84 protein-coding genes and 2 pseudogenes (2 of these 86 cut by a window edge) are annotated in these 115,343 nt (G+C 72.0%); 49 read left to right on the top strand and 37 right to left on the bottom strand.

What is annotated here, in order from left to right; genetic code table 11:
* Both EJK16_RS20530 and EJK16_RS11980 read right to left on the bottom strand, forming a co-directional pair.
* Positions 1-403 carry the beginning of a LamG domain-containing protein gene (locus EJK16_RS20530; RefSeq protein ID WP_127129607.1) on the bottom strand. 1,274 nt of this gene lie to the left of the window's left edge, so only the first 403 of its 1,677 coding nucleotides appear in the window; it begins with the start codon at positions 401-403; the stop codon falls past the left edge of the window.
* 288 nt (positions 404-691) lie between these two features.
* A complete protein-coding gene (locus tag EJK16_RS11980; RefSeq protein ID WP_240645990.1) occupies positions 692-1,279 on the bottom strand; it encodes a GtrA family protein in 588 nt (195 codons plus the stop codon).
* 34 nt (positions 1,280-1,313) lie between these two features.
* Between EJK16_RS11980 and EJK16_RS11975 the strand changes: the two genes are divergently transcribed.
* Together EJK16_RS11975 and purE are read left to right on the top strand one after the other, a co-directional pair.
* Positions 1,314-2,531: a 5-(carboxyamino)imidazole ribonucleotide synthase gene (locus tag EJK16_RS11975; protein WP_127129603.1), complete on the top strand. Its 1,218-nt coding sequence runs from the start codon at positions 1,314-1,316 to the stop codon at positions 2,529-2,531.
* A 367-nt stretch (positions 2,532-2,898) separates the two neighbouring features.
* A complete protein-coding gene (purE, locus tag EJK16_RS11970) occupies positions 2,899-3,426 on the top strand; it encodes a 5-(carboxyamino)imidazole ribonucleotide mutase (protein WP_127129601.1) in 528 nt (175 codons plus the stop codon).
* Between the two features lie 55 nt (positions 3,427-3,481).
* On the opposite strand, the gene EJK16_RS11965 is transcribed toward purE, so the two are convergent.
* From EJK16_RS11965 to EJK16_RS19615, 3 genes are all read right to left on the bottom strand, one after another.
* Positions 3,482-4,384 (bottom strand): Gmad2 immunoglobulin-like domain-containing protein, encoded by a 903-nt coding sequence (locus tag EJK16_RS11965; protein ID WP_164737325.1) that lies wholly within the window; start codon positions 4,382-4,384, stop codon positions 3,482-3,484.
* A gap of 273 nt (positions 4,385-4,657) precedes the next feature.
* On the bottom strand, positions 4,658-7,021 hold the full coding sequence (locus tag EJK16_RS11960) for a transglycosylase domain-containing protein (RefSeq protein ID WP_164737324.1): 2,364 nt from the start codon (positions 7,019-7,021) through the stop codon (positions 4,658-4,660).
* 733 nt (positions 7,022-7,754) lie between these two features.
* Positions 7,755-13,265, bottom strand: coding sequence for a cell wall-binding repeat-containing protein (locus EJK16_RS19615; protein ID WP_164737323.1), 5,511 nt, complete (start codon positions 13,263-13,265; stop codon positions 7,755-7,757).
* Between the two features lie 795 nt (positions 13,266-14,060).
* Here EJK16_RS19615 and EJK16_RS11935 point away from each other — a divergent pair.
* From EJK16_RS11935 to EJK16_RS11925, 3 genes are all read left to right on the top strand, one after another.
* The gene (locus tag EJK16_RS11935) at positions 14,061-15,551 is read left to right on the top strand and encodes a sugar transferase (protein ID WP_164737322.1); all 1,491 of its coding nucleotides are present in this window, start codon (positions 14,061-14,063) and stop codon (positions 15,549-15,551) included.
* Between the two features lie 270 nt (positions 15,552-15,821).
* Entirely contained in the window at positions 15,822-17,114 is a 1,293-nt protein-coding gene (locus tag EJK16_RS11930) for an oligosaccharide flippase family protein (protein WP_164737321.1), read from the top strand.
* Positions 17,115-17,132: 18 nt separating this feature from the next.
* A complete protein-coding gene (locus tag EJK16_RS11925) occupies positions 17,133-18,008 on the top strand; it encodes a hypothetical protein (RefSeq protein ID WP_127129590.1) in 876 nt (291 codons plus the stop codon).
* Here the strand turns inward: EJK16_RS11925 and EJK16_RS11920 are convergent.
* A complete protein-coding gene (locus EJK16_RS11920; RefSeq protein WP_127129588.1) occupies positions 17,998-19,470 on the bottom strand; it encodes a polysaccharide biosynthesis tyrosine autokinase in 1,473 nt (490 codons plus the stop codon). The two genes, EJK16_RS11925 and EJK16_RS11920, sit on opposite strands and share 11 nt — an antisense overlap.
* 187 nt (positions 19,471-19,657) lie before the next feature.
* On the opposite strand from EJK16_RS11920, the gene EJK16_RS11915 reads away from it, so the two are divergent.
* Both EJK16_RS11915 and EJK16_RS11910 read left to right on the top strand, forming a co-directional pair.
* Positions 19,658-20,839, top strand: a complete 1,182-nt coding sequence (locus tag EJK16_RS11915) for a glycosyltransferase (RefSeq protein ID WP_127129586.1) — start codon at positions 19,658-19,660, stop codon at positions 20,837-20,839.
* Positions 20,836-22,182 (top strand): O-antigen ligase, encoded by a 1,347-nt coding sequence (locus tag EJK16_RS11910; RefSeq protein WP_127129584.1) that lies wholly within the window; start codon positions 20,836-20,838, stop codon positions 22,180-22,182. Before EJK16_RS11915 ends, EJK16_RS11910 begins: the two co-directional genes overlap by 4 nt.
* A gap of 15 nt (positions 22,183-22,197) precedes the next feature.
* Here the strand turns inward: EJK16_RS11910 and EJK16_RS11905 are convergent, their stop codons facing one another.
* Both EJK16_RS11905 and EJK16_RS11900 read right to left on the bottom strand, forming a co-directional pair.
* Positions 22,198-23,181, bottom strand: a complete 984-nt coding sequence (locus EJK16_RS11905; RefSeq protein ID WP_255411498.1) for a glycosyltransferase family 2 protein — start codon at positions 23,179-23,181, stop codon at positions 22,198-22,200.
* 29 nt (positions 23,182-23,210) lie between these two features.
* A complete protein-coding gene (locus EJK16_RS11900) occupies positions 23,211-24,326 on the bottom strand; it encodes a glycosyltransferase (RefSeq protein WP_127129580.1) in 1,116 nt (371 codons plus the stop codon).
* Between the two features lie 182 nt (positions 24,327-24,508).
* Here EJK16_RS11900 and EJK16_RS11895 point away from each other — a divergent pair, with 182 nt between their 5' ends.
* From EJK16_RS11895 to galE, 4 genes are all read left to right on the top strand, one after another.
* On the top strand, positions 24,509-26,461 hold the full coding sequence (locus EJK16_RS11895; protein WP_127129578.1) for an aconitate hydratase: 1,953 nt from the start codon (positions 24,509-24,511) through the stop codon (positions 26,459-26,461).
* Between the two features lie 435 nt (positions 26,462-26,896).
* Positions 26,897-27,898: an LCP family protein gene (locus EJK16_RS11890; protein WP_205739732.1), complete on the top strand. Its 1,002-nt coding sequence runs from the start codon at positions 26,897-26,899 to the stop codon at positions 27,896-27,898.
* Positions 27,899-28,095: 197 nt separating this feature from the next.
* Positions 28,096-29,064 (top strand): excalibur calcium-binding domain-containing protein, encoded by a 969-nt coding sequence (locus EJK16_RS11885; protein WP_127129574.1) that lies wholly within the window; start codon positions 28,096-28,098, stop codon positions 29,062-29,064.
* Between the two features lie 300 nt (positions 29,065-29,364).
* The gene (galE, locus tag EJK16_RS11880; protein WP_127129572.1) at positions 29,365-30,348 is read left to right on the top strand and encodes a UDP-glucose 4-epimerase GalE; all 984 of its coding nucleotides are present in this window, start codon (positions 29,365-29,367) and stop codon (positions 30,346-30,348) included.
* An 81-nt stretch (positions 30,349-30,429) separates the two neighbouring features.
* Here galE and EJK16_RS11875 read toward each other — a convergent pair whose 3' ends face one another.
* On the bottom strand, positions 30,430-32,514 hold the full coding sequence (locus EJK16_RS11875; protein ID WP_127129570.1) for an acyltransferase family protein: 2,085 nt from the start codon (positions 32,512-32,514) through the stop codon (positions 30,430-30,432).
* Between the two features lie 200 nt (positions 32,515-32,714).
* On the opposite strand from EJK16_RS11875, the gene EJK16_RS11870 reads away from it, so the two are divergent.
* Positions 32,715-34,046, top strand: a complete 1,332-nt coding sequence (locus tag EJK16_RS11870; RefSeq protein ID WP_127129568.1) for a hypothetical protein — start codon at positions 32,715-32,717, stop codon at positions 34,044-34,046.
* A 384-nt stretch (positions 34,047-34,430) separates the two neighbouring features.
* Here the strand turns inward: EJK16_RS11870 and EJK16_RS11865 are convergent, their stop codons facing one another.
* A complete protein-coding gene (locus EJK16_RS11865; RefSeq protein ID WP_127129566.1) occupies positions 34,431-36,563 on the bottom strand; it encodes a cell wall-binding repeat-containing protein in 2,133 nt (710 codons plus the stop codon).
* Between the two features lie 188 nt (positions 36,564-36,751).
* Between EJK16_RS11865 and EJK16_RS11860 the strand changes: the two genes are divergently transcribed.
* Positions 36,752-38,158 (top strand): acyltransferase, encoded by a 1,407-nt coding sequence (locus tag EJK16_RS11860; protein ID WP_127129564.1) that lies wholly within the window; start codon positions 36,752-36,754, stop codon positions 38,156-38,158.
* Positions 38,159-38,525: 367 nt separating this feature from the next.
* Here the strand turns inward: EJK16_RS11860 and EJK16_RS11855 are convergent, their stop codons facing one another.
* On the bottom strand, positions 38,526-38,957 hold the full coding sequence (locus EJK16_RS11855; RefSeq protein WP_127129562.1) for a CoA-binding protein: 432 nt from the start codon (positions 38,955-38,957) through the stop codon (positions 38,526-38,528).
* 323 nt (positions 38,958-39,280) lie between these two features.
* Between EJK16_RS11855 and EJK16_RS11850 the strand changes: the two genes are divergently transcribed.
* Genes EJK16_RS11850 through EJK16_RS11840 form a run of 3 tightly spaced genes read left to right on the top strand, consistent with a single transcriptional unit; the run spans position 39,281 to position 42,024 of the window.
* Positions 39,281-40,285: an ABC transporter substrate-binding protein gene (locus tag EJK16_RS11850; RefSeq protein WP_127129560.1), complete on the top strand. Its 1,005-nt coding sequence runs from the start codon at positions 39,281-39,283 to the stop codon at positions 40,283-40,285.
* 30 nt (positions 40,286-40,315) lie between these two features.
* Entirely contained in the window at positions 40,316-41,230 is a 915-nt protein-coding gene (locus EJK16_RS11845; protein ID WP_127129558.1) for an ABC transporter permease, read from the top strand.
* Complete coding sequence (locus tag EJK16_RS11840) at positions 41,230-42,024, top strand: ABC transporter ATP-binding protein (RefSeq protein WP_127129556.1); 795 nt, start codon at positions 41,230-41,232, stop codon at positions 42,022-42,024. The genes EJK16_RS11845 and EJK16_RS11840 overlap by 1 nt, the downstream gene beginning before the upstream one ends.
* Before the next feature lie 586 nt (positions 42,025-42,610).
* Here the strand turns inward: EJK16_RS11840 and EJK16_RS11835 are convergent.
* Positions 42,611-44,259, bottom strand: a pseudogene (locus EJK16_RS11835) (glycoside hydrolase family 2 protein); the annotation flags it as partial.
* Positions 44,260-44,431: 172 nt separating this feature from the next.
* Here EJK16_RS11835 and EJK16_RS11830 point away from each other — a divergent pair.
* Positions 44,432-45,430: a CAP domain-containing protein gene (locus tag EJK16_RS11830; RefSeq protein WP_127129554.1), complete on the top strand. Its 999-nt coding sequence runs from the start codon at positions 44,432-44,434 to the stop codon at positions 45,428-45,430.
* 264 nt (positions 45,431-45,694) lie between these two features.
* On the opposite strand, the gene EJK16_RS11825 is transcribed toward EJK16_RS11830, so the two are convergent.
* The 3 genes from EJK16_RS11825 to EJK16_RS11815 all read right to left on the bottom strand — a co-directional run bounded on the left by EJK16_RS11825 (position 45,695) and on the right by EJK16_RS11815 (position 49,243).
* Complete coding sequence (locus tag EJK16_RS11825) at positions 45,695-46,279, bottom strand: TetR/AcrR family transcriptional regulator (RefSeq protein WP_127129552.1); 585 nt, start codon at positions 46,277-46,279, stop codon at positions 45,695-45,697.
* Positions 46,280-46,403: 124 nt separating this feature from the next.
* Positions 46,404-47,684, bottom strand: coding sequence for an LCP family protein (locus tag EJK16_RS11820; protein WP_127129551.1), 1,281 nt, complete (start codon positions 47,682-47,684; stop codon positions 46,404-46,406).
* A gap of 215 nt (positions 47,685-47,899) precedes the next feature.
* A complete protein-coding gene (locus tag EJK16_RS11815) occupies positions 47,900-49,243 on the bottom strand; it encodes an LCP family protein (RefSeq protein ID WP_164737319.1) in 1,344 nt (447 codons plus the stop codon).
* A gap of 211 nt (positions 49,244-49,454) precedes the next feature.
* On the opposite strand from EJK16_RS11815, the gene EJK16_RS11810 reads away from it, so the two are divergent.
* On the top strand, positions 49,455-51,464 hold the full coding sequence (locus tag EJK16_RS11810; protein ID WP_127129547.1) for a glycosyltransferase: 2,010 nt from the start codon (positions 49,455-49,457) through the stop codon (positions 51,462-51,464).
* A gap of 44 nt (positions 51,465-51,508) precedes the next feature.
* Positions 51,509-53,659: a DUF6541 family protein gene (locus tag EJK16_RS11805; protein WP_127129545.1), complete on the top strand. Its 2,151-nt coding sequence runs from the start codon at positions 51,509-51,511 to the stop codon at positions 53,657-53,659.
* Between the two features lie 42 nt (positions 53,660-53,701).
* On the opposite strand, the gene EJK16_RS11800 is transcribed toward EJK16_RS11805, so the two are convergent.
* The 4 genes from EJK16_RS11800 to EJK16_RS11785 all read right to left on the bottom strand — a co-directional run bounded on the left by EJK16_RS11800 (position 53,702) and on the right by EJK16_RS11785 (position 58,181).
* Positions 53,702-55,060, bottom strand: coding sequence for an LCP family protein (locus tag EJK16_RS11800; protein WP_127129543.1), 1,359 nt, complete (start codon positions 55,058-55,060; stop codon positions 53,702-53,704).
* A 354-nt stretch (positions 55,061-55,414) separates the two neighbouring features.
* The gene (locus tag EJK16_RS11795; protein WP_127129541.1) at positions 55,415-56,548 is read right to left on the bottom strand and encodes an AAA family ATPase; all 1,134 of its coding nucleotides are present in this window, start codon (positions 56,546-56,548) and stop codon (positions 55,415-55,417) included.
* A 441-nt stretch (positions 56,549-56,989) separates the two neighbouring features.
* On the bottom strand, positions 56,990-57,484 hold the full coding sequence (locus EJK16_RS11790; RefSeq protein ID WP_127129539.1) for a DUF2304 domain-containing protein: 495 nt from the start codon (positions 57,482-57,484) through the stop codon (positions 56,990-56,992).
* Positions 57,485-57,497: 13 nt separating this feature from the next.
* Entirely contained in the window at positions 57,498-58,181 is a 684-nt protein-coding gene (locus tag EJK16_RS11785) for a glycosyltransferase family 2 protein (protein WP_205739731.1), read from the bottom strand.
* Positions 58,182-58,380: 199 nt separating this feature from the next.
* Here EJK16_RS11785 and EJK16_RS11780 point away from each other — a divergent pair, with 199 nt between their 5' ends.
* From EJK16_RS11780 to EJK16_RS11730, 11 genes are all read left to right on the top strand, one after another.
* Entirely contained in the window at positions 58,381-59,019 is a 639-nt protein-coding gene (locus EJK16_RS11780) for an acyltransferase (protein WP_127129535.1), read from the top strand.
* Positions 59,020-60,129 (top strand): DegT/DnrJ/EryC1/StrS aminotransferase family protein, encoded by a 1,110-nt coding sequence (locus EJK16_RS11775; protein ID WP_127129533.1) that lies wholly within the window; start codon positions 59,020-59,022, stop codon positions 60,127-60,129.
* 1 nt (position 60,130) lies between these two features.
* The gene (locus EJK16_RS11770; protein WP_127129531.1) at positions 60,131-61,126 is read left to right on the top strand and encodes a Gfo/Idh/MocA family protein; all 996 of its coding nucleotides are present in this window, start codon (positions 60,131-60,133) and stop codon (positions 61,124-61,126) included.
* 116 nt (positions 61,127-61,242) lie between these two features.
* Positions 61,243-63,423 carry a cell wall-binding repeat-containing protein gene (locus tag EJK16_RS11765; protein ID WP_164737318.1) on the top strand — a complete coding sequence of 727 codons (2,181 nt, stop codon included), beginning with the start codon at positions 61,243-61,245 and terminating at the stop codon, positions 63,421-63,423.
* Positions 63,424-63,509: 86 nt separating this feature from the next.
* Positions 63,510-64,769: a nucleotide sugar dehydrogenase gene (locus EJK16_RS11760; RefSeq protein WP_127129527.1), complete on the top strand. Its 1,260-nt coding sequence runs from the start codon at positions 63,510-63,512 to the stop codon at positions 64,767-64,769.
* A 181-nt stretch (positions 64,770-64,950) separates the two neighbouring features.
* Positions 64,951-66,093, top strand: coding sequence for a glycosyltransferase (locus tag EJK16_RS11755; protein WP_240645987.1), 1,143 nt, complete (start codon positions 64,951-64,953; stop codon positions 66,091-66,093).
* Positions 66,094-66,412: 319 nt separating this feature from the next.
* On the top strand, positions 66,413-67,849 hold the full coding sequence (locus EJK16_RS11750; protein WP_127129523.1) for a cell wall-binding repeat-containing protein: 1,437 nt from the start codon (positions 66,413-66,415) through the stop codon (positions 67,847-67,849).
* 261 nt (positions 67,850-68,110) lie between these two features.
* Positions 68,111-69,814, top strand: a complete 1,704-nt coding sequence (locus EJK16_RS11745) for an ABC transporter ATP-binding protein/permease (protein ID WP_240645985.1) — start codon at positions 68,111-68,113, stop codon at positions 69,812-69,814.
* Entirely contained in the window at positions 69,811-71,007 is a 1,197-nt protein-coding gene (locus tag EJK16_RS11740; protein ID WP_127129519.1) for a glycosyltransferase family 4 protein, read from the top strand. The genes EJK16_RS11745 and EJK16_RS11740 overlap by 4 nt, the downstream gene beginning before the upstream one ends.
* Before the next feature lie 405 nt (positions 71,008-71,412).
* Entirely contained in the window at positions 71,413-72,612 is a 1,200-nt protein-coding gene (locus EJK16_RS11735) for a cell wall-binding repeat-containing protein (protein ID WP_127129517.1), read from the top strand.
* 131 nt (positions 72,613-72,743) lie between these two features.
* Complete coding sequence (locus tag EJK16_RS11730; protein ID WP_127129515.1) at positions 72,744-73,892, top strand: cell wall-binding repeat-containing protein; 1,149 nt, start codon at positions 72,744-72,746, stop codon at positions 73,890-73,892.
* Between the two features lie 43 nt (positions 73,893-73,935).
* Here EJK16_RS11730 and EJK16_RS11725 read toward each other — a convergent pair whose 3' ends face one another.
* Positions 73,936-76,017: a hypothetical protein gene (locus EJK16_RS11725; RefSeq protein WP_127129513.1), complete on the bottom strand. Its 2,082-nt coding sequence runs from the start codon at positions 76,015-76,017 to the stop codon at positions 73,936-73,938.
* A 433-nt stretch (positions 76,018-76,450) separates the two neighbouring features.
* A complete protein-coding gene (locus EJK16_RS11720; protein WP_127129511.1) occupies positions 76,451-77,632 on the bottom strand; it encodes a hypothetical protein in 1,182 nt (393 codons plus the stop codon).
* A 307-nt stretch (positions 77,633-77,939) separates the two neighbouring features.
* On the opposite strand from EJK16_RS11720, the gene EJK16_RS11715 reads away from it, so the two are divergent.
* On the top strand, positions 77,940-78,959 hold the full coding sequence (locus EJK16_RS11715) for a hypothetical protein (protein ID WP_127129509.1): 1,020 nt from the start codon (positions 77,940-77,942) through the stop codon (positions 78,957-78,959).
* 99 nt (positions 78,960-79,058) lie between these two features.
* On the opposite strand, the gene wecB is transcribed toward EJK16_RS11715, so the two are convergent.
* Positions 79,059-80,159 carry a non-hydrolyzing UDP-N-acetylglucosamine 2-epimerase gene (wecB, locus tag EJK16_RS11710; RefSeq protein ID WP_127129507.1) on the bottom strand — a complete coding sequence of 367 codons (1,101 nt, stop codon included), beginning with the start codon at positions 80,157-80,159 and terminating at the stop codon, positions 79,059-79,061.
* An 81-nt stretch (positions 80,160-80,240) separates the two neighbouring features.
* On the opposite strand from wecB, the gene EJK16_RS11705 reads away from it, so the two are divergent.
* Positions 80,241-81,431: a glycosyltransferase family 1 protein gene (locus tag EJK16_RS11705; protein WP_127129505.1), complete on the top strand. Its 1,191-nt coding sequence runs from the start codon at positions 80,241-80,243 to the stop codon at positions 81,429-81,431.
* A gap of 40 nt (positions 81,432-81,471) precedes the next feature.
* On the opposite strand, the gene EJK16_RS11700 is transcribed toward EJK16_RS11705, so the two are convergent.
* The 4 genes and pseudogenes from EJK16_RS11700 to EJK16_RS20645 all read right to left on the bottom strand — a co-directional run.
* A complete protein-coding gene (locus EJK16_RS11700; protein WP_127129503.1) occupies positions 81,472-82,617 on the bottom strand; it encodes a hypothetical protein in 1,146 nt (381 codons plus the stop codon).
* Between the two features lie 62 nt (positions 82,618-82,679).
* Positions 82,680-83,852: a heparan-alpha-glucosaminide N-acetyltransferase domain-containing protein gene (locus EJK16_RS11695; RefSeq protein WP_127129501.1), complete on the bottom strand. Its 1,173-nt coding sequence runs from the start codon at positions 83,850-83,852 to the stop codon at positions 82,680-82,682.
* Positions 83,853-83,947: 95 nt separating this feature from the next.
* Complete coding sequence (locus tag EJK16_RS11690) at positions 83,948-84,817, bottom strand: LacI family DNA-binding transcriptional regulator (protein WP_370276035.1); 870 nt, start codon at positions 84,815-84,817, stop codon at positions 83,948-83,950.
* Between the two features lie 12 nt (positions 84,818-84,829).
* Positions 84,830-84,955, bottom strand: a pseudogene (locus EJK16_RS20645) (LacI family DNA-binding transcriptional regulator); the annotation flags it as partial.
* Between the two features lie 141 nt (positions 84,956-85,096).
* On the opposite strand from EJK16_RS20645, the gene EJK16_RS11685 reads away from it, so the two are divergent.
* The 4 genes from EJK16_RS11685 to EJK16_RS11670 are packed head-to-tail and all read left to right on the top strand — an operon-like array spanning position 85,097 to position 88,883.
* Positions 85,097-85,882 carry a glutamine amidotransferase gene (locus tag EJK16_RS11685; RefSeq protein WP_240645983.1) on the top strand — a complete coding sequence of 262 codons (786 nt, stop codon included), beginning with the start codon at positions 85,097-85,099 and terminating at the stop codon, positions 85,880-85,882.
* 1 nt (position 85,883) lies between these two features.
* On the top strand, positions 85,884-86,783 hold the full coding sequence (locus EJK16_RS11680) for a PfkB family carbohydrate kinase (RefSeq protein WP_127129495.1): 900 nt from the start codon (positions 85,884-85,886) through the stop codon (positions 86,781-86,783).
* A gap of 37 nt (positions 86,784-86,820) precedes the next feature.
* Positions 86,821-87,843, top strand: coding sequence for a DMT family transporter (locus EJK16_RS11675; RefSeq protein WP_127129493.1), 1,023 nt, complete (start codon positions 86,821-86,823; stop codon positions 87,841-87,843).
* Positions 87,840-88,883 carry a phosphotriesterase gene (locus EJK16_RS11670; protein ID WP_127129491.1) on the top strand — a complete coding sequence of 348 codons (1,044 nt, stop codon included), beginning with the start codon at positions 87,840-87,842 and terminating at the stop codon, positions 88,881-88,883. Before EJK16_RS11675 ends, EJK16_RS11670 begins: the two co-directional genes overlap by 4 nt.
* Before the next feature lie 117 nt (positions 88,884-89,000).
* On the opposite strand, the gene EJK16_RS11665 is transcribed toward EJK16_RS11670, so the two are convergent.
* The 9 genes from EJK16_RS11665 to EJK16_RS11625 form a co-directional block, all read right to left on the bottom strand.
* Entirely contained in the window at positions 89,001-90,161 is a 1,161-nt protein-coding gene (locus tag EJK16_RS11665; protein WP_164737317.1) for a heparan-alpha-glucosaminide N-acetyltransferase domain-containing protein, read from the bottom strand.
* Between the two features lie 26 nt (positions 90,162-90,187).
* Positions 90,188-91,252 (bottom strand): hypothetical protein, encoded by a 1,065-nt coding sequence (locus EJK16_RS19610; RefSeq protein WP_164737316.1) that lies wholly within the window; start codon positions 91,250-91,252, stop codon positions 90,188-90,190.
* Positions 91,253-91,409: 157 nt separating this feature from the next.
* Positions 91,410-92,048 carry a prepilin peptidase gene (locus tag EJK16_RS11655; protein ID WP_127129485.1) on the bottom strand — a complete coding sequence of 213 codons (639 nt, stop codon included), beginning with the start codon at positions 92,046-92,048 and terminating at the stop codon, positions 91,410-91,412.
* A 12-nt stretch (positions 92,049-92,060) separates the two neighbouring features.
* The gene (locus EJK16_RS11650; protein ID WP_127129483.1) at positions 92,061-92,945 is read right to left on the bottom strand and encodes a type II secretion system F family protein; all 885 of its coding nucleotides are present in this window, start codon (positions 92,943-92,945) and stop codon (positions 92,061-92,063) included.
* Positions 92,946-92,968: 23 nt separating this feature from the next.
* Entirely contained in the window at positions 92,969-93,910 is a 942-nt protein-coding gene (locus EJK16_RS11645; protein WP_127129481.1) for a type II secretion system F family protein, read from the bottom strand.
* Entirely contained in the window at positions 93,907-95,457 is a 1,551-nt protein-coding gene (locus EJK16_RS11640; protein WP_205739730.1) for a CpaF family protein, read from the bottom strand. The genes EJK16_RS11645 and EJK16_RS11640 overlap by 4 nt, the downstream gene beginning before the upstream one ends.
* A complete protein-coding gene (locus EJK16_RS11635) occupies positions 95,454-96,650 on the bottom strand; it encodes an AAA family ATPase (RefSeq protein WP_127129479.1) in 1,197 nt (398 codons plus the stop codon). Before EJK16_RS11635 ends, EJK16_RS11640 begins: the two co-directional genes overlap by 4 nt.
* The gene (locus EJK16_RS11630; RefSeq protein ID WP_127129477.1) at positions 96,650-97,399 is read right to left on the bottom strand and encodes a Flp pilus assembly protein CpaB; all 750 of its coding nucleotides are present in this window, start codon (positions 97,397-97,399) and stop codon (positions 96,650-96,652) included. The genes EJK16_RS11635 and EJK16_RS11630 overlap by 1 nt, the downstream gene beginning before the upstream one ends.
* 114 nt (positions 97,400-97,513) lie before the next feature.
* Positions 97,514-97,726, bottom strand: coding sequence for a Flp family type IVb pilin (locus EJK16_RS11625; RefSeq protein ID WP_205739729.1), 213 nt, complete (start codon positions 97,724-97,726; stop codon positions 97,514-97,516).
* 418 nt (positions 97,727-98,144) lie between these two features.
* On the opposite strand from EJK16_RS11625, the gene EJK16_RS11620 reads away from it, so the two are divergent.
* From EJK16_RS11620 to EJK16_RS11610, 3 genes are all read left to right on the top strand, one after another.
* The gene (locus EJK16_RS11620) at positions 98,145-98,795 is read left to right on the top strand and encodes a TetR/AcrR family transcriptional regulator (RefSeq protein WP_164737315.1); all 651 of its coding nucleotides are present in this window, start codon (positions 98,145-98,147) and stop codon (positions 98,793-98,795) included.
* A gap of 94 nt (positions 98,796-98,889) precedes the next feature.
* A complete protein-coding gene (locus tag EJK16_RS11615; RefSeq protein WP_127129473.1) occupies positions 98,890-99,375 on the top strand; it encodes a TadE/TadG family type IV pilus assembly protein in 486 nt (161 codons plus the stop codon).
* Entirely contained in the window at positions 99,372-100,775 is a 1,404-nt protein-coding gene (locus tag EJK16_RS11610; RefSeq protein ID WP_127129471.1) for a pilus assembly protein TadG-related protein, read from the top strand. Before EJK16_RS11615 ends, EJK16_RS11610 begins: the two co-directional genes overlap by 4 nt.
* 17 nt (positions 100,776-100,792) lie before the next feature.
* Here the strand turns inward: EJK16_RS11610 and EJK16_RS11605 are convergent, their stop codons facing one another.
* The gene (locus EJK16_RS11605; RefSeq protein ID WP_164737314.1) at positions 100,793-101,425 is read right to left on the bottom strand and encodes an HAD family hydrolase; all 633 of its coding nucleotides are present in this window, start codon (positions 101,423-101,425) and stop codon (positions 100,793-100,795) included.
* A gap of 136 nt (positions 101,426-101,561) precedes the next feature.
* Here EJK16_RS11605 and EJK16_RS11600 point away from each other — a divergent pair, with 136 nt between their 5' ends.
* The 6 genes from EJK16_RS11600 (at position 101,562) to EJK16_RS11575 (ending at position 108,828) form a co-directional block, all read left to right on the top strand.
* Positions 101,562-102,416, top strand: coding sequence for a MurR/RpiR family transcriptional regulator (locus tag EJK16_RS11600; RefSeq protein WP_205739728.1), 855 nt, complete (start codon positions 101,562-101,564; stop codon positions 102,414-102,416).
* 84 nt (positions 102,417-102,500) lie between these two features.
* Positions 102,501-104,588, top strand: coding sequence for a PQQ-binding-like beta-propeller repeat protein (locus EJK16_RS11595; protein ID WP_164737313.1), 2,088 nt, complete (start codon positions 102,501-102,503; stop codon positions 104,586-104,588).
* Positions 104,585-105,535, top strand: coding sequence for a carbohydrate ABC transporter permease (locus tag EJK16_RS11590; RefSeq protein WP_127129464.1), 951 nt, complete (start codon positions 104,585-104,587; stop codon positions 105,533-105,535). Before EJK16_RS11595 ends, EJK16_RS11590 begins: the two co-directional genes overlap by 4 nt.
* Positions 105,532-106,353: a carbohydrate ABC transporter permease gene (locus tag EJK16_RS11585; RefSeq protein WP_240645981.1), complete on the top strand. Its 822-nt coding sequence runs from the start codon at positions 105,532-105,534 to the stop codon at positions 106,351-106,353. The genes EJK16_RS11590 and EJK16_RS11585 overlap by 4 nt, the downstream gene beginning before the upstream one ends.
* A 46-nt stretch (positions 106,354-106,399) precedes the next feature.
* The gene (locus EJK16_RS11580) at positions 106,400-107,719 is read left to right on the top strand and encodes an extracellular solute-binding protein (protein WP_127129462.1); all 1,320 of its coding nucleotides are present in this window, start codon (positions 106,400-106,402) and stop codon (positions 107,717-107,719) included.
* Positions 107,719-108,828: an ABC transporter ATP-binding protein gene (locus tag EJK16_RS11575; protein ID WP_127129460.1), complete on the top strand. Its 1,110-nt coding sequence runs from the start codon at positions 107,719-107,721 to the stop codon at positions 108,826-108,828. Before EJK16_RS11580 ends, EJK16_RS11575 begins: the two co-directional genes overlap by 1 nt.
* Before the next feature lie 86 nt (positions 108,829-108,914).
* On the opposite strand, the gene EJK16_RS11570 is transcribed toward EJK16_RS11575, so the two are convergent.
* Positions 108,915-109,907, bottom strand: coding sequence for a cell wall-binding repeat-containing protein (locus tag EJK16_RS11570; RefSeq protein WP_164737312.1), 993 nt, complete (start codon positions 109,905-109,907; stop codon positions 108,915-108,917).
* 206 nt (positions 109,908-110,113) lie between these two features.
* Between EJK16_RS11570 and EJK16_RS11565 the strand changes: the two genes are divergently transcribed.
* The 4 genes from EJK16_RS11565 to EJK16_RS11550 all read left to right on the top strand — a co-directional run.
* Positions 110,114-111,409: a nucleotide sugar dehydrogenase gene (locus EJK16_RS11565; RefSeq protein ID WP_127129456.1), complete on the top strand. Its 1,296-nt coding sequence runs from the start codon at positions 110,114-110,116 to the stop codon at positions 111,407-111,409.
* 31 nt (positions 111,410-111,440) lie between these two features.
* Entirely contained in the window at positions 111,441-113,435 is a 1,995-nt protein-coding gene (locus EJK16_RS11560; RefSeq protein WP_127129454.1) for a DUF6541 family protein, read from the top strand.
* Between the two features lie 134 nt (positions 113,436-113,569).
* Positions 113,570-114,538: an NAD(P)-dependent oxidoreductase gene (locus EJK16_RS11555; protein WP_255411492.1), complete on the top strand. Its 969-nt coding sequence runs from the start codon at positions 113,570-113,572 to the stop codon at positions 114,536-114,538.
* Between the two features lie 34 nt (positions 114,539-114,572).
* Positions 114,573-115,343, top strand: partial view of a Xaa-Pro peptidase family protein gene (locus EJK16_RS11550; RefSeq protein WP_127129450.1) — the 5' portion only. The gene runs 504 nt beyond the window's last position; the window shows 771 of its 1,275 coding nt (coding positions 1-771); the start codon lies at positions 114,573-114,575; its stop codon lies off the right edge, out of view.

The following is a 115,343-nucleotide window of genomic DNA, read 5'->3' as shown; positions in this document are numbered from 1 at the left end:
CGAACCCGTCCGTCGCGTTCTGGGCCGCCTTCTTGACCACGTACTGAGTGCGGGCTTCCGCGGGACGCACCCACGCGGCCACCGTCATCGGCCCGCTCAGATCGAGGGTGGGCGCGTCAGGAATGAGCGCGGAGCCGCCGGCGCCCAGACTGAGCGCCGTCTTCTCCACGCCGCTCACCCAGGAGACGGCGCCACGCGTCGCGCCGTTGTGCCCGGCGCCGGAGCTGTCGCCGACGACGCTGCCGCTGCCCTCGTCCATCAACCAGGCGCCGCGCAGCCCGTCCGCCGGGGCGGCCTGAGCGCCCGGGGCGGTGACGCCGACGACGAGCACCCCTCCCACCACGGCGGCCAGGAACGCCGACGCCGTCCTGCGTGGTCTGACCCTCAACACGTTGTTTGACATCGTCCCCACCCATCCGAGATCAGCCACGCGCCCGTCGCCTGTCCACGCTCGCCGACGTCGTGTGGCGCAGGTCACCATTGACCGGTGGCGCGAGTGTGGCAGAGGCGGGACGTTTCGACCGGGGAATCGGAGAATGTCACTCACGGAACTCCGGGTCCGTTTCGGCGGGACCCCTCACCACCGTGAGAGGTCAAGTCCTCGCGGCGAGAACTTGACCTCTCACCGGCGTGGGGGGATGAACCGGCGTGGGGATGTCGGCCTGTGTGGCGCGCGGGCCCGCGTGTGGCCTCAGCGCCGGCCGGTGAAGACGACGTACCGGTAGCAGACGTACCGGAACGCGGTCCCGAGCACCAGGCCGACGCCGTTGGCGGCGATGTTGTCCGCCAGCGGCGAGGTGTAGCCGAGCACGTAGTGGCTCACCGCCAGGCACCCGACGGCGACGGCCATGCCACCGAGGTTGACCAGCGCGAACATCGCCAGCTCGCGGCCGCGGGAGGCCCGCTTGGTGCCGGAGAAGGTCCAGTACCGGTTGCCGACCCACGCGACGAGCACGGACACCGCCACCGAGAGGACCTTGGCCGTCAGGGGCTTGTCGAGCAGCAGCTCGCCGGGACCGAAACGCAGCAGGTTGAACAGCCCCACGTCGACGACGTACGCGGAGCCGCCCACCGCGCCGAACTTCACGAGCTCCGCCAGCCACGTCCGGAGGCTCTGGCCGCGCAGCAGCCGCCGTACCAGTGAGCCGCCGACCTCCGGCGCGCCGTCGGTCTCCGCCAGCCCGACGGGCGCGGCGGCCCCGGTCTCCGCCAGCCCGGCGGGGGCGGCGGCGCCGGGCCCGGCCGGCCCCCCGGCGCTCGGGTCGTGGAACGTCGTCACCCCAGCAGCGTAGTCGCCGCTACCCTCGATGCTCGTGGGAGCACCAGTGATCGCAGTCGTGGGCGGGGGCCAGCTGGCCCGGATGATGCAGCAGCCGGCCATCGCGCTGGGGGTGCACCTGCGCGTCCTGGTCGAGTCGCCGACCGTCGCCACCGCCCAGGTCGTCCCGGACGCCCCCGTGGGCGCGGCCGACGACGCCGCGGCCATCCGCGCGCTCGTCGACGGCGCCGCCGTCCTCACCTTCGAGCACGAGCACGTGCCGAACGACCTCCTGCGCGAGCTCGAGGCCGGCGGCGTGCCCGTGCGCCCCGGCCCCGACGCGCTCGTCCACGCCCAGGACAAGATCGTGATGCGCACTCGGCTCACCGAGGTCGGCGCGCCGTGCCCCGCGTGGGCCGTTGTGACCACCGAGGCCGAGCTCACAGCCTTCGGCGACGCCACCGGCTGGCCCGTCATCGTCAAGACGGCCCGCGGCGGCTACGACGGCAAGGGCGTGTGCGTGGTGCGCGCCGCGGCCGAGGCCGCCGACTGGCTGGCCGCCCTCGCCCCCGGGGACGCGCTGCTGGCCGAGGAGAAGGTGCCCTTCACCCGGGAGCTGGCCGTGCTCGTCGCGCGGCGCCCGGGCGGCGGCACCGACGGCGCCGGCGAGGTGCGCTCCTGGCCGGTCGTCGAGACGATCCAGGAGGACGGCGTCTGCGCGGAGGTCCTCGCCCCCGCGCCCGACCTGTCCGCCGAGACGGCTGCGCGCGCCCAGGAGATCGGCGAGCGCATCGCCGCCGGCCTCGGCGTCACCGGCGTGCTCGCCGTGGAGATGTTCGAGGTCCGCCACGACGACGGCACCTCCCGCCTCGTCGTCAACGAGCTGGCGATGCGCCCGCACAACTCCGGGCACTGGAGCATCGACGGCGCCGTGACCAGCCAGTTCGAGCAGCACCTGCGGGCGGTGCTGGACCTGCCGCTGGGGGAGACGGCCGCGACGGCGCCGTACGCCGTCATGGTCAACCTTCTCGGCTCCGACCTCGAGGACCCGCGCGCGGCCTACCCCGAGCTCCTGGCCCGCTATCCCGCCGCCAAGGTGCACCTGTACGGCAAGGAGGTGCGCCCCGGCCGTAAGCTCGGTCACGTCACCGTCACCGGCGACGACCTCGACCAGGCCCGGGCGGACGCCCACGCCGCCGTCGCCCTCCTGCGGGGGGACGCCGGGATTGCCGCGGCGATCGCGGCGGACGACGCCGACACCGTCGACCGGTAGGCCAGGGCGTCTGGGCGTCTGGGCTCCTCGCGGCCGGGATTCCGGCGCCCGCTGCCATGCGATGGCGCGTCATGTCCCATGAACGGTGCCCGTGGGACGGATGTGGCGGCCGATAGCTTCTCCTCCGTCACTCTCGCCCCGTTCGTGGGGCAAAGTGTCAGAAGATCGCCGGACGCCCCGCCGGTCGCGTGCGCGGCGCGGCGGCCACAGTGGGTGCGGCGGTGCGGCGGTGCGGCGGTGCGGGCCGCGCGCCGGGGCGCCTGCGCTGTCCGTGAACGCCCCGCCGCGCCCCGGCGGGGCGGTGCGAGACTGGCGGCCACGGCCGGCGCCCGCGCCGGCGACGCCAGCACAACCAGCGGAGGCAACGATGGGCGCAGTGGTCGGGATCGTCATGGGCTCGGACTCGGACTGGCCGGTGATGAAGGAGGCCGCCGACGTCCTCGCCGAGTTCGACGTGGACGTGGAGGTCGACGTCGTGTCCGCCCACCGCATGCCCGCCGAGATGATCGAGTACGGGCGCACCGCCGCCGAGCGCGGCCTGCGCGTGATCATCGCCGGCGCCGGGGGAGCGGCCCACCTGCCGGGCATGCTCTCCGCCGTCACGCCGCTGCCGGTCATCGGGGTGCCCGTGCCGCTGCAGTACCTCGACGGCATGGACTCCCTGCTCTCGATCGTGCAGATGCCCGCCGGCGTGCCCGTGGCCACCGTCTCCATCGGCGGCGCGCGCAACGCCGGCCTGCTCGCCGCCCGGATCCTGGGCGCCGGGGCCGGCGACGACGCGACCCGGGTGCGCGAGCAGATGGTCACGTTCCAGGAGGGGCTGCGCCAGGTCGCCCAGGAGAAGGGCGCGCGGCTGCGCGCCCAGCGCAACACGAAGGTGGGCTTCGGCGGCTGACGCGCGGCCCGTCAGGTCTACGTCGAGGGGCGCGCCGGCGGCCCGGGACTCACGCTCAGGGCACCGTGAGCGTCCGGGTGTCGGTCATGGGCACGCCGCCCGCGCCGCCGGACGGGTCGTCCTCGCTGACCTCGATCGTGTACGCCCCCGGTGCCAGGGACACGGTGAAGGCGAACGGTGCGAAGGCCTGGCCCTCGCTCGTCGTGGTGAAGCCCGACGCCACCTCGGCACCAGTCGCGTCGAGGACGCGCCAGGGCACGTTGGCCTCGAAGGCCGCGGCGTCGCCGCTGACCGCCACCGGCGAGACGCTCCGCGCGCCGTCGCTGGGCTCGTCGATCTGCACGAGCTGGCGAACATCGAGCGGGTCGGCCGCCTCCACCGGTCCCGTCCAGGTGACGGCGCCCCACAGCTCGCCGGCCGGCTCGCCCTCGATGAGGAGCTGCACCGGCACGTCCCGGGCAGCCGCCCCCGTGGCGGTGTAGACGAGCTGCTGGACCATCAGCGCGGCGCCCTCCGAGCCGGTGTCCGCCGTGCGCGCGTCCTCCGAGAGGTCCACGACGATGGTTTCGCCGTCGCGCTCGACGTCGAGGACGGTCGTGGCCGGGTTCCACGTGGTGGCGTAGTCGGGGTCCCGGGGGCTCGCGACCATCGCCTCGACGGCACCCTTGACCGGGTCCCCGGTCACCTCCCGCACCTCGCGGGCGAGGCGCAGTCCTGCGCGCGTGTCGGTGACGTAGTAGACGGGGACGACGGTCTCCCCGCCGGTGTCGGTCGCGGTGCCCGCCTCGGCGGGCGTAGTGGTCCCGCCCGGCGTGGCGATCCGGCCCGGCGTGGCGATCCGGCCCTGCGTGGCGGTCCGGCTCGGGGTGGTGGTCGCGCCCGGCTCATCGGTGGCGCCTCCCGTCCCGCCGTTTGCGGTGTCCGTCGCGCCGCCACCGCAGCCCGTCAGGAGCGTCAAGGCCGCCGTGGCTAGCAGGGCCAGTGTTCGCCGTCCGACCGGGGTACCGGTGCGGCCTTCGGGCGCGGAACCGGCGTGGCCGGAGGCGGCTCGCGGACCGGCGTGGTCGAGGTCGGCGGATCGGACGGCCATGTCACCCTCCCGTGGTGGTCCTGACGCGACGCCGGCCAGACCACACAAGGCCAGTGTGGCACCGCGACGGCAGTCCTCCAGGCAGCCGGTCGAGCACGTCGTCCGCTGACGGGCTGGGGGCGTCGGGGGCGCCGTCCTCGCTCAGTTCCCCTCGTCCCCATCTCCCTCGGGTGACCCCGACGGCGGGCCCGACGGCGGCTCCGACGGCGGCCCCGGCTGCAGCTCGGCGGCGGGCCCGGCGCTGGGAATGATCGTCACGGTCGCCCCGGGGGTCACGCGGGCCCCGGGCGCCGGCGACGTGGAGGCCACCGCGCCGGCCGGCTCGCCGGACTCGGTCGGTGCGCCGACACGCACCTCGAAGCCACCCTCGGCCAGGATCGCCTTGGCCTTCTTGACCGAGCGTCCCGTCACGTCCGGCACGCGCACGCGTTCCCCGAAGATCTGGCGCGCGGCTGCCTGCGGGAACCTCTCGACCGGCGCGCCCTCCAAGGACCGGGTCATGTAGCGCTGCCACGTCTCGGCGGGGTACGACCCGCCGAACACCCACTGGTTGTGCCTGCCGTTGATGACGGTGTCCATCATCGGCACGTCGGCGTGGGAGTGTCCCATCCACACCGCGGCGGCCAGCTGCGGGGTGTACCCCACGAACCAGGCGTGGGTCTCGTCGTTGGCCGTGCCCGTCTTTCCGGCGGCGGGCCGCCCCGCCAGGACGGCGGAGCGGCCGGTGGAGCCGCGCTGCGTCGAGACGACGCGCTGGAGAGCGTGGTTGACCCCGTTGACGATGTGCGGCTCGAGGACCTGCGTGCAGCTCGACGGCGGCACCGGGATCTCGTCGCCGGCCCTGCCGGTCACCTGCGTGATGGCGACGGGCGTGCAGTACGTCCCGCCGGCCGCCAGGGTGGCGAAGGCGTTCGCCATGCCGAGCGGCGTGACCGGGTTGGTGCCGAGCACGGCGGCCGGGTTGGGCATCAGCGGCGAGCCGTCGCCCTGGGTCAGCCCCATGCTCGCGGCGTTGCCGATGACGTCGCACATGTCCATCTGGTTGGCCATCTCGAGGTAGGTGAGGTTGATGGACAACCGGGTGGCCTCCAGCACCGACATCCTCGGGGACGCGGAGACGCCCTCGAGGTTGGTGGCGTTGTCGTAGTCGGCCCTGTGCTCGGGGGCGCAGGAGATGTTCCACGAGGCGCGCGGGTAGTTCCGCTTCGTCGAGGCCACGCGGTCGTTCAGGGCATGCCCGGACTCGAGCCACTCGATGAGGGTGAAGACCTTGAAGCTCGAGCCCGAATGGAACCCGTAGCCACCGCCGTGCTGCAGGCCCACGTTGAGGTTGAGCTGCATGGCGCCCGGGTCTTCCTGGGTGGCGACGGTGCCGTAGTTGGTGTTCTGCGCCATCGCGAGGATCTTGCCCGTACCCGGTTCCACGGACGACAGGGCCATCTCGATCCCGGACGGGTCGTTGACCGGCACGGACGCGGTCACGCTGTCGTACGCGGTCTGCTGCTTGGCCGGGTCCAGGGTGGTGTGGATGACGAGCCCGCCGCGGTACAGCTTCTGCTGGCGGTCCGCCCTGTCGTTGCCCCAGCTGGCGTCGTTGAGGAGGTCCTTGACGACGTACTCGCAGAAGTAGGCCGCCGTGCCGGCGGCGCCGCACCCGTTGGGGGCGATCTGCACGTCGAGCATGTCGGCGATCGGGGTCGCCACGGCCTCGTCGTACTCGGCCTGGGTGATGAACCCCTGGTCGACCATCGTGCCGAGCACGACGTCGCGGCGTTCCTGGGCGTTCTCCGGGTTGTTCACCGGGTCCAGTCGCGCGGGAGACTGCGTGATGCCGGCGAGCAACGCCGACTCGGCGATGCCCAGGTCGGCGGCGGACGTGTTGAAGTAGTGCCGGGCCGCGGCCTCGACGCCGTACACCGAGGGACCGAACTGGGCGATGTTGACGTAGCCCTCGAGGATGTCGTCCTTGCTCACCCGCTGCTCGAGCCCGATGGCGAGGCGGGCCTCCCGCAGCTTGCGGCCCAGAGAGGTCTCCGTCGCCGCGAGGATGGCTCCGTCGTCGCCGGACACGCGGCCCGCCTCGATCAGCACGTTCTTCACGTACTGCTGCGTCAGCGTCGACCCGCCCGCCATCTGGCCGCCGACGGCGTTGTTGACCGCGGCCCGCAACGTGCCCTCGGGGTCGATGCCACGGTGGGCGTAGAACCGCTTGTCCTCCACCGCGACCACGGCGTCGCGCATGTGCTGCGACACCTGCTCGAGCCCGACCACGATGCGGTGCTCCGCGTAGAACGTCGCGAGGGTCGAGCCGTCGGCCGCCAGCATCACGCTCTGTTCGGAGGGCGCGGGGATCGCCAGCTCACTGGGCAGGTCGTCGAACATGTCGGTCGTGGCGGTGCTGACTGTGCCGACCGCCCCCACGGCCGGCATGACCAGCCCCGCGACGAGCACACCACCGAGACCCGCGGCGAGCACGAACGCCAGCAGTGCCGTCAGAATCTGCACGGGCGTGAGCGCGCGTGAAGACGACGACGGCACCGGCGACATGACGGACACGCTACCTGTTGATGCGGAATTAGATTCCCATTCCGCCGCGGTTCGTGCGGCCCGGTCGTGAGCGGTGCGACGCGTGACCGTTCATGCTGTCATCTGCGACGATGCTCGACGGCGCCGCGTCGGGGGCAGGGCGCCAGGCGTAAAGGGAACCTACTCCCGTCAATGGGTTGCCAGGGCTGGGCGGTATTGCCAGAACAATGGCGAGTGCGGGGTCGAAGGGCCACCGCGCTAGAACAACATTGGAAGAACGCTGGAAGGGTGACGCCGGGAATTCCCGCACAGGTTCGGCATGCCGTGACGAGGGACATGCAGCCGATGCCTCATACTTGGGACATGTCGGCCGATATGGCGGGCAAGCCACCCCTGGTGGGCCGCACGCACGACAGGGCAGGACATGAACGAGGCAGACGGCGCGAACCTGGGATACGTGAACGAGGACTGCGACCTCGAGTGATCGCCCGGACTGCGGACCACCGGTGACCCTGCGCCTCTGACCGGCGGGCGGAAGCCGTCCTGGCGGGGCGGGCACGATTCGCTGGTCGCTTGGGCGCTGCGGTGACCTGGAGCGAGCCGCTGGACAGTCACGTCGCCGTCGAGGACACGGGCAGGGGCCCGTCGATCTCTCGACGGGCCCCTGCGCTCGTGCTGCTGGTCGGCCGACCTCCTCGCCGGCCTGTCGGTGCTAGGGCTCGGGGACCAGCACAGGCTGGGCGGGCTCGGGCTCGGGCAGCACAGGCTGGACCGGCTCGGTGACCAGCGCAGGCTGGACGGGCTTGGTGACCGTGGAGTACACCTCCTCGGCCGTGCCCTCGTCATCGGTGTAGGTGACCCGAGCTCGGATCATCAGGCCGACCTCCGCCTCGGTGACCCGGTAGCCGGGGCTCCCCGCCGCCTCGGCGATGACGTCCCAGTTGACGCCGTCAGCGGAGGCCTGCCACTCGTGCAGGATCCCGCTCGCCGTCGCGTTGACCAGACCGTCGGCGTCGGTGAAGGGCGCGGCGACGACCTCCTCACCCACCCTGGGCTCGGCCGGTGACAGGACGGGCTGGCTCGGGGACTCGTTCACGGCGACGCCCGTACCGAGCGGTGCCGACGTGATCGTGCGGAGCTGACCCTCGTCGTCCTGGAAGCTGACGACCACGCGCAGGTTCGCGCTGGCGTCGGCGCCGCTCGGCGTGAAGGTGTCGACGCGCCCGTTCGTGGTGTCGGGCAGCGTGTCGCCGGTGGCCGACGCCGTCCACTCCTCGCCGGCCTCGCTGATCTGGCCGGTCTGCCAGGTGAAGCGGATGTCGGTCGGGTTCTTGACGACGGCGGGGTCGAAGGTGACCGTCGCGGTGAGCGGCTGGCCCTCCGTCGGCGGCTCGGACTGACCGCCGAAGGTCACGGCACCGGCCAGGTTGCACTCCAGCCCCGTCCCGAGGTCGAGGCAGCTGTCGGCGAACTGGAGCATCTCGATGTTGCGCAGGATGTCCGTCCCCTCCGGCCCGGCCCCGTTGTCACGGACCGACCAGTACCCGCCCGCGAGCTCCGTGAGCTCGTACGCCGAGCGGTCCTGGGCGTAGACGGCCGTGTCGCGCACGGCGCCCTGGTTCCGGTCGACGGCGATCTCCCGCACCGAGGTGATGTCGCCCGGGTCGATGGCCCCGGAGAAGACCCGTGCGCGCAGGTCCCGCGCCGAGTTGTACCGGGTGCCGTCGTACTCGAGCTGCACTCGCAGGTAGGAGTCGCCGTCGATGAAGTCGTCACCGAAGCGACCCTCGATGACGTCGCTGCCGCTGCCGCCGAGGATCAGGTTGGCGACCCCGGCGCCGTCGGTCGCACCCTCGTCCGCCATGAACCGCTGGGCGTAGTCGCTCGTGGCGCCCGCCGGCCGGAGGATGTCCTCCAGCCCGATGATCCGGTCCAGCCCCTCCTCGGTCAGCTTGTTGACGCTCGTGTCGGCGAACTCGTCCGCCGCGATCCCGACGCCGCGGAGGACGTCGTCGCCGCCGGCCCCGGACAGCGCCTCGACCTGGGTGTAGCGGTCCCGGATCGCGGTGACGTCCGGCGCCTGCCGGATGTTGAAGTTCAGGTCAGCATCCACCCCGCGGTTGTCGCCGTAGTAGGTGACGTAGTCGAAGCCAAACATGCCGTGGTACCGGTCGGTCCCACCGAGCTGCCCGACCATGACGTCGTCTCCGCCCTCGGCGTCGTAGTCGTCCGAGCCGCCGCCCCCGAGGAGGACGTCCGGCCCGCCGTGCAGGTCGGCCTGGAACTGGTTGGAGTTGTCGGCCAGGAGGAGGTCGGAGTGGTCTCCGGTCTCGATCCAGTCCGCGCCCTCGTTGCCGAAGACGGTGTCGCGCCCGGCGCCGCCGAGGACGACGTCGTCACCGGTCCCGGCGTGCACCGTCTTCGCCTCGGCGGAGCCCGCGATGAAGTCGTCGCCGTGGCCGCCCAGGGACAGGTCGAGGCCGGGGCCGGCGTCGATCGCGTCGTTGCCGTCCTGACCCTTGATGTTGTCGTCACCGAAGGTGTCGGTGAGGATGTCGTTCCCGGGTCCGCCGAGGAGGTTGTCGTTCCCGGAGCCGCCCTCGATACGGTCGTTGCCGCCGTAGCCCCACAGTGCGTCGTCACCCTGACCGCCGCGGATGCGGTCGGCCGCGGTGCGGTTGCCGTGGATCTCGATGTGCTGGTCCCCGTCCCAGCGCCAGGTGCCGTCCGGCATCTTCAGGAGACCCGCCGGCAACGGGTCGGGCAGGTTCTCCAGGTCGATGAACGGGTCCTGGACGGAGAAGATGTCCGCCGGCAGGAGCGAGGCGTCGGAGTTGCGCTGGATCAGGCTCGAGAACGAGTTCGCCTCGAGCGCGGAGAAGAGCTGGGTGCCCTGGTTGCGGAAGAGGTAGTAGAACCGGTCCCCGAACTGCAGGTTCTCCAGCTGCTGCTCGAACACGAAGTTGAACGTCGAGCCGAGCATGCCGCCGAACGGGTCGAGCACCTCCGCGAGGCCGCCGATCCAGAAGTCCACGGACTCCAGGCCGGTCGTGGTCGCGCCCTCGGCGTTGCTCGCCCAGGCGGATCCGGGTGTGCTGTTCATGAAGGCGATCCGGTCGTCCGGTGCCTGCGCGGTGGTGACCAGCGCGCCGAGCGCGGCGGTCTGCTGCGGCGTGATGACGGTCTCGCCGCCCAGCACCACGATCCGAGAGGGAGCGAGGCGCTCCAGCTCGGTCCGCACGGCCGTGGGCACCGACGTGCCGGCCGGCAGCAGGAGGATCGGCGCCTTCTGCAGACCGGCGACCGGGATCGTCGCGAGGGCGTCGGGGAAGTTGGTCCCCGTTGCCACGTAGACGGTGTCGGCGCCGTTCGGGAAGCTCGCCGCGCTCACGACGGCGGAGGTCGCGAAGCGGTCCGACCCCTCCATCCGGGACACGGGCCCGGCGGTGTAGCCCTTGAGCGTGTTGAACGTGCTGGCGGAGACCGAGCCCGTCCCGCCGAGGACGACGATGCGGCCGGGGTTCAGCCGCGTCAGCTCGTTCGCGATGCTGCTCGGCAGGGCGCCCGGGCGGGTCAGCAGGAGCGGCGCCCCGTCGCGGGCCGCGACGGCGCCGACGGCGAGGGCGTCGGGGAAGTTCTCGCCGCTGGCGACGTAGACCACGGGGGCGTTCGGTGCGAACGTCGCCGCGCTGATGGCGGCGGCGGTCGCGTACCTGTCGGACCCGGACAGGCGGGTCGCGCCACCCGCGGTAAAGCTCCCGAGCTGGCGCAGGACCTGGTCGCTGATCGTGCCCGTACCGCCGAGGACCACGATCCGGCCGGGATTGAGCCGGCCGAGCTCGAACGCGGTCGCCGGCGGGATGCCGTTCTGGGTGGCGAGCAGCACGGGGCCGCCGGCGGCCGCGGCGGCCGGACCGGCAGCCAGGGCGTCCGGGAAGTTCGCCCCGTCGGCGATGAACACCACCGGCACGCCAGGCTGGAACTGGGATGCGCTCACGGCCGCGGCGGTGGCGAACCTGTCCGACCCGAAGATGCGGGTGAGGGGCTCGATCGTCGAGGCGCCGTTGACGAGGAGGTCCGCGGCCGCGCGCTTGCCGGCCACGGTGGTCTCGCTCAGGATGCTCGGGTGCTTGCCGTAGGCGGCCACGAAGTTGACGAGTGACGCGGTGGACCCGCCCCGGCCGAAGTTCTCCCCGTTCTTGAGGTTCAGGCCGAAGTCGGCCCAGCTCGAGTAGGGCTCGAGCATCGGGTTCCCGGACGCCTCGAAGAACGTCTTGCGGGCCGTCTGCAGCGGCGGGATGCCGACGTCGCGGCCACGGACGAGGTTGATCGTGGCCAGGTCCAGCGGCAGGCCGAGCAGGTTGTTGCGCAGCGTGTCGACGACGAGCTCGTCGATCTGGCCGCCGACCTGGTTCGTGGTGCCGTTGATGATCGAGCCCGCCGCCTGGTCCGGGGTGAGCACGTCACCCGGCGCGCAGGTGTTCGTCGGGGTCGGCTTGACGCGGCAGTGGAAGGCGACGGGGTTGAGGAACCCGTCGAGCAGCGAGGCGGCCTCGGCGCCGAAGCCTTCGCGGTTGAGCTCCTCGGTCAGCATCGAGTGGCCGAAGCGGTAGACGACGTGGGCGTACTCCGCGGTGATGGCCGGGTCGATGGTGGAGTCGTAGCTGTTCTCGTTGAACACGATGGCGTCGATGTTCGGCTGGATCTTGCGGGCGAACTCCTCGAACACGAGGTGCTGGTACTGCATCTCGTTGGTGAACCGGGCCGCCTGGAAGACGCGCTGGGTGAAGCTCCAGTCGTCCTCCTCGCTCTGGTCCTGGTAGGCGGCCAGCAGGTCCTCGTTGCCCGGCTGGGTGAGGATGTCGTTGACGTGCGCCGCCAGACGGTTGTGCTCCGAGTGGAACACGTGGTGCACAGCGCTCAGGCCGATGTTCTCGTTGCCGCGCCCGTCGCCGGTGATGAAGTGCTCGCCCAGGTGGACGTTGTCGTAGCCGGCGAGCGAGCCGGGGACGGCGCCGTGGGCGATGTCGTCGAGGAACGCGTGGTCGGTGCGCAGCGCGTTCGCGGTCGAGATCCCGCCGCCGGCGAGGGAGCCCTCGACGTTGAGGGCCGCGCCGTTGTTGTCGGTGACGAGGAGGGGGAAGCCGCCGGGACCGGGCACGAAGTTGCCATACGGGTCGGTCACGAGCTGCGGCACGTTCAGCACATCGGTGTCGACGAGGTTGATGCCGAGGACGGTGCTGGCCTGCTCCTTGACGTCGTTCCAGGTCGCGAGGCCGTCGCCGAGGCCGTCGCCGTCCACGTCGGCGCCGTTGAGGAGGCGCCCGGTGTCCGCCGGGCGGCCGTCGACCAGCTCGTACTCGCGGAGGAACACCTGGTGGGACGGGTGGGAGGTGTAGGTCTGGTTCTGGTCGACGAACGGAGTGGTCTGGTTGTTGTGCTGACGGACGTCGTCAGGGGTGCCGAGCACGCCGTCGGGGCCGGGCTCCTCGCTGAAGTTGGTCGCCCGGGTCAGGGTCATGAAGCGCATGTTCGGGGGCGTCACGTCCCACAGCGGGTCGTCCTCCTGGAGGGGGACGACGATCGTGCCGTTGCCGCCCTTGTTCACCAGGTCCAGGCCGTGGTCGAAGAACTGGCCGAAGAAGGTGAACCACGCGTTGAACGGCGCCGAGAGTCCCTCGTCCGGCGCCGTGTTCGGGATGAAGATGTCGCCCGTGACCGGGTCGGTCGCCGATCCGGCGTGGCTCTTCGCGGCCGCCACGGCCGCGGGGTTGCTCGTGGTCTGGTCGACGATCAGGTTGCTGATCACGCGGGGGTCGGTGTCGTAGACGAAGCCGTCCGTCTGCAGGTAGCAGGTCGAGGCGGGGTCGTCACAGACGTCGGTGGCGCCGGCGGCCTGCGGCGGCGCCCCTGCCGGGGCCGGGCCCGCCTGGCGCCACTCGACCGGCAGCAGCCTCGGGAAGGTCTGGTCCGCGGCACCCGCGGTGGAGTCGAACTCAAGGTTGTTGAACGTGCCGTCGACGGTCCGCAGTCCGTGCGGCAGCATCGGGTCGCGCACGCACCTGCCCGAGGCGTCGGAGCTGTCGGCGCACAGGAGCGGGTTGCCCGCGGCGTGGGACTCGGCGATCTGGATCTGTTCGAGCATGAACTCCAGGTCACTGGCGATGAGCTTGAAGGAAGGGTTTTCGTCGGTGGCTGCGGTCGCCACCATGGGGATGCTCATCGGGACGCTCAGGGCGAGCGCTCCGACGAGCCCGACGCCGGCGCGAAGCCGGACCCCGCGGGATCCAGAATGCGGGCGTGAATTCGGCGGGGGTGGAACGGCAGTGTGTCGCCGCCTCTTCTTTGAAGGCATCGGATGCTCCTTGAGTGCGCCAGGCACGGGCGCCTGGTGGTGGGCGCAAGTTAGCAGCGCACAACACCTTTATTTCATCGGACGCTCACCGCTGGAAATCACATAGAAAATGCCGGCCGCCGCGCGCCGCAAGGCGTTCACCCTGATTTCCACTGTGTCGGCATTGATTTCGGAGGTAGTGGCCCGGTAGGGGGTAGCCCTACCTAACCCCGCACTCACCCCTCACTTCATCCGGTCAGGCCCGGGCCCGTCTCGCGATGCGGGACGGTGCCCGGTAGTTGGCGGGTTAATGCGTGGCCGTTGGTCCGCCGCCGGCGGGCAGTCGGAGCGATGTGGGCCCCCGGGCCGGCACGGGCTGTCTGCCGGAGATCCTCACCGACGTCCCTGTCTGCGGCCAGCCCTGCGCGGTGGCGAGTGCAGAATGCTCCGCCAGAAGGGCGACTCCACCAGGGGCGCGTTTTCACCCCATATCGTCCGCTGTTCACCCCAAACTTAGTCCAAAGTCACCCTTATGGCCCTTCAGGAATCATCCGTCTGATCATCCGTAAATCATTCCGCCGGAACGCGGCTCGCTGGTGTTCTGGTCCGCGAACGGCGGAAACGTCTCTTTTGTTGGTCACTGGAGGCCGCTTTCGCACCCACGAGTCTGTCGACGGGAGGGGCATGACCCAGGTGCACGCGGGCATCGAGCCGGTCGTGTTCACCGCGCCACGCCTCTCGCGCGGTCTCGATTCCCCCCAAGCAGCCGCGCCCTCCGTCGGCTGGCTGTCCGCCTACCGGCGTCGGCTCCTCGTCACCGACATGGTGGCGGTGACCGTAGCGGTCGCCGCGGTCTCGTTCGTGCTGCACGAGGAACGAGCGTGGTGGGGCTCGGACGTGAACCGTCCCGCCCTCGTGGTCACCGTGATCGCCGCATGGTTGGTGAGCCTGGGGCTCGCAAACACGCGCCACCGTGCCGTCATCGGCGGCGGCACGGCCGAGTACGAGCGCGTGTTCCACGCGTCGTGGCGATGCCTGGTGCTCGCGCTGGCCATCAGCTACGTGGTCCGCCTGGAGATCGGGCCCGGGCTGCTCGGGCTGAAGTTCGTCCTCGGTCTCGTCCTGGCCCTGGTCGGCCGCCTGGTGTGGCGGAGGTGGTTGCTCCGCCAGCGCGCCCTGGGCAGCTGCCGTTCCACGGCGGTGCTCGTCGGCCACCACGACCAGGTCACGCGCCTCGCCGGCGAGCTTGCGGGACATCGCGGCGCAGCCTTCGAGATCGCCGGGGCGTGCGTGACCGATCCGGCCCCCGGAAGCGGGCTGGTGAGCGGAGTCCCGGTGATCGGTGGCCTGGGCGACGTCGCGCGGGCCGCGAAGCTGGTGGGCGCGGACGTGGTGATCGTCGCCGGTTCCGACGCCATCGGCGACGACGTCATCCGCTCCCTCGGCTGGGACCTCGAGGCGTGCGGCATCGCCCTCGCCCTGGTGCTGGGCGTGCGCGATGTCGAAGGGGCGCGGCTGCGAGTCAGCGGTGAGGACCGCGTGCCGGTCGTGCACGTGGAGGCTCCGGTCTTCGCGGGGCCGCGGCATCTGGCGAAGGCCGTCTTCGACCGGATCGTCGCCGCGGCGGTCGTCACCCTCATCGCGCCGGCCCTGCTCATGATCGCCCTGGTCGTCAAGGTGAGCAGCCCGGGGCCGGTCCTCTTCCGCCAGCAGCGCATCGGGCTCAACGGGAAGACGTTCGAGATGCTCAAGTTTCGTTCCATGGTCGACGGCGCTCATCTCCGCCTCGAGGAGGTTCTGGGCGCCGACGGGGTGGGCGTGTTCTACAAGCCGAGGAACGATCCGAGGATCACCCGCAGCGGCCGGGTGCTGCGTAAGTACTCCCTCGATGAGCTGCCGCAGCTGTTCAACGTGCTCCGCGGGGAGATGAGCCTGGTCGGCCCGCGACCGCAGATCGCCCGGGAGGTCGCCCAGTACGACCGCCTCGCGCACCGCCGCCTGTTGGTCAAGCCCGGGTGCACGGGACTGTGGCAGGTCAGTGGGAGGTCCGAGCTGACTCCCGAGGAAGGAGTCCGGCTGGACGTCAGGTATGCCGAGAACTGGTCCATCTCCGCCGACGTGCGCATTCTCGCGCGCACGGTCAAGGTCATGATGACCGGGGAAGGGGCCTATTAGCGGCCCGCAGGGGATGCCGTGCTGCGCACCCCCGGCAGGGCGGGGCAGCTCGGCAGGGCCGGGCCGGAACGGACAGGACGGGAAAAGCGCCGAATCGCCTCCGGTGTTCGGCTAGCATCGCGACGGTGCGGCAACACACGCCGCAGCACATTCCTCGGCCGGTTCGGATGCGTTGCAAGGCATCCACGCGAAGGATCGTGAATGGCAGAGGACAGGAGCGGTCACCGTCGGGGCGACGCCCGGACCTTGGCGTCATCGTCCTCCGCGCGCGTGGTCAGAAACATCGCGACGACCATCGCGGGGAACGCTTTTCCGGCGTTCGCGGCACTCGCGTCCGCCCCGATCCTCGCCCAGTCGTTGGGGGTCGAGGGGCGCGGCGCCCTCGCCGCGGCTACGGCGCCGTTCGCCCTCGCCACGATCGCCGCCACGCTCGGCGTCCCGGAGTCGGTCACCTATGCCATCGCCCGCACGTCGGGGGTGGCCGCCCGGGTGACGCGGCGCGGGCTCGGCATCGTCGTCCTCGCCGGGCTGGTCTCGACGACCGCTGCGATCGCGCTCGCGGGACGACTCGCCGCCTCCGACGACGCCATCGAGGCGCTGATCGTCATCGCGAGCCTCGCGATCGTCCCGGCGCTGTGCGTCGGGGTCCTGAGGGCAGCGGCGTCCGGCTTCCACCTCTGGGAGCTGGTCGCGCGCGAGCGGATCGCCAGCTCGCTGATCAAGCTCGTCGGCGTCGCGGCGCTGGCCGTCGTCGGCCATCTCACGCCGCTGACGGCGACCCTCGTCACCGTGGCAGCCGCCGTCCTGTCCGGGGTGATGTACCTGCCGCTGCGGAGGGTGATGTTGGCCGGTCGGCCGCGGCCCGAGGACGCGGCCGGCCGGGCCCGGCTGCTGAACTACGGCGCGAGGATCTGGGTCGGGTCGCTCTCGGGGATACTGCTCGCCCGGGTGGACCAGCTCCTGATGACGCCGCTGTCGAGCGCGTACGAGCTGGGCCTGTACGTCGTGGCCGTGAACGTCAGCGAGGTGCCGCTGGTGATCAACGCGGCGGTCCGGGACGTCAGCTTTGCCGCGGACGCGTCCGACCGGGCCTCGGCGCGCCTGGGCGCGAGCGCCCGGATCTCGAGCGCCGCGTCCGCGCTCGTCGGCCTTGCCGTGGGGCTGACGCTGCCCTGGTGGCTTCCGATCGTGTTCGGGCGGGACTTCTCGGGGGCCGTCCTCGTGGCCGAGATCATGATCCTGGCGGTGGTGCTGGGCACCCCTGGGTCGATCGCCGGCGCCGGGCTCTCGGCCCGCGGGCGCCCGGGGCTGCGCAGCGTGGCGCTGGTGGTCGCCTGCCTGGTCAACGTGGTGCTGCTGGTGGCCCTGGTGCCCGCGACGGGGGCGGTCGGCGCGGCCCTGGCGACCCTCGCCGGGAACCTCGTCTCGAGCAACCTCAACATCTACTTCATGCGCCGGTTCGAGGGGATGCGCATGGCGGAGTTCTACGGCGTGAGGGCCCGCGACCTCCGCGCCGTCGTCGCCTTCGTGGAGGGGCGGGTGCGTCATGCGGGCGCGAGATGATGCGAAGGAGAGGATCCCGTGAAGGCGGTCTCGAAGGGTGGGCCGCCGATGCTCGTCGGGCCACGCGTGTGGGGGAGACGGCTCGGGATCGGGCTGCGCCAGCTGCTCCTGGCCGCGCGCAACAGGTTCGGGCGGAGGTCGGTCCTGGGGGACGCGCACGTCGTCGTCTCCCTCACCACCCACGGAGCGCGCATACGCTCGGTGCACTACGCCATCGAGTCCATCGCGCGCGGCGTGGAGAGGCCCGCGCGCCTGATCCTGTGGGTCGACCACGAGCTGGATCGCAGCCGGTTCCCGGCGGCCCTGCGGCGGCTGCAGGCGCGGGGCCTGGAGATCCTCGGGACCGAGGACTTCGGGCCGCACACCAAGTACTACCCCTACGTGCGCTCGATCGATGACCATGCCGTGGCGTTGGTGACCGCGGACGACGACACCCTGTACCCGCGCACCTGGCTGAGGCAGCTCGTCACGGCTTACGAGGAACGGCCCGATGTGGTCAGCTGCCTCCGGGCGCACGTGGTCGGGCTCGCCGGCGACCGCATCGCCCCGTACGCGACCTGGCGGCCCTGCCAGGGCCCCGAACCGCACGTCCGGAACTTCGCCACGGGCGTCTCCGGGGTGATCTACCCGCCGGGGCTGCTCGACCAGCTCCGGAGGTCCGGCGAGGGCTTTCGTGCCGCGTGCCAGGCCGCCGACGACGTCTGGCTGCACCTGGCGGCGCTGCGCCATCAGTTCAGGATCCGCCAGGTCGGCCGTTCACCCCAGGAGTTCCCGACCACGTTGCGCTCGCAGGCGAGCTCGTTGCGGGACGGCAACGTCACAGGCGGCAGGAACGACCGGATCATCGCCGAGGCCTACGGACCCGCAGATCTCGCGAGGCTGCTCAGCGAGTGATCGGCGTGGACGCCTTCGCGTCCCGCGTCGCCGGTCGGGAGCGGGTCTCCGTCGCCGTTCCGGCGCGCGACGCCCTCCGCCGCCCGGCCGCTGCCGGTCCCTCCGGCGCGTAGGAGGAGTAGTACCCGCCGCCGTCACGTCGGCCGGACTTGTTGAGCACGATGCCCAGGACGCGCGCGCCGACCATCTCGAGCATCTCGAGCGATTCGCGGAGCATGGCCTTGCGGCACCGGTCGGCGCCGGCGACGAGGAGCGTGCCGCCCCCGAGCTTGGCGAGCACGGCGGCGTCGGCCACCGGCAGCAGCGGCGGGCTGTCCAGGACCACGATGTCGTAGGTGCGGGTGAGGTGGGCGAGCAACGTCGTCATCGCGGGGGAGCCGAGCAGCTCGCTCGGGTTCGGCGGCAGTGCGCCGGAGGGCAGGACGCTCAGGGACGTGCCGTGCCAGGGCTGGACGACGTCCGCGAGCTCGGCGCGCCCGATGAGCACCGTCGTCAGGCCGACGCCACCCTCCAGGCCCAGGTACGCGGCCACCGAGGGCCGCCGCAGGTCGGCATCCACGAGGACGACGCGCGCCCCGGCGTCCGCGAGGGCGACCGCGAGGTTGATGGCGACGGTGGACTTCCCCTCCGCCGGGACCGACGACGTGACGACGATCGAGCCGGGGCGGTCGACGAGGTCCACGAACTGCAGGTTGGTGCGTACCCGCCGCACGGCCTCCGCCCGGGGGCCCAGGGGCTCGTCCTGCATGAACACCGGGTGCGTGGTTCCCGACCGGTCGAACCCGACCGTGCCCAGCACCGCACTGGCGGTGAGCGCGGCGACGTCCTCGGCGGTCCTGACCCGTGTGTCGAGGACGCCGCGCAGCACGGCCACGCAGACACCCAGGGTGGCCCCGACGAGCAGGCCCAGCGCGAGGTAGAGCCGGGTATGAGGAGCGGACGGCGCCGGCGGCGGCGTGGCGGGGGTGAGCACCGTGGCGCGCACGGCCTCGGCGCCCTCCGGGGTGGGCGGGGAGATCGTCGCGATCGTCGCGGCGAGCTGGTCGGCGACGGCGTTGGCAACGTCGGCCGCCAGCGCCGGGTCTTCGTCCGTCGCCTCGATCGTGAGGATCACCGTCTCGGCCGGTGCCGAGGCGGTGACGGTCTCGGCGAGCTCGACCGCGTCCACCGGGAGGTCGAGCCGGTCCACCACGGGCTCGAGCACGAGCGGGGTGGTCACCACCGCGGCGTAGGACGCCATCTGCCGCTCGGTGAAGGTCGAGCCCTGGTTGAGGTCGGTGATCGATCCGCCCCCCTGGACCGAGAAGAACATCCTCGTCGCAGCGGTATAGGTCGGCGTCGTCGTGAAGGTCACCACCGCCGACACCGCGACTGCTGCCAGCGTGACCAGCACGACGGTGATCCACCGCTTGCGTAGCACCGCCATGTAGCCGCGCAGCTCCACCGACCGGTCTCCCTCCATCAGGATTCTCGTCAGTGTTCCACGGGGCGGTCGCGCCACGGGGAAAATTGACGGGCGTATTCGTCGGTATCGGGCGGCGCCCGCGGGGCCGTCGTCATGGTGCGTTTCCGAAGCGGTCACGGGCGCGCCGCCGGGCCGCTAGCGTCGCCCTCGACCGTCGCCCGAGGATCGGTGGTGAACCGCTGCGATGAGAGTGTCCTTCGTCAGCCACAGCGCCGACCTCGCCGGCGCGGAGCAGAGCCTGCTGTCCCTGGTGCGCACCGCCCGGGCTCGTGGGCACGACGTCCGGGTGTGGCTGCCCGGCCCCGGGCCCCTGGCGGACAGGCTCGTCGAGGACGGCCTGGCTCCCGGCCTCCTCAGGCACGGCCGCAACCGGTGGTGGATGAGCAGGCGGGGCGCCGGGCTGGTCGGCGTGGTCCGCCTGCTGCAGATCGCCCGGGACCGGGCGCAGTTCGTGAGGCACCTGCGGGAGGACCGGCCGGACGTCCTGGTCCTGAACTCGGCGGTGGCCCCGGCGGCCCTGATGGCGGCGAGCAGCCTGGGCGTCCCGGCCGTCACCGTGGTCCGCGAGTCCCTCCGCACCAACCCGACCCTGCGGAGCCTGCTGCCCAAGGCGGCGATCATCGCGCTGATCGCGAGGTGGTCCACCGAGGTCGTCAGCATCTCGTCGTACGTCGCACGCCAGGTGGGCAGGGCCTCCACGGTCATCAACCCGCCGGTGCGGCTACCGCCTGCGCCCGCACCCGCCCGTGTCGACGGCGGCCGGCTGCGCCTGCTCATGCTCGGCACCATCGGCGGCGACAAGAACCAGGAGGAGGCGGTGGACGCCGTCTCGCTCGCGCTCGCGGGGGGCGCGGACGTGCGCCTGGACATCTACGGCGGCGGCCCCACCAGGTCGGTGGCGCGGCTGCGTGCCCGGATCGCCCGGTCGGGTCTCGGCGGCAGCGTCACGGTGCACCCGCCGTCGCGCGACGTCGCGTCGTTGCTCGCCGACGCCGACGCCGCCCTGGTGCTCTCCCGCAACGAGGCCTTCGGCCGGGTCACCGTCGAGGCGCTCCAGGCGGGCGTACCCGTCATCGGGTACGCCCGCGGCGGCACCGCGGAGATCCTCCGGGGCGGCGGCGGGGTGCTCGTGGACGCCACCGCGGACGCCGTCGCCGAAGCGATCTGCCGGTTCGGCGCCGACCGTGACCTCCTGAGGGCGTGCCGGGACGAGGCCCGTGACGCGGGCGAGCGGTGGCGGGCGAAGCGGCCGGACGAGGAGCTCGTGCAGCTCCTGGAGCGCATCGGCGCCGAGCGCGGGGCCCTCGCCGGGGCGCGCCGGGTGCTCGCCCGCGAGCGCGGGGCCCTCGCCGGGGAGCGCCCGTGACCGTCGCCCCAGCAGGGGTCTCCCCGCCGTCGCCGTCGACGCCGGCGCGCGACGGTGCGACGGCGGCCGCGGGTGCGACGGCGCCCTGGCTCCTCACCCGCACGGCGGTCTCCCTGATCCTGCCCGTGACGACGTTGGCGCCGGCCGTCGGGCCGCTCGGGACGGGTGCGCGGCTCCTCCTCGCCGTGGTGGTCGCCGCGTGCGTGCTGCACCGGCCTGGCCGCCTGCGCATCCCGCAGGCCTTGCTGCTCCTGCTCTTCGTGGCACTCCTGCTGGCCCTGGCGGTGGGAGCGCCCAGCCCGGCGTACGGGGCCGCCCGCCTGGTCAACTGGGTGATGTTCGTGCCCCTGGTCTTTCTGGGGTCGGGCCGTGGGCATCTCCGCGCCGTGGGCCGTTCGCTGTTCCTCACCTGCTGGCTGCAGGTCGGCGGCGTGCTCCTCCAGCTGGCGGGGTTGCTCGGCGGCACGTGGGGCGGGCTGCTCACCAGCGGCACGACGCACGACCCCTCCCGTCACAACTGGCTCACCCGGTACACTGGGTTCCTCGGCAACCCCAACGACCTGGGCCTGCTCCTCAGCCTCGGGGCGATGCTGTGCGTGCTTGCCGTCGCGATGGGGTCCTCACGGGGGACGCTCCCGGTCGGGCGCACGTTCGTGATGCTGATCTCGGCGGGCGTCTTCGTCCTGGGGGTCTTCCTGTCCGGGTCTCGCGGGGCGATCCTCGGTCTCGTCATCGGCGTGGTGGTGAGCATGGCCTTCCTCTCCGGCCGCCAGCGCCTCGTCGTCGGCTGCTTCGCGGGCGCGGCGACCGCTCTGGTGCTGACCGACGACGGCGCCTTCCGCCGGGTCGTGGGTTCGGTCGGCGAGATCGTCGCCGGCGAGGACAGCAGCGCGGCGTCCCGCGCCGCCCAGTGGCTGGACAGGCTCGGCGCCGGTGGCCCCTGGTTCGTCGGCGACGGTTTTGGCGGCTACGCCCGGAACGCCGTGCTGACCCGCGACGGCGTGGGCATCGACACCGCCGTCCACCAGTCCGCGACTGTCGACAACAGCTGGCTCAAGCTCTACCTGGAGGGCGGCGTCCTCGGGGTCACGATCCTCGCGCTGCTGCTTTGCGCGCTCATCCTCCCCGTGGTGACCCGGCACGTCGAGGACCGGCTGGCCGCCGCCGTGGTGGTCACCAGCGCGGCGATGCTCGTGTGGCGGTCCCTGTCGGTGGATGTCCTGGACATCAACCCGTGGAACGCCGTCATCTGGCTCCTCGCGGGGCTGGCCGTCGGCCTCGTGCGGTACACGGAGCGCGCCAGTCAGGCGGACCCTGCGATGCCGATCCTCGCCAGGGGGTAACTGCCCGGTGCACGCTCAGCGGCGTCCGGGGGCGGGCACGGCGCCGTGGTGCTCGCTCAGCCGCGCGCGCCACATCCAGGCGAGGCCGCCGGCCGCACCCCGGAGCACCCATCCGCTCCTACATGCCTCGCCCCGCGCGAGGAGCGCGGCGGCGAGGGCCACCCGGGAGGCGACGACGCAGACCAGGCGTCCGGGCCGATGCGTGGCGGCGAAGATGACGGAGCTCCTCGAGGCGTGGATGAGGGCGGCGCGCCCTCGCTGCGTGACCGCCTCACCGCTGCCCGTCGCGATGCCACGCTCGTGCCTGACGACGAAGCCGGGAACGGTTCGGACCTCGATGCCCCGCTCCCGCGCCCGCAGGGTGAGGTCCGCCTCCTCGTAGTAGAGGAAGAAGTCCTCGGAAAACCCGCCGGTCGCGCGCCAGATCTGCGCCGACACGGCCATGAGGTGCCCGTCCGGGTAGACCAGCGCCCCCGGCTTTACCTGCGCCGCTCCCCGCCGAGGGATCGGACGGCCGCGGCAGGTCCACGCCGACATCCTGCTGAGGCCGCTCAGGACGGCGCCATCCTCGAGCGTCGTCGCACCCCAGATACTGGGGCTGCCCCGTGTCACCTCGCGGTGCAGCGACGCCAGGGACCCGCTCTCGAAGACGGTGTCCGGGTTGCAGATGACGATCACCTCGACCCCCGTCTCCAAGGCGTGGGCGACGGCGAGGTTGTTGCCGGCGCCGTATCCCAGGTTCGCCTCGGCAGTGATCAGCTCGACGTCGACGTCGACGCCGTCCTGGTGGGCGTCGAGGACTCCCGCGAGGCGCTGGGCCTCCTGCGCGTCGCCGCTGTTGTCCACGCAGACCACGAGCACGGGCGTGTCGAGGACCGAGGGCCGGAGGGAGTCGAGGACCCGCGCCACCCCCTGGTGGCTGAAGTAGTTCACGATGCAGAGGGCAAGCCGCGGGTGCCCCGGCGGCCGAACGGCGGCCTCATCCGGTCGCGGTTCCACCGATCCCGTCGTCGCTGCTAGGCCCTCGCTCAGGAGAGCTCCTCCGCCATCCAGCCCCGCAGCTCCCGGCCGAACCGCGCGGCCGAGAAGTCGCGCGCTCGGTGTCTGGGGGCGTCCCTGTCCAACGAGGTCACCTGCTCCACCGCGCGACGCAGCGAGGCGCGGCCGACGTCGTCGACGAGGACTCCGGTGCGGCTGTCCTGGACGGTCTCGGCGACCCCGCCCATCCTCCTGGCGATGACCGGGGCACCGGCGGCCATGGCCTCCACCGGGACGATCCCGAAGTCCTCGACCGCCAGGAAGACGAGAGCGAGGGCGCGTTCGTAAAGAGCGAACAACAGGGTGTCGCTTGGCGCCTCAACGATCACGACGGGCACGGACGCCCTGGCCGCCAGCGCGGCGAGCTCCTGGCGCAGAGGTCCGGATCCCGCCAGGACGACCGGGAGCCCGCTGGCCTCGCCTGCCTCAATCACCAGGTCGAGCCGTTTGTACTGGATGAACCGGGACGCGCCGAGCAGGAAGGTCTCTGGCAGGGAGCCCAGGATGCCGGCATCGTCCTCATCGAGGCATTCCGACCAGGTCGGCACCTGCTGGATGCGTTCGACCTGGACCGGCGGGTAGATGACTACGGAGTCCCGGTGCCACGCCTGCCGGATGCGTTGCTGGACGAACCGGGAGTTGGCAGCGATCGCGTGAGCCTCCTGCGCGCGGGCGCGATCGAGGGTGCGCAGCGCGGGTGCCACCATGCGGGGGGCCAGCCCGGCGCCGCGGGCGTCGAGCTCGGGGTTCCAGATGTAGCGGGCAGGGCTGTGGACGAACACATACTTGCGGAAGTGCGGCGCCGTGGCGGCGAAGGTCACGTGATGAGCGAACAGGTGGGAGCTGACCAGCGCCCAGTCGTACCCGCCCGGCCGCCGGCCCCTCCAGGTCCCCGGCATCAGGGGCAGCGCGAGCGTCTTGTTCCTGCGCAAGCCCGTTCGTCCCAGCCAGGTCTCTGCGACCGCTCGGCTTCCGAATCGCTCCGGGTGATCGTTCCACAGGCACAGCAGATCGGCGTCCGGGAAGACCTCGGCCATGGCCTCGAAGACGTTCTCCGATCCGCCGGCTCTGGCCAGCCACTCATGGACGAGCACCCCCCGTGTCATGGCTCGACTCCTCCGATCTGTGCGTGGCCGCGTCCTGACCCGAGTGTGGCGGCGACGGGGGAGTCGCGGGCGGGATTGGACGTCGCGCGCCGCGGCGAGCCCCGGCGGCCCTCTCGGGGGGAGTAGAGGCGCGCACCGCGCACGCGTATGGTCGGCTGGACGGTCCGCAACGGGAGGCTGTCATGACCAGCGTCGCTCACCAGCTCATCGCGTCCCACCTCGTCTCGGGGGAGATGACGCCCGGGGCGGAGATCGCCCTGAAGATCGACCAGACCCTCACGCAGGACGCCACCGGCACCCTCGTCATGCTCGAGCTCGAGGCGATGGAGCTCGACCGCGTCCGCACCGAGGTCTCGGTCCAGTACGTCGACCACAACCTCCTGCAGACGGACGAGAAGAACGCCGACGACCACCGCTTCCTCCGCTCGGCCTGCCAGCGGTGGGGCCTGTGGTACTCCAAGCCCGGCAACGGCGTCTCGCACCCCACGCACATGCAACGCTTCGGCCGGCCCGGCGCGACCATGGTCGGCTCCGACTCCCACACCCCGGCGGCCGGGTCGCTCGGGATGCTCGCCATCGGCGTCGGCGGCCTCGAGGTCGCCATGGCGATCGCCGGGAACCCGCTGTATCTCGTGATGCCGCAGATCTGGGGCGTCAACCTCGTCGGCGAGCTCCCGCCCTGGGTCAGCGCCAAGGATGTGGTCCTCGAGATGCTGCGCCGCCATGGCGTCGCCGGCGGGAAGAACCGCATCATCGAGTACCACGGGCCCGGCCTCGCGGGTCTCAGCGCGATGGACCGCCACGTCATCGCCAACATGGGCGCGGAGCTCGGGGCGACGACGACCGTCTTCCCCGCCGACGACGCCGTGCGCGCCTTCCTGCGCGCCGAGGGCCGCGAGGACGACTTCACCGAGATCCTCGCCGACGAGGGCACCGCCTACGACCTCACCGACGAGATCGACCTCGCGACCCTCGAGCCCCTCATCGCCAAACCCTCCTCGCCGGGCAACGTCGTGCCCGTGCGCGAGGTGGCTGGGGAGCCGCTGGGGCAGGTCGTCATCGGATCCTCGGCCAACCCGGGACTGCGGGACTTCGCCGTCGCCGCCGCCATGGTCAAGGGCCGCCAGGCCCACCACGGCGTCAGCTTCGACATCAACCCGACCTCCCGCGAGCTGCTGCAGGACCTGACGAAGATGGGCGCCACGTTCGACCTCATCGGCGCCGGCGCGCGCATCCACCAGTCTGGGTGCATGGGCTGCATCGGCATGGGCCAGGCGCCAGCGTCGGGCAGCAACTCCCTGCGCACGATGCCGCGGAACTTTCCCGGCCGCTCCGGCGCCAAGGAGGACGCCGTGTGGCTGTGCTCGCCCGAGACCGCCGCGGCGTCCGCGCTCACCGGGGTCATCACCGACCCCCGGGAGTGGGCCCAGCGGGTGGGCGTGGACGAGCCGGCGCTGGCCCTGCCGGAGCGGGCGACGGTGAACACCGCCATGCTCGAGGCGCCGCTGCCGCCCGAGGAGGCGGCCGCCGTCGAGCTGGTCAAGGGACCCAACATCGTCGCCCTGCCCGAGTTCGACCCGCTGCCCGAGCGCCTCGAGGGGCCCGTGCTGCTCAAGGTCGGGGACAACATCTCCACCGACGAGATCAGCCCCGCCGGCGCGCGGGCGCTGCCGTTCCGGTCCAACATCCCGCGGATGGCCGAGTTTGTCTTCGACCAGGTCGACCCCGACTACCACGTCCGCGCCGAGGAGTACGAGGGCGCGCACCTCATCGTCGGCGGGCACAACTACGGCCAGGGCTCCTCCCGCGAGCACGCCGCCATCGCCCCGCGCTACCTCGGCCTGCGCGCCGTGATCGCGAAGTCCTTCGCCCGCATCCACTGGCAGAACCTCGCCAACTTCGGCATCCTCGCGCTGGAGTTCACCGACCCCGCGGACTACGACCGCATCCACCCCGGCGACGTCCTCGCCGTCGAGGACCTGCGCCAGTGGCTGGCCGCCGCCCGCGAGTTCGACGTGCGCAACGTCAGCCGGGACGAGACGTACATCGTCCGCCACGGGCTGTCCCGCCGGCAGGTCCAGATGGTCCTCGCCGGCGGGCTGATCGCGGAGCAGCGCTTGCACGAGACCACCTGAGGCGGACGGCGGCGGCCCGGTGGCGGGCGGCGCCGCCGGCGATGCCGCGGGCGCTCGCCGCCGTCGGCCCGTGCCCAAGCACCCCTCCGAAAACCGGGACACATGTAGCCGGAACCGTGTACCCATGTCTTGGGGGCAGGCACGGCGCGCAGCGGCGCGCGCCGATGTCCCGAGGAGTCAGACATGGCACAGGTGGGGACCACCGACCCAGTCGGGCAGGAGCCCGTGGGCGACGACGCGCAGTCGTCACCGTTCCCGTCGGGGGGTGAACGGAGCGGACCCCCTCGCGGGCGTGGCGGTCGACGACGCCCGCGGGCGTCCCGCCCGCGGGCGTCCCGCCCGCGGGCGTCCCGCCCACGTGCATCCCGCGCCGGGGCGCCACGCCGACGGGCGTCCCGGGCGCGGGTCGCCCTGTTCCTCACCGCCGGCCTCATCGTGGCGCTGCTCGCCGCGCTGGTCGGCGCGGCGGCCGTGCTCCAGGCCGTCATCAGCGGCGGCATGGAGCGCATCAACGACCCCTTCGCCGACCTCGCCGAGCGCCCGGCCAACCACGTGGCGCTCGCGCCGCCGGGCGGCGACGCCGCCGCGCCCGCGGCGCCCGTCACCATCCTGCTGCTGGGCTCCGACTCCCGGATCTCCGCCGGCGACCCCGCCCGGTGGGAGGCCGGCGCCCAGCGCACGGACGCGATCATGCTCGTCCAGGTCGCGGGGAACCGGCGCAGCGCCGCGGTGATGTCCATCCCGCGCGACTCCTGGGTGGACGTGCCGGGGCACGGCGAGAACAAGATCAACGCCGCCTACTCCTTCGGCGGACCGACGCTCATGATCCAGACCGTCGAGCAGCTCACGGGCATCCGGATCGACCACTTCGCGATCGCGGACTTCGAGTCCTTCGCGACCCTCACCGACGAGCTCGGCGGGGTCGAGATCCCGCTGCCGGAGGGCATGTCGAGCGGCGGCGTCGACCTCGCCCCGGGCATGCACACGCTCGACGGCGCGCAGGCCCTGGCGTACGCCAGGCAGCGGTACGGCCTGCCCGGCGGCGACTTCGACCGCGTGCAGCACCAGCAGACCTGGATGCGCTCGATGATGAAGGCGGCCTACCGCCGCGAGGTGCTCACCGACCCGGTCGCGCTGATGCGCCTCCTGCAGACCGTGAGCAAGGGGGTGGCCGTAGACGAGGGGTTCACCATCGGAGCCATGCGCGACCTCGCGATCTCCATGCGCGACGTCCGACCCGGCGACCTCGCGTTCCTCACCGCGCCCTACATGGGGACGGGACGCAGCCCCGACGGGACGCAGTCCATCGTGCTGCTGGACGCGCCGGCGTTCGCGGAGCTGTGCCAGGCGTTCGCCGCCGACGACGTCGCGGGTTATCTCGCGGCGCACCCCGGCGCCGTGAAGACCCTCGGCGGGGACGCGGCGTCCGGCGGCTGAGGCAGCACCGACTCGTCCGCTCGGTGACGTCACCGAATCTGCCCGGCGGTGGAAATCCGGCCATATACTCCGGAAATGCTCGCCTAGGAGGCGAACGGGTGTGGGCGGCTGGATCCGCACCCTCCTCCCGGCGCAGTGACATCACCGATGGGGGAATGATGAACAGACGCGCACTAGCGCTCGCAGCAGCCGGTGTCATGACGGCGGCGACGGTCCTCGCCGGCGGACAGGCCGCCCTGGCGAAGGGCGGCGAGGTCGGCGGATCGGGCAACCAGTACTTCCTGTCCGACACCTTCGGGCCCACGGCCAACACCGTGTACAACTACGGCAACTCGTCCGACCAGGTGTTCGTCGGCGACTGGAACGGCGACGGCATCGACACCCTCGCCCTGCGCCGTGGCGGGGTGTTCCACTTCCGGGACTCCAACACCACCGGCGGCGCGGACCGCGTGATCGCCTACGGCAACCCCGGTGACACGGTGCTGGTGGGCGACTGGAACGGCGACGGGGTGGACACCCTCGCGGTGCGGCGCGGGGGCACGTACTTCCTGAAGGACTCGATCTCCTCGGGGAACGCGGACCGGGTGATCGCCTACGGCGACCCGGGTGACGCGGTGCTGGTGGGTGACTGGAACGGCGACAACGTCGACACGCTCGCGGTGCGCCGCGGGGGCACGTATTTCCTGAAGGACTCGATCTCCTCGGGGAACGCGGACCGCGTGATCGCCTACGGCAACCCCGGCGACACGGTCATGGTCGGTGACTGGAACGGCGACCGCGTGGACACGCTCGCGGTGCGCCGCGGCATCAGCTACTTCCTCAAGGACTCGATCTCCTCGGGCAACGCGGACCGCGTGGTCGCCTACGGCAACCCCGGGGACACGGTGCTCGTCGGTGACTGGAACGCCGACGGCGTGGAAAGCCTCGGCGTCCGCCGTGGCGCTCCCGCTCCCGCCCCGGCGCCTGCTCCCGCACCGGCACCGGCACCGGCACCCGCGCCGCGCCCGGCACCCCGCCCGGCGTCACCGGACCTGGACTGCAAGCACTTCTCCTCGAAGGCCGAGGCCCAGGCGACGCTGGACTACTGGAAGGCCCAGGGCCGGGGGGACGTCCACGGTCTCGATGGCGACAGCGATGGCGAGGCCTGCGAGAGCTACTTCGGCTGATCCCAAGGGCACAACATGGCGGCGGGGCATCCGGGAGGGTGCCCCGCCGCCATGCGCGGCGGGGAGCCGGCGCGATCGCGCCACAACCGGGCGCGGAACGGCTTGGTGACCTGGTCAGTCACCTCCGAAGCTTCCTCGCCGGCGCCCCTTTGTGGCGCGATTCGATCGGTGCCCGTGCGGGACCCGACTACCGGCCGTGCGGTACCCGACTACCGGCCGTGCGGGACCGCCGCGCCCGCATCGCTCGGACGCTCCCGAGGGCGCACACGTCCCGCGCGTCCCTCCCGATAACCTGACCCCATGAGCACCCTGGTGATTGGCGGCGCCGGCTACATCGGCGCCCACGTGGTCCGTCTGCTGCTCGACCGTGGGGAGGACGTCGTCGTGGTCGACGACCTGTCCACCGGCGCGGCCGATCGGATCGGCGAGGCCACCCTGGTCGAGCTTGACGTCGCCGGCCCGGGCGCCCAGGAGAGCCTCGAGAAGGTCATGCGCGAGCGCGACGTCACCGCGGTCATCCACTTCGCCGCGAAGAAGCAGGTGGGGGAGTCGGTCGCCCGCCCCACCTGGTACTACCTCAACAACGTCGGCGGGCTCGCGAACGTCCTCGCCGCCATGGAGGCCAGCGGCGTCACGCGGATGATCTTCTCCTCCTCGGCCGCCGTCTACGGCATGCCGCCGGTCGAGCTGGTCACCGAGGACGTCGACTGCCGCCCCATCAACCCCTACGGCGAGACCAAGCTCATCGGCGAGTGGATGATGGCCGACTGTGAGCGGGCCTGGGGCCTGCGGTGGGCCGGGCTGCGCTACTTCAACGTCGCCGGCTCCGGCTGGCCGGACCTCGGAGACCCGGCCGTCCTCAACCTCGTGCCCATGGTGCTCGACCGCCTCGAGCGCGGGGACCGGCCCAAGATCTTCGGCGACGACTACCCCACGCCGGACGGCACGTGCATCCGCGACTACATCCACGTCCTCGACCTCGCCCACGCGCACCTCGCCGCGGCGAACTACCTCGAGGGCGACGGCGCGCTCATCGAGCACGTCTTCAACGTCGCCACGGGCGAGGGCGCCTCGGTACGCCAGGTCATCGACACCCTCGGCGCGGTCTCGGGGCTCGACGTCACGCCGGACATCGAGGCTCGGCGCCCCGGCGACCCGCCCCGGCTCGTCGCCGCACCCGACCGGATCAACGCCGTGCTGGGCTGGAAGGCGGAGCACCGCCTCGAGGACATCATCCGCAGCGCCTGGGAGGCGTGGCAGGCCGGACCGCGCCGCATCGGCTGAGGCGCCGACGGTGGCCGAGCGGCGCCCTCCGTCGAACGGCGCCCCCGGCCGATCGGGGCCGGGGGCGCGGGGCCACCGGCCCTACTGCGCCTGCAAGTACTCCTCGAAGAGCGCCGGCGCCAGCGACCGCGAGTAGCTGCGCGCGATGTGGTTGTCGTCGTAGAAGACCGGCAGCCCGCCCACGGCCGCGTAGCAGAGCGAGTCGTCGCAGAACTCGTCGGTGAGGTCGAGCACCCGCACGGAGTCCGTGCCCAGCGACTCGGCCGCGGTGACGAAGTAGTCCTCCTGGATGGCGTTCGACCGATCGAGGGCGCAGCTCAGTGGGTCGTCGGCGCTCACGGAGAGGCACTCCGGGGTCGCCGCTCCCGCAGTCAAGGGCGTGTCGCGGATGACGTAGACCTGTGCACCGGCGTCGACCCACTGCCGCCAGTACGAACCGGCCGCGTCGACGTACTGGTCGGCCTGCGGCCGACCGGTCCCGTCGTCAAGCACCTCGTGCTGGGAGAACGTCGAGGTGAAGACCATGTCGGGCCGCTCTATCACGATGCGGTCCGCGATGTTCTGGCCCCAGGTACGGCACGCGTCCCGCTCCTCGGCTCCGAGGGCGCGGCCGCCGTAGGAGTCGGTCGGCGCGTCCACGAGGGCGCAGCCGCCCGTGAGGGACATGCGGACGTGCCACCCCTGCGTCCGCGCCACCTCGAGGAAGGCGGCCTGCCAGTGCTCGGCGTGCGAGTCGCCGACCAGCCAGACCGTCGGAGCGAGCGGCTCCTCGCTCTCGAACGTGCAGTCGGTGACGTCGATGCCCTCGTCGTGGCGGCACCCGGGTGTGCTGAACCACGGCGTCTCGGACGGGTCGCCCGGCGAGGTCATCGCGGCGCCGAACGCGTCCGCGCACGTCGCGACGTTGGCGAGCGCGTTGGCGCCGTAGCAGGGGTCGTCCGCCGCCGCCTGGAGGGCCGCCGTGGCCCGCTGCGTGACGACGCCGTAGGCGTGGATCTGGGTCACGCCGAGGACCGTGACCACCGCCATCGCGGCGGCCATCAGCGCGAAGGTGCGGCGGGGCGAGTCGGCGGGCCACCGCATCCGGATGCCCGGGTCCTCGATGAGCTTCTTGCTGAGGTAGGCGAGCACGACCGTCGCGGCCAGGACCCCGATCTTGGACGCGGCCGTGAGCGGGGCCTGGACGATGTACGGCGTCAGGACGATCAGGGGCCAGTGCCACAGGTAGATCGAGTACGAGATGTTCCCGGCGAGCTGGACGGGCGCCAGGTCGGTGAGGACGGCGGGGGACCAGCGTGCCGGCCGTTCCCCGGCGAGGATGACAGCCGCGGTGCCCAGCGCGGGCAGCAGCGCCGCGTAGCCGGGGAACGCGGTCGTGTGGTCGAAGACGACGGCGGCCAGGACAATCGCGGCGAGACCGGCCCACGCCAGTGCGCCGCGGAGCGGCGGGGCGAGCCGGGCGCGCGCGGCACCCATCCCGACGAGCGCGCCGAGCGCGAACTCCCAGGCACGCGTCGGGGTGACGAAGTACGCCTCGTTCTTGGACACGGCGGTGAACACGACGCTGAACGCCAGGCTGGCGACGAGGACGAGCGCCACGCCCGAGAACATGGCCACGTCGTGCCTGAGCCGCCGCCTCCGCGCGACCCAGACGCAGCCCATCAGGAGGACCGGCCAGACCAGGTAGAACTGCTCCTCGACGGACAGCGACCAGTAGTGCTGGACGACGCTCGCCGCCTCCGAGAGGGCCGAGTAGTCCACCGACCGCGCGGCGAGGAGCCAGTTCTCGACGTAGAAGGTGCTCGCGATGACCTCGGAGGCGTTCCGCGTCCAGGCAGCCGCGGGCATGAAGACCGCCACCCCCACCAGGGACACGGCCGCGACGAGCAGGGCGGCCGGCAAGAGCCGTCTGACGCGGCGGGCGTAGAAGGCCGCGAGCCGCACGCGGCCCTCGTCGCGGATCTCCCTGACGAGGTGGCGCGAGATGAGGAAGCCGGAGATGACGAAGAAGACGTCGACCCCGACGTAACCGCCGGTGAGGCGGTTCGGCCAGAGGTGGTTGAGCACGACGAGCGACACGGCGAGGGCCCGCAGGGCCTGGATGTCGGTCCGGAACGACGACGTGCGCCTCGCGGGCGCCTTCACCGCGGGAATCGTCTGTGTCACGGTGCTTCTCTCGTCAGTCCAAGCGCTCGCCTTCTCGCATACCGGCCGAAGGCAGGTTACCCGGACGCCGCCGGCATTTCAGGCGGGTTCTGGCCATATCCAATACCGTGACCTCCCACACAGCCATTTCATAGATCGAAAGGGATGTCATGGGAGATCAACGAGGATCCACGTCGATCGGCAGCCGCCGGACCCGCCGCATGGCGGTAGGGGCCCTGGCGGCCGGGGCGATGCTCGTCGTGCCGGCGCTCCCGGCCGGCGCGAAGGGGGCGGAGGCAGGCGGCGCGGGGCCGTGGTACTACCTCACCGACTCGCAAGGGGGCGTCGCATCGAACGTGCTGGAGTACGGCAGCCCTAACGACCGGGTGTATGCCGGGGACTTCAACGCGGACAACCGGGACAGCATCCTGGTGCGCCGGGGTGGCCAGTACTTCGTCCGCAACGCGCTCTCCAGCGGGCCGGCCGACTACAGCTTCTACTACGGCGACCCTGGCGACACGGTCCTCGTCGGAGACTGGAACGGGGACGGCACGGACACGCTCGCGGTGCGTCGCGGCGGCCAGTACTTCATCAAGAACACCACGAGCACGGGGCCGGCCGACTACAGCTTCTACTACGGCAACCCCGGCGACACGGTCCTCGTCGGAGACTGGAACGGCGACGGCACGGACACGCTCGCGGTGCGTCGCGGCGGCCAGTACTTCGTCAAGAACTCCACGAGCACGGGGCCGGCCGACTACAGCTTCTACTACGGCAACCCCGGCGACACGGTCCTCGTCGGAGACTGGAACGGTGACAACACGGACACGCTGACCGTGCGTCGCGGCGGCCAGTACTTCGTCAAGAACTCCACGAGCACCGGTCCCGCTGACTTCAACTACTTCTACGGCGATCCGACCGACGTGGCCCTGGTCGGCGACTGGAACGGTGACGGGACCGACACCCTGGGCGTCCGGCGCAACCCCGTCAAGTGGGTGCCCGGCGACGGCCGGTGGCTCGTGGGCAGCCAGGTCGCTCCGGCCCGCTACCGCAGCGGCGCCGGCAATGGCGGCGGGTGCTACTGGGAACGGCGCTCCAACAACGCGGACGATCTCAACGGCATCAACGCGAACGACTTCAACCTCGGCACCCGCGCGTACGTCGACCTGGCGACTACCGACGTCGCGTTCGAGACCAGCGACTGCGGCGCCTGGGCGCCGGTGTACTCCGGCTCCTACGTCGACGCGCCCCGCGACGGGGACTGGCTGGTGGGGGCAGACATCCGCCCCGGTCTCTACACCGCGACGACGCCGGGCGAGTGCTACTGGGCGCGTGTGACCGACTTCCGGCACGAGCTCTCGAGCATCATCGACAACGACTACGGCAGCTACCAGGTCACGGTGCTCCCGACCGACACCGGGCTGACGACGTCGCGCTGCGGCTTCGTGTATGCCGGGAGTGCCTCAGCTGCCGGCACGACAGCGGCTGCTTCGAACGGCGACCCGACGGAGATCGCCGCGACCAAGGAGCTGGCGGAGCAGGCGGACAAGTAGCGCGGGCGTCAAAGTAGCGCGGATGACGTAGCGCGGGCCGGCGGTGTCGCGCGGCGGGCAACGGCCCGCCGCGCGACTTCCGTGTGACCTCCCGCGCCCGAGGGCATGCCCGACGGCGGAGCCTGAAGTGGTGGCGCACCGCGCCGGGGCGGTCGGTCCCCCACCCGGCCCCAGCGCGGTGCGTCCCTGCATACTGCCAACTTCATCGGCCGGGCGCAGGTCCGAAATGCTTGATCACCACGTTGTAGGACGTGCAAGCCGCATGACGGCGCCGTTTCACGATGTTGTCCGCACGGTGAGATTTACCCGGACCAACCCGCATGGCGGAGGTCCGGGACGCTCCCTGGTGGCGCTACAGCGTCAACGCCCCGCCGGCGGCCCGCGTCAGCTGCCGAGGTAGGCGCCCATCGCGCCGAACACGGTCCGGGACACCGACCCCTCCCCGCCGAGCACCACGATCGTGGCGGGCCGGAGGCGGACCAGCTCGGCCACGAGGGCAGCAGGCAGGCCGTCAGTCGGCGTGAGGAGGACGGGCCCGCGCCCGCCGGCGGCCGCCGCGCCGGACAACGCGTCCGCGTAGTCGCCGCCGGTGGCGATGTAGGCCACCGGCACGCGGGGCGCGAACGTGGCGGCGGAGACGAGCGCGGAGGTCTCATACCGGTCCGCGCCGCCGAGGCGGGTGACGGCGCCGGCGAAGGGGCCCAGGGCGTCGACCACGGCCCCGGAGACGGAGCCCTCCCCGCCGAGGACCACGATGGTGGCGGGCCGCAGGCGGACGAGCTCGGCGGTGACCGCCGCGGGGAGGCCGTCCGGGTGGGTGAGCAGGACGGGGCCGCGCCCGCCGGCGGCCGCCGCGCCGGAGAGAGCGTCGGCATAGCCCGCCCCGGTCGCGACGTAGGCCACCGGCACACCCGGTGCGAACGTGGCGGCGGAAACCAGCGCGGAGGTCTCGTAGCGGTCCGCGCCGCCGAGGCGGGTGACGGCGCCGCCAGTGAAGGCCCGCAGCTCGTCGAGCACGGCCCCGGAGACGGACCCCTCGCCGCCGAGGACCACGATGCTCGCGGGCCGGAGGCGGCGCAGCTCCGCCGTTGTCGAGGGCGGGATGGCGCCGGTCTGGACCAGCAGCGTCGGCCCGCGGCCGTGCGCGGCGGCCGACGATCCGGACAGGGCGTCGGCGTAGCCGCTCCCGGTCGCGACGTAGACCACCGGGACGCCGGCGCCGAAGCTCGCGGCCGAGATCGTCGCGGAGGTCTCGTACCGGTCCGCGCCGCCCGCGCGCGCAAGCCCGGCGGGCACCGCCCCCGTGGGCAGGGCCCGGACGTTCAGCAGCAGGCCCGGCGAGCCGTCGCCCGCGCCCCGCATGACGCGGCTGGCCGTGCCGGTCAGCGCCGCGGCGACGGCGGACGGCGTGCCACCGCCGGCGGCGGCGAGGTACAGGGCGGCGGCGCCGGAAACGTGCGGGGCGGCCATGGACGTCCCCGACATGACGGCGGACCGGCCCTGGGCGCGGTGGTCCAGCGAGGTGATGGCGGCGCCGGGCGCGAACAGGTCGACCCGCGGGCCCCAGTTCGAGCCCTTGGCCCGATCGACCACCCACCGGGAGTCTGCGCGGGTCGAGGCGCCCACCGTGAGGGCCTCCGCGATGCGGGCGGGCGAGGTCGTGGCGGCGTCGAGGTTGCCGTTGCCCGCCGCCACGACGACGGTCAGGCCGGCGCGGATCGCGCTCCGGACGGCGGCCTCGAGGCCGGCGTCGACCTCGGTGCCGCCGATGCTGAGGTTGACCACCCCGGGGGTGCCCGCCGGGTGGTGGGTGAGGATCCAGTCGATGGCCTCGTGCACGTCGGAGCTGAGGCCCGCGCCGTCGCACCGCATCACGCGCAGCGGCACGATCGTGGCGGCCTTCGCGACGCCGTAGGTGGCCGAGGCGATGGTGCCGGCGACGTGCGTGCCGTGGCCCTGGCAGTCCGTCGTCGTGCCGCGCCCGTCGTCGGTGAAGTCGGCGCCGGCGACGACGCGGCCGCCGAAGTCGGCCAGCGGGGTCACGCCGGTGTCGAGCACGTACACGCGCACGCCCCGGCCGGCGGACTCGGGGTAGGAGAAGCGCCCGTCGAGCGAGGCGGACTCCTGGTCGATGCGGTCCAGCCCCCACGGGGCGTCGTCCTGGGTCGCGAGGATGGACATCGGCTTGGCCTCGTCGGCGGACTCCACGGCCGGGAGGGCTTCCAGGGCGGCGGCTTGGCTGTCGGTCAGGTCGGCCGTGAAGCCGTCCGTCGTCGCGGCGAACTCAAAGGTGGGGGTGACGCCCATCCCGGCGAGCTCGTCCCGGACTGCGGCCTGGGTGCCGGGAGCGATCTCGATGGTGCGAGGTGACGCGCCGTCGTCGGCGGGGGCCGCGCCCTGGGCAGCGGAGGCGCTCAGGACCCGGCCGGGGTCCGCGCCCTGGGCGGGGGAGGCCGTCAGGACCAGCCCGCCGGCGACGGCGACCGCCGCCAGGGACCGTGGGAGTCGATGCTTCATGGGCGACCTGGTTCCTACTCTGCACGTGTCCACGCGACTTCGCGGGCTGCCTACGTCGCCCCGAATACTCATCGGCACGACGGCGCCCGTCGTGAGGCCCCGACGCGGCAGGTCGTGTGACGAACCAGTCGTTACCTAATCGTGACATGGGGGTGCGGGACCGCCGGCCCCCACCTACCGTGGAAACGATGACCTCTTCGGCGAGCTCCACCCCGCAGGCGGCCGACCGGGCGGGCGCGGCGACGCCCGGGCGGTCGACGGCGACAGTGCCGGTAGCGGCGCAGGCCGAGACGCCGACGACGCCCGCGCCGCCGCCGTCGTCCACCAGGTCCCGCCCGCGCCTGTACGCCCTCGACGGGCTGCGCTTCCTCGCCGCCGCCGCGGTGGTGCTCTACCACTTCACCGCCCGGTGGTCGACGGTGTGGGGCGCCGAGCCGGGGCACGTGTTCCCCGTCCTGGGCCACGCGGCGATGTACGGCGCGCTCGGCCCGGAGCTGTTCTTCGTCATCTCTGGGTTCGTCATCCTCATGACCGCCTGGGGCAAGGACGTGCCGCACGTGGTCGCCTCGCGGGTCGCGCGCCTCTTCCCCGCGTACTGGCTGGCCGTCCTCGCCACGTCGGTGCTGCTGCTGTGGCTGTGGCCCGGCGGCAAGGACATCACCGTCGGGGAGTCCCTCGTCAACCTCACGATGCTGCAGGAGCTGTTCGGGGTCCGCCACGTCGACGGCGTGTACTGGACGCTCTGGACCGAGCTGCGGTTCTACGTCCTCATCGTCGCGTTCGTGGCCTGGGGCATCACCCGGCGCCGCCTGCTGTGGTTCTGCGCGCTGTGGCCGCTGGCCGCCCAGGTGGCGCTCCAGCAGGGCTGGGTGAACGCGAGCATGGCACTCGTGGACGGCTACGCGCCGTTCTTCGCCGGCGGGATGCTGCTCTACCTCCTCCACCGTGAGGGCCACGCGCCGGCGGCGTGGCTGCTGCTGCTGGCGAACGTGGCGCTGGCCGTGCGCAACGCCGTGCCGCACCACATGCACGCCCTCACGGAGAACACGGTCTTCGCGCCCGACCCGTGGCTGCTCGCCGCGGTCGTGATGGCGTGCTTCGCCGCCGTCGGCGCCCTCGCCCTGACGCCGCTACGCGGCCTCAGCTGGTCCTGGCTCCTGCCCGCCGGCGCCCTGACCTACCCGCTGTACCTCACCCACGAGTTCTGGGGCTGGTGGTTCATCCACCTCTTCGCCCCCGCGGTCAACAAGTGGGTGGTCCTCGGCGCTGCCTTCGCGTTCGCGCTGACCCTCGCGTGGCTCCTGCACCGGGTCGAGAAGCGCATGGGTCCGCCCATGCGCCGCATCATCGAGCGGCAGCTGCGGAAGGTGGGCCCCGCCGTCCGGCAGGCCGTCTCCGGGCGGACGGCGGCCCACCGGCTGGCCGCCCGACGCGCCTTCCCGGAAGCACCGGCCTCGGGTGAGGCGAGTTCACGTTCGGCGGCGCTGCGCCAGGCTGGCGCGCGTCAGGCGGCGGCGCGTCAGGCGGCGTTGGGTCAGGCGGCGGCGCGTCAGGCGGCCGCGCGGCGCGTCACACGGGCCACCCCAGGTTCATGAGCGCCGTCTCGAGCCGGTCAGCGCCAGTTGACGCGTCCTGGGAGTCCGCCAGTCCACGGTCGGGGCAGCCTGCCCCATAAATGGTGCTGGAGTGGCGAATCTCGGCCGGAAACGAGCCTCAAGCGCCACATCAGCCCCCTTCGTGGGGCAAACCGTGTCGCATTGCGGGCAAACCACCTCGTGGCGGGGCCGAACCGCGGCGCGTTGCGGGCAAACCACCTCGTGGCGTGGCAAATCGCGGCGTGTCGCGGGCAACGAGCGGCCCGTTGCGAGGTGATCCGCCTCGCGCAGCGGCCGTGGGCGCCGAATCCGTCCTGACAACCCGGGGCCCCCGCACGAATGGACGATCCCGAGCTGCGACAGGGAATCACCCGATCCCGAGCCGCGGGGCCTCGATGGCGGGGCAGGTGTCCATGACCACGTCCAGCCCGGCCGCGGTCGCGCGCGCGGCGGCGGCCTCGTCGACGACCCCCAGCTGGAGCCACACCGCCCTCGCGCCGACGGCGATCGCCTGGTCCACCACGGCCCCCGCCAGCTCGGAGCGCACGAAGACGTCGACGACGTCGATCCCGCCGGGGATCTCCGCGAGCGTGGCGTAGCCGGTCGCGCCGTGCACGGTGTCGGCCTTCGGGTGCACCGGCACGATCTCCATGCCGAGGTCGCGCTGGAGATAGCGCGCGATGGCGTACGCCGTGCGCGCGGAGTTCTCCGAGAGTCCGACCACGGCCCATCGCCCGGGCGTGGTGAGCAGGCGGCGGACGACGTCGGTGTCGTTGACATGACCCGTGAGGCGGCGCATGGGGAGAGCGAACCACATCCGCGCGGCGGCGGCAGGTGCAACGAACGAGACGCGCGACGGGCGCGCGCGGGGCGTGCACTGAGACGCGCGACGGGCGCGGGCGGGGCGTGCACTGAGACGCGCGACGGGCGCGGGCGGGGCGTGCACTGAGACGCGCGACGGGCGCGCGCGGCGCGTGCAGTAGATTCTTCCCCGACCACGTCGCGGACGCGCTGTCTCAAAAACACGCGCGCACCGTCCGCACGATCGTCGGCGTCACACCCGTCGGCCGCCCGGCCCGCCAAGCCCTTGCCCCATCCGCGGGCCCCCGAAAGGAACCACGCATGAAGCGCTCAAAGCAGAGCATCCTCGGTGCCGCCCTCCTGGCATCCTCGCTCCTCCTCGCCGCCTGCGGCACAGACACCAGCGGCGACAGCAGCCCCAAAGCGGCAGGGAAGGAGGGCGCCGTCGAGATCGGCATCACCCAGATCGTCTCCCACCCCTCCCTCGACGCCGCCCGCGAGGGCTTCAAGGAGGCGCTCGCCGACGGCGGCTACGTCGAGGGCGAGGACGTGACCTACGACGAGCAGAACGCCCAGGGCGACCAGGCCACCGCCACCTCCATCGCGAGCAAGTTCGCCACCGACGGCAAGGACCTCGTCCTCGCCATCGCCACCCCGACCGCCCAGGCGGCCGCGCAGGCGATCACCGACACCCCGATCGTCATCACCGCCGTCACCGACCCGGTCGAGGCCGGCCTCGTGGACAGCCTCGAGAAGCCCGGCGGCAACATCACGGGCACCTCGGACAAGAACCCCGTCGAGGAGCAGCTCGGCCTCCTCAAGGAGCTCCGGCCCGACGCCAAGACCGTCGGCATCGTCTACAGCTCCGGCGAGGTCAACTCCCAGGTGCAGGTCGACATGGCCAAGGAGGCCGCCAAGTCGCTGGGCCTCGAGATCGAGGTCGCGACCATCACCACGTCCGGCGAGGTGCAGCAGGCCGCGCAGTCCCTCGACGTCGACGCCTTCTACGTCCCCACGGACAATGCCGTCGTCTCCGCGCTCGAGTCCCTCATCCAGGTGGCCGAGACCAAGCAGGTCCCGGTCATTGCCGCCGAGGGCGACAGCGTCGAGCGCGGCGGCGTGGCCACCTACGGCATCGACTACACCGAGCTGGGGCGCCAGACGGGCGAGATGGCCATCAAGATCCTCAAGGGCGCCGACCCGGCCACCATGCCGATCGAGACCCAGAAGACGCTCAAGCTCGTCGTCAACCCGGCCGCCGCCGAGCGCATGGGCGTGACGATCCCGCAGGCGATGCTCGACCGCGCCGACACGGTCGTCAAGTAACGGCCGTCGGGTAACAAGGAGGCGTCGCGGATGACTGTCGCGCTCGAGCTCGGGCTCATCTACGCGGTCATGGCCCTGGGGGTCTACCTGACCTTCCGGATCCTGAACTTCCCCGACATGACGGTGGACGGCAGCTTCACCACCGGGGGAGCGGTCGCCGCGATCCTCATCATCAACGGCACGCCGCCCCTGCTCGCCACCGGGGCGGCCGCCGTCGCCGGCCTCGCGGCGGGCGTGGTCACCGGCCTGCTGCACACCAAGGGCAAGATCAACGGGCTGCTCGCCGGCATCCTCACCCAGATCGCGCTGTACTCGGTCAACCTGCGGATCATGGGCAAGGCCAACTTGCCGTTGCTGCGCGAGGACACCCTGCTGACCCCGCTGCGCGACGGCGGGCTCATGGGCACGATGGCGTCGGTCGGGGTGTTCGCGGCGGTCGCGATCGTCCTCAAGCTGGTCATCGACTGGTTCCTGCACACCGACCTCGGGCTGGCGCTGCAGGCCACCGGCGACAACGAGGAGATGATCCGCAGCTTCGGCGTGAGCACGGACCGCATGAAGATCCTCGGCCTGGCGGTCTCCAACGCCCTCGTCGCGCTGTGCGGGGCGCTGATCGCGCAGTACCAGGGCTTCGCGGACATCGGCATGGGCATCGGCCTGATCGTCGCAGGCCTCGCGTCCGTCATCATCGGGCAGGCGATCTTCGGGTCGCGGACGATCGTCGTGGCCAGCCTCGCCGTCGTCCTCGGCTCGGTGCTCTACCGCGTGGTCATCCAGCTCGCGCTGATCATCGGGCTGGACCCCAACGACATGAAGCTCGTCTCCGCCGTCCTCGTGGTCGTGGCGCTGGTGCTGCCGCAGTGGCAGGTCTTCCGGCGGTTCAAGGCCCGGCGCGCGAGCACGACGAAGATCCCCGAGAAGCTCCCCGCGGGGGTGGAGGCCTGATGCTCGAGATCAGCGACGTGACCAAGACGTTCTTCGGCGGCACGGTCAACGAGCGCACCGCGCTGGCGGGCGTGAGCCTCACCCTCGCCCCGGGCGAGTTCGTCACGGTCATCGGCTCCAACGGCGCGGGGAAGTCGACCCTGCTCAACATCGTCGCGGGCAAGCTCCGGCCCGACGGCGGATCCGTGACGATCGCCGGCAAGGACGTCACCCGGCTCGCGGACCACCAGCGCGCGGCCTACATCGGCAGGGTGTTCCAGGACCCGATGGCCGGCACCGCGCCGCAGATGACCATCGAGGAGAACCTCGCCATGGCCGACGGGCGCGGGCGCGCCCGCGGCCTCCGGTGGGGCGTGACGAAGGCGCGGCGGGAGCGCTTCGTCGCCGAGCTGGCCACCCTCGAGCTGGGGCTGGAGGACCGGCTGGGCGCCAAGGTCGGGATGCTCTCCGGCGGGCAGCGCCAGGCCCTGTCCCTGCTCATGGCCACGTTCAGCGAGCCGAAGATCCTGCTGCTGGACGAGCACACCGCGGCGCTGGACCCGCAGCGCGCCGCGCTGGTGTCCCGGCTGACGGCGGAGGCGGTGCACCGCCACCACCTCACCACGCTGATGGTCACGCACAACATGGAGCAGGCCCTGCGCCTCGGCACGCGGCTGCTGATGATGCACGAGGGCCGGGTGATCCTGGACCTGGACGCCGAGACGAAGTCGCGCACGAGCGTGGCGGACCTGCTCCACGAGTTCGAGAAGATCAAGGGCGGCGCGGGCCTGGACGACAGGACGCTCCTGCAGTAGCCCCCCTCTCGCGCCGGGCGGTCAAGTACTCGCAGCGTCTGCCCCCGCCCGGCCATCGGCGAGCGGTCAAGTACTCGCAGGGCCGCCTCGCTGGGCCTCGCCCGCCGGCCTCCGCTGGGGAACGCAGTGATTCCCAGCCTCCGAGACTGGGGGGCGATCGGATCGCGCCACAACCGCGAGGACGGTGCACGCGCGAATGGCGGAATCACGCCGATGCCGTTGCCTCGTTGGGCCAACTCGATCGCGTATGTGGCGCGATCCCGTCGCCGACCCCCGTTCAGCGGCCCAGCGGAACCAGGCCGGCGGCCGCGGGGTCGCGGCACCGCGGTGACGCTGCGCCGAGCGGTCAAGTGCTCGCGCCGCCTGCCCACGGGTCATGCTGAGGCGCACCGGTCGTGCTCCATCGGACGAGGTCGTGCTCCGAGATGTATGACTTCGTCCGGCGGAGCACGACCGGTCGACGGCGGCCGCTCCCGTGACCGCGACGGCGGCCGCTCCCGTGACCGCGGCGGCCGCTCGGCGGCGCGCGCACCGGCAAACGAGTGTTAGTACTTGACCGCTCACCGATGAGGGGGGTGGGGCGGGGTTAGTGGACCAGGTCGAACTCCGCCGCCGGCTCTTCGGATGCCGCCGGGCGGAGCTGGGCGTCGCGCACGCGCTGGACGTCTAGCTTCTCCGTGCGGTCGAATCGGTAGATGCCGTTCTGCTCCTGGAAGACGTCGGTCAGCTGGGTGTAGCAGTACCCGAACATGAGCGGCTCGGCCAGGAGGACGCCGGTGAGCCCGGCGAACCGGTGGTGGAACTCCTCCTCGTCGCGCACCCGCTGGCCGTAGCCCCACGACTCGGTCACGTCGCTGCCGTCGACGGCCGTGGCGGTGTCCGGGTTCCACCAGATGCCGCCGAACTCGCTGATGAAGTACGGCTGCCCGGCGTAGGGCACGGAGAACGGCGCGCCGTCGCGGTCGTTGGCGTACGGCCGGCCCTCCGCCAGGCCCGCCATCTGCGCGGCGAACGCCGCCGGGTCCTGCTCGTAGTTGTGCGCGTCCCAGACGTCGGTCTCGCGCACGCGATGGGAGTACCCGGACACGTCGAGGACGGGCCGGGTGGGGTCCGCGAGCTGGTGGCCAGGAACATCCCGCGCATGACGTCGTCCAGGACGGTCAGGCGGTCGAGCAGCTCCTGGTGCGTCTCGTTCAGCGGGCACCACCCGACGATGGACGGGTGGTTGTAGTCGCGCTCCACAACCTCGACCCACTGCGTGATGAACGAGGCCGTGGGCTGCTGGTTGTTGCCCGCGGGGCCCTGGCCCGAGGCGCCCCAGTCGCCGAACTCGGCCCACACGAGGTAGCCGAGGCGGTCGGCGTGGTAGAGGTAGCGCTCCTCGAAGACCTTCTGGTGCAGCCGCGCGCCGTTGAACCCGGCCGCCATCCCGAGCTCGATGTCGCGCACCAGGGCGGCGTCGGACGGGGCCGTCATGATGGACTCGGGCCAGTAGCCCTGGTCCAGGACCAGCCGCTGGAACACCGGGCGCCCGTTGAGCAACAGCGAGGTGCCGTCGATCGTGACCGAGCGCAGGCCGGCGTAGCTGGTCGCGCGGTCGACCACCTCGCCCGCGCCGTCGAGCAGCTCCAGATCGAGGTCGTACAGGTGCGAGTCGGCCGGGGACCACAGCCGCACCCGGTCCTCGGGCACGCGCAGCGTCAGGGCGGGGGAGAGGTCGAGGTCCGCCGCCACCGCCTCGGTGGCCACCACCCCGGCGGCGTCGAGCAGCCGGGCGCGCAGCACCAGGCCGGGCCGGTTCGCGTTCACGGGCACGACGACGGCGAACGAGCGGCTCCCCACCTGCGGGGTCACCTTCGGGCGGCGCATCCGCACCGGCTGGACGGCCTCGAGCCAGACCGTCTGCCAGATACCCGTGGTGCGCGTGTAGCTCCAGTGGCTGTTCGCGGCCCAGGTGGCCTGCTTGCCGCGGGCCTGGACGCCGTGGCGCGAGTCGCGCGCCCGCACCGTGATCGCCGCGCTCTCCCCGGCGGCCACGAGGCCGGTCAGGTCCGCCGTGAACGGGGTGAAGCCGCCCCGGTGGCGGGCCACCTCGACGCCGTTCACCCACACCGTGGTGTCGTGGTCGACGGCGCCGAAGTGCAGGTGCACGTCCCGCCCCCGCCAGCCGGCGGGGATGGTGACCTCCCGGCGGTACCAGACCGCCTCGAGGAAGTCGGTGTTCCCGACCCCGGAGCAATAGACGCCAAGGTCACACCGAAACTCCGGAGTGTCTCAGGCGCTCGAGTCGGCCGCAGATGTCGTGTTACCAAAATGTGATCTTCTCCTCCTACCGCCGCGCGAGTTTCCATCGGACGTCCGACGCCCCATAGCCTCGTGCCAGACCTTCGGCAACTAGGAGCACGCGATGGGCATCAACAAGCGCACAGCGCACCGGAAGGGCACCGCCAGCCGGAAGCGCACGGCCCTGCTCTCCGCAGGCGGCGTGCTGGTCGGGCTCGGCCTCGCGGCCTCCATCTCGGCCGGCGCCCTCGAGCTGACCCCGTCGACGACGGCGGTGGGCGCGGACACCGGCCCCGGGACCGCCGACGACTGGGGGACGCCCGCGCGCGCCTCCGCGTCCTCGAGCACGGCCACCGGGCACGGCGATGCCGCCCGCGGCGAGGCCGCAACGAAGCCGGCGCCCAGCGCGGACCCGGATGACAGCGCCCTGGCCGAGCCTCTCGGCGACGAGACGTCGACGACGGAGCCCGGCCAGGCCCCCACGGCCACCGGCGACCCCGCGGCCACGGCCCCCGGCAAGGCGCCCGAGGCGAAGGGCGACTCCGCCACCACCGCCCCCGGCAAGGCGCTCGAGGCCACGGGCGACTCGGCACCCGACGTAACGGACGCCCCGACTACCCCCGGCGCGGGCACCGGCACGGCCGCCGAGACCCCCACGGAGGCCACGTCGCGCTCCGAGGCCCCCGCCTCGGACGCCCCGGCGGCCAAGAAGCGCGCAGGAGCGGTCAGCGGGCCGCTGGACGCCTTCGACAAGGAGATGGTCGGCCTGATCAACCAGGCCCGGGCCAAGGCCGGCGTGGAGCCGCTGCAGTACTGGAGCGGCCTGCGCTCCGGCGCCCTGACCCACTCCGGGTGGATGAACGGCAACGACTTCGAGCACGCGGCCGACGGCATGATCGGCGCGGACGCCTCGGCGGCCGGCTGTGCCGGTGGGTGGGCCGAGAACATCTACTGGGACAGCAGCACCGCCACAACGCCCGAGGAGGCCATGGCCTCCTACATGGGCTCCGCGGGGCACCGCGCGAACATCCTGGACCCGGAGCTGCGCTTCGTCGCGACCGGCACGGTCGCGACCGACGGCGGCCTGTTCAACACCCAGCGGTTCGCCGACACATGCTCCTGACCGGAGTCCGCAACTTTTAACGGTGCCAGGCGCAACCATGACCAACGCCCTCGGTTTGCGTTGCCATATCGTTATGGTGCACGCTTGAGTCACGTCGCGAGCTAGACGGAAGCGCACCCCGCCGGGGAGTCTTTACAGACCTCCTACCCCCGGCAGGGTGCGCTTCAGTATTGTTCCACCCGCCCGGTAATCCGGCAGGGTTTCACCAGGCGATCCAGCGGGTACGGCCGCAGGCCGCAGTGTCCGTTTGTGCCGGCGAGGGCGTCAGCTGGCGCTGGCGAGTGCGGGGATCAGCCGCTCCGGCAGGCCGCCCACCATCGCGTCGACCGTGCCGGTGATGTCCAGGCTGGCGTCACCCACGATGGCCTCCACGAGGCCGTAGGAGCCGAAACCCACCAGCAGGGCGATCGCCCGTGGGTCCAGGAGGTACTGGGTCAGCGGGTCCGCCCGCTCCAGGGCCTTCTGTGCCCGCCCGACCATGCGGTCGGAGACGGCGCGCGTGACGGCCGGGTCGCCGTCGGGCCCGAGGAACACGCTGAGGGCCGGGCGGTTCGCCGCGGCGCGCCCCAGCAGGGCCGTCAGCCACCCCAGGTACCCGGGCTCCACGCGGCTCGTTGACCCGCGGCGCTCCGCCGGGTCGAGCAGGTCCACGATCGCCGCCGCGGCGAGGTGCGGCACGCTGTCGAAGTGGTTGTAGAACGTCGTGCGGTGTACCCCGGCGGTGCGGCACAGCGCGGCGACGGTGACCTCTGAGGGCGGCGTGGTCTCCACCATCTCGGTCAGGGCCTTGCGCAGGGACGCCAGCGTCCGTTGCGCCCGGGGGTCCATGGGGCGGTCTCCGATATTCATGCGCTAATCATCGTGTGTTCCACAGCGCATCCGGACGATCTACGACCCAAACTGGTCGTGACTTATTTCACATTGTCGACCGAAATCGGACGACTCCACCCAAGCCGGTCGGGCGCGTCCGCCGTCAGGGCGCCGCGACGTCCGCCGGCGTAAGGCGGCCGTCGCGCATGCGGGTGAAGAAGTCCGGCGCCTTGTTCTCGTCGAGCAGGACGGCGGAGCCGATGCCGCCGGGGCGGTAGTCGAGGCTGGCGATCGGCGGGGCCCCGACGATGCCGTCCGGCCCGGTCGCGGCGCGGAAGGCCAGCGCCAGGCGGCCCAGGTCGAGGATGTTCGAGTCCTCGTCCACCGTGAGCGCCGCGGTGCCGGCGTCGACGAGCGCCAGCTGGCGCGCGGGGTCGACGAGCGTCACCGGCGTGGCGACCTTCTTGACGACCGCGCCGACCACCTGGCGCTGGCGCTCGGCGCGGCCGAGGTCGCCCATCGGGTCGCCGTGGCGGTTGCGGGCGAACGCGAGCGCGGTGGCGCCGTCGGCCACGTGGCAGCCGGCGGTCCAGTAGAGGTTGCTGAGCGGGTCCTCGACGTTGCGGTCCAGGCACAGCTCGACGCCGCCCACCGCGTCGACGACCTGCTGCACGCCGCCCATCCCGATCTGGACGTAGTGGTCGACGGTGAGCCCGGTCAGCTTCTCCACCGTCTCGACCAGCAGCGGCGCCCCGCCCAGGGAGTACGAGGCGTTGAGCTTGTTCATGCCGTAGCCGGGGATCTCGACGAACGTGTCGCGCGGCAGGGAAATCAGCGACGCCGGCCCGGACCTCGGCTTCTGCAGGACCATGATCGAGTCGGAGCGCTGGCCCTGCGTGCCGTCCGGGATGGTGCCGTCGGCGCGCGAGTCCGACCCGGCGATCAGGTAGGTGGTGCCCGCGGTGTTCGGCGCGCCGGAGAGAGCGTCGGTGTGGTTGATCTTCCCGTTGGCCCAGATCAGCAGCCCCGCAGGCCACGCGATCGCCGCGATGAGCAGCACCGTGAGGATGACCGTGATGGGCCGACGGCGGCGCCGCGCCCTCGCGGGGCGCGCGAGCGGGGTGGCCGTCGTGGGGGCGGCGGCGCGCGGGCCCGCGGCGAGGCGCCCGGCCTGGACCTGCGTGGCGCCGCCGGCCGGGGGAGTCCGGCGGAGCTGGCCGGCGGGGGCGTACGACGGCGGTACCCCGCCGCCAGACGCGGGGGGCTGACGGGCGGCCGACGGCGTCGCCGGGGCGGTGCCCGGGCGGACGAGGCGCCTGGGGTGCGCGGGCGCGGGGCGCTCCTGGCCCGCGCCGACGGGGCGGGCGCTGCGCGGGTCGGGGCGGCGGGACCCGCCGTCCGGGGTGAAGCTCGGCGGCAGCGCGTTGCGCTTGTCCTCGCCCATCACTGCCTCCTCTGCGTGCGATCCGGCCGCGGCCCGGCGCCGCGGCGGCCGCCGCAGGAGAGCGCAGGTCGATGTTCCTCAGCAGAGCACGGTAGCGCGCCGCCGGACGATGTCCGTCACCGCGGGGCGCGCGGCGCCGGTCGTCTTGTCAGGATTGTCCTCCTCCGGCGGCGGTGACGTGGGCGACGCCGGAGGTCGCGCTGGGCGGGAGCGGGTCACTTGGTGCACACCGGGGTGGGTGCCGCTGATGGTGAGGCGGGCGGCGGGGTGGACGACGGCGGCGCCGCCGCGGGTGCGGACGGTGACGGCGCCGGGGCGGTCGGGGATCCGAGTCCCGGAGCCGACGGCGAGGCGGACTCGGACGCCGGCGCCGGCGTCGGCGCCGCGCCGGTGCCGGTGAGGGCGGCCGGGACGGGCCGGTCGTCGCGCAGCGCCACCCACAGGGCCTCGGCGTCGGCGGAGGGCCGCACGCGCGCACCGGCCCACACGAACGGCATGGTGGCGAAGCGGATGCTCTCCGGGTCGATCCCGCGCAGCGAGTACGCCAGGCCCGCGAGGACCGGGATCCGCCCGATCTCCTCGCCCGTGGTCAGGGTCCGGGTGGTCGCATCGAGGAACCGGTAGAGCGCCGGCGGCCTGGTGAGCAGGTGCTCGCCCAGCGCCTCCCGGGCGATGGCGGCCACGAGCTCCTGCTGGCGGCCGATGCGGGAGATGTCCGAGCCGTCCCCGACGGACTTGCGCACCCGGGCGAACCCCAGCGCGTCGTGACCGTTGAGGACCTGGCACCCCGGCGCCAGCTTCACGTCGGCGCGCCGGTCGTCGATCGCCTCCGGCACGTACATGGGGACCCCGCCGAGGGCGTCGACCACGCTCTTGAACCCCGCGAAGTCCACGACCACGAAGTCGTCGACGAACACCCCGGTGAGCTTCTCGACCGTGCGGATCGAGCACGCCGCGGCGGCGCCGACGTCGCCCGTCTGGCCGCCGATGGCGAAGGCGGCGTTGATCATGTCGTTGCGGTGCGCCGTCTGGGTGCCGTCGGGCAGCGTGCAGGGTGGGATGTCCACGAGCGTGTCGCGGGGGATGGAGACGAGGTCCACGCGGGAGCGGTCCGCGGCGACGTGGGCGAGGATCGTGGTGTCCGCGCGCATGCCGGCGATGCCCGACCTGTCGTCGTTCGCGCCGGCGCGCGAGTCCGAGCCGAGCACGAGGATGGTCAGGGCCTTCCCGGCCTCGGTGTCGGCCGGCGCGGCCACGCCGGCGGTGCCCGCCTCGCCGCCGCTCGCCGGGGTGCCCGCGGCGCCGACGTCGCCCCGGGGCGCCGCCGTCCCGACGGCGGGCCGCCCGCCGCCGAGGAACCGCGCGATGTCGTGCCGCTCGACGTTGCCCTGGAGGCGGCTGTACGCGAGCGCGCCCGCCCCGGCCAGGAGCAGCACGAGCGCCACGCACACGACGGCGATGCGGCGCAGCACCCTGGACCGGCGCGTCGGCTCGGGGCGGCGTCGGTCGCGCGACACCACCGCGTCGTCGTCGGCGTGCGCCGAAGAGCGTCCCGGCACGATCTCATCGTACGGACCGCGCCGCCGGGTGCCCTGCCGAGGGCGCCGGGGCGCCGTGGCCGGGCCCCTCGAGGTGGCGCCCGGCGGGCGCGCGCGTGAAGGCGACACCTCGCGCGTGAAGGCGACACCTGTTGCCGATAGGCTCGCCGGGCAACGGTCTGTCGAGGGCCGGCCGAACGTCAACGACGATGCCGCACCAAGGGGGCGTCCCATGAGCACCACGGCCACGGACATCGCGCGGGAGCAGGCCGCCAGCAAGAGCCCGTACCGGGTGGTCCAGCGCGTGATCCTGCCGCTCGAGACCGACTCGGACGCCATCCCGCTGTACGTCGACGCCGGTGCCAGCGCCATCGACGTGCGCCGGACCGACGTCAACGCCCTGTGGGAGGGCAAGGACGACGCCGAGAGCAGCACCAACCAGAGCGGCGAGAGCGTCCGCTCCTCCGACTTCCGCGGCCGGTTCTCCACGAGCGTCCGCCCCAGCGCCCGGTTGTCCTTCGGCACGTACTTCAACGCGTTCGCCGCGAGCTACTGGCGCCGCTGGACCACGGTGGAGTCGGTGCGCCTCGAGGTGGCCGTCGCCGGGACCGGCACGCTCATCGTGTATCGGTCCAACGCCAAGGGCGCGCAGCAGCGCGTCGAGTCGGTCGCCATCGGGGGGAAGGCGACGCACGTCCTCGACCTGCCCCTCAAGCCGTTCGGCGACGGCGGTTGGTACTGGTTCGACCTGATCGGCGGCGCCGAGGGCGCGGTCCTGCAGCACGCGCACTGGGCGGTCCCGGACGCGGACGGCAAGCGCGGCCGGACCTCTCTGGCCGTGACCACCTTCAACCGGCCCGACTACTGCCTGCGGACCATCCAGGACGTCTGGGCCGCGGAGACCATCCGAGAGGTCCTGGACGAGCTGATCATCGTGGACCAGGGCACCCAGAACGTGGTCGACGAGGACGGCTTCGACGAGGTCGCCGCCGCGATGGGCGGCAAGCTGCGCATCGTCCGCCAGGGCAACATCGGCGGCTCCGGCGGGTTCTCACGGGGGATGTACGAGACCGTCCAGGCCGGCCGGAGCGACTACGTCATCCTGCTCGACGACGACATCGTCCTCGAGCCGGAGAGCATCACCCGGCTCGTGGCCTTCGCCGACTTCACCCGCCGCCCCACGCTGGTGGGCGGGCACATGTTCGACATGTACAACCGGTCCGTCCTGCACACGTTCGGGGAGACGCTGGACCCGTGGCGGTTCCAGCCCCGCCAGGCTCACGAGGATATGTCCCTGGGGCACGACCTCGCCCGCTCCAACCTGCGCACGACGCCGTGGCTGCACCGGCGCGCGGACGTCGACTACAACGGGTGGTGGATGACCCTCATCCCGACGTCGGTGATCCGCGAGATCGGGCTCTCGCTCCCGCTCTTCATCAAGTGGGACGACGCCGAGTACTCCCTGCGCGCCAGCAAGGCCGGCTACCCCACGGTCTCGCTGCCCGGCTCCGCCGTCTGGCACATCTCGTGGCTCGACAAGGACGACCTGGTCGGGTGGCAGGCGTACTTCCACGAGCGCAACCGCGTCATCGTCACTCTGCTGCACTCGCTCTACGAGCGCGGCGGGCGGGTGATCCGCGAGTCGACCTACATGGACATCAAGCACCTCATCTCCATGCAGTACTACTCGGAGCAGGGCCGCCTGCAGGCGCTCCGCGACGTCCTGAAGGGGCCCGACCACCTCCACGACATCATCGGCGTCCGGCTCGGCGAGATCCGGAAGATGACCGCGGAGTTCACCGACGCCCAGCTCAAGCCCGACGTCGACGCCTTCCCGGCGCCGCGTCGGCAGAAGCCGCGCAACAAGGGTCGCGGGGTGCGGCTGCCCTCCCGGATCACCCTCGGCCCGTGGGCGGCCAAGACGGTGCTCCGGCAGACCGTGCTGCCGGTCAAGCACCAGGCGAAGGACAACCCGCAGGTGCTCATCCCGCACCAGGACGCGCGGTGGTGGCGGCTGTCGCAGTACGACAGCGCCGTCGTCTCGAACGCCGAGGGCACCGGGGCGTCCTGGTACAAGCGGGACCCCAGGAAGGTGCGCGTGATGCTGACCGAGGCCCTGGACCTCCACCGCCGCCTCCTGGCCGAGTGGCCCAGGCTGCGCAAGCAGTACCAGGACGCGGCGCCGCGGCTCGTCTCGTTCGAGGCGTGGGAGGAGACGTTCCGGCGCAACGCCGTCGAGTGAGCGTGGCGGGGTGAGCGTCCGGGCAGCGAGGGAGGCGGTCGAGGATGCTGGGATGGTCCGCACGGGACCTGCTCCTTCTTGCCGGCACCGCCCTCGTGGTCTTCGTCCCCGGCCTCCTGGTGCTGGTGGCGTCGGACGCCGTGCGGCGGGCCCGCGGGCCCGTCGTCGTGGCGGCGGCGGCGCCGCTCGTCACGGCCGCCCTGGCGTACTTGGCGGGGTTCTTCTGCGGCGTGCTGGGGGTGCGGTTCAACCTGGCGGCGGTGCTGGTCGTCACCGCGGTGGTCGTCGCCGGCGTGGTGCTGCTGCGGCGGGCGACGGGCCGGCGGACCGTGCCCGCGCCGGGCCCTGACGGGGACGCCGCCTCCGGCGCGGGTGGGGGCGCGGCCTTCGCCGTCGGCGACGAGGGCGCCGCCTTCGCCCGCGACGACTCCGCCTTCGCCCCCGAGCCCATGGGCCGCCCGGCCCTCGCCGTCGGCGCCCTGGCCGCCCTCGCCGCGATCCTCATCTCCCTGTGGACCTGGGCCGCCGGTCTCGGGCGCCTGGCGGTCGTGCCGCAGGAGCACGACACCGTCACCCACACCCTCATCACGGCCTACATCGCGCGCACCGGCGAGGCCGCGCCCGGCCAGGAGTGGCCCGCGGACCTCATCACCGGTGTGCCCGACCGGTACTACCCCGCCGGCCTGCACCGGCTCGCCGCGCTCATCGCCCAGCTCGGCACCGACCCGGTCACCGCCCTCAACGCCGTCAGCGTCGTCCTCTTCGCCGTCGCCATGCCGCTGGGCATGCTCGCCCTGGGTACGCTGCTGCGCTGGCGGGGCCTCGGCGCCGTCGCCGGGGGCGCGGCCGCGCTCGCGGCGGCGTTCGCCTACCGGCCCGTCTTCGCGATGATGCACGACGGCGGAGTCCTCAGCAACGCCGCGGCCCTCGCCCTCGTGGGCGGTGCGGTGGCCGCGCTGCTCGCTACCGGCCGGCGGCCGGCGCGGGGGGTGGTCCCGGGTGGGCTGCTCATGGTCGGCGCGTTCGCGATCTACCCGCCCGTGGCGGTGGCTATCGCCGGGGGAGTGGCCGCCTGGGTCGTGGGCGACGCCCTGCTCTACCGGCCGGGCGCGCGCCGCGTCCGGCGCTGGGCGCTCTCCATCGGGGGCGCGGCCCTCTTGGCGGCCCTGTGCGCCGTGCCGACGTTGCTGGCCGCCGCGGGCTCGGCGGCGCGGACGGCCGCCATCCCGCGGGACGTGCCCACCTCCCCGTCCGGGGAGCCCCTCTCCTCGCTGGGGCAGGCGGCCCGCCTGGCGCTCGGCATGCCCTACGGCGGCTACCTCGACCCCGCCTGGCACCGCGGCCAGGTCATCCTGGCGGTCCTCGTGCTGGTCGGCGTCGTCGCCTCGATCGTCCTTCGCCGCCATGCGGGCCTGCTCCTGGCCTGGGCCGCCTGGACGATCTTCGCCGTCCTGTTCCTCACCGATGTCGGCGGCCCCGTGGTCGCCGCCGTGGCGGGCCTCTTCTACAACGGGTACATCCGGATCTCGGGCCTCGTCGCCGCGTACCAGTGGCTGCTCGTGGGCGTCGCCGTCACGGCCGTCGGCTTCACGCTCGCCACCTTCCTGCGGCCCGCCCTCGGGCGGTACGTGCGCCCTCCGGCGCTGGATCGGGCGCCCGTCCTCGTCTCCGCCGTGCTCGTGCTCGCCCTCACGGCCGCGGCCGCCCACTACGCCCCGGTCAACGCGCGGGCGCTGAGCGAGCGGTACCGCGCGCCCGAGTTCACCCGCGTGGACGCCGACGACCGGGCGGCGTTCGCCTACCTCGACAACCACGTCAGGCCCGGCGAGCGGGTCATGAACAACGCCAACGACGGCTCGACGTACCTCTACGTCTACGACGGCATCCCGGTCGTGAACATCCAGACGCTCGGCGCGGAGCCCTACACCCGGAAGCTGCTCGAGGACTTCGACCACCTCGACACCGATGCACAGGTCCGCGAGCTGGTCCGGAAGTACGACATCCGCTGGGTGTACGTCGACGCCGAGGAGCCGGTGATCGCGGCCGCCACGCCGGAGGACCCGGGGCAGGTGTTCTTGGGCCCACCGGGGTTGGAGGACCTGGCGGACGTGACGTCGCTCCGGGAGGTCTTCGCCGCCGGGAGCGTCACGGTCTACCGGGTGAAGGAGTCGGTCTTCGCCCCGGCCACCGGCTGAGGAGCATGACGCCGGCAGCCGGCCGGGCCCTGCGGGCAGCCGCTACTTGGTGCAGGCGGGGACGGCCGGCTCCGGGGCGGCGCTGACCGCGCCGTCGTCCGCCGTCGGCGCGCTCGGCGACGCCTGCACGGGCGCGTCGGTGGCCGCACCGGACGGCGCCTCGGCGTCGGTGCCGGTCGGCGCGTCCGTCGGCGGCTCGGTGGGGGCCTCGCCGGTGCCGGTCAGGGTGGCCTCGATGGGCTCGTCGGCGCGCAGCGCGGCCCACAGGGTCTCGGCGTCGGCCGAGGGCTTCACGCGGGCCCCGGCCCAGTCGAACGGCATGGTGGCGAAGCTGATGCCGGCCGCGTCGAGGCCGCGCAGGGAGTTCGCCAGGCCGGCGAGCGTCGGGATCTGGCCGATCTCCTGGCCCGTGGCCAGGGTCTGGGTGGTGGCGTCGAGGAACTGGTAGAGCGCCGGCAGGTCGGTGAGCAGGTTCTTGCTCAGGGCCTCGCGGGCGATGGCGGCGACGAGCTCCTGCTGGCGGCCGATGCGGGAGATGTCGGAGCCGTCCCCCACGGACTTGCGCACGCGCGCGAAGCCGAGGGCGTCGTGCCCGTTCAGCACCTGGCACCCGGCCGCGAGCTCGAGGTCGGCCTGCTTGTCCTTAATGGCCTCCGGGACGTACATCGGCACGCCGCTCAGGGCGTCGATCATGTTCTGGAAGCCGGCGAAGTCCACGACCACGAAGTCGTCGACGAAGACGCCGGTGAGCTCCTCGACGGTACGAATGGCGCAGGCCGCGGCGGCGCCGACGTCGCCCGTCTGCCCGCCGATCGCGAACGCGGAGTTGAACATCACGCCGCGCTGCGCCTTCGTCGTCACGCCGGTGGGCAGCATGCAGGAGGGGACGTCCACGAGCGTGTCGCGGGGGATGGAGACGATCTCCACGCGGGAGCGGTCCGCGGAGATGTGCGCGAGCATCGTGGTGTCCGCGCGCATGCCCTCGACGCCGGAGTGGTCGTCGTTCGCGCCGCCGCGCGAGTCCGAGCCCATGACGAGGAGGTTCAGGGCCTGCCCCGCCTTGGCGTCCAGCGGGGCGGCGACGGTGTCGCCCTCGCCGGCGGGACGGTCGTCGCCCAGGAGGCTGGTGATGTCGTGCCGGTCGACGTTGCCCTGGATGTCGTTGTAGGCCAGCGCGCCGCCGGTGCCGAGGAAGAGCACGAGCGCGAGGGCCACGGTGCCGATGCGGCCGAGCAGGTGGTGGCCGCGCCGGTTGCGGGCGTGCCGTGGGGCCGACGGGCCGGTCGACGCCTGACGGGCGTGTCGGCGTGAGCCGGCGGGTGCCTCGGCGGCGCGGCGTGCAGCGGCCCTGGTCCGGGGCGCGCCGTCGGCGCGGGGAGGCAGGGACGAAGCGGTCGGCACGGTACGTAATCCTACGGAACGCGGCAACGTGTCTAGTACCCCGAGAGCGGGTGGCGGCGTAGAGAGGTTGTGGAGACTATGAAACTGCCATTGTCCGTTACCGGCGCGGCGCGTGACGGCAGCCGCTGGCGCTCCGGCTCCTGCGCGAGCCCGCCAACGTCGTGACCGAGCCGCCGCCCACAACCGGGGCCGTGGTGCGGGTGCTCAGCGCCCTGCGCAGAGTGCCCTACGCCTGCCGCAGGAGCGGCGGGTGAGGCGAGGACGTGGTGCCCGCCGGTAAGCGGTGTCACCGTGCACTGGCCGGCCGGCCGGCCAACCGACCGACCGGCCGGTCGGCCGGCCGGTCGGTCCGCGTCAACGCTTCCGGTGCCTGGCCGCCATCTCGTAGCGGGCGGCGTGCTCGCGCAGGTACTCGCGCAGATAGGGAATGGCGAAGTCGACGTAACCGTGGTCGACGGCCTCGATGATGCCGGCGTCGATCAGCCGCGCCCGGTAGGTGCTGGCGTAGAACGGTGTGACGTCCATGCGTTTGGCGACCTCGCCGGTGCGGGAGGGCCCGTCGTCGTGTGACATGGCCAGCAGGTAGGTGCGGTCGACGGCGGAGAGGTCGGCCAGGGCGGTCTCGTGAACGGTGGACCCCAGCCGCTTGCGGGCCGCGGGGACGCCGGCGCGGACGGCGGCAAGGTCGATGACGTCGCCGTCGGCCTTGCGCCAGACGTGGTAGCCGACCAGCTGGATCATGAAGGGGTAGCCGCCCGTTGCGGCGGTGGCCTCTTCGAGGGCGTCGTCGGTGATCGTGCGTCCTTCGTCAGTGACGGTCTTGCCCAGGGCATCGCGCACTTCCCCCAGCGGGACGTCATCGAGTACCTCGCGGTTGGCCCGGCGTAGGAAGGTGAGGATGTCGTCGCTGAGCAGGTCCGACACCGACGACGGCAGGCCGGCCATGGCCAACGCGACGTTGCGGCCCTCGCTGGTCAGCAGTTGGTAGGTGGTCGCCAACGCGCGGAGGTCGTCGATGGACTTGCGGTGCACCTCGTCGACGGCGAGCATCAGCCCGGTGCCGTGGGGCTCGAGCAGGTCCAGCAGTTTGCCGAGCTGTCCGCGGAAGTCGACGACGACCTCCGGGGGTGGGGCGAAGGTGAGGCCCCCGCCGACACCAGGGAGGGTGAAGCCGGTCATCGGTCGCGTGGGTTTGTCGCCGAGCTCATCGACGCGGCGTGTCAGTGCATGCGTCATCCGGGCCACCAGACCAGGCGTGGCCGCATCGGAGATGGTGACCCAGCCGAGCTGGCGCACCTGATCGGCAACTTCGGTGAGCATGACGGTCTTTCCGACCCCGCGGGGGCCGGTGAAGATGGTGATGCGCCCGGGTGCACCGGGGCCGTCCTCGATGGACTCGACGAACTCGTCGATGACGTCCTGACGGCCGACGAGCAGCGGCGGCAGCGCGCCGGCCGTCGGCTTGAACGGGTTGCGTCGGACCGCCACCGTTTTACTCCTTTGTAAGTTTTGTAAGTCATTGGAACCCTAGGCCATCGGCCCGGACGACGTCGGGCCGACGCACGCCCGCCACGCCGTCGACGCGCAACACGCGCATCATGGAGGCTCCTGATCGCCAGGACCATCTAGGAGCTTCTGCGGTCGCTGCCCCAGTTGCCCACCACGCCACGCCACCCACTCCGAGCCGGACGGCGGGCCCGGCAGCCGGTCGCGTTGGTTCCTCCGACGCCGTCAGGCCACACCCTTTTGCGGGTGTGGCCTGACGGTCATCTCGGACTCTTGCTCAGCCTACGTAAGCGTCGAGGGCGTCGCCGCTGAGGGCCATGAGGTAGCGGCCCAGGTGTGTTCCGCCGAGAGAGGGGGGCCGTGCCGCCGTGGTGAACCGACGAGCGGGCCCCGCGAGTACTTGACCTCTCACCACCGAGGGGGCTAGCGGGGTGGGGCCGTGGTCTCCGTCGACCGGACGGCCGGGCGCGGCGCCGGCGCAGTGTCCGGGTCGAAGACCGTGCCGGCGTCGACCGGAGTCTCGTCGCCGGCGTCGCCCGGAGCCTCGTGGCCGGCGCCGGCCGACGCCTCGTCAGCGACCTCACCGTCCTTGGCGAGCAGCGCGGTCTCGGTCAGCGCGAGCTTCCTGGTGAGCACCGTCAGCTTGCGGTCGAGGGTGACCATGTGCCGGTACGAGCTCGCCACGTAGGTGAGGAACGCGATCACCAGGACGTAGAGGAGCAGGTCTGTGCCGCGCCCGACGCCGAGGAGGTTCGCCACGGCGGTGAGCCAGGTGGGGAAGAGGACGGCGAAGACGGCGAGCACCACGAAGCCGACGAGCAGGAGCCGGCGGATCGCCTGGTGGCGGGCCGACGCGGTCCGGGTCAGCGGGATGACCGTGCCGAGGATGCCCAGGAGCAGGAGGATCTGGATCCACATGGTCGGCGTCCTCCTAGTTCACGATCAGGTCGACGAGGATGTTGATCGAGTTCAACAGGGGCTGTCCCTTCGCTTTGGAGTACTCGGTGTAGCGGATGTGCACCGGGAACTCCCGCCACGGCAGCCGGGTGCGGCCGAGCTGGGTGACGATCTCGCTGGCGTGCGCCATGCGGTTCTGCCGCAGGTTGATCTGCGCGGCGGCGTCGCGGCGGATCACCCGCAGCCCATTATGCGCATCGGTCAGCCGCAGCCCCGTGGAGTGGTTCGTCACCCACACGGCCGTCTTGAGGACCACCTGCTTGGCGAGCCCGGGCTTGGTGCGCTCGTCGAGGAAGCGGGACCCGAACACGATCGCGAGGTCCTCGTCGGCGGCGAGGCGGACCATCGCCTCGGCATCGGCGACCGCGTGCTGACCGTCGGCGTCGAAGGTCACCACGTACCGGCCGTAGGTGTGGGCGAGCACGTACTCGATGCCCGTCTGCAGCGCGGCGCCCTGCCCGAGGTTGACGGCGTGGCGCACGACGACGGCGCCCGCCCGCTCGGCCCGCTCCGCCGAGGCGTCGGTGGAGCCGTCGTCCACGCACACGACGTGCGGGAAGCGCTCGAGCGCCTCGGCGATGACGTCCCCGATGACCGGGGCCTCGTTGTACAAGGGGATGACGAGCCACGCGTCGTCGAGGGGTGGTGGCGCAGTCATGGCGGCCATTCTCTCAGCCGATCGCGCCCTCGACGCCCATCGCGAGCCGGATCACACTTCCACCCCCGTGAGGCGATACCAGCACCGTGTGACCACACCACCACCCTTCCGGCCCAGAAGGTCCCGCCCGCCCTGAGATACCGTTCGACGCGGACCGAACCAGAGCGAGGCGCTCAGCGCCCCGGTGGGGAGCATGTCGATGTCAGTACGGATAGCCGAGAGTGCGGATGTGTCGCCGGACGCCCACGTGGGCGACGGCAGCTCGATCTGGCACCTCGCGCAGGTGCGCGAGGACGCCGTCCTCGGCGAGAACTGCGTCGTCGGCCGCGGCGCCTACATCGGCACCGGCGTGCAGATGGGCCGCAACTGCAAGGTGCAGAACTACGCCCTCGTCTACGAGCCCGCGAAGCTCGCCGACGGCGTCTTCATCGGCCCCGCGGTGGTGCTCACCAACGACACCTACCCCCGCGCGGTCAACCCCGACGGCTCCCTCAAGTCCGCGCACGACTGGGAGCCGACCGGCGTGACCATCGAGACCGGCGCCTCCATCGGCGCGCGCGCCGTGTGCGTCGCGCCGGTGACCATCGGCGCCTGGGCCACCGTCGCCGCCGGCGCCGTGGTCACCAAGGACGTCCCGCCCTACGCGCTCATGGCCGGCGTCCCCGCCCGCCGGCTCGGCTGGGTCGGCGAGGCCGGCGTCCGCCTCGAGCCGGTGGACGACGACGCCACCCAGGATCCCCAGCCAGCCGCCGGCACCAGGGCGCCCCGCTGGCGCTGCCCGCAGACCGGGCGGCTGTACGAACAGTTCGAGAACACGATCAGAGAGGTGGCGGCCTGAATGAGCCTGCCCATGATTCCCGCGGCGAGGCCGATCATCGGCGAGGACGAGCGCAAGGCGGTCGACGCCGTGCTCGCCTCCGGGATGGTCGCGCAGGGCCCGGAGGTCAAGGCCTTCGAGGCCGAGTTCGCCGAGCACCTGGTCGGTGGCCGCACCTGCGTGGCCGTCAACTCCGGCACCTCGGGGCTGCACCTGGGCCTGCTCGCCGCGGGCATCGGCCCGGGCGACGAGGTCATCGTGCCGTCCTTCACGTTCGCCGCCACCGGCAACGCCGTGGCCCTGACCGGCGCGACCCCCGTCTTCGCGGACATCGAGCCGGACCACTTCAACCTCGCCCCGGAGTCCATCCGCGCCTCGATCACCGAGCGCACCAAGGCGATCATGCCGGTGCACCTCTACGGCCACCCCGCCAACATGCCCGCCATCCAGGCCATCGCCGACGAGCACGGCCTCATGGTCTTCGAGGACGCCGCCCAGGCCCACGGCGCGAGCCTCAACGGCAAGCCGGTCGGCAGCTTCGGCACCTTCGGGATGTTCTCCCTCTACCCGACCAAGAACATGACCTCCGGCGAGGGCGGCATGGTCTCCTGCGCCACCGAGGACGTCGCGCGCCGCGTGCGCCTCCTGCGCAACCAGGGCATGGAGAAGCAGTACGCCAACGAGCTCATCGGCTTCAACAACCGCATGACCGACATCCACGCCGCCATCGGCCGCGTCCAGCTGACCAAGGTCGACGCCTGGACCAAGCGGCGCCAGGACAACGCAGCCTTCCTCGACGCGAACCTCGAGGGCGTCACCGTCCCGCCGGTCGCCGAGGGCGCCGTGCACGTCTACCACCAGTACACGATTCGCGTGGCCGGGGGAGCGGCGGAGCGCGACCGCATCGTCACCGCCCTGCGCGAGGAGCACCAGGTCGGCTCCGGCGTGTACTACCCGATCCCCAACCACCGCCTCGAGTCCCTCGCGCCCTACGCGCCGGGCCTCGAGCTGCCCGAGACGGAGAAGGCCGCCGTCGAGGTCATCTCCCTGCCGGTCCACCCCTCCCTGACGCAACAAGACCTCGAGCGCATCGTCACCGGCGTCAACACCGTCGTGAAGGCGGGCGCCTGAGATGGCCGACATCCGCATGGGCCTGATCGGCCTGGGCTCCATGGGCCGCCACCACGCCCGCGTCATCCGCGAGACCCCGGGCATGGACCTCGTCGCCGTCGCCGATCCGGCCGGGGACAACTACGGCGTCGCCGGGGACCTCGCGGTCCTGCCCGACGTCGAGGCCCTCATCGCCGCCGGCCTCGACGCCGCCATGGTGGCCGTGCCGACCGTCTTCCACGAGGACGTCGCCCTCGCGCTCGCCGCCGCCGGCGTGCACACCATGGTCGAGAAGCCCATCGCCGCCACCGCCGCCGCCGGACGCCGCGTGGCCGATGCCTTCGACGAGGCCGGCCTCATCGGCGCCGTCGGCTACGTCGAGCGGTGCAACCCCGCCCTGCTCGAGCTGCGCCGCCGTATCGCCGATGGCGAGCTCGGCGAGGTCTACCAGATCGCCACCTCCCGCCAGGGCCCCTTCCCCGGGCGCATCTCCGACGTCGGGGTGGTCAAGGACCTCGCCACCCACGACGTCGACCTCACCGCCTGGATCGCGCAGAGCCCCTACGCCACCGTCTCCGCGCAGGTGGCCCACCGCTCCGGGCGTGAGCACGAAGACATGGTCTCGGTGACCGGGCGCCTGGCCAACGGCATCATCGTCAACCACCTGGTCAACTGGCTCTCGCCCCGCAAGGAGCGCCAGACCGTCGTCACCGGCGAGCGCGGCGCCTTCGTCGCCGACACCGCCGCCGGCGACCTGACCTTCTACGCCAACGGCACCATCCCCACCGAGTGGGCCAACGTCGCGGCCTTCCGCGGCGTCTCCGAGGGCGACGTCACCCGCTACGCCATCGCCAAGCGCGAGCCTCTGCGGGTGGAGCAGGAGCACTTCCGCGACACCATCCTCGGCACCGGGGACGGCGTGGTCACCATGGCCGAGGGCGTCCACACCCTCACCGTGGTCGAGGGCATCCTCGACTCGGCGGCCACCGGGCAGACGGTCTCGCTGGCGGGGGCATAACCACACCCGGCACGACACCGCAACATATGCGGCGAAGGTCGCCCAAAACCTGCGTGATCTGTGGGACGCTGGCCGCCATAAATGTGCCGTCTTCCCCAGAAAGCACAGGCGAACTTGTGATCTCTCGCGTAGCCGCGCGCCCGGCCGCACTCGGGCTGGTGCTTGCGCTGCTCGGCGTCTCCTTCTCCGTCGCGCCAGAGCCGGCGCGGGCGGCCGTCCCGAGGGCGGCCGCCGCCGCGGCGGACACCGCCCCGCCCGACGCCGGAGCCGCCGCGGCGGTCACGGACAGCACGACGGCGACCGTCGAGGGCGCCGCCCCCGTCACCACCGACCTCGAGACCCTCGAGATGACGCCGGAACCCGCCACAGCAAAGAGCGCCGGACCCGCGACCGAGGAGGTCACCGTCTCCGGGCCGGGCGGCGACCTCGTCGTCGTCGGCGTGACCTGGGCGGAGATCGACGCCGGCGCCGGCCTGACCGCGCGCCTGCGCAGCCGCGAGGGCGAGACCTGGTCCGGGTGGACCACGCTGGAGATCACCGCGCCCGTCACCGAGGGGGAGGCCTCCCCGGAGGCCCGCGGCGGCACCGAGCCCCTGGCCGTCATGGACGCCGACGAGATCGAGGTCACGCTCGCCGGCGCCCCCGGCACCCTGCCGTCGGACCCCCAGCTCGCGATCGTCGACCCCGGCACCAGCGCCGCCGACGCCGCCGCCCCCATCAGCCAGCCGCAGCCCCTCACCGCCACCGGCGCGGGCGGTATCACCGGCGTCGCCGGCGCGGGCACCTTCGCCCTGCCCGGGGTCATCACCCCGGGCGCCCCGACCATCCGCACCCGCGCGGACTGGGGCGCGGACGAGTCCATCCGCACCTGGGCGCCCGAGATCGGCCAGGTCACCGGCGTGGTCGTGCACCACACCGCCGGCGCCAACGGCTACGCCCCCGAGGACGTCCCGGCCATCATCCGCGGCATCTACAGCTACCACGCCCAGTCCCTGCGCTGGGGGGACATCGGCTACAACGTGCTCGTCGACGCCTACGGCCGCGCCTGGGAGGGCCGCTACGGCGGGCTGACCACGGCCGTCATCGGCGCCCACGCCAAGGGCGTCAACTCCACCACCTTCGGCGTCTCGGTCCTCGGCAACTTCGACCTCGTGCCCATCCCCGACGCCGCCTTCCGCACCGTCGCCCAGGTGATCGCCTGGAAGTTCGCCGTCCACGGCATCACCACCTCCGGCACGGCCAAAGGCCTGAACGGCAACCCCATTGCCCGCGTGGTCGGCCACCGCGACGTCGGCCAGACCGCCTGCCCCGGCAAGTACTTCTACCCGCGCATCAAGACCGAGCTCGTCGGCCTCGTCGACGACTACCAGGCGCTCATGCCCGCCGGCATGACCGCGCCGATGGAGGAGGTGGTCCGCCTCGCCGGGGACGACCGCTACGAGACCTCCGTGGCCGCCTCGAGGTACGCGCACGACTCCGCCGACGTCGTCTTCGTCACCACCGGCAAGGAGTACGCCGACGCCCTCTCCGCCGGCCCCGCGGCCACCCGCCTCGGCGCGCCCGTGCTCCTCGTCCAGCCCGGCGCAGTCCCGGCCGAGGTCCGCGCCGAGCTCGACCGGCTGAACCCGCGCACCATCTACGTCCTCGGGGGCACCACCGCCGTCTCCGAGTCCGTGGTGGGCGTGCTGCGCGGGTATGCCGCCGTGACAAGACTTGACGGCGCCAACCGGTACGAGACCTCCGCGGCCGTCGGGCGCGCCGTGTGGACCGGCACCACGCCGACGGTCTACCTCGCCTCCGGGCAGGACTTCGCCGACGGACTCTCCGGCGGGGCCGCCGCCTCGGCCACCGGCGCGCCCGTGTACGTGACGACGCCGAGAACCCTCGCCGCCCCCATCCGCACCGAGCTCGCCCGGCTCCGCCCGTCCAAGGTCGTCATCCTGGGCGGCACCGCCGCGGTCAGCAAGGACGTCGTCGCCCAGGTCCAGCAGCTCCTGCCCGGCGTGACGGTCTCCCGGCTCGCCGGCAATGACCGCTACGAGACGGCCGCCGCCGTCGCCGCCAGCACCTGGCCGAACGGCTCCGCGACTGTGTTCCTGGCCACAGGCACGGGCTTCGCCGACGCGCTCAGCGGCGTGCCCGCCGCCGGCAGCCGCAAGGCCCCAGTGCTCCTGACCCGACCCGAGTGCCTCGCGCCCAGCGTCAAGTCCGCGCTCACCGCCCTCGACGCCGCCTCCACCGTGCTCCTCGGCGGCCCGTCCGCCGTCGCGGAGAGCGCCGAGACCCGGGCCTGCTGACGACTCCCAGGGCACCCGAGACCGAGGTCACGGCCAGTACCTCCCGTACCGGTCCTAAACTGTCCCGGGCTATGCGAGGAGAGACGATGACGAAGACACTGGTGGTCATGGGCCAGGGGTACGTGGGGCTGCCGCTGGCGCAGGCCGCGTCGGCGGCCGGGTACCGGGTGCGCGGGTACGACATCACGGACAGCCTGGTGGCGGCCCTTAACGCCGGCACCTCGCACGTGGACGACCTTTCCGACGCCGACGTCGCCACGATGCTCGCCCAGGGGTACGCGGCCACCACCGACCCCGGCGTCATCGCCGAGGCGGACGTGGTGGTCATCTGCGTGCCCACCCCGCTGGGGGACGACGGCGGACCCGACCTGCGTGCCGTCGAGGCCGCCACGACGTCGGCCGCCGAGCACCTCGCTCCCGGCACGGTAGTGATCCTGGAGTCGACGACCTACCCGGGTACCACCGAGGACCGCGTCCTGCCGATCCTCATGACCAGCGGCCTACGGCTCGACGACGGCTTCTTCCTCGCCTTCTCCCCGGAGCGGGTCAACCCCGGCTTCCCCGAGTACGGCATCACCAACACCCCCAAGCTCGTCGGCGGCGTCACGCCCGCGAGCGGCGAGCGGGCGGTGGCGTTCTACTCGGCCTTCGTCGACACCGTCGTGCCGCTCAGCGGGGCCAAAGAGGCGGAGATGGCCAAGCTGCTGGAGAACACCTACCGGCACGTGAATATCGCGTTGGTCAACGAGATGGCCCGATTCAGTCACGACTTGGGCATCGACATCTGGGAGGTCATTCGCGGGGCCGCGACAAAGCCCTTCGGATTCCAGGCCTTCAGTCCCGGGCCGGGCGTGGGCGGGCATTGCATCCCCATCGACCCGAACTATCTCAGCTTCCAGGTCCGAAAGACCCTCGGCTACCAGTTCCGCTTTGTCGAGCTGGCCCAGGAGATCAACAACTCGATGCCCGGGTACGTTGCTACCCGAATCGGCGACCTCCTGAACGAGCAGGGCAAGGCTCTCAATGGGGCAAAGGTTCTCCTGCTCGGGGTCACGTACAAGCCGGACATTGCCGACCAGCGCGAGAGCCCGGCCGTGCCGCTGGCCAAGATCCTGCGCGAAAAGAAGGCCGACGTTTCCTTCCACGACCCGTATGTGGAGCGCTGGCGCATCGATGGCGCACCGCTCGACCGGGTGCCCGACCTCGACGAGGCGGTCGCCACCGCGGACGTGGTGGTGCTCCTGCAGAACCACCGCTCTTACGACGTGACGGGCCTCGCCGCGCGGAGCACCAGCTTCTTCGACACCCGCGGTGTGGCCGCGGGTGAGTCAACCCATCGCCTGTGACGGGGAACCGGATGTTGCAACGGACGGTGACTTCTGTCTATTCTAGTAGTGGTGCGGAAGGTCTTGCGGACATGGTTCGGCTCGATTCGGTCCCCTCGAGCGCAACGGTCATGGCCAATTTATGAGCACCTCGGCCGGCGGCCCGCTTCGTCCTAGACGGCGCGGGCCGCGCGGTTTCCGCGTGATCCTCGCGAGCCGCATCTTCGCCCCCGAGCCCGCCGCCGCCTCTTTCCGGCTCAAGGCCCTCGTGGAGGCCCTGGCCGAAGCCAACGCGGACGTCACAGTGCTGACCACCACGCCTCCCACCACTAACGGCTACCGCCCGCCCGCCGGGGTGCGCGTGCGACGCTGGCCCGCGCTCCGCGACAAGAGCGGCTACGTCCGCGGCTACGTGCCCTACCTCAGCTTTGACCTCCCCCTGGCGCTGCGCCTGTTGCTCGCGCGCCGTCCGGACGTCGTCGTCGTGGAGCCTCCGCCCACAACCGGCGCCGTGGTGCGCGTGGTGTGCGCGCTGCGGCGCATCCCGTACGTCTACTACGCCGCGGACCTCTGGTCCGACGCCGCCCGCGCCGCTGGCATGCACCCGCTCGTCCACAAGGCCTTGCGCTGGCTGGAGCGCTTCGCCATGGGCGGCGCGCGCACCCTCCTCTCGGTCTCGGACCAGGTCACCGAGCGGCTGACCGCATGGAGTCTGGGGGAGCGCACCGCGACCGTGGGCAACGGCATCGACACGTCCGTGTTCACGCTCCACGGGCCCGTCCAGGAGGTCGCCGGGCGGGTCCTCGTCTACGCCGGGACAGCCTCGGAGGTGCACGGCGCGGGCATCTTCGTCGATGCGATGCCCGACGTGCTCGCTCAGTTCCCGGACGCCCACTTGGTCTTCATCGGCCACGGCGCGGAGATCGGCCAGCTCCAGCAGGCTGCGGCGCAGCTGCCCGCGGGTGTGGTGACCTTCCTGCCCCGCCAGGAGCCGGCGATCGTGGCAGCGTGGCTCCGTCGCGCGGACATTTCGGTCGCGAGCGTCCGGCCGGGCGAGTATGGCTTCGCCTTCCCGAGCAAGATTTACGCTGCCGCCGCTTGCGGTGCCCCGGTCGTCTACGCAGGATCGGGACCCGCTCGAACCCTTGTACGCGAAGCGAAACTCGGCGCTGCTGTGCCCTATGATCCCCGAGCCGTTGCCGTTGCCATCAAGGCGGCACTGTCGCAGACGGCACGGCCGGAAGACCGCGAGCGGCGCGCCACGTGGGCCGCCACCCACGCGTCGCTGCGTGAGACAGGCCGCCGCGCCGCCCGAGGATCGCTTCGAACGGTCACGGCTAGATAACGACTCGCGCACGGCTAACGACTTTCTCGCCAACAATTAGCCGGAAACCATCTACGACACGTGATGTCCAATCACGTGAAGTCGAGGTATACCACAGCGCAATGACGTGGAAGTGAACCTGTCCGCAGTTCGTCGCCACGTTGAGAAACGGACTTGCGCGAACGTATCTATTGGCCCTAACGTCTCCCGTGACCCACCGATGTGAGTTGATGGTGAAGCACGGCCGTGGGGTTGCTCCCGCGGTTGCTCAGGCCTTAATGGCACGGGTTGTGGGGACCACGTTGTACAACTAGCTCGTGACCTTAGGAGGTCAACAAAAATGGGTAAGACTACCCGTCGGGGCTCCCTCGCCCTCGCCGCCGCTGTTGCGGTTGTTCTCTCCAGCTCGACCATTGCCAGCGCAGCCATCGTTGACAGCCCGGATGCTCCGAAGAAGGCCTCGGTCGAGCGCCTCTCGGGTGACAACCGCATTCTGACCGCCATCGCGGCCTCGAACGAGTACTACGAGACCGACGATGTGATCGCCCCCACCCCGGAGGCGGTCACTGCCGCAACGGACAAGGTGCAGGCCGCGTATGACGCGAGCAACAACCTCGCGGGTGCTCCGCTGACCGCTGCGGTCAAGGTCATCACCGATGAGGCCGATGGCACCACTACCAACAAGACCGCGGCCGAGTTCCTGGAGGCCTACGGCGTCACGGAGGTCCAGTACCTCGCTCTCTCCGCGGCCGACAAGGACGCCCTCGCGCAGCGTGTCTACGACGAGGCCACTGACCTCGCCGCCAACGACCCGCTGATCGTGGCTGCTGTGGCCGGCGTGCCCAACCGCGACGGCACGACGGCGAACAACGTGATCATCGCTCGTTCGGACGACTTCGCCGACGCGCTCACCGCCACGCCTCTCGCTGACGAATTGGACGCACCCGTTCTCATCAACGCGACTGACAAGCTGGACCCGGCCGTTCAGGCCGAGCTCAACCGCCTCGGGCAGAACCGCACCGGCGCGATCAACGTGACGATCGTCGGTGGCAAGAGCGCCATCTCTGCGAGTGTCGAGAAGTCGATCAAGGGCCTCAAGGCGGTCGGCAACGTCGAGCGCATTGACGGTCAGGACCGCTTTGAGACCGCCGTGAACATCGCGGGTGAGATCTCGAACACGAGCGGCGGGATCTTCCTCACCACCGGCATGGACTTCGCTGACGCGCTCGCTGCCGGCACTGCTGCGGCCAAGGACAACGGCGTTGTTCTGCTGACGGACGGCGACAAGCTCGACAAGCACGTGGTGGATGGCGTGTTCGGTCCGGACTCGAAGAGCAGCTACACCGGCAAGTACCTTGACGCTGCTGGTTACTCCAAGGTCGTCGCAGTCGGCGGCCCGGCGGCAGCCGCTGTCGACACTAAGATCGGGCCGAAGCAGGCGGCCGTGGGTGACGACCGTTACGAGACGGCCGTCAAGGTTGCGCAGAAGTACTTCGCTTCGGGTGACCCCATCAACACGGTGACCACGGACTTCGTCGCGGTTGCCAGTGGCGCCGACTTCGCTGACGCGGTCGTCGCGGCGGCTTACATCGCCAACAAGGATGGCGTGCTGCTCCTGACGGTGCCGGGATCGCTCTCTGACGCGACGGACGGCTTCCTCACGGCTGCCAACAAGCTCGACAAGAGCCAGTACTTCGACGTGAAGCTGTTCGGTGGCACCACCGCCGTCTCCGCTTCCGTCGAGGCCGAGCTCAAGGACGCTGTCGACGCTGAGTGACTGAACCACAGTGGCGACTGAGCCCGTCTGACGGGCGCTGAACCACGGAAGGACCCTCCGCCCACGCCGGGTGGGGGGTCCTTCCTTGTTACTGGTGCTGGAGTGTGCGGGGAGGCCTCGTACAGTGGAGCCCGACTCCGTCGAGTGTGCGGCGAGTTGAGACCCAATGAGGATGGTGCATGCATGCGTGCGTTGTGGCGAACGGTGCGTTCGCTGATGTCGGTACTGCCGCCAGAGTCGTCTAGGTTCGCGAAGCGCTACATGGTCGCCACGTCTCTCCTCGCGATCCTCGACATCGTGGCCCTGGGTCTCCTGGCGCTGGCGATGCCCGCCATGGCCAACCCCGATGTGGGTGTGACCCTGCCGCTGTTCGGCGAGCTCGACGGCGAGCGCGACATGATCCTGCTCATTGCCGTTGTCGCGGCCCTTATCGCCAGCAAGAGCATCCTCAACCTGCTATTGCTGCGTTACGCGACTTCCCGCTTCGCCGCGCATGAAGTTGCGATCGGCGACCGCCTGCTGGCCGCCTACATGCGTGCCCCGTGGGCCGAACGTCTGGGCATGAACTCCAACGAGATCGTCCGTTCCGTCGACTCCGGTGTCGCTACCTCCGTGTCCGGGGTGCTCATCCCGTCGATGTCGCTGGCGGGGGAGATGGTCTCCGTGGCTTCTGTCGTCCTTGTGCTTGCCGTCGCCCAGCCGCTCACTGCCGCGATCACTATCGTCTACCTCGGCCTCGTGGTCCTGATTCTCTCGCAGGTAATCTCCAAGCGCGCCGTCGCCAACGGCAGGCGCAACCGCGCGCACTCGATGATCACCGTGCGCTTGGTGTCTGAGGCCATCGCCACCCTCAAGGAACTCACCCTGCGCGGGGCCACTGGGCAGATCCAGCGCGTGGTGCATGACAACAGGGTCAAGTCCGCCCACGCCCGCGCCATGGCCACCTTTTACAGCAACGTCCCCCGGTACGTGCTCGAGGCCGGCCTCGTCGGCGGCTTCCTGCTCATCGGCATCGCTTCCTACGTCGACGGCGGGCTCGCCGGTGCCGTGGCGGCCGTCGCCCTCTTCGCCGTCGCTGGCTTTCGACTCGTGCCGTCCCTGACGCGGTTCCAGGCGATCTTGTCCCAGGTGCACTCCAACACCCCGTTCGCCGAGCAGACCGTCCGGGACATCACGAGGGCTGAGGCCCGCGCCAGCGAGCTCGTCGTCGACCAGCGTGACCTCGCGCCCGGCGCGCACGACATCGAGCTGCGTCACGTGACCTACCGCTACCCCAATGCCGAGGAGCCCGCGCTGCGGGACGTGTCCCTGACCATCCCCGCGGGGTCCCGCGTAGCGCTCGTGGGCTCCTCCGGTGCCGGCAAGTCGACCCTTGTCGACCTGCTGCTCGGCCTGCTCCAGCCCACCGCGGGCGAGGTCCTCGTCGGCGGGGTCCCGCTGCCCGAGGTGCTGGCCTCGTGGCGCTCCCGCGTCGGGTACGTGCCCCAAGAGGTTGCGCTCTTCGACGCCAGCGTCGCCCAGAACGTCGCGCTCTCGTGGGACGACGCCGGGGTGGACCGGGACAAGGTCCACCGGGCGCTGCGCCGCGCGCAGTTGGAGGATGCCCTCGCCCACCGCGACGGCGGCATCGACGCCAAGGTCGCCGAGCGCGGCATGGCCCTCTCCGGCGGCCAGCGCCAGCGCATGGGCATCGCCCGTGCCCTGTACAACGACCCTACCGTCCTCGTCCTCGACGAGGCCACCTCGGCCCTGGACACCGCCACCGAGGACTCCGTCACCCACGCCATTCACGACCTCGACGACGTCACCACCGTGACCGTCGCGCACCGCCTCTCCACCATCAAGGACTCCGACACCGTGTTCTTCTTCGACCACGCCCGCCTCATCAGCTCCGGCACCTTCGCCGATGTCGTGGGCGCCAGCCCCGACTTCGCCCGCCAGGCCCAGCTGGCGGGCCTCGCATGAGCCGCCACACCCTGCTCCTGCTGTCGTTCTCCCCGATCAGCAGCGACCCCCGCGTCATGCGGCAGGTCCGCCTGTTCGCCGAGGACTACCACGTCATCACCTGCGGGTACGGGCCCAAGCCCGAGGAGGCGGCCGACCACATCGAGATCCCCGTCGCCTACAAGCCCTGGCGCCTTAACAAGATCGCCGGCGCGCTCCTGGTCCGTGCGCACCTGTACCGGCGCCTGTATTTCAGCTCGCCCCGCGCGCAGCTGGTCGGGCGGGAGGTAGCCCGCCGCGGCGGCGTGGACATCGTCCTCGCCAACGACGTCTTTGCCGTCCCTCTCGCCGTCGCGCTCAAGCCGCGGCTCGGCGTGCACGCCGACCTGCACGAGTACTCCCCGGGGCAGGGGAGCTCCCGGGTGTGGGTGCGCTGGACCAGGCCCTTCCTGGTGTGGGCGTGCCAGCAGTACGTAACCCAGGTGGCGTCGGTGACCACCACCAGCCCGGGCTTCGCCGCCGAGTACGAGGAGGTCTTCGGCGTCCACGCCGACGTGGTGCCCAACGCCACCCGCCACCGGGCCGACCTGGCGCCCACGCCGACGCCGTCGACGATCCGGCTCGTGCACGCCGGCGCCGCCGGGCGCCCGCGCAAACTCGAGATCATGATCGACGCCGTCAAGGACATCAACGCCCGCACCCCCGGGCGCTACACCCTCGACGTGTACCTGGTGCCGGGGGACGCGACGTACATCCGCGAGCTCGGCGAACGCGCCGGCGACCCCGCCATCACTGGCGTGCGGCTGCAGGAGCCGGTCGCCTTCGACGAACTCGTCCCGATGATGCACCGCTACGACGTCGGAGTCTTCATCTGCCCACCGACGACGTTCAACCTCGTGCACACCCTGCCGAACAAGATCTTCGAGTTCGTCCAGGCGCGCCTGGGGCTGATCGTCTCGCCGTCGCCGTCGATCGCCCCGCTGGTGCGTGACCACGGCGTGGGCGTGGTGACCGAGGGGTACGAGAGCGCCGACCTCGTTCAGGTGCTGGAGTCGCTGACCGTGGCCGACGTCGAGCGGTACAAGGCCGCGTCGCACGCCGCGGCCGAGGAGCTCTCCGCCGAGCGGCTCTCCGCGCCGTGGGTGGATGGGGTGTCCGCCCTGGCCGCCCGCGCGTCCGGGCCGCGGGCCGCCGCGGAGCATGGGCGCGCCTGACGGCTGCGGGTGCCGACCTGAATTATCTCCCGAACTCGCGTGCGACTGTCGTGCCGTGATCAGTAGACGCTGATCACGCCGCACCGCCGCTCTGGCGGCGGTGGAGGTCCTCGCGGCCTCTGCCGAGGCTGCACTCCCATCAGCACCGCGCGCGTTGCAGGCGGCGGGCACATCCGCCGAGGACGATTCAGCGTCGCGGCTGCGGTGCCGTATGCCATGCGACGTGGGTCCGTTGCCGAATCCGCCGTCGGGTTCCTCACATGGCAGCGGACGCCATTGGGCTGTAATCTGCAGATGGCCAGTTGAAAGCGGCCGCCGGCCGTTTTAAACCTGCCAACGCTCACGCCGAGATGATCGGGTGGGGGGACCAGCACATCTAGCTCGTGACCATGGAGGTCAGTTCTTATGTCTCACATCGCTCGCCGCGGCTCGCTTGCCGCCGCCGCCGCCATCGCGGTTGTTCTCGCCGGCGCGACAGGTGCCAGCGCCGCCGCCACGCCCAACGACGACGCGCCCGCGCCCGTCACCAAGTCCACGGTGGAGCGCCTCTCCGGCGACACCCGCGCCCGCACGGCAATCGACGCCGCGCAGAACCAGTTCCCGACCGAGGCGCTGGACAAGGGTGTCACCGGCACGAGCGCCGCCGGTGTCATCATCGCCCGCCAGGACGACTTCGCCGACGCACTCACCGCCTCGACGCTCGCCGACTCCTGGAACCTGCCGATCCTGACCACCAAGAGCGGCGAGCTGTACGCCGACGTCGCCGCCGAGGTCCAGCGCCTGGCCGCCGGCGCGGCCGGCAAGGAGTTCAACGTCTACATCGTGGGTGGCGAGAACGCCGTCACGCCTGCCGTGAAGGACGCCCTCGAGGCCCTCAAGGTCGACACCGCTGCCGCCACCGGCTCCACCGGAAACGTCGAGCGCTACGCCGGCAAGGACCGCTACGAGACGGCCGTCAAGATCGCCGACCTGGTCTACCCGACGGTCTCTGACGGTCCGCTGGTGTACCTCGCCGACGGCACCGACTTCGCTGACGCGCTGTCCGCCGGGACTATCGCCGCGCAGACCAACGGCATCGTGCTGCTGACCAACCACGACGAGCTGGACGAGTACACCGTCAAGGGTGGCCTCGGCGGCGAGGACACCACCGCCAGCTACACCGGTAAGTACCTCGAGGAGTACCTCAACGAGGCCGGGACCGCCTACAGCGAAAAGGTCGTCGCGATCGGTGGCCCGGCCGCCGACGCCGTGGACGGCAAGGTCCTCGCCGCCCAGGAGATCGTCGGGACGGACCGTTACGACACCGCTCTCAAGGGTCTCAAGAAGTACTTCGTGAACGGCACCAACGTCACGGACCAGATCGCCGTCGCGAGCGGCGTCACCGCCGCTGACGCCGTCGTCGCGTCCGCGTACATCGCCAACCACGACGGGGCGCTCCTGCTGACCCTGCCGGGCGACGTGCACGACGACGCCACGAAGCTCCTCTCGGACGCCACCGTGTCGGGCAACTTCTTCGACATCAAGGTCTTCGGTGGCCCGGCCGCCATCGGCGACGCGGCCGTCAACGAGCTCGTCACCGCCACGAAGGCCACGCTCGTCAAGTGACACTAGGTGGTACTGAGCCGGTGTGACCCGGTCTGACGCCACAGGACCCCCCGCCCTGCTGGGTGGGGGGTCCTTCGCTCTTTGGCCCCAAAGGGCGACATCCTGATCCGGACCTTGGGAGGTCACCAACCATGCGCTATATCACTCGTCGCGGCTCCCTCGCTGCGGCCGCCGCCATCGCCATGACCCTGGGCGGTGCGACCGCCGCTAACGCCGGGACCATCGACGCCCCAGACACGCCCGGCTCGGACACCGTCGTCCGCGTCGCGGGCACCGACAGGATCGGCACCGCCATCGCGGCCTCCCGGGCGCAGCAGCCCACCGCGTTCGCCCACGGCGCGGGCACCGTCATCGTCACCCGGGCCGACGGCTTCGCCGATGCGTTGGCCTCCACGCCGCTCGCCGACGAGCTGGATGCGCCGATCCTGACCACTGCGAGTGGAAGGGACCTCGACGCACGGGTCGAGGCGGAGATCAAGCGCCTCAGGCCGGCCCACGTCGTCATCGTGGGCGGCACCGCGGCGGTGTCCTCGGGCGCCGAGGCGAGCCTCCGGGAGGTCGTAGGCGGCGCGAACGCCGTCGTGCGCATCTCCGGGGCGAACCGCTACGCCACCGCCGCCACCCTCGCCGGCTGGACGATCGCCTCCGACGAACAGGCCGCGCCCACCGCGCCGCCGGACGCGGCAGAAATGAGCGAGCTGGAGAAGTGGGAGTACCGCAGGGACACCCCGGTCTTCCTCACGACCGGCCTCGAGTTCGCCGACGCGCTCGCCGCCGGCGCAGCCGCCGCCCGGGCGGGCGGGGTGGTGCTGCTCACCCAGGGCGACCAGTTCGACACCCGCAGCCGAACCGGCAACATCCACCAGCAGAGCTACACCTTCGACTTCATGCTCGACGAGGAGGGCGGCACGATCACCGGACCCGTGTACACCGTGGGCGGTCCCGCCACCACGGCGTCCTACGGCAGGTACACCGCCTACGACGGCGCCGACCGGTACGAGACCGCGGCGCTAGTGGCCGCGGCCTGGTTCCCCGCCGACGAGACGCACGAGGTTGCCGTGGCCAGCGGCGAGGACTATGCCGACGCCGTCGTCGCGGCCGGCTTCATTGCCAACCACGACGGCCCCCTGCTCCTCACCCAGTCCGACGTCCTGCCGGCGGTCACGGGGAAGTATCTTGGCGCGGCCTCCGCGGGCACGGCGGAGCGGGTGCACGTGTTCGGTGGTCCGAGTGCTGTGGCGGAACCTGTCGTGGACGCCATCTCGGCGGCGATCAAGTAGTCGGATCGCCGCCGAGGCACCCCGTTCTGCGTGCCGCGTGCACCTACGCCAGTGCCTTGAGCGTCGCGCCGATGTCGGGCACGGACCATGCCTGGTTGCCGCCGGCCCAGTGGTACCCGCTGGTTGCCGTGACCAGGAGGCCCTCGCCGGCCAGATGGACCTGAGCCCAGTCGGTCGGGGACTGGGACGGGATCTTGATCCAGTCCCACTCCTCACCGTCGGCGGAAAGCCATAGCACCGGGCCCGTGAAGTCCGCCGTGGTGACGGCGCCGGTGGCGACGTAGCCGCCGGGAACCTCGACCGTCGCGTTGCGGCTGGATCCCTCGTCAAGGGTCTCCGCTGTGGTGTAAGAGGTGAGGTCGGCGGTGTCCCAGGACTTGTCGCGGGACCCGTCGTTGCCGGCGATGCGGACGCCGGCCTCGGTGACGGTGCACGAGGTGAACTTGGCGCCTGGGCTGTCCGTCAGGGTGAGGAGATGCCACGCGCCGTCGACGACCTTCCAGGCGGTGGCGTGGGTGACCCCGGCGCTGTCCTCGCTCCAGCCGACCGCGACCGGGGTGTCGGGCAGCTCACAGATGTCGCTGATGCCGGACCCGCGGCCGACGTCGGTGGCGAAGTGTCCCTTGGCCCTCTCCCAGGTCAACCCGTCCGGAGAGGTCCACACGGTCGCCGTTCGTGCGTCGTCGTAGGCGCCCGTGCGGGCGGTGGTGGCGGCGAGGATCCACCCGTGAGCGGTCTTGCCGAGCGCCGTGGGGTTCTGGAAGGTCTGTTGGTTCTGGTCGATACCCACCGCCGGCTGCCACTCGCCTTCGGGGCCCTGGCGGGTCCACGCGTGCATCGGAAAACCGGTGTCGTCTGTGGTGCCGGCAGCGACGACGGCGGACCCTGTCTCCTCGTCGGCGGCGGTGACCGGTGAGTTGTGGGTGGCGAGGTCTGCGGGGCCCCAAGCCTCCTCGACGATGCCGCCGTCGGGGGCGAAGGCGTAGCTGCCGGGATCGCTCGTGTGACGCCACCCGCCCCCTTCATCGACAACCAGCGCTGGCTTGTAGGCAGAGATACCGATCTGTCCACCGAGGTCGTGAACATCGCCGATGACGAATGGAGCATCGAAGGAGGTGATCTCGCGCTGCGTCACGTCGCCCGGCTTCATGAACGTCTGTGTCGCTGCCTTCCAGTGCTGTGTCACCACGATCAGGCCGTCGTCGCCCCACGGCACGGCGGACGAGGAGACACCGACGCCCTTCATGACGGCGGTCCAGTAGGGGATGGGGAGCCAGGTGCCATCGGCGTCTCGGAGGGTGGCGTAGGACCAGGTGCTGTCGTCGTGGTCGATGGCGACGGCGACCTTGCCGTCTACCACGGACGGCTTCCGGAGCGTCGAGTCGGCCGAGTCGCTTCCCCAGCCGGCGTCGCTGGTCTCGTCGCCGAAGAATTCGACGTGCTCTCGTGCCCACGTGACGCCGTCGGCAGACGCCCATGCTGCGGGCCGGTTCCAACCGGACTCCTTGGCGCCGCCGGTGGCGAGGTACTCGGTGCCCGTCCACACGACGCCGGACACCTCGCCCGGCTCACTCGCAATCTCTGTGGGCCCGGTGAACGCCGCGCCGCCGTCGGTGGAGGTATAGGCGATGGGCCTTGTGACGTCACCGTCAGGTCCGAGCGCTCCCACGATGACGATGTGGTCGCCGTTGACGGCCACACCTGAGATGGTCAGCGATTGCCCGTCACCGGGGGCGGTCAGATTCGTCGTGGTCGTCGCCCCACCGAGGGTGTGGACGGCGGCCGCCGGCGCGCGCCCGTTCAGCCCTGTCCCGGCGGCGACGATCCTTGTTGCGTCCACGCCGACAGAACCGAGCTGAGCGGACCTGGTGGCATCGTCGAGCTCGACGTGAGTCCACGTGACGCGGTCGGTGGACGTCAGCAGGAAGGACGCGAACCGGCCGCCGTCGACGTCGGTCCCCACGATAGCGGTGGCCTGCGGCCCGCCCGCGGCGTCCAGGGTGAGGACGTCATCGGGTGCGCCGGCGACCCGGCCCTGGGCGACGAGACCCTCGCCGTCGATCGCGGTCCAGGTCTGGACCCCGGCCGGGCCGTCGGAATTGTCGCCTACGGTGACCGAGACCATCGGTAGGGTGCCGGAGCTTGGCACGACGAGCCATCCGGATTGGCCAGTGCTCGCCGACCGCAGCGAGGCGGGCATCTCGACGGGGGTGAACGTGATCGCGTCGGCGAGTGCTGACGATGCGTCCGCGCCGCTGGAGGCTGTCCCCACGCTAGATGTGCATGCGGTGAGAACGGCGACTGTAGCCGCCGCCATCGCGCCGAGCGCGTATCGGCCGCGGGTGACGGTCCGGAACATGTCCTGCCCTTCTACGAGAGAGCGGGACCGGGAACGGAGCGCCGCTTACGTAGACGTCTATCGGCCGGGATCTGGCTGGAATAAGTCACATTTCGGGGTCCAGGCCGCGTCTGCCGTTCTACGGACACCTTCCCTGGGGGATTCTGTTCCGCCCAGGGAGGCACAGCATGCGTGCTCGATGCAGCAGCGCCGTCAGGGGCTACGGGCAGGTGACGGTAGCGTCCCGGTAGAGCTCACGGACGTCGCGCCAGGACTCGCCGTTCCAGTTCATCGGCAGTACCTGGATCGCGACGGCGGTTCGGACCGTGTTGCCGGAGGGTGAGGGGCCAGTGCCGAGCGTCGACGAGCTCGACGTCCATGCCGTCTGCCCGGGGCCGTAGTGGCGGCCATCCTGGAAGACGAAGTTGCCGTCTGTGACGGCCCACTTCACATCCACCGCGTAGTCGTTGAAGGTCACGACCTGGCCGTTGATCGGCATGGTGCTGGTCCGACCCGTAGGGGTGCAGGTCACCGAGGCGACGCGGAGTGTCGGCTCGACGTAGCCTGCCCAATTCGGTGTCCAGGTGCCCGGCCTTGAAGGCTCGGCCGGCTGAAGCGGTCTGGTGGCTGTCCGTCGCACACCCAGGGAGTCCACGCCGTCGCCGTTCCAGTCGCCGACGAGCGTGGTGTCGTCGGGGTTGCCGTACGCGAGGACGCGGTCGGCGACGCCACTGCTCATGGTGTCCTTGAGGAAATATGAGATGCCGCGCCGGACGCCCAGCGAGTCGGTCTTGTCACCGTTCCAGTCGCCGACGAGCACGTTGTCGTCGGGATTGCCGTAGGCGATGACGTGATCGGCCACGCCGGTGGTCATAGCGTTCTTGACGAAGTACACGCCGCCGCGACGCACGGCGAGCGTGTCCTTGCCATCACCGTCCCAGTCGCCGACGAGCACGGTGTCGCCGGGGTCGCCGTAAGCGATGACCTGGTCGGCTACGCCCGTCCTCATCGAGTTCTTGACGTGGTAAAGCCCGCCACGGCGCACGATGAAGGTGTCCTTACCGTCACCGTCCCAGTCGCCGACGAGCACGGTGTCGTCGGGGTCGCCATAGGACACCACCGAGTCCGCGGGGCCGGGTCCGTTGCTGTTGCGAACGAAAAATGTCGAGCCTCGGCGCACCGCGAGGGTGTCGGTGCCGTTGCCGTCCCAGTCACCGACCAAGGCCTGGTCACCGTCGGCCCCATAGGCGAAAACGGTGTTCGCCGCCGCCGCAAAGGTGTCGGAGAGGAAGTACTGCGACCCGGTGCCACCGACATCACCGCCCTTGGCTGTGGCCGGTGCAGCGATCGCCATCGAAACCGCCAGCGCGGCCGCTGCGGCTAGGCCCGTGCGTGCCCTCATCTTGATCTCCAGGTTCGCAGATTACGGAGCGTTTCGTCTTGAGGTTAGCGGCGGTAGCGCCAGAGGTGCGTTCGGTCGCGGTGAGCGCGTCGTCAATGAGGCGCGTGACCGATCGGCTCTCGAGCCGCCATGCCGCGGAGTGTGCCGGTAAAGAGGGACAGTGCCTTTGTGGACCATAGGGTGATGACTCACGACGCCGTCCCCATGGTCGTCGTACACAAGAATGGAGTTGTCATGGGTGCGTTCAGCCGAACGAGGCGTTCAGTCCGGACCGCGGCGTTGGGCTTCCCGGTTCCGACGGTTGCCCGTGGTTAACCTGTTGCCGCTCGGCGCGCCGTGGGGCGGCAAGGTTCTGCACCTGCACGATGCTGCACACACTGCCGAGAACCTCGTCGGCTCTGCCCGGCGACAGGGGCTGCCCTGGAGCCGCATCGGCCTGCCCTGGTACTACCGCCACGCGCTGCCCGGCCCGCTGGGCGCGCTGGTCGCCAAGGGTCGTGCACCGGTGTGGGACGCGTGGCTCGGCGCGCGGACCCTGCCTGCGAACGTGGTCCACGTCCACACGGGCACCCTGGGCTGGCACACCCGGTTCTTCCGCCGCCCCTATGTGCTCCACCTGCACGGCACGGACATCCGCACCGCCTCCTACGAGAGCGCCTGGCAGGCGAAGATGGCCGACGGCTTGGCCCGGGCCGCCGCCGTCGTCTACTCCTCACCCGATCTGGCTGAGCACACGCGCCGGTTCCGGGACGACGCCTACTACCTGCCACAGCCGGTCGACGTCGCCTCCTTGCCCGCGTGGGCCCCGAACGCGCGGCCACGGCTGGTGTTCGCCTCGCGGTGGGAGGCCGTTAAGGGCGCTGACGCCCAGCTGGAAGTGGCCCGACGAGTCATCGCGGGCGCCGCAGCGGTGGGACTGGACGTCGACGTCGTCGGCATCGACTGGGGGCCCGCGGCGTCGGCGGCCGCGGCGGCCGGGGTGCGGCTCGTGCCTAAGCTGGCGCACGAGGAGTTCCTCGGGCTGCTGGCCACCGCACACATGGTGGTGGGGCAGATGTCGGGCATTCTGGCCGTCAGCGAGCTCGAGGCCCTCGCCATCGGGGTGCCCGTCGTCGGGGGTCATCGTCACGACTGGTACGGCGGGCTCAACGCGCTGAGCGGGCCCGCGCCCGGCGAGGTGGCCGAGGGGGCGCTGGCGGCGCTCACTGACCCGGCCGCGGCTGGCGTGCGGCTGGGTGGGCGCGAGTGGGTGCTGGCCGAGCACGATGCCGCCGTCGGCGTTCGGCGGCTGCAGGGGCTCTACGCGGAGGTCGCTGCGCGGCGGTAGCGGGAGGGCTGCGTAAGCCGGCCGCTTCCTGACCGCCATGCCACCATCTCCGCAGTGCCCGCGGGTGGGCGATCAGCCCAGCCGCGGGCAAACTCGTTGTCAGTGGCGCGGCTGGTCCACCAGATGGGCCGGGTTGGCGGCGTGCTGCTGCAGCTCGTCGAGCACGCGCGCCGCGGCGTGGCCGTCGCCGTAGGGGGTAGCGGCCGTCGCTGGGGGAGCGGGGCGCGTCGCGGCTGCCATCAGCTCCGGACCCGGCTCGACCAGGGCGTTCCAGCCGAGCGACACGGTCTCGGCCCACTCGGTCTCGGTGCGCACGGTCGTGCACGGCACCCGCAGGAGGAAGGCCTCCTTCTGCAGCCCGCCGGAGTCCGTGATCACGCCCCTGGAGCCCATCGCCGCCCGTACCAGGCCCGGGTACGGCAGGGGCGGGCGGGGGCGGATGGCGCCCTGCTCGAGGGAGATGCCGGCGTCTTGCGCCTTGGCGACCAGGCGCGGGTGGGCGAGGAGGACGACCGGGCGGTCCAGGGCGGCGAGGGCGTCCACGATCGCGTTGAGACGCGCGGGGTCATCGGTGTTCTCCGCCCGGTGGATGGTCGCGACGTAGTACTCGCCGGCGGGCTCGCCCACGCCGTCGCCCGCGGCCGGGGGAGCTGCCCGCACGGCGTCGCGGACCTTAAGGAGGACGTCGGTCATCACGTCTCCGACAAGCACGGAGCGGTCCGCGAGCCCCTCGGCGGCGAGCAGCTCCAGCGCGGCCTGGGTGGGGGCGAGGAGGAGGTCCGCGGCGTGGTCGGTGAGGACCCGGTTGTGCTCCTCGGGCATGCGACGGTTGAAGGAGCGCAGGCCCGCCTCCAGGTGGACGACCGGCAGGTGCATCTTCACCGCTGAGAGCGCCGCGGCGAGGGTGGAGTTGGTGTCGCCGTAGACGACCACCCAGTCCGGCTGGTGGGCGGCGAAGACGTCGTCGAGGGCGGCGAGCATGGCGCCGGTCTGCTTGCCGTGGCTGGCGCTGCCGATGCCGAGGTGGACGTCGGGGGTGGGGATGTTGAGGTCGTCGAAGAAGACGTCGGAAAGCACGGGGTCGTAGTGCTGGCCGGTGTGGACGATGACGTGCTCGACGCCCCGGGCGTCGGCCTCGTGGGCAATGGGTGCGAGCTTGACGAACTGCGGCCGGGCCCCGACGACGCTGAGGATCTTCACGCCCTTACCGTAGCCTTGACCTGCCCGCCGGCCCCCGGCGGCTGGGAGGCTGCGCCGATGGGCGCGCGACGGAAGGTGTCCATGAGCCCGGACGCGGCGAGAGACCGGCTGCTGATCCTTTCTTTCTCCAAGCTGGTCAAGGACCCGCGCATCCTGCGGCAGATCGACCTCCTCGCGGGTGACTACGACGTCATTACGTGCGGGTACGGGCCAGCCCCCGCCGGCGTGATCGATCACATCGAGGTGGACGAGCGTCTGGCCGCGTGGCGGCCGAACAAGTTTCTCGCCGCGAGCCTGCTGCTCCTGCGCCGCCACCAGCGCCTGTACTTCGGGTCCGCGCGCATGCGGTTGGTGCGCGGGCAGGTGGCCCTGCGCGAGCCGGTCGACATCGTCCTCGCCAACGACGCCCTCGGCGTCCCGGTGGGGGTTTCCCTGGCGCCGCGCAAGGGCGTGCACGCCGACCTGCACGAGTACGCACCCCGCCAGGGCGAGAAGTGGTGGTGGAAGCTGCTGGTCGCGCCGCTGATGGACTGGTCGTGCCGGCGCTACGTCCCGCAGGTGGCGTCCGTGACGACCGTCGCCCGGGGGATCGCGGACGAGTACGCCCGCGAGTACGGCTTCCACCCCGAGGTGGTGCCCAACGCGACGCCGTATCGGCCGGAGATGACGCCGAGCGCGCCGGCGGACCACGTGCGGATCGTGCACATGGGCCTGGCGTCCCCGAGCCGGGGCGTGGACGTCATGGTCGACGCGGTGAAGCTGGCCAACGAGCGTCACCCGGGGCGGTTCACGCTGGACCTGATCCTGGTGCCGTCCGTCGCGTCGTACCACCGGATGCTCGTCGAACGGGCCGGGGACGCCTCGGTCACCGGGGTGCGGGTACTGCCGCCGGTGGAGTTCGGACGGATCGTGCCGACGTTGAACCAGTACGACCTGGGGATGCACATCCTGCCGCCGGTTAGCTTCAACAACTACTGGGCGCTGCCGAACAAGTTCTTCGAGTTCGTCCAGGCGCGTCTCGGTGTGGTGATCGGGCCCTCTCCCGAGATGGCGCGGCTGGTGCGAGAGAACGACCTCGGCGTGGTGGCTTCCGGCTTCGGTGCGGCGGACGTGGCCGCCGCGCTCGAGGCAGTCACTCCGGAGGACGTGGCTCGGTACAAGGCCGCGGCCGCCGCCGTGGCCGAGTCCTTCGACGGCCGCAGGCTGTCTGAGCCCTGGGTCAAGGCGATCGGGCGGCTGGCGGGCGGTACGTCCGCTACATCGCGGTCCTAGGCTCGGCGACTCAACCGTGATCAGCTCACTACACGCGGCATTAGGCCCTAAGGAGTCGCTCTAGGATCGCGTCCGCCACCGCGGCGTCGGCCTCGAAACTTAGCCCTTGCGAGGCCGCGTGGGCGGCCTGCTTGAACCCGGCAATGTCCTCGCGGGTCATGGCGCGTACCGACTCGACGATGGAGTCCAGCGTGAAGTCCGTGCTGACGACGCCGAGACCGTGATCCTCGACGACCCGCTGCATCTCCACGGTCGGACCCACGGCGATGGCGAGGCGAGCCTGAATGAAGTCGAAGAGCTTGTTCGGCAGCGTGTAGCGGGCGTTGGTGTTGAACGGCTTGATCCAGAAGGCGCCGATGTCGTAAAAATTGAGTGTGGCGGGCAGCGCCGTGGGAGCCACAGGGTCGTGGAACGTGATGAGCCCGTGCCCGGCGGCCCGATTCTTGAGCTGAGCGAGGTACTTCCCGCCGTCGTTGGCGGGCACGAGGTAAAGGTCCAGGCTGTAATCGTCCCCAAGGGCTTGCACGGCATCGATCATGGCCTCCAGTTCCCGGCCGGGCACCGCGCCGCCGGAGTGGACGAGCCGAATGGTGTCTCCGTCCACCGGGGTGGGGGAGAGGTCCGCCCAGGGGGCCGCGTTACGCATGACCTCCGGGCGCACGCTGTATTCGCGCTCGTACAGCTCGGCGATCGAGCCCGCCACGGTGGTAGAGGCTGCGGTGCGCGGCAGGTACGTGCGGCACAGGTGGTCCATGAACGGCGCCACGAGGAGCTTCCACACGGGCACGTGGCTCCGCTCCTCCGGGGACCACTCGTGCAGATCCGCCCACACCGGGGCGCCGTCGGCCAGCGCGAACGAGACCGGCATTGCCCGCGGGTCGTTGGCGACCACGACGTCGAAGGATCGGCCTGCCGCCAGGCGCAGGGCCGCCTGCGAGCCGGGGGCGCCCATCTCGGCGGACCGCAAGCGGCGCGTTGCTAGCTTGGCGACGCCAGGCAGGGTCTGCGGGAGTGACTTGGCGCCGTCGGGCAGGCGCAAGTGCTCGTCCGAGCCCGCCGGCTGGGCGCCGTAGGCGATCGTCGTCACGTGCGCGTGCCGCGCGACGACGGCGACCTGGCGCAGGACCCGGGCGTCCGCTGTGATGTCGGAGAACGAGACAACGAGGGCGCGGGGTCGGTCAGTCACCGGCTAATCGTAGTCGGACGTCTGAATCCACTGGGCCGCGGAGGATTCCACGGTCGCGACCGTCACGCGTGCACATAGATGCGGCGACTGTGCAGCACCAGCGCCAACAGCCACCACGCCGCCAGCGACAGCAGCACGAACTCCAGGCGCGGGTCGGCGTCGCGGGCCACCGCCTCGGCGATGCGCACGGCGGCGGACGGCTCGCCCGAGCGCAGCAGCAGCGAGTGGACCACGTGGGAGCCGAAGTACACGAGCAGGCTGTTGCGGCCCAGCGCCACGAGCAGCACCGCAAGCCGGCCGCGCAGCCCGGCCCACCAGGCGGGAGCCGGGACGTCGTGGAGAAGGAAGCCGATCGCGAGGATCGCCACGCCGAGGCCCGCGGCCAGCAGTGCGAAGCTCGGCGTCCACAGGCGTTTCATCGGCTCGACCCACTGGGCGAGCAGCACGCCGGCGCCGAGTGCGACGGCCGCCCAACCGAGCAGCCATGCGGGGGCGAGCGGGGAGCGGCGGTAGCGCACCATCAGGTGCCCGGCCGTCACCCCGGCGGCGGCGGTGACGAACGTGCCGGCGATGGCGACCAGGCCCTCCGGGTCGTGCCCGAGGCGCCCCTGCGCGTACATGTGGCTGCCCAGGAGCCGGCCGTCGATGACGAGGGACGGGTTGCACTCCGGCGTCAGCGCTCCGGTGGCGCACCCGGTGGCCCACCAGGCCAGGGCAACGGCGACGGCTGCGGCGACCAGCAGGGTGGTCAGCGCCCAGCCGCGGGCGGTGTGCACCCACCGGTGCAGGACGGCGATGACGAGCACGAGCACGGCGTAGACCTGGAGCGGGCCGGTGAGGCGGAACGTCTCCCAGGTCAGCTCCGCCGTCGTGACCGCGTTGTAGGCCAGCCCCGCGAGCAGGAGCACCACGACGCGGCGGGCCGTCACCCGCGCGGGCGCCCGGTTCTTGTACGCGAGGGCCAGGCCCGCGCCGGAGAGGGTGACGAAGAGCGGGAAGATCAGGTCGTAGGCCGTGATGCCGGACCACGTGGCGTGCACGAGCTGCTCCGGTCGCGGCGCGAGCACGGCCTCCGAGCACACGGAGAGGATGAGGAAGAGCCCGCGCGCCCAGTCCAGGGCGGTGATCCGCCCCGGCTTCGCGGCGGCGACGTCGGCGGGGCGGGGCGTGCCCTCGGCCGGCCGTGGCGCGTGCCGCGCGTCGAGGGCGAGACTATCGGACGACGTTGTTGTCACGGCAGGTGACGGTACCCGGGTTGCGCCGCCGCGCCGTGGGGCGTTCCGGGCCGGCCGCCGTGGTTATGCCCGCCTGGGGCCGCCCCGGCTAGGTGTCAGTGGGTAGCCCCGGGCCTCGGCGCCGCGACCGAACCGCGCACCACCAGCTGCAGTGGCAGGACGGTGCGGACCGGCTCCTGCGGCCCCTCGGCGGCCGTGCGCAGGGTATCGAGGGCGGTGCGGGCGAGCTCGTGGATCGGCTGGGCGAGGGTGGTCAGCTGGGGGCGGAGCCACTGGCCGAGCTGGATGCCGTCGCAGCCCACCACGGAGAGATCCTCGGGGATGCGCAGGCCGTGCAGCTCCGCGGCGCTGAGGATCCCGACCGCCACGATGTCGCTGCCCACGAACACTGCCGTGGGCGCGGCGGTGCCACGCGTGAGGTAGGGCAGCACGCTCGCGCCGTACTGCTCGGTGTAGGGCCCGTGCAGCACGAGGTCCTCGTCGACCTCCAGCCCGTGCGCGGCGAGCGCGTCCCGGTAGCCGCGCAGGCGCTCCTGGGAGGTCAGCAGCGCGGGCGGGCCGGAGACGTGGGCGATGCGCCGGTGCCCCATGGTCGCCAGGTAGCTCGTGGCCTGGTAGGCGCCGCCGTAGTTGTCCACCGTCACGGTGGGCACGGTCGCGTCCGGGCCCAGGTCGATCTCCTCGTCGAGGACGACCACGGGGAAGCCGTCGGCCACGGCGCGCTGCAGCTCGTCGTTGGTGCGGTTCATGCCGGCGTAGATCAGCCCGCCCACGTTGCTCGCGGCGGTGAGCTGGGCGCTGAGCGTGGACTCGCGGCGGTGCCGCCGGCCGGAGACGGCGACCACCACGGAGACCCCCGCCTCTGCCGCCAGAGTCGTGCATGCCTCGGCGAGCGAGGCGTAGAACGGGTTGCCGAGCTCGGGGACGATCAGCGCGATGAAGTCTTCGCGGGCCGGCGCGTCCACCCGGTACCCGGTCTCGCGCACGGCGTGGTCAATCTTTTGTGCGGTCGTGTCGTGGACCTTGAGCTGTCCGCGCAGGTAGCGGGAGACCGTCGAGACCGAGACCCCCGCTTCCCGGGCGACCTGGGTGAGCGTCATCGTTCCTCCGTCGCGGCTGGGCGCCGCCTCATCCGTTGCTACTGGACGCCATCATGCCGTTTTGACGGGCGTCGCGCCACGGCCTAGGGTCTACGCAACGGTTTGCGCAACGGACGCGCACGGAGCGATGAGGCTGGAGCAATGATGCGAGTACTGCTGGCAGGGGAGTCCTGGGTCAGTGCGGTGACCGACTACAAGGGGTACGACGCGTTCCCGCACGCACAGGTCGAGATCGGCTGCGCGGAGCTGCTCGCCGCGCTGGCCGAGGCCGGCCACCACGTGACCCACCTGCGTTCCCACGACGTGGCCGAGCAGTTCCCGTCCACGCTGGCGGAGCTGGACGCCTACGACGTCGTCATCCTCTCCGACATCGGCTCCAACTCCCTGCTGCTGCCTCCGGTGGTGTTCGCCCAGGGGCGCCCCGCGCCCAACCGGCTCAAGCTGCTGGCCGAGTGGGTTCGCCGCGGGGGCGGCCTCGCCATGGCCGGCGGGTACCTGAGCTTCCAGGGCTTCCAGGGGCGCGCCAACTACCACCGCACCGCCGTCGAGGACGTCCTGCCGGTGCGGATCTCCCCCTACGACGACCGCGTGGAGACCCCCGAGGGGATCGGCGGCACGCGCACCGCGGCCGAGCACCCGGTCACCGCCGGCCTGGAGCGCGACTGGCCGATCCTGCTCGGCTACCAGCGCCTCGAGGCCCGCGAGGACGCCACCGTGCTGGCCACCATCGAGGACGCGCCGCTGCTGCTCGTGCGCACGGTCGGGCGCGGCCGGACCCTTGCGTTCGCCTCCGACATCTCCCCGCACTGGGCCCCGCGCGAGTTCATGGACTGGGACGGCTACGGGCGCCTGTTCGACCAGGCGGTGCGCTGGCTCGCCGGGGAGGACGCCGAGCCGACCTCGCTCGCCAAGGCCGGCGCCGGACGCTGACATGACTGCGCAACGCACCGACGTCGTCGTCGTGGGCAGCATCAACCTGGACCTCCGCCTCGAGGTCGCGGCCATCCCGCGCAGCGGCGAGACCATCCTGGCCCGGGGCATGCACAAGGCCACCGGCGGCAAGGGGGCCAACCAGGCCGCGGCCGCCGCCCGGCTCGGGCGCACCGTCGCGATGGTCGGCGCCGTCGGCAACGACGACGCCGCCGCCGAGGTGCTGCGCCGCCTGGGCGAGGAGGGCGTCGACACCGCCGCGGTGGCCTGCGCCGACGACGTCACCGGCACGGCGATCGTGCTCTGGGAACGTCCGGAGTCGACGATCATCGTCAACGCCGGCGCGAACGATCGCGTCACCGGCGAGTTCGTGCGCCGCCACCGCGACGTCGTCGCCGCCGCCCGCGCGGTGCTGTGCCAGCTCGAGACGCCGGTGGAGGCGCTCGGCGCCGTCACCGAGGCGGCCACCGGCCTCACGGTGCTCAACCCGGCACCGGCGAAGGGACCGCTGGACCCGGACCTGCTGGCCCGCTTCGACGTCGTCGTCCCCAACCGTTTCGAGCTGGGCAACCTCGCCGGGCTCGCCGCGGAGCCGCGGAGCCTGGCCGACGTCGAGACGGCAGCCCGGACCCTCGACGTCCCGGTCGCCTGGGTCGTCACCCTCGGCGCCGACGGCGCGCTCGTCCTGGACCAGGGCGGCGACGCCGTGCACATCCCCGCCCGGCGGGTCGACGCCGTGGACACCACCGCCGCCGGCGACAGCTTCTGCGCCGGCCTCGTCGACGCGCTGCTCGACGGCGCCGACCTCACCGACGCGGCCCGCTGGGCCACCCGCGTCGCCGCCGCCACGACCACCCGGCACGGGGCGATGGACTCCCTGCCCCGCCGGGACCAGATCTAGCAACAGGCACCACACCTAGGTAGAGAGAGAAGCAACGATGCAGTCAACTCCGCCGTCGGGCGTCACCGCCGTAGCCGACGCCCCCGTCCAGCGCCGCAACAGCCGGCGCACCACCGCCACGGCGCTCTTCGCGGCCGCCACGGTGCTGGCCGGCACGCTCGGCCCGATGCAGTCCGCGGTCAACGGCCAGCTGGGCACCTGGCTCGGCGACGGCCACGCCGCCGCCCTCATCTCCTTCGGCACCGGCCTCGTGCTGATGTTCGTCATCGTCTTCTCCCGCAAGCGCACGCGCGAGCAGGCCCTGGCCATCCCGACGATCATCAAGGAGCGTCGCCTGCCGCGCTGGAACTTCCTCGCCGGCCTGTGCGGCGCCGTGATCGTGCTCTCCGAGGGCGTGTCCGTCGGCGCGCTCGGTGTGGCCACGTTCCAGATCTCCCTGATCTCCGGCATGGTCATCTCCGGCGTGGTCTGCGACCGCCTCGGGGTGGGGGTGGCCCTCAAGCAGCCCCTGTCCCTGCCGCGCGTCGCGGGCGCGGTGCTCGCGGTGGCCTCCACGGTCATCGTGATCTCCCCGAACTTCGAGGCCCCGCACCTCATCGCGTTCGCGATCCTGCCCTTCGTCGGTGGCCTCCTGGCCGGCTGGCAGCCCGCCGGTAACTCCAACGTCGCCCACGCCACCGGCTCGATGCTCGTCTCGATCGGCTGGAACTTCCTCGTCGGCTTCACCGCCCTGCTGATCGCCTACCTGGTGCGCGCCGCCGCCTCCGGCGTCGACTTCGCGCTGCCGGGCACCTGGTGGATGTACCTCGGCGGCCCCCTCGGCCTGCTGTCCATCGCGCTGATGGCCCTGCTCGTCCGCGGCCTCGGGCTGCTGCTGCTCGGCCTGTGCTCCACCGCCGGCCAGCTCATCGGCTCGGTCATGATCGACGCCTTCGTGCCGGCACTGGGCCACACCGTCTACGCGGTGACCCTCGTCGGCACGCTGGTGGCGCTTGTGGCCGCCGGCATCGCGATGATTCCCTCCCGCCGCGCCGTCGCGACGGACGACGTGGTCGCATGAGCGCCGGGCCGGGCTACCTGCAGACGGTCACCGGGCCCGTCGCCCGCGCGGACCTCGGCGTCGTCCTGCCGCACGAGCACCTGTTCAACGACCTCTCCGGGGTGGTCGACGAGCCGTCCTACGACTTCTCACGCGTCCTGGTGGGCGCGAAGGTCAGCGCCTCGACCATGTGGGCGCTGCGCCAGGACCCGTACGCCAGCGCCGACAACATGGCGGACAAGCCGGTCGCGGACGTCGTAGCCGAGGTGCGGGCGTTCGCCGAGGTGGGCGGGCGCACGATCGTCGACGCGACCGGGACTCCCGCGATCGGGCGCAACCCCGGGCGGCTGCGCGCCGTCGCCGAGGCCACGGGCCTGAACGTGGTGATGTCGACCGGGGCCTACCTGGAGAAGTTCGAGGGCGCGGCCATCACCGGGCGCAGCGTGGACGCGCAGGCTCAGGCGATCGGCGACGACCTCGACCACGGCGTCGGGGAAGCCGGCATCAGGGCGGGCATGATCGGGGAGATCGGCATCTCGCCGTCCTTCACCGACGGGGAGAAGGCGTCCCTGCGAGCCGCCGGCCTCGCGCAGCTCAACCACCCGGAGGTCGCGCTGAACATCCACCTGCCCGGCTGGGAGCGCTACGCGCACGACGTGCTCGACATCGTGCTCGGCGAGGTCGGCGTCGACCCCGCCAAGGTCTCCCTGGCCCACGCGGACCCCTCCGGCGACGACCCCGACTACCAGCACGCCCTGCTCGACCGCGGCGTGTGGCTGGAGTTCGACATGATCGGCCTGGACATCACCTTCCCCAAGGAGGGCGTCTCGCCCACGCCGGTGCAGACGGCCGACGCGGTGACGGCGCTCATCGGTGCCGGCTACGGCGGGCAGCTGGTGCTCAGCCACGACCTGTTCCTCAAGCAGATGTGGACCCAGCACGGCGGGAACGGGTGGGCGTTCGTGCCCACCGTGTTCCTCGCCATGCTGCGCCAGCGCGGCGTGGCCGAGGAGATGCTCGGGCAGCTCGTGCGCGACAACCCAGCGCGGCTGCTGACCTGAGCCCTGCCGGGCCGAATGTGGATCGCATCGGTGCCCCCGTTGCCCGTCATGGGCAGCGGGGGCACCGGTCGTCTGCCGGGTGCCGATCCGCTCGGTGTGGCGTGCTGAATGGGGGACCTACGCGTGCACGTAGATCCGGCGGGCGTGCAGCACCAGCGCCAGCAGCCACCATGCGGCCAGGGACAGGAGCGTGAACTCGAGCCGGGGGTCGGCGTCGAGCGAGACCGCGTCGCCGATGCGGACGGCGGCCGAGGGGTCACCGGTGCGCAGGAGCAGGTTGTGGACCGCGCTGGCGCCGACGTACACGAGCAGGCTGTTGCGGCCGAGCGCCACGAGCGGCACCGCTAGCCGGCCCCGCACGCGCCCCCACCACGCGGGCGCCGGCGCGTCGTGCAGGAGGAAGCCGACCGCGAGGATCACCACGCCCAGGCCCGCGGCCACCAGCGCGAAGCTCGGCGTCCACAGCCGCTTCATCGGCTCCACCCACTGCGCGAGCACGACGCCGACGCCGATCACCGCGGCGGCCCAGCCCAGCAGCCACACGGGGGCGAGCCGGGAGCTGCGGTGGCGCACCATGAGGTGCCCGGCCGTCACGCCGACCGCGGCGGTGACGAACGCGCCGGCGATGGCCACCAGGCCCTCCGGGTCGTGGCCGAGGCGTCCCTGCACGTACATGTGCTCGCCCAGCAGCCGGCCGTCGATGGCGAGGGAGGGGTTGCAGTCGGGGGTCAGCGCACCGGCGGGGCACCCGGCGGCCCACCACCGCAGCGCCCCGGTCAGCACCACGGCGGCCACGACCGTGGTGACCGCCCAGCCGCGGGCCGTGCGCACCTGCCGGTGCGCGGCGGCGACGACGAGCACGAGCACCGCGAAGACCTGCAGCGGGCCGGTGAGGCGGAAGGTGCCCCAGGTCGGGCCCGGCGTCGTGACCGCGTTGTACGCGAGGCCCGCGAGCAGGAGCACCAGCGCGTGGCGGGCCGTCACCCGGCCGGGCACCTCGTTCCTGTGCGCGAGGGCCAGGCCCGCCCCGGAGAGGACCACGAACAGCGGGAAGATCAGGTCGTAGGCGATGACGCCGCCCCAGGTGGCGTGCACCAGCTGGGCCGGCCGGGGCGCGAGCACCGTCTCGGTGGACACGAAGACGACGACGAAGAGGCCGCGCGCCCAGTCCAGCGCCGTGATGCGGCCGGGCCTGGCCGCCCGGGCGGCGGGGGCCGCGGCGTCGCCGGTGCGTCCAGGGGACGTGGAGGCGGGGTCGGCCTCATGTGGCACGGTCACGGGCGGCCACCGTACCCGCGCAGGGGTCAGGCCGGCGGCTGGCCGGCGCTCCCCGGGTTGGACACGTACCTGAACGTCGCCTGCCGGGGGAAGATGACCTCGGTCTCGGCCAGGGGCAGCTTGCCGGTGGGCCAGTAGCCCCTGGTCAGCCAACCGAAGGCGACCTGGTGGGCGCCCTTACGCTTCTGCAGGGTCGAGCTCACGCCCATCAGCACCTTGTAGTCGCTCTTGCTGAGGGTGAACGCCTCGTCGGCGCGGTCGTCGTAGGGGCTGGTGGCGATCCAGACGCCGCCGTCCCCGGCCAGGCCCGCGAGGCTCTTGACGGCGTCGGTCTCGGCGATGTGGTCGGGGTGGGCGTACGGGATGGCGCCGTCGTCGGCCTTGTTGACGTAGGACGCCGCGATCATCGTGGACAGCGGCAGGTTCGGCAGGGCACCGCCCCGCAGCGCGAGGACCGCCTTGATCGCCCACTGCACCTCGGCCGTCGTCAGGTTGCCGTCTCCGAGGTCCAGCGCCAAGCGGGCGCCGCGCGGCCCGATCCACGCCTGCGCCCGCGTCGCGCCGATGCTCGCGTGGGGGTTGGTCGGCTGCGGCAGCCCGGGCACCGGGCCGAGCGTGAGGGTCGTCCCGGCCGCGGCCCCGATCTTCGCGCTGGAGGTGACCGCAGCGGCGCCGTCGTGGAAGGCCAGCCATGAGTCGATGCGTGCCTGCGCACACGTGGGGGAGAACTTGCCGGCCGGCGTCGGGTTGGGGGGCCGTTCGCCGAGATCCGCCTGCAGGCTCACGGCGAGGACGGCCGGCTGGCAGTAGCCGGTGGCCTCCCCATGGGTGAGCGTGATGAAGACCGTGTAGGCCGACGGGCGCACCTCGTCCACGGCCGCCCAGCCCTCCATCTCGTCGTCCGGGTGCGGGGAGATGAACAGGCGCATCGACTTGGCCTCGGCCTGCATCTCGGCCTCCATCTCGGCCTGGGGCTCGGCGCCGGTCTGGGCATGGGCCGCGGGCGCCGACGCCAGCGCGACGAGGGAGATCATCACGGCAAGCGCGACCGGGACGGTGCGCCAGGGAAAGCCACCACGTTGTGACCGCATGCTCGGGAGCGTAGCGACGGTGCCGAGGGGCGAGACCCCGTCCGCGCAGATCATGGGGCTGACGGGGAAAGCCGCCGGCGTCAATGGGGGGCTCGCACCCCGCGAGGTTGGCCGCCCCGGCGCCGAGCACGAGCGGCTCGCACGGCGCGTGGTCGTCTCACGCCATGAAGGTCGGCGCCAACCAGGCCCCCAGGACCGCGCCGGCCACCATCCATGGGCCGAACGGGAACTCCGTGCTCCGGTCCGCCCGCCGGGCCAGGAGCAGCACCCCGGCCACGCAGGCACTGAGCACGAACGCGGCGAGGCTGCCGAGGAGCACCTGCGACCAGCCCAGCCACCCGAGGAACCCGCCCAGCAGGCCGGACAGCTTCACGTCCCCCAGCCCGAGCCCGGACGGGGAGGCGTAGGCGAGCGCGAAGTACCCGACGGTGACCACGGCGGCGCCCGCGGCGGCCCGCCCGAGCCGGCCCCAGTCGCCGTCGACGGCGGCCGCGAGCGTCAGCGCCCCGAAGAGGAGCGGGTACATCGGCCCGACGATGACGTCGGGCAGCCGGTAGGTCGCCAGGTCGATGACAGCGAGCACCGCGCAGGCGAGCGCGAGCAGCGCGAAGGCCGCCAGCTCCGCCCAGGTGCGCGCGAGCAGCGCGGCCCCCGCCCCCAACGCCCCGGCGAGCACCACATGGGCGCCCGAGGTCAGCCAGCGTGACCGCGTCCGCGCAACCGTGCGCATCCACGGCCCCAAAGCCAGCGCGCCGCCGGCGGTGGCGAGGGCGGCGAGGAGGACGGCGGCGGGCATCGGCGCTGTCCCCTACTCGCTGAAGGCCGCGACGATGTCCATCACCGCGGGGCCGAGCAGCACGATGAACAGCACGGGAAGGATGCAGACGATGAGCGGGAAGATGACCTTCACGGGGATCTGCATGGCCTTCTCCTCGGCCCGCTGCCGCCGCTTCAGCCGCATCTCGGCGGCCTGGCTGCGCAGCACGTCGCCGACGGCGATGCCGTAGGAGTCGGCCTGGACCAGGGCGCGGATGAAGCGGCGCAGGTCGGCCACGTCCGTGCGCCCCGCGAAGGCGTCGTACGCCTGGCGGCGGGACTGCCCGAGCTGGATGTCCTGCAGGGTGCGGACGAGCTCCTCGGCCAGCGGCCCGGTGCCGTTCTTGCCGGCCCTGGCCATGGCGGAGTCGAACCCCAGCCCGGCCTCGACAGCGATGGTCATCTGGTCGAGGGTGTCGGGCAGGTCGAGCTGGAGCTGCTCGCTGCGCTTGGTCCCGAGGTTGTACAGGAGGATCTCGGGCAGGAGGTAGGCGACGGCGGTCACGCACAGCGCCAGCACCTTCGGGACCGCGCCCGGCATCACCGTGGCGTACAGGATGCCGAGGGCCAGGGCGGTGGCGCCGAGCACCAGCTTGACCGCCACGATGCGGTCCAGGGGCCAGGCCGCGGGGCGGCCGGCCCGGGCGAGCATCCGGTCCAGCGACCGGAGGGACCGGGCGGGGGTCAGCTTGCGCGACAGGTCTGCCAGGTCGCCGAGGGTCGGCCGGGAGGCGCCGGGGCCCGCGGTCGGGAGCCCCCGCTGCAGGTTGGCGACGGCGCGGCGGTGCGCGCGGTTCGGGCCCGCGAGCACGGCCCACGCGAGGACGGGCAGGGACACGCTGAGGGCGGCGATGGCAGTGAGCACGAGAGCGGGCACGACCGCCTCCTTTCCGGTCGGCGTCAGAACGTGATCTTGACGGTCTTGCTGAGCCAGAAGCCGCCGACGACGAGCAGCACGGCGCTGAGGCCGATGAGGCCGTAGCCGATGATGCTCTGGGTGAACTTGGCGATGTACGCGGGGTTGCTCAGGGACAGGAACCCGACGATCCCGAAGGGCAGCGCCATGAGGATGTAGGCGGAGAGCTTGCCCTCGGCGGACAGCGCCTTGACCTGCCGGCGGATCTGATGGCGCTCGCGGATGGTGTGCCCCACGCCGTCGAGGACCTCGGCGAGGTTCCCGCCGACCTCCCGGTTGATGGCGATCGCCTGGGTGACCCAGACGAAGTCCTGGTTGCCCGTGCGGGCGGCGGTCTCCTCCAGCGCCTCGGCGAGGTCGCGGCCCATCCGCGTCTCGTTGATGACCCGGGCGAACTCCTCCGACGTCGGCTCCTCCGCCTCGTGGGCGACCGAGGCCAGGGCCTGCGGCAGGCTGTGCCCCGCCCGCAGGCTCGAGGCCAGCAGCTGCAGGGAGTCGCCGAGCTGGTCGGCGAACGCGCGCTGGCGCCGACGGGTGAGCACGCCGAGGTGGACCTTGGCCCCGACGGGCGCCAGGAGGGCGAGCAGGAGGCCGAGCAGCGGCCCGGACAGGGCCAGGCCGGCCGCCCCCGCGGCCAGCGCACCGATCGCGACGAGGAACACGAGGTCCTGGGGACGCATCTTCAGGCCGGCGCGCTCCAGGGCGCCCACCTGCACGCCGCGACGCCGCAGGACCATCTCGACCGCGCCGGTGGCCGCGCTCGCGGCCCCCGCCAGCAGTCCGGCGCCCTCGGCGCCGGGGCGGCGGCGCGCCAGCGGGACCCGGGCCGGGCCGGGGCTCAGCAGGAGGTAGGTGCAGGCCAGGATCGCCAGGGAGCATGCGGCGACGGCCGTGATCGCGACCGGAGAGGCGAGGGCGGCGCTCATCGCGTGGCCCTCCCGGTCGCGGGGGCGGCGAAGATGTGGGGCGAGAGCGTGATGCCGAGCTCGGCGAAGCGGTCGGTGAAGCGGGGGCGCACACCGGTGGGGACCGTGGTGCCGAGGAAGCGCCCGGAGGCGTCCACGCCGGCGGCGTAGTCGAAGACGAAGGCGTCCTGGAGGGTGACCGTCTGCCCCTCCATGCCGTGGACCTCGGTGATGGCCGTGACGCGGCGGGTGCCGTCGCGCAGCCGGGCGAGCTGGACGATGACGTCGACGGCGGCGGTGACCTGCTCGCGAATCGCCCGCAGGGGCAGGTCCATGCCCGCCATGAGCACGAGGGTCTCCAGGCGGGCGACGGCGTCGCGGGGCGAGTTCGCGTGGACGGTGGACAGGGAGCCGTCGTGGCCCGTGTTCATGGCCTGGAGCATGTCCAGGGACTCCCCGCCGCGGACCTCGCCGACGACGATCCGGTCGGGGCGCATCCGCAGGGAGTTGCGGACCAGGTCCCGGATGGTGACCTCGCCCTTCCCCTCGGTGTTGGCGGGGCGGGACTCGAGCTGGACCACGTGCTCCTGCTGGAGCTGGAGCTCGACGGCGTCCTCGATGGTGACGATGCGGTCGCCCTCCGGGATGAAGGAGGAGAGGACGTTGAGGAGGGTCGTCTTCCCGGTGCCGGTGCCGCCGGAGACGATGATGTTCAGGCGCGCCTCCACGCATGCGCGGAGCAGCTCGGCCATCTCGGGGCTCATCGTCCCGAACTTGACCAGGTCGTCGACGAGGTAGGGGTCTTTCGCGAACTTCCGGATGGTGAGCGACGATCCGGAGAAGGCCAGCGGTGGGATGACGGCGTTGACGCGCGAGCCGTCGGGGAGCCGGGCGTCGACCAGGGGCGAGGACTCGTCGATGCGCCGGCCGACCTTGGAGACGATGCGCTCGATGATGCGTCGCAGGTGCTCCTCGGAGGAGAAGTGGGCCTGGCTCCGGGTCAGCTTGCCGTGCTGCTCGACGTAGACGAGATCCGGTCCGTTGACCATGATCTCGGTGACGCTCTCGTCGTCGAGCAGGCGCTGCAACGGCCCGAGGCCGAGGATGTCGTCCTTCACCTCGCGGGTCAGGCGCTTGCGCTCCTCGACCGTGAGGGGGACCTTCTCCTCCTCGACCACCAGGTCGAGCTCGCTCCGGACGAGGGCGTAGAGCTGGTCCTCGCCCAGGGTGGGGTCGCTCAGGCGGCCGCCGACGCGCTCGAACAGCGCCGCCGCGGCGCGGTCCTTCATCTTGGCCAGGGCGTCGCTGATGGGCGGCGGCTCGGTGGGCGCGGCATGCCTGGCCGTGAGCGAGCCCGGGCGGACGGTCGGGCGGGGGTCGCCCGCGGCGGGCGCGACCAGAGCGGGCGCAGCGCCCCCTCGCACGGCCGGCGCGGCACCCAGGGGCGCCGCCGCGTCGGGCGCGGTACCGCCGGGCGCCGGCCGCGAGGCCGCGGCGAACGGCGCCAGCAGGTCAGGGACGGCGGTGCCGCCCTGCGCTCTGATCTTGAGCCGTTCGGACAAGCTCATCGGGCACCTACCCAGGATCGGCGGACCCGGACGTTCGGGACGGCGGGCGCGAAGCGTTCGACGAGCTGGCGCAGCCCCTTGGTCACGGGCCCGCGGGTGCCGCTGTGCAGGAGGGGGACACCCTGGTTGACGGAGGCGGGGACGGCCTTCGACAGGGGCAGGACCAGGTCGACGTCGGCGCCGAGCGTGGCCCGCACGTCCGCCTCCGAGAGCCCGCGGCTCGGGTCGGCGAAGTTGATGACGATATGGCGGGCGTCGGTGAACATCCCGAGGTCGTTGAGGGTGTCCAGCTCCTTGCGCAGCCCCCGCACCCCCGGCACGTCCATGCTCGTGACGAGGACCAGGTCGGTGGTGTGGTCCATGGCGGCGAGGGTGTGCTCGGACATCCCAGGCGCCGTGTCGACCACCACGTACTCGAACTCCGTGGCGAGCAGCTGCAGCAGGTCGGCGACGTGCTCGCCCTCGATGCCGTCGGCCGCGGCCGGGGTGTCCGCGCCGCAGATGACGTACAGGCCGGTCTCGTGCAGGGTGAGGTAGGTCTTGAGGACCATGGCGTCGTGGCCGGCCGGCCGGACGGCGTCGGGCAGCGTGTACTCGGGCGTGAGGTTGAGCGCGTGGGCGACGTCCCCGAACTGGATGTCGAGGTCGACCAGGACCACGCGCTGCGGGGCGGCCTTGGCCAGGCCGACGGCGAGGTTGGTGGAAACCGTTGTCTTGCCGACCCCGCCCTTGGGTGAGACGACACTGATGACGCGGCCACGCGGCGTCGCCGGTGCGGCGGCGACGATCCCGGGCGCTGCGGTGAGCGCCGCGTGCCTGCGCAGCTCGGCGACCTGGCGCGCCCGGTCGAGCGCGAGGGTGAGATCGGGGGTCGGGGTGTCCGGGGAGAGGACGTCGAGGACCCCGACGCGCATGGCGGTGAGCGCCAGCTCCGTCCCCAGGTCGCTGACGAGGACGACGACGTTGGCGGGGAACTCCCGGCCCAGATCGGCCGCGAGCTCCAGCGCATGCTCGGTCGAGCCGGTGGCGTCCAGGACGACGACGCCCGGGGCCTCGCCGCCGGTCGCGGAGAGGAGCTGCCGCGTGTCCTGGGGGAGTGGTCCGAGGGAGAGCGGGAAGAGGTCCCCGTGGGTGGCTTCGTGGATGCGGTGCTCGAGCTCCGCCGAGGCGGTCGCCAGCAGGATGTGGCTCATCAGAACACGTTCTCCCGGGTGACGATGCGGGTGCCGTCGACGGTGGCCGCGGCGGGTTCCTTGGACAGCCAGACGGTGCCGTGCTCGGAGCCGAAGACGACGCGCTCGGCGTCCGGCCCCGAGAGGGCAAGCGTGACCATGACGCTCGAGGTGGGGGCCGCCTCGGGCGCCGGCGCCGTGTCGGCCGCCGGGACCAGGCCCGTGGCAGGGGCGGCGCCCTCGGGGATGGGGACTGCGCCCTGCACTTGCGTGACGAGAGCCTTGTTGAGGATGAGGTGGGTCTGCGGGGCCTCGCCACCCAGAGAGATGAAGACGCCTACGGTGTCGCCCGCCGCGACGCGACCGCCGACCACGCGCTGCGGCTCGAGCAGGACGGAGACCTCCTGCATGCCTGCCGGGACCTCGACGGTGGTCGGCGCAATCTCGGTCACCGTGTCGGCGAACCGGGCCGCGAGCAGTTGCTCGCCGGGATGCAGATCGGCGGTGGCGACGAGGCCGCTGAGCTCGTCCAGGCTGGTGACGGCGCCCGGGACGACCGCCTTGGCCGGCAGGTCCTCGGCGGTCACCAGCCCGGCGAGCTGGTCGGCGGGAGTGCCCTCGGCGACCGGGGTGGTGACCACGAGGACGCTCGTGCTCGCCATCCCGGCCATCGCGCGCTGGTCCGCGGCGCCGACGTAGCCGACCAGGACGAAGGCCCCGACGGTGGCCAGCAGGATCGCCGCGGCGGCGGCTATGACCCGACGTGTCATGAGTTCGGTCCCTAACTTGGTCAGCTGGACGGTGCAGGAGCGAGACGGGGGGCGGGACGGCCCGGCGCAGCGGTCACAGTGACCGCTGCGCCGGGCGATCCGGGCAGATCACGGTCAGGCGGCGCCGAGCGGGAGCCGGGTGCTGATGTTGGTGAAGAGGCCGGAGAGCCGGGTACCCAGGGCGGTCACGGCGACGATGATCGCGACCGCGATGAGCCCGACCATCAGGCCGTACTCGACGGCGGTGGCGCCGCGCTCCTTGCGGTCCTCGAAGCGGTTGCCGACGACGGTGAACAGGGTGACGAGGTAGGCGGCTGCGCGGTTCATGGTGGTTCCTCTCTGAGGGCGCTCCCGGATCTGATCCGGTCGCAGGTTTCCCGATTCGGTATGAGCCGGTGATGGGTCGAAACGTGTCAGAAGTTTGCGGCTTCGGCATCGCTTCACAAGGAGGAACTTTTCTGGGAAACAATTTCACCCAGAGGGTGAGGGAGGGTGAGAAACGGAAGGCGAAGGGTGAATTACATGGATGTCGTCGTGACGTGTCTCAACGCTGTCAGGCGAGTTAATCGCGCCATGGCCGGGTGATCTCGCGGTGATACGGTCGACGGCCGCAGGTCACCCCTTCGCCTGCGGCGCTTGCTGCGGGCGGACGCGGAGCGGCGGACCGTCGCCCAGCAAGATGCCGCGGGCTCTTTGCCCGGACGGAAACCTCATGGCCGCGGCGACCCCCTCCTATCGTGACCGGATGGCCACAGCGAAGAAGATGGGCCTGAGAGAGCGGAAGAAGCACCTCACCCGGGAGTCGATCGCCGAGGCTGCACTCGCGCTCTCGATGGACCGAGGACTCACCAACGTCACCATCGACGAGATCGCCGACCTCGCGTTCGTCTCGCCGCGGACGGTCTCGAACTACTTCTCGTGCAAGGAGGAGGCCGTCGCCGCCGCGGGCACGCACGACCTCGAGAGCGTCGTCGAGCAGCTCGCCGCGCGGCCGGACGCCGAGCCGACGATGGTGGCGCTTCGGCACGTCTTCGTGGACTTCGCCCGCTCCCGGCCCCCGAACCAGCTGCGCCTCGAGGTTGAGAAGATCCGGCTCGAGCAGGAGCACCCGAGCCTGCGCCCCTACTGGGTCGCTCGCTACGACGCGCTCGAGGCGGCGGTGCGGGACGCAGTCGCCGCCCGCACCGGCACCGACCCCGCCTGGGACATCTACCCCTCACTGGCGGCCGCGGCCGCGGTGTCCGCCGTGAGTGCGTCGATGCGGCTGTGGGCGCGGGGTGATGCGGCGCCGGCCGGGCTGGCGGACCTCATCGACGCCGCCTTCGACCAGATCGACGCGGGTCTGCGTGCACCCGGGCAGGCCGGCACGCCGCCCACACGGCCGACGCCTCTCTGAAGTCCCTGCACGGGCGCCCTAAGGGCTTGATGCGCGTACTACTTACCAAGGCCGCAAGATTTCCTGACCGACAAGTTTTCCTTGACATCTCCAGATGGTCGCTCTAACGTTCGGCGCAATCGGACCAGCATTTACGGAAAGAAGGCGTTGCGACGTGCGTGCCACAGTGAGGTCAAGGTCGCAGCGCGGGGCCTCGGCGGTCGAGTTTGCCCTGATTGCGCCGATCTTGATTGTTCTTGTCTTCGGGATCATCGACTTCGGTCTCTACATCAATGCCGCGTCGGTCGTCGGCAACGCCACCCGTGAGGGCGTGCGGGCCGCGAGCCTAGGGGCTTCGTCCGCCGAGATCGCCACAGTGGTCCGTGACGCGATGAGCGACCTGCCGGGCGGTGCGCTGCCTGCAACGTCCGTCGTGGAGTCCTGCAAGACGCCCGGCGGCGCCGCGTGCGCGTCCTACGCCGCCGCGAAACCCGGCGACACGGCCGTCGTCAAGGTCAACTACGCGCACACGTGGCTGACTCCGCTGGGCTTCGGCAACGGCGCGACGATCGTCAGGTCCAGCGAGATGAGGATCGAGTGAGCCGGCCCGCGACGGGCCGCACGGGCCCACGCGAGCGCGGCGCCGTCGCCGTCATCGTGGCGCTCCTCGTCCCCGTGCTCTTCGCGGCGGCCGCGCTGGCCATCGACATCAGCATGCTGACCCACCAGCGCCAGAACCTCAGCAACGCGCTGGACGCCGCCGCCCAGGCGGGCGCGTACGCGCTCCCGGGAGACTTTGACGTGGCCACGGCGACCGCCCTGAAGTTTGCCAAGGCGAACGACCCGGAAGCGGCGCCGACGACCGAATTCTGGTGCGTCGTCGCCGCCACCGGCCCCGGCGCGGCCCCGAGCGTGCGGCCGGGTCAGGTCCCCGGCGTGTGCAACCCCGGCACGACCGCCGGCGCCCGATGCAACGAGTCGATCTGCGCGATTCCGTGCCCCGCCGTCGCCGGCAACAGCTGCAACACCATGAGGGTCCAGGATGACAAGGAGGTCGCCTTCTCCTTCGCGCCGGTCATCGGGATCGACACGGGCTCGACCGGGGACTTGACCTCCACCGCGTGCAAGGGATCGTGCGGCGCGCTGGCGCCGAACCCGATGGACGTCGTGGTGGTCGCCGACCGCACAGGAAGCATGTCGACGGCCGATCGCAACCTTATGGTCAGCGCCATCAAGGGCACGCTGCAGACCATGACCCGTGAGCAGCAGTACGTCGCACTGGGCACGATCGGCCGGAGCCGGACGGGCGGCGCCTGCCTCACCACACCCAGCACCTCGAACACCACGGGCCCGTGGATCCCGGTCCCGTTCTCGAGCGACTACACCGTCGGTCCAGCGGATGCACCGTCCCTCAACACCGGCAGCACCCTCGTCAAGGAGCTGACCTGCCTCAGCTCGTCAAGCACCGGTACGTATCTCGCCTCGCCGCTCAAGGCCTCGGCGCAGTACCTGCTCGGCAACAACTCCGGGACGCTTCCGCCGCGGGTCGGTGAGGTCCGCAAGGCGATCATCTTCGAGACCGACGGTCAGCCGAACGAAGACACCATCCCGGGGTCCACCGATCTGAGCGTGGCGGGTGACATCGGGAACTCGAACGTCGGCGCGGCGTGCACCAACTTCACGACGGTCGCGACCAAGACGAAGTCGGCTGGGGTGCTCATCATCACGGTGGCGTTCGGCGACGCACTCACCGCGAGCTGCGGGGGCACGCCCGTGCGCGAGGTCCTCGCCGCCGCCGCGTCGCCCGACCCCAACGGCGGCCCCAGCAAGGCCCAGAACGACTGCGGCAACGCGACCAAGCGGGCCACGGAGAACGGCGACGGTGACTTCTTCTTCTGCGCGGGCACCGGCAGCGAGCTCGGCCCGATCTTCGCCTCGGCGGTGAACCAGCTCAACCCGCACACGCGCCTGATCCGGCTGCCGAGCCTTCCGGCCGACTGAGGGGCGACTTCCAGCCGTCAGGCCGCCGGAACCGGCGCGAGGTCCAGGATCTCTAGGAGGTCACCGAAGCCGTCGATGTGGTGGTCGGCGCCGGCCGCGGCGAGGACATCCGGCCGCTGGTATCCCTCGCTCACGCCGACGGCCACGTACCCCGCGGCGCGTGCCGATTCGATGTCGTAGGCCGTGTCTCCCAGGTAGAACGCCCGCTCGCCGAGTGCCCGGAGCTCGGTGAGGCGGGCCGCCTTGTCCCGCACCGAGGTGTGCACGTGGTCGAAGGCGCCGTCGAGGTGGTGGTGCCGCAGGTCGTAGCGCAGCGCCGCCTCGTTGGCCGCGGTGACCACCCCGGTGACGATGCCCTGCCCGCGCAGCGTCGCGAGCGTCTCGCGCACGCCCGACCGGAGAGGGGCGGGTGCCTGCATGCCGCTGTTCCAGTCGGCCTCCACCCGGCCGACGTGCTCGTGGGCGATCCCCAGGTCGAGGAGCCACGTCCTCATGGGCAGCGTGAACGAGTCCTGGAACTCGGCGCGGTCGAGTGCCCGCACACCGAACGGCGCGGTGGCGGCGTTGATGGCGCCGACCGCCCGTCCCAGGTCGGACATGACCGTGCCGTTCCAGTCCACCAGGACGAGAGAGCGTGCGGGACTGAGCATTCTGAGGACCCCCATGGTGTGTGCGAGCGAGCGCTCAGTGAAACGCACGTTCATGAACGCGCCCGGTGTGAAACGTTCTTTCATCGTTCACCCCGGGGGCGGATGACGTTCATGCCCGCTCCCTAGCGTCCCTGACGTGAACACCCACGAGCGCAGCGGGACGGACGTCCCCGAGCTGATCCGGGCGCACCTGCCGTCCTTCTCGCCCGCCGAGCGGCGCGTCGCGGACGTGTTCCTCGAGGACCCCATCGCGGTGATCGACATGTCCGTCACCCAGCTGGCGGGGCGGGCCGGGTCCTCGGCGGCGAGCGTCGTCCGCATGTGCACGAGCGTCGGCCTGCGGGGGTTCCAGGACCTGAAGACCGGCGTCGCACTGGCCCACGTCCCGGGGCGGGTGGATGCCGGCGCCGACGAGTCGGGCGACGCCCACCGGGTGGCCGTCGGCGTGCTGCGTGACGCCGCCGCCGCCCTCGACCGCGCGGCCTCACTGCTCGATCCCCCCTCCGTCAACGCGCTCGTCGACGGGCTGCTCGGCGCCCGCCGCATCGCCTTCGGCGCGGTCGGCACCTCGGCGCCCATCGCGGCCGACGCGGCCTACCGGTTCACCACCCTCGGGCTCGACGCCACGTTCGTCGGCGACGTCCACGCCCAGCACGTCGCCGCCCGCATGCTCGGCGAGCGGGACGTCTTCTTCGCCGTCAGCCACACCGGATCCACCTTCGAGACGTTGGCGGCGGCCCGCACGGCCAAGGCGGCGGGCGCCCAGGTCTTCGCCATCACGAGCTTCAGCGCCTCGCCGCTGACGGAGATCGCCGACCACGCCATCGTGGCCGGCAGCGCCGAGACGAAGGTGCGCGTCGAGGCGATGACGAGCCGGCTCGTCCACCTCACCGTCCTCGACGCCCTCGTCACGATCCTCAAAGGGCGCGTTCCCGACACGGACCTGCGCCTGCAGCTGACCTCGGACGTCCTGGCCGAGCACCGCTTCTAACCGCTCCTCCCACCTCCTTCCAGCAACGAAGTGAGTGACATGTACGGAATCGTTCGCGGACCGGACCGCCGAGGTGTGCCCGGCGTGCTGGTCTCCAACGGGCACGACGTCGTCAGCACCGCCGACGACGGCTCGTTCCGGCTCCCTGACCAGGGACTGTTCGTCTTCATCACCCGGCCGGAAGGCCTCACCGCCGAACGCTGGTGGTACCCCGCCGGGCACGGGCCGCTCGAGTTCGCGCTCGTGGAGTCCCCGCAGAGCCTGCCGTTCGAGTTCGTGCATCTCAGCGACACCCACCTGAGCGTCCCGGGCGGCATGGCCGCCGGCAGCCAGCGCAGCGAGCACGCCCTCTACCCGGAGGGCGGTCTCCCGTCCGAGCTCGCCGCGTTCCTCGGCGACCTCCCGCGCACCGCGCCGGGCGTCCAGGCCGTGTTCCTCACCGGCGACCTCGTGGACCACGGACTGGCCGACGAGTACGAGGCGCTACTCGGGGTGCTCGGGGACAGCCCCCTTCCGGTGCACACCATCCCGGGCAACCACGACCACATGGACGGTAAGCACGTCTCGGTCGTCACCGCCCACAACTACCTCACCAACACCGGCGACCCGGCGGCCTACGAGCGCTACCTCGGCCCGCGCTGGTACAGCTTCGACATCCCCGGGCTCCACGTCGTGGCGATGGACTGGCACACGCACGAGCTCGGCCTCGACGACGCCGCGCAGGAGGCCTGGCTGCGCAACGATCTCGCGCTCGTGCCCGAGGACACCCCGTGGGCGCTGCTCTTCCACGACCAGCCCGGCAGCTACGTGCTCTCCCAGGCGCCCCGCCCGCCCGTGGCCACCTTCTCCGGGCACTGGCACACCTCGCGCGTGGTCGAGGTGGGCGGCACACTCCACGTCAACACCCCGCCCGCGCTCTTCGGGCTGGACTACTCCCCGCCGTCGTGGCGCCGGGTCACCTGGGACGGCGAGCGGTTCACCCTCGACACGGTCGCGTTCCACGCGCCGGCCGACGACGGGCTCGACAGGGTCCTGGACAAGGCAACCATCGCCCCGACGCCCCACGCCGCCACGGCCCCGGCGGTGCGGTGGCGCACCTTCCTCACCGGCGCGGGGCACCGCCAGGGCGCCGTCGTCGACGGCGGCCGGATCTTCGTCGGCTCGCAGGTCGAGGACGCGCCCCGGGGCGCGCTCCAGGCCCTCGACGCCGGGACCGGCGAGGTCCTCTGGACCGCCACCACGCCCGCGGCGGTCAAGGTGGCCCCCGCCGTCGTCGGCGGCCTGGTCATCGCGGCCGAGGTCACCGGTGACGTCGCCGCCTACCGGGCGGACGGCGGCGAGGAGGTCTGGCGCTGCCCCTCCTCGGACCCCCTGCGCCGCTTCGCCTGGGGCGCGCCCACGGCCGCCGCCGGGAGCGTCGTCGTCGGCGACCAGGCGGACCTCCGCCGGATCGACGCGTCCACCGGACGGGTGCTGTGGCGCCGCACCAACCTCGCCCCGCACCACAACCTCGTCAACCACTCGGCGCCGCTGGTCGTGGGAGACCTCGTCGCGGTCGGCTACTGGCCGAGCCCGGAGTACCCCCACGGCCTGAGCCTGGCGACCGGCGGGAACCGGTGGCTTATGGCCGCCGCGGCCTCGGCCGCCGACTTCACCGAGGCCAAGCGGCTGCTCGTTATGGGCACCGCGGCGTTCGACGAGGCCACCAGCTCGGTGCTGCTGCCGGGGTACTCCACCACGATGTGCCTGTCTGCAGGGTCGGGCCGCCTGACCTGGGTCGCCGACCACGAGGGCAGCTTCAGCCCGGCGACCCCGGTCGTCACCGAGGCCGGGATCGTCGTCACCGTGGGCGGCCGCGGCCTGCGCCTGCTCGACGGCGACGACGGCCGCACGATCTGGGACATCGAGGTGGCTCCGGCGGCGCCGTTCCCCCTGCAGCCCTACTCGAAGCGGGGCGGCACCGTGCTCGCGCCGCCGCTGCTCCTCGACGAGCGTCTCGTGCTCCCCGGCCTCGACGGCGCCGTGCGCGTGTTCTCCCTCGGCGGCGACCTCGTGCACCAGGTCGACGTCGGCGTGCCCGTCGCCGCGCCGCTCACCGACGCCGGGGACGCCGTCGTCGGCGTGGGCGTCGACGGCGGCGTCTTCACCATCAGCAAGGGAGAGCTCGCATGACCACGCTGACCGCACCCGCGCGCACGAGGGGGGAGGAGCGCCGCGAGGGCCGACCGCCGCAGGACGGCACGGTGGCGCCACCCCGGCGGGGCCGGCGGGCGCCGGTGCTGATGGTGCTGCCCGCCGTCGTGCTGGCCCTCACCTTCGTCCTGCTCCCGGCCGTCCTGTCCTTCGTCGGCAGCTTCTTCCGCATCCCGCTCACCGGCGGCGCGTGGGAGTTCGTCGGGCTGGAGAACTACGCCGGCATCGTCACCGATGCCACCGCCCGCCGGGCCATCCTCAACACGCTCGTCTACTCGGTGCTCACGATCCTCCCGAGCCTGGCGCTGGGCCTGGCGATGGCGCTCGCGGCCAACGCCCTGACCCGCGGCAAGGCGCTCGTGCGCACCCTCCTGTTCCTGCCGATGACGGCGAACCTCGTGGCCATGGCCGTGACCTTCAGGTGGATCTTCGACTTCCGCGGCGGGTTCGCCAACCAGGTGGTCGGCCTGGCCGGGATCGCGCCCATCAACTGGCTCGGCAGCACGGACACGTCGCTGCTGACCGTCGCGCTGGTCGGGATCTGGCGGACCGCGTCCTTCACGATGATGATCTTCTTCGCGGGCCTGGCCACCATCCCGGGCACCATGAACGAGGCCACCCGCATGGAGGGCATCAGGGGCTGGACGAAGCTGACGAAGATCACCCTGCCGGCCATGCGGCCCTCCATCGTCTTCGCGGCGGTCATGGCGATCCTGCAGTCCGTCCAGGCCTTCGACACCGTGCGGGTGATGACCGACGGCGGGCCCCAGTACTCCTCCGAGCTCATCCAGACCCTCACCTGGCGCTACGGCTTCGAGTACTTCGACCTCGGTGCCTCCTCCGCGCTGTCCTTCCTGCTCCTCGTGGCCCTCCTGCTCGTCGGTGTCTGGCAGCGCCGGGCCCTCGCCGGGGGTGAGGACAAGTGACCCGGATCCGCCGTCCCGCCCGCTGGGTCTTCGTGACCCTGGCGCTCGTCCTCGCGATGTTCCCCTTCTACTGGATGCTGCGGACCTCGATCGCGCCCGCGGACGAGATCTTCTTCGACGGGCTCTCCCTCCTCCCGCAGAACCCGTCCCTCGAGGCGTATGGCCGGGCGTGGGCCGACGGGAACATCGGGCACGCCATGGGCGTCGGCCTGGTCGTCTGCCTGCTCATCCTCGCGCTGCAGCTGGTCACGTGCGTGCCGGCCGCCTTCGTGCTGGCCAAGGCCAAGCGGGCCTGGACCGGCAAGGTCTTCGCCTTCGTGCTGGTGTGCCTGCTCGTGCCCAGCCAGGTGACGATGATCCCGCTGTTCATCGGGCTCAACCAGGTCGGGCTGGCCGACACGCTCGCCGCGCTGGTGCTGCCGTTCTCCACCTCGGTGCTGGGCATCTTCATGATCCGCCAGCAGATGATGGCGATCCCGACCCCGCTCATGGAGGCCGCCGAGATGGACGGCCTCGGGCCCGTCCGGACGCTGTTCAGCGTGGCCATCCCGATGGCGAGGCCCGGGATCGCGGCGTTCAGCGTGTACTCGATTTTCGTCCACTGGAACGACTACATGTGGCCGCTGCTCGTCGCACGCAGCCCCGACCTCGCCACCCCGCCCCTGGCCCTGGCGATCTTCCAGGACGCGGCGACGGGCTTCGACTACGCCGCCCTCGCGGCGGGCGCCGCGATCGTCACGCTGCCCATCGTGCTGCTCTTCCTCATCGCCCAGAAGCAGTTCGTCCAGGGCATGAGCGGCACCGAGGTCACGGGCTGACCCCCTTCTCCCTTCCCCTCCACATCAACGAGTCAGGAGCACCACCATGTCCAGCCCCCGCATCCGCCACGCCCTCGTCGGCGCCATGGCCACCGCCGTGGCCCTCACCCTCGCCGCCTGCTCCTCCGCGAGCGGCGAGTCGGCCGACGCCGCCGCGGTGGCCACGGCCGCCGACGTCAGCCAGTGCGAGCCCGCCGGCACCACCCTCGACGTCGCCTACAACGTGCTCGCGGCCGAGCCGATGGAGCTGGCGATCGCCAACCTCGAGGAGGCGCACCCCGGCCTCGAGGTCGAGGGCGAGCCGATCGCCTCCACCGCCTACCCGGAGCTCACCCAGCAGATCGTCGCCGACATCGCGGTGGGCAACCGCCCCGACCTCATCATGACCGGGCTGGGCCAGCTCCCGTTCTGGGTCGCCGAGTACGACCCCGCCGTGCTCGACACGAGCGTGCTGCCGGAGACGTACCAGACGCAGTTCCTCGGCGCCGGGACGATCGACGGCGAGGTGTACCTCGCCCCCTCCCAGATCTCCGCCCCGGTCATGGCCGTGAACCAGGACCTGCTCGACGCGGCCGGCGCGGGCAAGGCGGGGGACATCAAGACCTACGACGACCTGCTCGAGGTCGCCCAGAAGGTCACCGACCACACCGGGCAGCCGTCCGTGTCCATCCCGCCCCAGGGCCTGCCCGAGTGGTTCTCCCAGGGCCTCATCCAGAACTCCGGCGGCACGCTCGTGAACGAGGACGGCACCGCGGCGTTCGGGGACGCGACCGGCGTCGCGGCCCTGGACATCTGGTCCGAGCTGGCCCGGCGCGGGCTCGAGGCGGGCCTGCCGGGCACCGCTGACGCTGTCTCGGCCTTCTCCACCGGCACGCTCGGCGTCGCGATGATCACCACCTCCAACATCGCCGCCATCAACGAGGGCATCGGCGACGGGTTCGGGTGGATGCCGATCCAGCTCCCGAGCGTCGACGGCGAGCAGGGCCGCGCCCTCCCGGCCGGCGGCAACGGCTGGATCGTCCTGTCCGAGGACGCCTGCCGGGCGGCCTTCGCCAGCGAGCTCGTCGGCGAGCTGCTCTCCCCGGAGGCCGTGATGCTGGCCTCGGGCACCCAGCGCAGCTACATCCCGGTGGACACCGTGGCGCGCGACGAGCTGCTCGCCTCCCCGGAGGCGAACCCCCAGATGACGTTCGCCTGGACGTTCGAGACGGAGCTCACCCCGTGGGGCGGCTTCGACGGCTCGCACACCGCCCAGGTCAACGACGCGCTCCTGTACATGGTCGAGCAGCTGCAGGCCGGCGCCGAGACCAAGGCCGTCGTCGACGAGGCCGTCGCCGCGATCGACCGGATCGTGGGCGGCAACTGATGACGTCCGTCGAGATCACCGGTGTCACCAAGCGCTTCGGCGCCGTGACCGCGTTGGACGACATCACCCTGCACGTCCAGGACGGCGAGAACGTCGCGATCCTCGGCCCCTCCGGGTCGGGCAAGTCCACGCTCCTGCGGGTGATCGCCGGCCTCGAGCCGGTCGACGCCGGCGAGATCCGGTTCGGCGGCGAGCGGCAGAACGACATTCCGCCCGAGCAGCGCGACGTCGCCATCGTCTTCCAGAGCTACGCCCTCTACCCGCACCTGACCTCGCGGGAGAACATCACCCTGGGGCTCCGGCACGGCAAGAAGCTCAGCAGGCCCGACGCTGACGCGCGCGCCACGGACATCGCCACCCGGATGCAGGTCGAGCACCTGCTCGACCGCAAGCCCCGGCAGATGTCCGGCGGTCAGCGCCAGCGCATCGCGCTGGCGCGGGCCCTGGCCCGCCGCAGCGGGATCGTCCTGCTCGACGAGCCCCTGTCCGGGCTGGACGCCCAGCTGCACGCCGCGCTCCGGGTGGAGATCGCGAGCCTGCTCCAGTCGGTGGGCGCCACGGGCATCAACGTCACCCATGACCAGTCCGACGCCATGGCGATGGCCTCGCGGATCGCGGTCATCAACAAGGGACGCATCGAGCAGCTCGGCACCCCCGACGAGCTCTACCGCCGGCCGGAGACCCTGTTCGTCGCCGGGTTCGTCGGCACGCCCCCGATGAACCTCTTCCAGGTGGACGACGAGACGCGGGCCTCGGAGTTCGGGACGCACTTCGGCGGCGAGGAGGAACCGATCACCCTCGGCGTCCGGCCCGAGCGGCTCCACGCCGGCGAGGGGAGGTCCCACTCCGAGGAGGTGTGGCGACTCACCGGCAGGGTGGTCCTCATCGAGCCGACCGGGCGGGAGCGCATCGTCCACGTGCAGCTGCCCTCGCACGAGGCCTTCGCCATCCTCCTGGCGGGCGACGAGGTCCCCGCCGTGGGGGAGCGGTTCACGGCCTGGTGCGAGCGCGAGCACGTCCACGTCTACTCCCGTGCCACGCAGCAGCGGCTCGGCAACGCGCAGGAACGCGGCGTGACCCTGCGGGAGCCGGCGCTCGCCGGGGTCTGAGCTCCACGCATGGAGGGTGTCCGCCGGCCGATGTGACGGCCGGTGGGCGCCCTCCTGCGCTGCGGAGCATGACCCGCACCCCGCGTCTAGCACCCCGCGAGGTTGGCCGCCTCGGCGCTGACCACCTGGAGGCCGCCCAGGACGACCACGGTGCGTGCGCCGAGGCGCGTGATCTCCGCCGCGGTCGACGCCGGCACGCAGTTCGGGGTGGTCAGGAGCAGCGGCGCGCCGTTGGCGGCGGCCGCCGGGGCGCCCGCGTACGCGTCCGCGTACGAGCTCCCGGAGGCGAGGTACACGGTGCCGGCGCCCCGTGGATAGGTGCGCTTCGAGATCACGGCGGCGGTCTCGTACCGGTCCCCGCCGGCCCACCGCTCCACGGACGCGCTCGGAGTCAGCCTCTTGATCTGCTCGAACACGGCCGGGCTCACGCTGGTCTCCCCGCCCAGGACGACGACCTTCGCCGGCCTGTTGCGCGCGAGTGCGCGGGCGGTGGCGTCGGGCACTATGTCCCGGCCGGTGAGCAGGAGCGAGCCGCCCAGCCGCCCGGCGGCCGCCGTGCCCCCGAGCGCGTCCGGGGTCGCCTCGCCCGTGGCGATGAACACGGTGGTGTTGAGGCCGCCGGCCAGACCCGCGAGGTAGGCCGCGGTCTGATACCGGTCCTGCCCGGCCGGCCGGTACACGGTGCCCCAGCCGAAGTGCTTGAGCTGGCTCTCGATCCGGCCGCTCACGGTCAGGGCGCCGCCGGCGATGACGACCATGGCGGGGTGGAGCCGCTTCAGCTCGGCGGCGACGGTCGCCGGGAGCGTCCCGTCCGTGGGGACGAGGACGAGCGGGCCGCCGAAGTGGGAGGCCGCGGTCCCCGCGGCGCGGGCGTCCACGAAGTCGGCGCCGGACGTGACGGTGACGGTGACGGGCTCCCCGGTGTACCGCGGCTCGTAGGCATACCGCGAGATGGCCACGGCCGTGCCGTACCTGTCGTGCCCGGCGAGGCGCGTGGAGGTCGTGCCCGCGCCGGCACCGGTGGCCAGGGCGACGACGACGGCCACCGCGCCGAGCACTGCCAAGGGTGTCTTCCGCATGTCGGCCCCCATGCCCCGGTCTCCGCTGTGAGCGTCGTGACGGAAACGTACCGCCCGGGCTCGCGATTGGTTCGCGTTCGGAGGCGGCAGTAGTTCAGGCGGCCGGGGCTGGGGTCCCAGTCATCCGGGCGGCCCGGCGCCGATGATTATGCTGACAGCCGTGCCGCGCCGGTGCCGCGGCGCCAACGAACCTATTGAGGAGCTTCATGCGTATCGCCGTCGTCGCCCTGGGGAAGATCGGACTACCCCTGGCTGTCCAGTTCGCCGACGCCGGGCACGAGGTGATCGGCGTCGACGTCCAGCGATCAGTCGTCGACCAGGTCAACGCCGGCGTCGAGCCGTTCCCCGGCGAGGACCACCTGCAGGAGAAGCTCAGCGAGCTCGTCCCCGCGGGGAAGCTCCGCGCGACGACGGAGTACGCCGAGGCGATCCCCGGCGCGGACGCCGTCGTGCTGGTGGTCCCGCTGTTCGTCGACGACGAGACCTGGGAGCCCGACTTCGCCTGGATGGACGCCGCGACGCGCTCGCTCGCCGAGCACCTCACGCCGGGCACCCTCATCTCCTACGAGACCACCCTGCCCGTGGGCACCACCCGCAACCGGTGGAAGCCGCTCATCGAGGAGCTCTCCGGGCTGACGGAGGGGGAGGACTTCCACCTCGCCTTCTCCCCGGAGCGCGTGCTCACCGGGCGCGTCTTCGCGGACCTGCGCCGCTACCCCAAGCTCGTCGGCGGGCTGTCCGACGCCGGCACCGCCCGGGCGATCGAGTTCTACGAGTCGGTGCTCAATTTCGACCAGCGCGACGACCTGCCCCGCCCCAACGGCGTGTGGGACATGGGATCGGCCGAGGCCGCGGAGATGGCCAAGCTCGCCGAGACCACCTACCGCGACGTCAACATCGGCCTGGCCAACCAGTACGCGCTCTTCGCGGACAAGGCCGGCATCGACGTCTACAAGGTCATCGAGGCCTGCAACTCCCAGCCGTACTCCCACATCCACCGCCCCGGCATCGCCGTGGGCGGGCACTGCATTCCGGTCTATCCGCGCCTGTACCTGTCCACCGACCCGGACGCCACGATCGTGCGCACCGCCCGGCAGTCCAATGCGGCCATGCCCGAGTACGTCGTCGAGCGGGCGGCGGAGGTCCTCGGGGACCTGAGCGGGCTGCGCGCCGTCGTCCTCGGCGCCTCCTACCGTGGGAAGGTGAAGGAGACGGCGTTCTCCGGGGTCTTCGCGACCGTCGACGCCCTGCGGGAGCGCGGGGCCGAGGTGGCGGTGCAGGACCCGATGTACACCGACGACGAGCTCGCCGGCTTCGGGTGGGAGCCGTACCACCTGGGCGAGCCCGCGGACCTCGCGATCGTCCAGGCCGACCACCCGGAGTACGCCACGCTGTCGCCGTCGGACCTGCCGGGCGTGCGGTTGCTCTTCGACGGCCGCCGCGTCACCGACCCGGCGCTGTGGAACGGCACGCCGCGCCTGACCGTCGGCGGCGGGGCCTGAGCCACACCTCCCGGCTCGCGGGGCCCGGCCGGTGAGCTGGTGGGCGGCGGCGCCGGGTGCCATGGCGCTCGCGGCGCTGTGGGTGCTGCCCGGCTGGGCGGTGCTGCGCACCCTGGGGGTCCGCGGGATCGTCGGCCTGGGCGCCGGGCCGGCCGCGACCGCGGGGCTGGTCGGGGCGCTCGGCGTGCTGTACGGGTCGGTCGGGGTCCCGTGGACCCTCGCCAGCCTGCTCGCCGGTGCCGCGGTCGCGATCCTGGCGGCCGTCGGCGTCGGCGCGCTGCTCGGGGTGGGTGCCGGCCGGCGCACACCGCTGAGGCCGGGGCTGGCGGTGCCCGCGCCCCTGGGCCGGCGCGGCCGGTGGGCCCTGGGCCTCTCGCTCGCCGTCGCCGCGGTACTGCTGGCCGGGCCGATGCTGGCCGGCATGGGCGCCCCGGACCGGCCCGAGCAGGCGTGGGACGCCCTCTTCCACCTCAACGGCGTCGCCGTGGTCCGGGAGACCGGCAACGCCTCATCGTTCGGCGCGCTGGCCCCGCTGTACGGCGGCGGCACCAGCCCGTACTACCCGGTCGTCTGGCACGCCGTCGCCGCCGTCGCGCCCGGCCTCGGTGACGTCGCCGCGGCCGCGAACATCCAGAACCTCGTGATCTCCGCCGTGGTGTGGCCGCTCGGGCTCGCCGCGCTCACGCGGGTGGCGGCGCCCGGGCTGGCCGCCGCCCTCGTGGCGCCCGTGCTGGCCGCCTCCTTCGTCGCCTTCCCGGCGGTGGTGCTGACCGTGCTGGCCCCGTGGCCCTTCGGCCTCTCGGTGGCCGTGCTCCCCGGCGCCCTCGGGGTCCTGCTCGTCGCGCTGCGGAGCAGGTGGCTGTGGCGGACCAAGCTTGCGGCGGTCCTGGCGCTGGCGGTCGCCGCGGGCGGGGTGGTGCTGTCCCACGGCAGCGGCGTGTTCTCGCTGCTGGTGCTGGCCGGCCCGGTGGTGGTCGTCGTCCTGGTGCGGCAGGCGCGGCAGTGGTGGGTCGTCGGGCGCCCCCGGGTGGTCGCCGTCAGCGTCATCGGCGTGATCGCGCTCATCGTGGCGGTCGTCACGATCGCGCTCCGCCTGCCCTCGCTGCAGACGACCCTCAACTACGAGCGTTCCGGCGCGTCGACCTACTGGCCGGCGCTCGGCAGGATCATCCTCGACGCGCCGATGGTCTTCGACTACGGCCCCCAGGGGGCCGGGAACCTCGTGGTCACCGCCCTCACGCTCCTCGGGGCCGGCGTGTGCCTGCGTCGGCGACACGGGCGCTGGCTCGTGCTGGCCTGGCTGAGCACCGTCCTCCTGGTGCTCCTGGCGGCCGGCCCGCCTCAGAACCCGGTGCGCGGGCTCACGGGCTTCTGGTACACCCAGGCCGCCCGGATCGCCCCCCTCGCTGTGATCCCCGCCGTCGTGCTCGGGGCGATCGGGCTGACGGCGCTCGCGGGCGCGCTGGCGCGGCGGCTCCCCGCCCGATCGCGATCACCCAGGGCCGGAGCCGGCCTCGCCCTGCCGGTGGTGCTCCTCGCGGTGGTGGCGGTGGCCACGTCGGGGATGCGGTGGGACCTCAAGGAACGCATCACGGCGTCCGTGTACGAGCCCGGCCAGATCGCCTGGGGCACGATGCTCTCCGGCCCGGAGCTCGAACTGATGGACCGGATCGGCGCCGAGCTGCCCCCCGACGCCCTTGTCCTGGGTGACCCGTTCAACGGCTCGGCGTACCTGCCGGCGCTCGCCGGGGTGGACGTGGTCTACCCGCAGCTCGCCTCCGTCCGCGGCGCGGACGCGAAGTTCCTGGAGCACTCCTTCAACGCGTTGCACACCGACCCGCGTGTGTGCGAGGCGGTGCGCCGCCTCGGCGTCACCCACGTCTACAACGACACCGCGCTCGGCACCGACGGCGTCAAGACGAACCGGCGCACGAACGGCCTGCGCTTCCTTGACACGTCCGCCGGGTTCGAGCGGGTCGACTCCGGCGGGACGGCCACCGTGTGGCGCCTGACGGCGTGCGGCTGAGAGGCCAGCCAAAGCCGGCCTGTTGGAACCCGCACGCGCGCATACCCGAGATCCGGAGACGGATGTGAGTGCCTGAGGAAGATCCCACCGCAAAGCATTGCATCCGCTGCCAGGCTTTGGCATGATGGCGATCGTTGTCATTTAGGCAAACGATTGCAAAGGAGCAATTCATGTCGGAGCAGACAGGCCGGCCCCGGATCGGTTGGATCGGCGCCGGGCGCATGGGGGCGTCCATGGCGGCGCGGCTGCTGAGCGCGGGCTACGACGTCGCCGTGTACAACCGCACGCGTGCGAAGGCGGAGGTGCTGGAGCCGCTCGGTGCGACGGTGGTGGACAGCCCCGCGGAGCTGGCGGACCGCGACGTCGTCTACACGATGGTCTCGACCGCGAAGGATCTGGAGCACGTGCTGTTCGGCGAGGGCGGCCTGCTCACCGGCGAGACCGTTCCACCGATCGTGGTGGACTCGACGACGGCGGACGTGATCGACGGCGAGCGGGTCCGTGAGGCCGTCGGCGCGAAGGGCGTGAAGCTTCTGGCGGCGCCGGTCTCGGGCAACGCGAAGGTGATCGACGCGGGCAAGCTGACCATGGTGACGTCCGGGCCGCGGGAGGTTCACGACGCGGTGGTGGAGCAGCTCGAGGCCATCGCCCGCGCCGTGACGTACGTGGGGGAGGGGGAGCGGGCGCGGCTGGTGAAGATCTGCCACAACCTCTTCCTGGGCGTGGTGACGCAGTCGATGGCGGAGATCACCGTGCTGGCCGAGAAGGGCGGCATCTCCCGCAACGACTTCCTGGCCTTCCTCAACGACTCGGTGATGGGCTCGACCTTCACCCGGTACAAGACACCGGCGTTCGTGAACCTCGACCTGACGCCAACCTTCACGCCCGTGCTCCTGCGCAAGGACTTCGACCTGGGCCTGGCCGCGGGGCGGCGCCTGGAGGTCCCCATGCCGGTGGCGGGCCTGGTCCATCAGCTGGTCAGCGGCGCGGTCGGCGAGGGCCACACGACCGAGGACTTCGCGGTGCTGCTGGAGCTGCAGGCGCGCGCGTCCGGACTGGAGCTCGTCCCGGAGGACGTCGAGGTCGGCGAGGGCCTGCAGTGACGAGGCGTCGATCGGACGCGAAGGAGGAATCGACATGGTGGAGATGACACTGACCACGACGACGGCTCGCGGGACGAGCCTGACGCCGTCGCCGGGGCGCATGGCGGTGGACTTCGAGGAGCGGGTCAACTTCGACCGGCTCCGGGACTACCGGCTGGCTCGTGCACGGGCCGCGCTCGAGGCGTCGGACCTCGGTGCGCTGCTGGTCTTCGACGTGAACAACATCCGGTACATGACCTCGACGATGATCGGGGAGTGGGCCCGGGACAAGGTGGCCCGGTACGCGCTGCTGATGCGGGGGCAGGAGCCCATCGTGTGGGACTTCGGCTCGGCCGCGAAGCACCATGAGATCTACGCGCCCTGGCTGCGTCCGGGGAACTCGCGGGCGGGGATGCTCGGGCTGCGCGGCGCGGTGCACCCGGACGCCGGGCTGATCAGGTCGGCGGTGGCGGAGATCCAGGACGAGCTACGCCGTGCGGGGGTGGCGGGGATGCCCCTCGGGGTGGACATCTCCGAGCTGCCGATGGTCCTCGAGCTGCAACGCGTCGGGCTCGACGTGCGGGACGGGCAGCAGGTCATGCTCGACGCCCGGGAGATCAAGTCGGCGGACGAGGTGGCGCTGCTGACGACCGCGGCGGCCATGGTCGACGGGGTGTACCAGACCCTCACCGAGGCGCTCAAGCCCGGGATCCGGGAGAACGAGCTGGTGGCCATCGCCAACAAGCAGCTCTACGACATGGGGTCGGACGACGTCGAGGCGATCAACGCGGTCTCGGGCGAACGGTGCAACCCGCACCCGCACAAC

The sequence above is a fragment of the Georgenia sp. SYP-B2076 genome (genome assembly GCF_003991205.1).
GTDB lineage: Bacteria > Actinomycetota > Actinomycetes > Actinomycetales > Actinomycetaceae > Georgenia.
This window is presented reverse-complemented; position numbering and strand designations above follow the sequence as displayed.

Coding starts and splice junctions, on each gene's coding strand:
- purE (WP_127129601.1), top strand. CDS start 2,899: ATGGGCGCAGTGGTCGGGATCGTCATGGGCTCGGACTCGGACTGGCCG.
- EJK16_RS19615 (WP_164737323.1), bottom strand. CDS start 13,265: ATGAGCATCCCCATGGTGGCGACCGCAGCCACCGACGAAAACCCTTCC.
- EJK16_RS11935 (WP_164737322.1), top strand. CDS start 14,061: ATGACCCAGGTGCACGCGGGCATCGAGCCGGTCGTGTTCACCGCGCCA.
- EJK16_RS11920 (WP_127129588.1), bottom strand. CDS start 19,470: ATGGAGGGAGACCGGTCGGTGGAGCTGCGCGGCTACATGGCGGTGCTA.
- EJK16_RS11915 (WP_127129586.1), top strand. CDS start 19,658: ATGAGAGTGTCCTTCGTCAGCCACAGCGCCGACCTCGCCGGCGCGGAG.
- EJK16_RS11900 (WP_127129580.1), bottom strand. CDS start 24,326: ATGACACGGGGGGTGCTCGTCCATGAGTGGCTGGCCAGAGCCGGCGGA.
- EJK16_RS11895 (WP_127129578.1), top strand. CDS start 24,509: ATGACCAGCGTCGCTCACCAGCTCATCGCGTCCCACCTCGTCTCGGGG.
- EJK16_RS11885 (WP_127129574.1), top strand. CDS start 28,096: ATGACGGCGGCGACGGTCCTCGCCGGCGGACAGGCCGCCCTGGCGAAG.
- galE (WP_127129572.1), top strand. CDS start 29,365: ATGAGCACCCTGGTGATTGGCGGCGCCGGCTACATCGGCGCCCACGTG.
- EJK16_RS11870 (WP_127129568.1), top strand. CDS start 32,715: ATGGCGGTAGGGGCCCTGGCGGCCGGGGCGATGCTCGTCGTGCCGGCG.
- EJK16_RS11865 (WP_127129566.1), bottom strand. CDS start 36,563: ATGAAGCATCGACTCCCACGGTCCCTGGCGGCGGTCGCCGTCGCCGGC.
- EJK16_RS11860 (WP_127129564.1), top strand. CDS start 36,752: ATGACCTCTTCGGCGAGCTCCACCCCGCAGGCGGCCGACCGGGCGGGC.
- EJK16_RS11855 (WP_127129562.1), bottom strand. CDS start 38,957: ATGCGCCGCCTCACGGGTCATGTCAACGACACCGACGTCGTCCGCCGC.
- EJK16_RS11850 (WP_127129560.1), top strand. CDS start 39,281: ATGAAGCGCTCAAAGCAGAGCATCCTCGGTGCCGCCCTCCTGGCATCC.
- EJK16_RS11845 (WP_127129558.1), top strand. CDS start 40,316: ATGACTGTCGCGCTCGAGCTCGGGCTCATCTACGCGGTCATGGCCCTG.
- EJK16_RS11840 (WP_127129556.1), top strand. CDS start 41,230: ATGCTCGAGATCAGCGACGTGACCAAGACGTTCTTCGGCGGCACGGTC.
- EJK16_RS11830 (WP_127129554.1), top strand. CDS start 44,432: ATGGGCATCAACAAGCGCACAGCGCACCGGAAGGGCACCGCCAGCCGG.
- EJK16_RS11825 (WP_127129552.1), bottom strand. CDS start 46,279: ATGAATATCGGAGACCGCCCCATGGACCCCCGGGCGCAACGGACGCTG.
- EJK16_RS11820 (WP_127129551.1), bottom strand. CDS start 47,684: ATGGGCGAGGACAAGCGCAACGCGCTGCCGCCGAGCTTCACCCCGGAC.
- EJK16_RS11810 (WP_127129547.1), top strand. CDS start 49,455: ATGAGCACCACGGCCACGGACATCGCGCGGGAGCAGGCCGCCAGCAAG.
- EJK16_RS11805 (WP_127129545.1), top strand. CDS start 51,509: ATGCTGGGATGGTCCGCACGGGACCTGCTCCTTCTTGCCGGCACCGCC.
- EJK16_RS11790 (WP_127129539.1), bottom strand. CDS start 57,484: ATGTGGATCCAGATCCTCCTGCTCCTGGGCATCCTCGGCACGGTCATC.
- EJK16_RS11785 (WP_205739731.1), bottom strand. CDS start 58,181: ATGACTGCGCCACCACCCCTCGACGACGCGTGGCTCGTCATCCCCTTG.
- EJK16_RS11780 (WP_127129535.1), top strand. CDS start 58,381: ATGTCAGTACGGATAGCCGAGAGTGCGGATGTGTCGCCGGACGCCCAC.
- EJK16_RS11775 (WP_127129533.1), top strand. CDS start 59,020: ATGAGCCTGCCCATGATTCCCGCGGCGAGGCCGATCATCGGCGAGGAC.
- EJK16_RS11770 (WP_127129531.1), top strand. CDS start 60,131: ATGGCCGACATCCGCATGGGCCTGATCGGCCTGGGCTCCATGGGCCGC.
- EJK16_RS11760 (WP_127129527.1), top strand. CDS start 63,510: ATGACGAAGACACTGGTGGTCATGGGCCAGGGGTACGTGGGGCTGCCG.
- EJK16_RS11750 (WP_127129523.1), top strand. CDS start 66,413: ATGGGTAAGACTACCCGTCGGGGCTCCCTCGCCCTCGCCGCCGCTGTT.
- EJK16_RS11745 (WP_240645985.1), top strand. CDS start 68,111: ATGGTCGCCACGTCTCTCCTCGCGATCCTCGACATCGTGGCCCTGGGT.
- EJK16_RS11740 (WP_127129519.1), top strand. CDS start 69,811: ATGAGCCGCCACACCCTGCTCCTGCTGTCGTTCTCCCCGATCAGCAGC.
- EJK16_RS11735 (WP_127129517.1), top strand. CDS start 71,413: ATGTCTCACATCGCTCGCCGCGGCTCGCTTGCCGCCGCCGCCGCCATC.
- EJK16_RS11730 (WP_127129515.1), top strand. CDS start 72,744: ATGCGCTATATCACTCGTCGCGGCTCCCTCGCTGCGGCCGCCGCCATC.
- EJK16_RS11725 (WP_127129513.1), bottom strand. CDS start 76,017: ATGGTCTCGGTCACCGTAGGCGACAATTCCGACGGCCCGGCCGGGGTC.
- EJK16_RS11720 (WP_127129511.1), bottom strand. CDS start 77,632: ATGAGGGCACGCACGGGCCTAGCCGCAGCGGCCGCGCTGGCGGTTTCG.
- EJK16_RS11705 (WP_127129505.1), top strand. CDS start 80,241: ATGAGCCCGGACGCGGCGAGAGACCGGCTGCTGATCCTTTCTTTCTCC.
- EJK16_RS11685 (WP_240645983.1), top strand. CDS start 85,097: ATGCGAGTACTGCTGGCAGGGGAGTCCTGGGTCAGTGCGGTGACCGAC.
- EJK16_RS11680 (WP_127129495.1), top strand. CDS start 85,884: ATGACTGCGCAACGCACCGACGTCGTCGTCGTGGGCAGCATCAACCTG.
- EJK16_RS11675 (WP_127129493.1), top strand. CDS start 86,821: ATGCAGTCAACTCCGCCGTCGGGCGTCACCGCCGTAGCCGACGCCCCC.
- EJK16_RS11670 (WP_127129491.1), top strand. CDS start 87,840: ATGAGCGCCGGGCCGGGCTACCTGCAGACGGTCACCGGGCCCGTCGCC.
- EJK16_RS19610 (WP_164737316.1), bottom strand. CDS start 91,252: ATGCGGTCACAACGTGGTGGCTTTCCCTGGCGCACCGTCCCGGTCGCG.
- EJK16_RS11655 (WP_127129485.1), bottom strand. CDS start 92,048: ATGCCCGCCGCCGTCCTCCTCGCCGCCCTCGCCACCGCCGGCGGCGCG.
- EJK16_RS11645 (WP_127129481.1), bottom strand. CDS start 93,910: ATGAGCGCCGCCCTCGCCTCTCCGGTCGCGATCACGGCCGTCGCCGCA.
- EJK16_RS11640 (WP_205739730.1), bottom strand. CDS start 95,457: ATGAGCTTGTCCGAACGGCTCAAGATCAGAGCGCAGGGCGGCACCGCC.
- EJK16_RS11635 (WP_127129479.1), bottom strand. CDS start 96,650: ATGAGCCACATCCTGCTGGCGACCGCCTCGGCGGAGCTCGAGCACCGC.
- EJK16_RS11630 (WP_127129477.1), bottom strand. CDS start 97,399: ATGACACGTCGGGTCATAGCCGCCGCCGCGGCGATCCTGCTGGCCACC.
- EJK16_RS11625 (WP_205739729.1), bottom strand. CDS start 97,726: ATGAACCGCGCAGCCGCCTACCTCGTCACCCTGTTCACCGTCGTCGGC.
- EJK16_RS11620 (WP_164737315.1), top strand. CDS start 98,145: ATGGCCACAGCGAAGAAGATGGGCCTGAGAGAGCGGAAGAAGCACCTC.
- EJK16_RS11615 (WP_127129473.1), top strand. CDS start 98,890: ATGGTCGCTCTAACGTTCGGCGCAATCGGACCAGCATTTACGGAAAGA.
- EJK16_RS11605 (WP_164737314.1), bottom strand. CDS start 101,425: ATGCTCAGTCCCGCACGCTCTCTCGTCCTGGTGGACTGGAACGGCACG.
- EJK16_RS11590 (WP_127129464.1), top strand. CDS start 104,585: ATGACCACGCTGACCGCACCCGCGCGCACGAGGGGGGAGGAGCGCCGC.
- EJK16_RS11580 (WP_127129462.1), top strand. CDS start 106,400: ATGTCCAGCCCCCGCATCCGCCACGCCCTCGTCGGCGCCATGGCCACC.
- EJK16_RS11575 (WP_127129460.1), top strand. CDS start 107,719: ATGACGTCCGTCGAGATCACCGGTGTCACCAAGCGCTTCGGCGCCGTG.
- EJK16_RS11570 (WP_164737312.1), bottom strand. CDS start 109,907: ATGCGGAAGACACCCTTGGCAGTGCTCGGCGCGGTGGCCGTCGTCGTC.
- EJK16_RS11565 (WP_127129456.1), top strand. CDS start 110,114: ATGCGTATCGCCGTCGTCGCCCTGGGGAAGATCGGACTACCCCTGGCT.